We start from the raw sequence: 95574 nt of genomic DNA on the forward strand, positions 1-95574 counted from the left end.
TCAATCGGAATGCGTGATTGGGCCCATATCGGTCAATGATTAGGGCCGTTGGTATTACACTCGCCTTTGCTGGGGACAACGGATTAATCGACATGGAGTTACAGGGCGTCACGGATGGCGGAACCACTGAGACCAACTTTCTATCAGTAAGATCTCTCGACGAGCAGGTGTCACTGGGCATATCGAGCGGCTCTACGTGACTTTTCGTGCCTGTTTCACCGGGGTGGAATGTCTGGCATATCTGGAGGAAAGACGAACGCCGTAAAATAGGCCCTCCGATTTTGAATCGTGGTGTGTGACGTGGCCTTGCGTGATGATCGTTGAGAAGTGTTCGCTGAAGGCAACGGGGTCGCGCTCTTGTTCCAGATGATGAACCATTCGCAAGAACATCAACGGGCGGCGGAGGGGCCGTGAAGCACGCCATAAAGGGGCCTTGGAGCAATCGCCAGGCGCTAGGTAAGATCAATGGGCCTGAGGCACTCAAGCGATCCATACGTGTCCGTTCTGGCCGCGAGCTCCCGTGACGCTTGACGTGATGCGCTGCTTTATATTCAGCGGGGATTGAGCACGAAACCCACGGTGGGCAACCTATACCGAGGTCTAGGTTAGCCTCTCAAATTCTATATGGCCCCATGATCCTTTATCATCTTGCACAGTCGGTGCTCACCCCGTACCTTTCACGCAGCGGGTGGGAGGCTACTATAAGATCGGAGGGCTCCCCTCGCTTTCGGTGGTTCGACGCATTTTTTCGCGGCGGACGCGAGTGCAGTTTAGTCAACGTGCGACGAATATGCGTTGATGATTGCCGCACGAACACGGTCAATTCGTATCCGGCAGATCGCCATGAGGGGGGACCATGGGCGTGGCAAATTCGCAAACCTTAGATAGCCCTCTAACGGTTCTGGTCGACGACGACGCGGAAGTTCGCGATTCCCTGCAAGAGTTACTGAGTTCAGTTGGGATCGACTCGATATCGTTTTCCTCGGCCCAGGAAGTGCTTAACGCGAAGCTACCCGACCGTCCTGGCTGTTTCGTTCTCGACGTGCGAATGCCGGGTCTGAGCGGCATGGATCTTCAGCAGCTCCTTGCAACCAAAGACATACTGACGCCGATCATATTCTTGACGGGGCATGGTGACATTGCCATGAGCGTTGAAGCGATGAAGGCGGGCGCACTGGATTTCCTGACTAAGCCGGTGCGCGACCAGACGTTCCTAGATGCTGTGTCTACAGCCATCGAGGCTGACACCGCTCGAAGAGAGGCCTCTGCCGTAACCCGAAAGAACACCGCCCAGTATCAGACACTTACGCCCCGCGAGCGGGAGGTTCTGAAGTTTGTGGTCTCCGGTGCGATGAACAAGCAGATCGCGTACGAGCTTGGTATCAGCGAAATCACTGTGAAGCTTCATCGCAGCAATATGATGAAAAAGATGAACGCGCGGTCCCTGTCTGATCTGTTCAACGTCTGCCAGTCGCTTCCAGCCGATATCCGGTGCCAGTTGAAGATGGCCTCCGCTGGGGGGATGATGACCGCACGATCAGGGACCGGAGCGCAGTTGACTCACTAGACGGGACCGCGACGGCGGGCCGAACGCCGGTCTCGAGAGGTCTCGAATGGAACTGACGTCATCGCATCAGCGCCGCGTCGTGGCTGCGGCGATAGGAGCGGCGAGCGTCTTGCTTGCATGGTTCGCCCACGAGCCATCAGTCCTGCTTGTCGCTGTCACTGCCGTGTGCATCTGTGTCGGCTGGAAGGCGGGATTGGCGGCGGTTGCGGCGGCCAGCCTGCTTTCAGCGTTCATCCTGTGGTCGCCGGCATACGCGGCAGAAAACAGTCCTGTTAAGCTCGCGGCGTTTGTTGCTGGAGCGCTTGGATTGTGGCTGGTGGTCAAAATATTCAGAACGATCAGCTTCTACGACCGGCTATATCAAGGTGCTGGGCCCAGTATCACTGACATTCCGGGCCTCGGTTGGTCCGCCTATCCAGACGGGCGCCTTCGGTTCCTCAATTCCGCAGCTCTGCAGTACGTTGGTGTCACGACCGAAGAGATGCGCGAGATCACGGATGCCGACGATTTTTCCTGGTGGCGGAGATTTGTTCATCCCGACGATGTCGAGACGAGCATGGTGCAATTGCGGCACAGCCTAGAGACGGGCGAGCCGATGATCGCAGAGCGGCGTTTGCGCCGGTTCGATGGAACCTATCGGTGGTTTCGCGATATGGGTGTTGCCGTGCGCGATGAGCGGGGGCGAATTGTCGGCTGGTATGGCCATACCGAGGATATCGACGACCGGCGCAAGGCGGAAGCCGCGCTTCGCCAAAGCGAGAGGGAGCTCAGGCTGCTGGTCGATACGGTTCCCACTATGATCTGGCTGATGACGCCCGCGGGATTGCCGTACTATTTCAACAAGCGGTTCGTCGACTGGGCCGGCATCGACTCGGCCAGGGAGGAACCGCGAGGAACCCGGCAATTCGCCTCGCATGTGGAGTTGTTCCATCCCGATGACCGGACGGCCGTCAAGGCCGTGTTCCAGAAGTCCTTTGCCCGTGGAGAGTCACTCCAGCACAAAGGGCGGCTGTGCCGGAAGGATGGCGAATATCGCTGGATCGATTCGCGTTTCGAACCCCTACGCGACGAAGATGGCACTATTCTTCGCTGGTACGGCGTCAACTTTGACATCGATGACGAGGTCCGCGCCCGGGAATCCTTGCGTTTGACCGACGAGCGGCTCGCGCGCGCCTTGCGCCTTGCCAGCCTGTCCGAACTGTCGGTGTCCATTGCGCACGAACTCAACCAGCCGCTGCAGGCGGTGGTGGCCAACGCTGGCGCGTTCCAGAGATGGCTGAACGCCGATCCACCAAACTTCAATCACGCGATCCGGGTCGCCCAAAAAATCATCAGAAACGCCGATGCGGCCGCGCAGGTGATCAGCCGCATCAGGGCGCTGTTCAGCAAGACCGAAGGTGAATCGCGCGCAATCGATCTGAACGCGGTGATCCACGAAGTGTGCGATCTCCTGGGTGACAGGCTCGCCTCGAGCAGCGTCAAGCTGGACCTTCACCTCGATCCAAGCCTTCCCGCTACGGCTGCCGATCACGTCCAGATGGAGCAGGTCGTCCTCAACCTCATGCGCAATGGCATAGAAGCGATGCAGGACGTCAGCATTAACGTGCGATGCCTGAGGATCGTGTCGCGACATCAAAATGACGGTACAGTCGAGGTGGAAGTGCGAGATCACGGCCGCGGGCTTAGGAATCCGGAACGGATTTTCGAGGCGTTCTACACAACCAAGCCGGATGGAATGGGAATGGGCCTGGCAATCTGCCGCTCGATTATCGAAGCGCACAGCGGACGGCTTTGGGCGGAAAATCTCGATACAGGGGGGGCAGCGATAACCTTCAGTCTGCCTATCCGCGCTGCCGCCCAGACCAGCACGCACACTACCGGGACAGTAAGCGCCTGAGTGGCCCTTTCAGAGATTGATCCGTGGATCGGCCATCGACTGTCCGATCTCGATGAGCGTGTTGACAAGGATGTACAAGATTCCGAAGACGATAGCCACGCCCAACACCGCCGGGAGATCGGCGTTCGCAAATGCCTGGACCGTGTAGAGACCCAGACCAGGCCACCCGAAAATGCGCTCGACCACAAGTAAGTTGCCGAAGAGAAGCCGGACTTGCAGGCCGAGCATGGACAGCGGGGCTGTAGCGGCATTGCGTAGGCCATGGCGCAACAGCACCTTTGTCTCGCTGAGACCCTTGCCGCGCGCTGTCCGAATATATGCTTGGCTCATAACCTCGTGAAGCGCACCATTCAGGCTTCGCCCAACTGCGATGCCGATGGGCAAAGCCAGTGCAAGCGCCGGCAAGATCATATGAAGCAGCGCATCGCCGCTGACTTCGGGCCGGCCGACGAGTATTCCATCGATGACGTTGAGTCCCGTAGGACCTGTAAAGTCACGAAAGGTAAGCCGACCCGCGCCGGGAAACCACTCGAGTCGGAACCAAAAAAAGTAGGCTAGAAGCAAAGCCGACAGAAAGATCGGCACGGAACCAACCCCCACCATAGTGAGCCTTATGCCGCCCGATCCCGGAATCAGGAACTGAAGCGCCGCCATGACGCCGGCGAGCGCCACTCCCAAAGCGATCGACGCCAGTCCGAGTTCAAGCGTAGCGGGAAGAAACTGCCGGATGTCGTCAGTCACCGGCTGCCTGGTCCTCACCGACGTCCCCAAGTCCCCATGCGCGAGGCGCAACAGGAACCGCCCGTACTGCACGACAACCGGGTCGTTCAGTCCGAGCTGCACGCGCATCGCCCTGACGGTTTCGGGCGGAGCGTTCGGCCCGGCAATGGCCCGCGCTGGATCGGCGGGAATAATGCTCTGGAGACCGAAAACGATAAAGCTCATCACCAGGAGAACCGCGACCGCGCCGACGATGCTTTTGGTGACATATGCCAACATCTACGCCCCCCTCAGCGCGGCGCGAATGCCGTCGCCCGCAAGGTTGGCAAGGAGGCAGAGGAAAAAGATAATCGCGGCCGGCAAGATCGGCAGCCACCAATGGACGGTGAGACTATCGAGGGTGCGTGACGTCATCGCTCCGAGCTCAGGCGCCGGTGCAGGCAGTCCAAGGCCAAGGAAAGACATCAGCGACATCGTCATGATGACGTTGGCGACATCCAATGAGGCGCCGATGAGCAAGGCGGGAACCACTCCCGGCAACAAGTAGCGCCACAGCAGGCGCGGGCCGCGGACTCCGGCGATACGCGCCGCCTCGACATGAGGACGGGCCTTGAGGCGACGAATTTCATCACGAGAAATGCGTGCGTACCAAGGCCACCAGAAAATGGCGAGCGCGATCATCGTGTTAACCAGGCCAGGGCCGAGTGAAGCCACGACGGCGAGCGCGATGAGCGTTGCTGGAAGGACTATGAATAAGTCGACGATCCGCATCATAACCAGATCGACCTTGTCGCCCATCAGGCCCGAAATCAGTCCGACCAGTGAGCCCAAAGTGAGACTGAAACCGATAACGGCAAGCCCTGGCAGCCATGTATATTGAACGCCGAGGATGGCGCGCGAGAACAGGTCGCGGCCGATCTCGTCGGTACCGAACCAATGTCCGGCTGAAGGCGGCAGGTAGGCCCCGGCGACACGCAATTGTGGGTCGAACGGCGTGATCCAGGGCGCCAGTACGGCCACAACGGTGACGACAGGCACGCCGACGATGCCGATGCTTTCAAGCCGACCGGCACGCCGAAAGAAATCGCGCCAGTTGAATCGGGGCCGAGCAGGCAGCGTGTCCGGGCTTGGCCGGCCGGTCATCGTCCGCCTGCCGCCTGCAGGCTTGGCATCGCTGCGATAAGAGACCGCGTATAGGCGGACTGCGGTGCGGCAATGATGGCATCCGGATCGGCAATCTCGACCAACGCACCGTCCTTAAGCACCGCGATGCGGTCGGCGATGATCCGGGCGGCCGCCAAATCGTGGGTTACGAACAGCATCGCCATGTCGAGCCGCCGCCGCAGGTCGTTAAGAAGGTTCAAGGTGGTGGCCGCCAGCGAGACGTCCATGGCGCTGATCGGCTCATCGCAGAGCAGAAGCCTTGGGGGGACGATTACCGCGCGAGCCAAAACGGCGCGCTGGCATTGCCCGACCGACATCTCGCCCGGCAGCGCGTCCATCAGCACCGGATCAAGTCCGACCAGCTTCATTGCCTCTCCGACGCGACGGCGGCCGTAGTCTGAGTCCAGCGACACGGCACGCAGACGTTCGCCGATCTGCTCGCCGATTGTGAGCCACGGCGTCAGCGCCGCCACGGGGTCTTGAAACACGATTTGCGGAGGAAGCTTGTCGAAGCGTGAAACAGCGCCGCTGTCGGGTACCGCGAGCCCGGCAGCAATCCTCAGGAGGGTAGACTTGCCAGCACCACTCTCGCCCACCAGGCCCACGCACTCGCCAAGCTTGATTGAGAGGTTGACCGACCTGAGAACGGGCTGTGGTTGCCGCCGTCCCCAAAACGTTCGGTGACCAGTCGGATATGTTTTTCCGACGTTGGATAGCCTCAAGGCAGCGGTTTCCTGGATTGCCTGGACTGGCCATGGTTGCGCATCGACGCGGTGCGCTGAGACAAATGGGGTTTGTTCGTGGTGAAGACAGGCGACTGTGCCGCCGTGGACGGCAGCGGGTTTCAGTGGTGGACGGATCGTCGTGCAATCTGCCTGGGCGATCGGGCAACGTGTCGCGTATGCGCAGGCGCTCCCGAAATTTATGAATTGCGTGCGCTCAGAGGGGAGAGTGGGAAGCGGGCGCCGTCGATCAGAGTCCAGATCGAACCGAGCGGCGAGCAGGCCGGCGGAATAGGGGTGCGTGGGATTGCGGGCCACGTCCTGCATGCGGCCTATTTCAACAATACGTCCGGCGTAGAGAACCAGGACGCGCTCGGCCAGAGAGGCCGCCACACTCAGATCGTGCGTAACGAACAGAATTGCCATCTGTTGTTCGCGGGCGAAACCGCGCAAAAGATCGAGGATCTGCGCTTGCGTGGTGACGTCGAGCGCAGTGGTCGGTTCATCGGCGATGAGAAGCTTCGGTCTCGCCATCATCGCCATAGCAATAAGCACTCGTTGACGCTGGCCCCCCGATAAGCGATGCGGAAGCGCATCGGCGACGCGGCCCGGGTCCGGCAGACCAGTCCGGCTGAGCCAGTCTTCGATCGTTCCCTCGCGCTCCCCATTGGATTCTCGCATCTGACGGCGGATCCGCATCGTAGGGTTGAGCGCGCCCATCGGATCTTGCGAGATGGTGCGGACAAGGTGCCGGCGGGCCGACTGCCAGGTGCGCCTTCCCGTGCCGACAAGCTCAATGCCCGCTAGCCGTATGGAGCCTGCAACCTGTGGCAGGTATTCGCGCGGCAGGAGCCCTTGAAGCGCCAGCCCGATGCTTGTCTTACCGGAACCGCTTTCCCCGACCAGCGCGATGATTTCGCCCGGAAGCATGTCGAAACTGATGCCATCGAGGACGCGGAAAGGACGACCTTCGCGGCTGAGAATGACTGAGAGGTCCTTGACGGCGAGGACGGGCTCGGCCATGGGTTCCGACATTGGACGCGAAAGCTTGACCATCTGCGTTACGAGCCTTACCCGCTTCCGGTATGAACCGGATGCTGGAATTCAGGGTCCCCAGCGAACGGTGGCGAAGTCGATGTTACCGGGTGGGTTCACGGGACGGAGTCCAAGGTTCTTCAGACCCTTGACGTGGACAACCACATCGTCGACATCGACAAGCGGGATGACGATGCCGGCATCGAAATACATCTGCCCCGCTCTCTCGTAGAGAGCGTCGCGTTTTTTGACGTCGGTCAATTGTCCGGCCTCCTCGACGATGGCATCGGCTTCCGGCAGCGCCCGGCCAAAAAAGTTGAGGGAACCGTCTTTTGTGAAGAATACCTTGGCCTGGTTCTCTGGATGAGCGGCGTCCGGGCCTGCGATCGTGAGCAGTAAATCGGGCGGGTTTGGGTCGTGCTTCAAGTTGTAAGCAGCGCCGGACGGGAGCACGTAGGCCGTTGCCTTTACGCCGATCAACGCCAGTTGCGCAATCATCAGGTCGGCGATGCGGCCGTAGCTTGGGGCCGCGCTATGGAGGCCAATGACCAAATTGACCACGCCATGTTTGGCGATCGTGGCTTTCGCTGCCTCGAAGTCAGTCGGGAACCGGATCGGATTGATTGGGTCGAGCATCACGTTCGGATAAACCGATCTCGCCAGGCTTGCGAACTCGCCAAAGGCGTCCTTGACCCACAGCGCCGGGTTGATCGCCGCTAAGATCGCCTTGCGGACGTCCGCGTCGTCAAGCGGCGAGTTCGGCTTTACGAAGAGATCGTAGGGTATCATGCTCGGGACGGCGGTAATCTCTAGACCTGCCGGCAGGCTGGTGAGTTGTGCGAACGGATAGTTGATCGGCACGGCATCGATCGCACCTGCTTGCAATTGAAGTATCTGCTGGCTGATATCGGGCACGATCGAAATGAAGATTTGCCGGAAGAATGGTTTGTCGCCCCAATAGTCTTCGTTGCGTTCAAGGACATAGCGCTGACCGCGTTTGAATTCAGCCAATTTGAATGGACCTGTGCCGACCGCATGCTCATTGAGCCAAGTCGTCGCGAAGTCGCCGTTGTCATGCCGCGCGAGCGCTACCGGACTGATGATCTTAGGCCCCCACGGGCTGGAAAGGGCGTCGAGGAGGGAAGGTTGAGGATGGCCCAAAGTGAGCACGACCGTCGAATCGTCGGGCGCCCTCATGTCCTTCACGTTGGCCAGGAAGTAACTCAGGATCAGTCCACGATCGCGGCGGCGTCCGAACGACTCTATGACCGCCCCCGCATTGAATGCCGTGCCATCATGGAACTTGACACCGTTGATCAGGTGGAAGGTGTAAGTTAGCCCATTGTCAGAGATCTCCCAGCTCTGGGCGAGCAGTCCAACGATCCTGGTTGAACCCGGCTCGTATTGGACAAGACCCTCGTAGACGTTGTTGATTGCGCTCACCGCGCCGGTCTCAAACCCGTTGTCCGGATCGAACGTGCCAATATCGGCCACATAAGGTATGCGGAGAACATCTTGCGCGTGGACGGCCGCAGACGAACCGTGCAAACTGACCGCAAGCATCAGTGTGCTTAGGCAGAAGCTGCGCCTGGTGAATTGCTTGGTCGGGCAAGCATACGTCTGCACTAAACTTCCCCGTCCGCCTGATCTCAAATCAAAACCTGCACGATGGCTAACCGCCTTCAACCCTATTGGCCAATAAGGCACCTGAGGCGTTTGTCCACCCCCGCGTCGCCTGACCGCTATGAGCGATTTTGTATCTCTGATTGGCATTGGCGGCTTTCCAGGCGGAGTTCCGCGTAATGGTACCTCCGCTGGTGGATCTCGGTCTATTTAGCCGTAGGCAGGGGGTAACCTATGCCTGGGGCATAGACCGCGGGTGCATTGCCAACGGGCCGCCCGCTGGCAACGGATCGAGCAGCTTCCACGCTGACGCAAGGGTCGATCACGGCGAGACGTAACGCCGTCAAAGCATGCAGTTTATGGAAAGCATTTGCAGCACCATCGTCTCGTGTCGGAGGACATCGAGCCGGGAGTGTTCCTCAATTTGTGTGGTCGTTCTCCGGCTGTTAGCAACGATGCCGGTATGGGATGGCATGTAAACGAGATAAATGGTCTCCCAGGCGTCCGTCATATTAACTATACTTGGCGACTCCAATACTGCCCACGAGAAGCAGCGGCCCTATACCTTGGCGCAGGTCAAATGATACCGCACGATAGTCGACAGTGGCCGTAGCTGGCACTAGCATCTCGATCGCTGGAACGCTTCCGGCAGACGCCGCAACGTCACAGATTTCCTACTCGCGGCAGCATCGACCACTGCAGTGATTTCTGCTGGTGCCTCCCGGTCCAGCATGCGGTCACTGTGCCGACGTACTCGCGCCCATTCGGGAACGCATTCAATGAACGAGACCAATGCATATCAATCTATGATCGATCGGCGGACGCTTCTTGCTGGTGGAGCCACGCTAGCGGCCGCAATTGCGCTGCTTCCGCCCGATCTCGCACAAGCGGTCACCACTACTCCCTCATCTCCCTTACAAAATCGGACAGCAATCATGGACTATGTCACAACCAATGACGGCGTTGAGATCTTCTACAAGGATTGGGGACCAAAGAGCGCCCCGCCGATCATGTTTCATCATGGCTGGCCACTATCGGCGGACGACTGGGACACCCAAATGTTGTTCTTCCTCGCGCACGGCTACCGCGTCATCGCCCACGATCGGCGCGGACATGGCCGCTCGTCGCAAGTTAGTGACGGTCACGACATGAATCACTACGCCGCAGACGCGGCAGCGGTTGTCGAGCACCTCGACCTGAGGAATATAGTCCATATCGGCCACTCCACCGGCGGCGGCGAGGCGGCGCATTATGTCGCCCGGCACGGTCAACCGCAGGGCCGCACCGCCAAGCTCGTCATCGTCGGCGCAGTACCACCAGTCATGGTGAAATCGGAGAAGAATCCGGGCGGCCTGCCAATTGAGGTGTTTGACGAGCTACGTAAGATGCTTGCCGGCAACCGTTCGCAGTTCTACGTCGACTTCCCAACCGGTCCATTCTACAGCTTCAACCGCCCTGGCAAGATGCCAATCCTGTCGGTGATCCAAAACTGGTGGCGACAGGGCATGATGGGCAGTGCAAAGGCCCACTATGACGGCATCAAGGCTTTCTCCGAAACTGATTTTACAGAGGATCTGAAGATCATCAGCGTGCCAAGCTATGTGGTTCACGGCGACGACGATCAGATTGTGCCAATCGCTGACTCCGCACCGCTCTCGGCGAAGCTTCTCAAGAATAGCACGTTGAAAATCTATCCTGGCTTTCCACACGGCATGCTCACTACCCATGCCGACGTGGTGAACCCGGATCTCCTTGCTTTCATCAAGGGCTGACGTGCTCTGGCGGCCGACCCCGATCTCCAGGGAAGCGACAACGGTAAGATGTCCTTGATTATTATCAGAAATCCCAAAGATATCCGAGTTAGGAGAACATGAGAAATTGTGGCGCGGTATGGGGGCGTCGGTCGTCTGGTCTTGCGCATGATTGTCGTTCGCCATACCCCCATACCGTTGCCGGAAAGTTGAGCGCAGATCGCCTTCGAGCGGCCATGCGGTACGAAGGGCTCATCGGAAGATTAAATCGACGGGCACCAGAGGTTCGCGACCCGGAAGGGGTGAACTGCAGCTCGCGCTAACCGAGATCGTCAGCCGTCGGCGCCGACAAAACAGCACCGGCTCCCCGGTGAGAAAATGAAATCATTACCCTACGTAATGGAGTGTCACATGACCAAGCGCCTGAATTTCCTGTCCCGCAACAACGGCGGCATCGAGGGTCTCATCGCCATCGAGAGCTGGCTTGCCAGCAGCTTCGACCCGAAGCTGCTCGAACTCGTCAAGTTACGAGTGTCGCAAATTAACGGCTGCGCGCATTGCCTACACATGCACCGGCAAGACGCCATCAAGCTGGGCGAGACCGACGACCGGCTGTTGTTGCTCGACGCTTGGCGCGAGTCTGCCCTCTATACGGAACGGGAACGGGCCGCTCTTGCCTGGGCGGAAGCCCTCACCCGAATCTCAGAAACCCATGCGCCTGACGCTGTCTACGAGGAAGCCCAGAAGGCCTTCTCGGAAGACGAACTCGTCGCGCTATCGATCGGTGTCGCTACGATCAACGCCTGGAACAGGCTGGCGATCGGCTTTCGCCTGCAGCATCCCGCGGATCGCATGCGCGCCGCCGCTTAAAACCTGCGACGAAATGGACCGGCGAAATAGGTCCGAATGCGTTGAGCAGAAAGTTCGAGATGAACCGATCCACCAACGGATGCTGGCGGGTGTCTAGGTACATGACACCCCTCTCGTATAGCAGGTTCTCGAACGTGCGTGGAGAGAACACAAGGCCTATCTGTTCAATCACGTCGTATGCTTTTGGTTGTTTGCGGCACGGCTCGGCAGCTCCGCAACATGGACCATGACGGGGTGACGACACGAAAGTGATCATTGCTGTTGCCAGCAGCGCCGAGGACTACCTCATGGATTGCCTTCGAAGCAGCATGGCCGCAGGAAGCCAAGCGCCGATAGCCCCGGCTCCGTCGCAGGACACTTCGATCGATCCAAGACCCAGGCCGTGGTGGCGTTTCTGGGGCTGGTAGCCGCCCACAAATCTAGGTCGGACACACCCATCGCAATGCCGCTGGCGGCGGCTGCATCGAGGTCGCACCAAATTAAGGATCGAAGTGCCAGATTGCACCATCCATGGCAGGGAGGTGACCCATGAGCAAAGATTTGATCCTGCTGGATGGTCTCGGCATTGCGCACAACGAGCGCATTCCGTCTGGAACGATTGCCATCATCCTGAGGGATGGTGGCGTGAGCGTCGTCCCCGCTGAAAAATTGCGAGATACAATCAAAGAGATTGGCAGCGATAAGGTTGAAGGTTTGACGTTGTCGCCTTCCGATTTCGAGAAGCTGCAAGTGGTTATCGATCGTCGAGCTGCGGATGGACCTACCAAAGACAACGCGGATCGCTCAGACTCCTAGTGGTGAAAACCTGTCGCTTGGTACCCTGTGCGACCTACCCAAGCGGGAGGTGCTGCGTCGATCGGCCCGCCGTCGAAATGGGCAAGTAGGGGTCGGAACAAGATTTGTTCCCCCAGACACGCTAAGCGAATTGCTCAAGTGTTTCAGTCGGTTAAAGGGAGAAACCGTTTGGGGCCAATTGGTCGCGTCGAGAGGTTTAGACACTGCTCGGACGCGCCAGTAGAGTATCTTTTGCCCTTTTTGGTGTTCTGCCTGCGAGCTCCGATCGTCCGGTCTGCATTCGTTCCTGCCTATCGTGCCTTTGGGAGCAGTTCTTGTCGTTGCCCCAACTAGCGGCGGTCAGAGTGGGCGTTTGGGGAGGTACGATGCCCAAAGCGCAACACCGCTCGCGACGATCATCATTCCTCCGGCCACGAGGAAGGTCAGCCGCATCCCGGTCGCCACCGCCGCAGGCGCCGCATGGGCGAAGTCCTCCGTCCCGACGCCGAAGGCGAAGACGGCGCCCATCGCAGACGCGCCGGCGATCAAGCCGATATTGCGGGACAAGGTGAGCAGACCGGAAACCGTGCCGCGACGGTCCTTGGATACGTCCGCCAGCGTGGCGGTGTTGTTTGCGGCCTGAAAGAGCTGGTAGCCCGGCGTCAGAACGATGATGGAGAGTACATAACCGACAACGCCGATCATGTTCGGCAGGAGCGCCAGCAGAAAGGCGCCGGCGGCGAGAAGCGCGAGGCCGATGGCGAGCACGCGACCGCTGCCCCATGCATCGACGAGCCGCCCCGAAGGAACGCCGCTGAAGATCGAAATCACCGGGCCGATCGCCATGATGAAGCCCAGCAGCGCTTCCTTCAGGCCGAGACCAAGACCGAGATAGAAGGGGCCGACCACCAGCGTCGTCATCATAACGGCGGCGACAAGCAGATTGACGACGAGATTGGGCGCGACGCTCTTGCTCAGCACCGACCACAGGCTCAGTGCAGACGTCTTTCCGCTACGGGGATCGGCGGGAAGCATCGCGAATGCGAGAATGAAGGTGACGGCCGCCAGCGGAACCTGCACCCAGAAGATACCGCGCCATCCCATCGCCGGAATCAGCAGCCCGCCGAGCGATGGCCCGAGCGCCGTTCCCAGCGCCGACACCGTGCCAAGCAAACCCATGGCCCGTCCCACGCGTGGCGTGCTCGCCGTCTGGCGCATCAGCGCCATGGAGAGCGTCATCAGGAAGGCCGCACCGATGCCCTGGAGCGCTCGCGCGCCGATCAGTAGCCACAGGTTCGGTGCCGCGGCGCAGAGCAGCGAAGCCCCCAGGAACAACCCCAGCCCCACCATCAGCATGGGCTTCAGTCCATGGCTGTCACCGAGCCGGCCTGCGATCACGACCGATATCGTCAGCGCCGCGAGGTATGCGACGACGACGGCCTGTACCTGGGAAAATGGTGCTGCAAATGCCTCGGCCAGCGCCGGCAGCGCGATATTGGCGATGCTGGTCCCGAGCGATGCCAGCCCGGTCGACAGTGCCAGCGTCACCGCGACCCCCGATTGCCCTCTATCCGATACGATTGACTCTACGTGGTCCATCTCTGCGGCCTCTTGTCTGAATGTCCATTCGAGAGCAGGCTGCCACTTCAAGTCGGCTTGAGGTCAAGTATGAAGTTTCTGGATATCGGAGAGGTCTCGGCAAAGAGCGGGGTCAAACCTTCGGCACTGCGCTATTACGAGGAGGCCGGGCTGATTTCCTCTGTTTCGCGGCATGGGTTGCGCAGACAATTTCCGCCGGAGGTGCTTATGCAGCTCAAGCTGATTTCGATGGGCAAAACGGCGGGGTTCACCCTTGAGGAGATCGCCGGCATGTTCGGCACGAACGGCATGCCGGATCTGCCGCGCGCCGTGCTGCATCAGAAGGCCGACGAGATCGATCGGCAAGTCCATGAATTGGCGGCTCTACGCGACACGCTCCGTCACGTCGCCGACTGCCCAGCGCCGTCGCATATGGAATGTCCCACCTTCAGACGTCTCGTCGAAGTCGCTGGTAAGCGTGGCAGGGTGATCGCGAAGACAGAAAGATCGAAGAAGCCCCGACACCGGTGAGAGATAATTTCCGGTGGTAGAGGTCACGGTTCCATCCACTGCGGTGCGAAGCATCGATCCTCGCAGGCTGATCGCCATACGTTCTTAAAAGTCGGACAGATTCACTACTTTCGTGTCGTAACGCCAACTTCGCGCCCATGCCATCACGACCTGGCGGGAGATCGCCTCGTCGATCGACGACTGAAATTCAGATCAAAGCCCTCATCAGACCCTATACTCAATTAAGGCGACGCCACCGCCGTCTGTGCCGAACAGCACATGTCACCTGCTAAATATCCGACTATGGTAGCGGGAACCGAACATGGCGGGAGGTTGCGTCCTATGTGGTGGTCTTTGACATTTGGCCCTGCTGTGCTTTCCATGCGCCAAACCATTCCGTCTCTTGTCGCCGCCTGCCTGCTCGCGACGTTCGTCTCCCCGGCGGCCATGGCGCAACGCAACGCCAATGCGGACATCTGTGCGGCCACAGACGAAAGTCCGGTCACGCCGGAGCAGCGCATCGGCGCGTGCAACGCTCTGATCAAGGCCGCGAAGAACGCGCCAAAAGACCTCGCGGCCGCGTTGATCAATCGCGGTTCGGCCTACTGGACCATCGACCAGATGAAGCGGGCGTACGTCGACTTCGATCGCGCAATCGCGCTCGACCCGAACAACAGCCGCGCTTTTCGCGAACGCGCCAATGCATATCGTTCGGACGGAAAGCTCGACCGTGCGCTCGCGGACGCCATGGAAGCCGTGCAGCTCGATCCAAAGGACGCAACGGCCTACGACGTCAGAGGCAACGTGCTCAACGACAAGGGCGAATACGATCGCGCCATCGAGGACTACAACCAGGCACTGCAGCTCGATCCGCAATTCAGCATAGCGCTCCGCGATCGCGGCGCCGCCTTCTATTTCAAGAAGGACTACGAGCGCGCGGTCAAGGATTACGACGAAGCGATCAGGATCGATCCACGCAGCAGCCGCGCCTATTCCAACCGCGCAGCGGCTTATGAGAAACTCGGCAAGATCGACGAGGCGATCGCGGACGACAGCGAGGCGATCAAGCTCGATTCCACTGTGCCCGAATATTTCGACAATCGTGGCCTGTCCTATGCGAAGAACGGCGAGTACGACCGCGCGATCATCGATTTCACCCAAGCGATCCGCATTGCGCCCCAAGCGAAATTCCTAACCAATCGCGGCAATGCGTGGCAGTCCAAGGGCGATCTTGATCGCGCGATCGCCGACTACAACAGGGCGATCAGGATCGATCCGACCGCCGCGGACGCCTGGAACGACCGCGGCGCCGCCTGGCGCGGCAAGGGCGACGTCGACCGCGCCATGGCGGATTACCGGGAAGCGTTGCGCATCAATCCGAAATTCGACACGGCGGCGGAAAATCTGGAAGCGCTTCGCCTGCTCCGCACCAAAAACGCGAAATAAAAGGACAGCACCGGCATGATGGTTGGGAACGTCATAGTCGGCCTTGTGCCGGCCATTCACGCTGATTCACAGGTTGAGCTTGCAAGGGATCGCGGCGAGCGGAATGTGATTGTCTGTGCAGCGTTAGAGGCCTTCATGAAGCTTCCTAAACTCAGCCTTTTTTGCAGCCTTGCCCTGTTGGCTGGCTTGGCGCCGGCTCGCGCCGCTCAAGACAACCTGCCAGCTCTGTTCGGCTCGCGCATCACGGCGGCGCCGCACTTTGCCGCGCCGATCGCGACAGGCGATTTCGCCGGCGACAGCCTGCCCGACCGGGTCTATTTCGTCAAGATTGCTCCCGCCTCGCCCACGGCGACGCTGGCCCCCGACGTCATCGTGAATGACAAGACCTTCGGCACCGCGCCGCTCGGCAAATGGGGCGAAGATCTGGCGCTGGCCATCGTGCAGGGCAATGGCAAGGTGAAGACGCTGCTGACGGGCTATGAGGGTGAAGACACCAACGATTTCTTCAGCGATCCGATGTGGCACGAGGCCAAGCCGCCGGTCCACCTAGCCAAGCGGGGTTCCAAGATCTTCGTAACGTTCCGGCGCCAGAACAAGGCGATTCGCAATGACGTGCTGGTTATCGAAACCGAAGCCGGCATCGACACCGCGCTCTATTGGACTGGCAAGGGCTATGCATGGTTCCAGCCGGATGAGGAACCGTGATCGCCCGCGCCTCCATGGGCGGTTCTTCTGTGCGAGGTGTTGAGCGATGGCAGGCATTGTCACGGGAACTTTGACGGTGTGAGCCGTGATGCGGTAGGGGAGGGGCATGCAGCCGATTTCCTAGGCCCTTCACCAGTTCCCGCCCGAGATCATCCGGCATGCCGTGTGGCTCTATCTGCGGTTCACCTTGAGCTACCGCGATGTCGAGGAATTGCTGGCCGAACGCGGCCTCGACGTCTCTGTCGGGAGGCTCCTTATTATGAGACAGGGTGTTCAATAAAATCATTGGCTTGCACGATCATCGGTGTCGTCAGACTAACCCCGAGTTGTCTCCGCCGGGTGCACAAAGGCCAATCCAGACCTCGGTTTAGGCCGCGACGGTCCGCCACTCGGCCAGGGCGGCCGAGCGTCTCCGCTTGTATATTTCCCGGCTGACGAGGTGGCGCTCCGAATTAAAGTGGTTGTGGATCTGACTGTGGACGGCGACGAATTTCTGAAGCGTCTTCGTCCTGCGGAATTTGAGCATCGCCGCTTCTCGTCGTCGAAACGGCTGGTTGGAATTCTCGGCACGATTGTTCTTCCAACGGCCCACTTCCCGGCGTGTGAGCTTGCCTAAATCCCTCATGGCCGCGCCATAGGCGCGCAATCCGTCGGTGACAATGATCTCAGGACGGCCATAGCGCTTCATGACTCGCTTGAGGAATTTCAAGGCGGCGACCTTGTCCCGCGTCTTGCTCACGAAGAACTCCAACACCTCGCCTTCGTGATCGATGGCTCGCCAAAGATAGTGGAGCTCGCCGTTGACCGTCACGAGAACCTCATCGACGTGCCATCGCCAGCGGATGCAATTTCCGGCCCTCGCCCGCCTTTTGCCGATCTCGGCCGCGAATAGCGGGCCAAAGCGGTTCCACCAAAATCTCACTGTCTCATGGCAGATGTCGATGCCACGCTCATGCAGCAGATCCTCCACATTCCTCAATGACAAGAGGTAACGCGCGTACATCATCACAGCGAGGCGGATCACCTCCGGCGACGAATTGAAATAGCGAAACAGATTGGGTTTGGGGCGCGACATCCTCGCTCCCTACCTTACCCCTCCACCTTCGGCAAATTTGCTCTGACAGAGCCCGGCTCCAGGCTTTGTGCTCGAGCGAGGAACTCTCCGCCGGACGCGAACGTCTCTGGCTGCCAGCCGGCCTGACGAATTAGAGCCTCCAAGGCTTCGCGCATCGAAATATCGTCATCCACAACGAACACAATCGGCGTGACGTGCGACATCGGCGGTGGCCTCAAAACATAGTAAGCTGCGTTCTGAAGTATCATCAATATTCCCCTAAATCATTGGGGTGCACCGGCACGGTGCCACAATAATGCGCCACTGTAGCGACGGGCGTCCATGATACTTACGTATCGATGCAGCCATGATGAGCGCTCGTTTAGAGGCAGGGGTGCACCTCGTGATGCTGCAATCAAGGCGGCGACGTCTCACCGCGCTGTTCAGTCAAATCGGAGCAAGGAGCCCACAAATCTTCCAGCGATGGGGCACCGTTGAAAGTCCCTTTTTGAGTGACTTCCCGCCAGTACGTTGTGAAAGTCGAAAGGCTCCCCGTCCTGAGGCACAGATCGCAGCGGCGGCACTGGATAGGCAAGGCGGCCCTGGAGTACGCGATACAAAACATCATCCGGGCTGCATTCGCGATCTGCGAACATGAGGAGTATCGCGGTTGATCGTTAGGAAACGGTGACTTTTGATCCGCCCGTCCAAAAACCGGATATTGCGCCGCTACCGCAGCTTGCTTCAGGGGTATTCCGCCGGCGTGCATTTCGTTATCTGGGTCCCAACAGACATGCCGACTGCCTCCCTCATGAACATTGGCGAGTGAGAGGCGCCACGACAACGCAGTTCCGAAGAGCGAGATCACCTAGTTCGAGGCGGTCCAAAAGTGAGGGCATGCGCGAGGTTCTCGAGCAGTCAGAAACCTGGGCTGCCGTGAACAGTGGCGATTTGAGGAAAGACGTGGGACGGTCGCTTCGCACCGCCCCACCGCCCCTTTCAGGCCTGGCGCAGCGGGCGGAACGCTGCCCGCATCTCAGCGGCGAACAGCTCCGGCTGCTCCCACGCCGCGAAGTGGCCGCCCTTGTCGACCTCGTTGAAGTAGTGCAGCGTTGGATAGGCGCGCTGCGTCCACGTCTTTGGCGCGCGATAGATCTCGCCGGGGAACACGGTGACGGCGACCGGGATCGTGATCTCCGTCGTCTTCTGGGCCGCAGCGCTGAAATTGTTGTTATTATTCTCCCAGTAGAAGCGGCTGGCCGACGCACCGGTATCGGTAAGCCAGTAGAGCGAGATGTCGTCCAGGATCTCGTCCCTCGTGAGCACGCGCTCGGGCTCACCCCCACTGTCCGTCCACTCGGCGATCTTCTCGTACATGAACGCGGCGAGCGACACAGGCGAGTCGCACAGCCCATAGCCAATCGTCTGAGGGCGCGTCACCATCAGCGCGCCGTAGGCCGCGTTGCGGGTGAAGAACCTGCTGAGGGTCTCGAAAGCCACGCGTTCCGACTCAGGCAGATCCGCGGGCGGCGGGTCGCCGGCATTGATAGCCTTGACGTACTCGGCTGGGATGGTGGGCGGCATGTTGACATGGATACCCAGGAGGCCCGTGGGCTTCTGGCGCGCGAGCGCGTCGGAGATCACCGAGCCGTGGTCGCCACCCTGCGAAACATACCGGGTATATCCCAGACGCTTCATGAGCACATCCCAGGCGCGCGCGACGCGGTCCGGCCCCCATCCGAGCTCGCGCGGCTTGGCCGAGAACCCGTAGCCGGGAATCGATGGGATCACGACGTGAAAGGCGTCCTCCGCCTGCCCTCCATGCGCGACCGGGTCGGTCAGCGGGCCGATGGCCTTGACCATCTCGAGGATCGACCCCGGCCAACCATGCGTGATGATGATGGGCAGAGCGTTAGGGTTGCGCGAACGGACATGGATGAAATGGATATCCAAGCCGTCTATCTGCGTGACGAACTGTGGCAGATCGTTCAGCCGCTTCTCGATCTTGCGCCAGTCGTACGACGTGGCCCAGTAGCTGGATATTGCCTGCAGCCGTGCGAGCTGCACGCCCTGCGAGGTGTCGGGCACCGTCTCGCGGTCGGGCCAGCGTGTGGCGGCGAGGCGCTGACGCAGGTCGGCAAGGGCCGAGTCGGGAACGCGAATGCGGAACTCGCGGATGCGCGGGTCGCCAGGCGCGACGCCGCTGGCTGGGCTTGGAACACCGCCCAAGGCTTGAGCCGGCGCCGAGTTAAACAACAGCGGGAGGCCAAGGCCGAGGGTGCCGATCAGCGACGTGGTAATGAAGTCTCGCCGTTTCAGTGCTGAATTGATGATGGACATGATCGTTCTCCTATTTTCTCGTCTCTAAGTCGAGAGAACTGGAGATGGGCTTGCTCCTGTATGGCTCCAATGTCATATAAACGGCGATTTGAGACATCGCGGGGTGGGACCATGCAACGCATCGGTTTCGTCGTCTATCCGGGGTTTCATCTGCTTTCGCTAGCGGCATTGTCAGTCTTCGAGTATGCCAACCTGGCAACGGGGGATCCGGCCTACGAGGTCGAACTACTGTCCGTTGCTGGCGGCGCAGTGCGCAGTTCGATTGGTGTGACCGTTGCAACCACAAAGGTGCACTCGTCGCCCTACGACACGCTGATCATGGCGGGTGGCACCGCGGTTGTGTCGTCTCCGCCCGAACTGATCGAAGAACTGCGCACAGCGCCCGATCGTTGTCGTCGCGTGATGTCCATCTGCACGGGCGCCTTTGTCCTCGCTGAAGCGGGGCTTCTCGACGGCCGGCGCGCCACGACGCACTGGTTCTACACGCGTGAGCTGGCGGCGCGCTTCCCCGACGTGAAGGTTGATGAAGATCGAATCTTCATTGCTGATGGTGCGATATGGACATCGGCGGGTGCTTGTGCCGGGATCGATCTGGTGCTGGCGTTGATTGAGCAGGATCTGGGGGCAACGATCGCTCGGACTGTCGCCAGGAAGCTGGTTGTCTATCATCGGCGTGGGGGAGGGCAGTCGCAATTCTCTGAGCTTCTCGACCTCGCACCTAAAACAGATCGCATCCAGCGCGCGTTGACCCACATGAGGCGTAATCTTCAGATGGAGCTTTCCGTGGCCCAATTGGCGAAGGTTGCAAATCTCAGCCCGCGTCAGTTCAGCCGAGCCTTTCAGGCCGAGACGGGGCAATCGCCCGCGAAGGTCGTCGAACGCCTCCGTGCCGAGGCCGCACGGCTGATGATCGAGCAGAGCCGCCATCCGATCGATGTCATTGCCCGGCAAGCCGGCTTTGCCGATCGAGACCGCATGCGTCGCGCCTTTCTCCGCGCATTCGGACAACCGCCACAAGCCATTCGCCGCAGCCTCCGAGGCGAACCGATCGATATCGCTGTGAGTGCAATCGAACCGTAGCGCAATAGGACTGCGATGAGCTGCCGTTGTCCCCCGATTGCGATGCGCGCGGTGTACACTTTCAGGGAGTTGTGTGTTTGGCCCCGACTGGAACTTTGAAGTCGCCTGGCATAAGCGATCTGCGGTGGCCCGAATGGGCACGCGTAAGGCCGCTTCACTGCTACAAATTGCGTTGTCCTCGTGGCAATATCAGGTCAACGCCACCAATCCCGCAGACTCGACCTGGCCGGGAATAACCTCTTGAGGCCCGCACACAATAACGAGTTGCTGGTTATCCGCGCGCAATGGGGAGGATAAATATGGCAAAAACGACATATCGGGCGTTTCAAACCGTGGGTGATGGCAGGCTCGAGCTCGTGGAGCGGCCGATAGCGCCGCCCGCGCCTGGCATGGTGCGGGTGGCGGTGGAGGCCTGTGGCGTCTGCCACACAGACGTGCTTACGGTGGAGTGAGGCTTTCCCGGCGTGACCTATCCGAGAGTCCCTGGCCACGAGGCAGTCGGTCGTATCAATGCCATGGGTGACCAAGTCACACGGTGGTCCGTCGGCCAGCGCGTCGGCGTCGGCTTTCTCGGCGGCCGCTGTGGCTACTGCGTGTCCTGCCAGCGGGGGGACCACATCAACTGCGCCAACCAAGCCATCACCGGCATGCATCTCGACGGCGGCTATGCCGAGATGATAACCGCGAGCCAGCACGCCCTTGTCGCCATTCCCGACGCGCTGCAAGCAGCCGAGGCAGCGCCACTGCAATGTGCCGGCGTCACAACTTTCAATGCCTTGCGAAAATCGGCGGCCAAGGCGGGCGACCTCGTCGCCATCCAGGGTGTTGGAGGCCTCGGCCACCTGGCCGTGCAATTCGCGCGCCACATGGGACTGCGCACCGCCGCGATCGCCCGTGGCCCCGACAAGAGGGAACTCGCCCTTTCTCTCGGGGCACATTATTACATCGACAGTGCGGCGGAAGATCCAGCAGAGAAGCTACAGGCGCTCGGCGGGGCGAGCGTCATTGTAGCGACGGCCTCAAGCCCAGCGACCTTCGGGCCCTTGCTGCGAGGGCTCGGGCCGAAAGGTCAACTCATCATTGTCGGCGCCGGCGCCGAGCCGATGCAGTTCAATGTCGGCGATCTTCTCTTTGGCGAGCATGTGATCGCAGGCATCAACACCGGCACGCCGATCGAGATCGAAGACACGCTCAACTTCAGCCTGCTGGAGGATGTGCGCGCCACGATCGAAACGGTGCCTTTCGAGCGCGCTCCAGAGGCCTATGCCAGGATGCTCGCTAACAAGGCTCGCTTTCGCATGGTGATCGAGATGACGCGGCATTAGAATCAGCTTGGTGCCTTGTGAGATCAAGGACCGGTACTACACGGCGCAGATTCTCGATGAATGGGGCGAGGTGGTCGTCAACATCAACGAGCGGACGTTTCCATCGAAGCCATATGGCAAAGTTCGCTCTGGTGGCGCCGGACTTCCACGGTAGCATTCCAGTCGATGCGGCCCGTATCGCGCTGCACTCCAGCAAGGCCTAGATGCTGGGTCGCGTGGAGATCAAGGGCGATCCCCAAGGCGCCGTCCAGCTTCAGCATGCGTTCAAGGCGACGGCACTGGGCAGGCCGCTGATTTCGCCGCCTCCCGCGATCCCGATGTTCGACAACAACGACCTGATTGGCGCAGACATTTTTCGATGATGTCGATACCGCTTGTCGAGCGCGCTCGACGTCGCGCCCAAGGAACTCACTTTGGCCGCGTCGCTCCTTGGCGTAACGTCAGGCTGCAACCGGATGGGCTCAACATCATTGAAGGCATTCCGCTGACCTAATGCCTACTTCGAGAAATGGGCATTATCGGCAGAGCAACTGAAGCGAGGTGCGTCCGCTACCAGGTATAAGACCAAGGGCCGCTCTTGGCGCAGTCCTTCCTCCAGTGCCAATGACAAGCCAAGGCTTGTCAGATGGTGATCGGCGTGCAATCTCCAACATTCCGCGCATGTTCGACACGATGAAGCTCATGCATCTCGGCAATCTCGACCTCGGCTACGGTCTCTTTGGCGCACTGATCCTGGCTGGATTGGCTTTGCTCATCGCTTCTCTGAGCCTGACGCACAGGATTGAAGCTGCCGGCCTGGAAGGCAAGACCTTCCGCGAGAAACGCTATGAATATTATCGAGGAATCGCCACGCAGCTGGGCGTACTCCTGATCGGCATCGGCGTTTCGCTGTTCATCTATTTTTTTCAGCAAAACTATCAGGACGAACGGCGGCGCGAAGCTGAGAGCCAACAGGTGCTTGCGAGGCTCGCGTCGCGGATCGGTCGAACCTCAGCCGACCTGGAGTTCTTATCGGAATATGATGACATCCTCGACGAGGGAGGCGCTTATGTCCGTCCTGAAGATGGCGGCAAGAACGGTGCCGTGAGGTCGAGCGGCGACCAGCTGGTGAAGCAAATCGAAGATATGAGGCTCGTCGAGCGAGATGTCCCACAGGAGGATTTCAACGATCTCGACTTCTCGACAGATTTTCAAGGATCATCTCTCATAACCGAGCTGGATCCTGCCTTGTTGTTCGCGATGCACCGTGAGGAAAATGAGCTGAAATACGCCATCAAGCAGTTGAGCGCCGATTTTAGAGATCTGCAGGAGGCGCTCGGACCCACCGATCCAAAAGAAGCGATTTCGAATGCTGTCGCGGCAGCAAAGGCAAAGCGCGAAGCTCTCGACATCCTCTATGATCTCGATCTCCTTCGAGATCGGAGCCGTCGTGCTTTCGCACGCGCCTGTTGGCTGGTCAGTCAGGGCAGCATTTTTTCTTCCCCTCGTCCGATAGAGCCCCTCTCCAGGACATATGGCTCTCACCAGGAGTGGATCCGGCAGGCAAAGCAGACACTTTCGCTTTATCGCGTCGGAAATGAAAATTGCTTCGATATGCTTGGCTACAAGATATCGAATTGATCAGCCGGTGAGCGAATATAGCACACACAGCTTGCGGCGAACAAAGGTCTCGCTGATTTACAGACGAACTGGAAATCTGCGCGATTGCCAGCCGATGCTCGGTCACACAAAACTTGAAAGCCCTGTACGATCGCTCGGGTTCACGATCGATGCAAGGGGGAGCAGTTAATGCGAGACGGGCTCTGGTCGGCGAGACTGGTGCGGGATAGCCTCCAGCCTCGACACAATCCTCGCGCCCAAGGTTCTCGTCATTGGGCTAACCGGTTGCCTCCCTCAAAGCAGGAGCGCGAGAATTTGCGACGCCGCACGGATCGGTCATAGCGTAGTGCGCCGTCACCCCGGCTGCTGTCCAGTGCCCGCAAAGCGTCCATCAAGTCATCGAAGGGAACAATCCAGCCCCGGCGAATCTCACGCAGTGCCGGTGCCGCTTCGAGCGCGCACGCATCCGACGCCCACGAGGCCAGAATGGCGTGCTTTTCATGCAAGGTCAGATCGGGGTCGGCTAGCACATCCCTTGGATGATCGAAGGCTTGAGCGGGGTGCAAGAGCAGGGAAAGATCGAAGCTGCTGTTTTCGGTATCGTCAGCCATGACAACAATCTCCGATGCTTGGAGATGGCCACGACAGCTGTGGCCATCTCGCGATCGGAACGAGGTCGTTACGCCGCTTTTGGTGGAACAGCCGGAACTGGGCTGGAAGGGGCTCGAACGTCGATGCGACGCGGCTTCATCGCCTCTGGGATACGTTGCACGAGATTGATCTGCAGCAGCCCATTTTCGAAGGTTGCGCTCTCGACCTCGATGTGATCGGCAAGATTGAAGCGCCGCTCGAAAGCCTTGGCTGAAATACCCCTGTAGAGATAATCGGAACTTTCCTTTTCACCCACCTTGCGGCCCACAATGGTCAAGAGGTTCTGTTGGGCAGTGAGGGCGATATCATCGGGGGTAAAGCCTGCCACCGCCAGATCGATGCGGAAGCTTTCCTGGCCGGTCCGGACGATATCATAAGGTGGAAAATGCTCGGCCGCCTCGACGGTGCCTGCGTTGAGAAGATCGAACAAGCGATCGAAGCCGATCGCTGAGCGGGCAAAAGGTGCGAAGTCGTAGGTTCTCATAGCCACATCCTTGTGAAAGCAACATGGGTATAAGCAAGGCGCCAGACGCCGCTGTCGCCCGCATCAGGCCCGAAAGGCACCTGACGGCAATCGACATGGTGGAAGCACTCCCGAGTTCAAGGGGTATTTCGAATTTTTTTGCAGGGGAGGTCATCCAAGTCTCGTGGACTACGCCCGAATTCACAGTGGGCATGTACTGCACTCGCATTCTCACGATCGCCGCCCCCAAAGACGCATAACCACCAAGATGATAGCTCCAACCTTATTGGCTCCCCTCGTATCGCCCGATATCTTGATTTGCCGAATCCCGTCATTAGAGCGGAATTGGTCTGACTGGAATCGGAAGGGGATTCCCAAAAAGGGATTGATGTGATTCCTAGATTTCCGATCTGAATCGGGAAGCGAAGCATGTCGAAGCGTGGTGAGGCCTATTCGCAGGATTTGCGGGAGCGTGTTTTGGCGGCGCTGGATAGCGGCATGGCGGCGCGGACGATCGAGCCGCTGTTCAAAGTCAGCCTGTCCTACATTTACAAGGCGGCGGCTCGCCGTCGTGAGACAGGTGAGGTTTGTGCCCGACCCCAGCGCAATCACGTGGCTCTGAAGCTGGCGGAGCATGAGGAGGCGCTCCGCTCCAAACTCGAGGCCGATCCTGACGCGCGGATCGTGGACCTGCGGGCCTGGGCCAAGACAGGACTGGGGATTGCCATCAGCCATGCCCGGATGTGGCACATGCTCAAACGTCTGGGCCTGACATATAAAAAAAGACGATCCATGCCAGCGAACAAAAGCGCCCCGATGTCGCGGCGGCGCGCCGCCAGTGGCGCGGCAGCCAAATCTGGCTGAGGCCTTCGCGTCTGGTCTTCATCGACGAGACATGGGCTTCCACCGCCATGGCGCGCCACTATGGCCGATGCAAGCGTGGCCAGCGTCTGATGCCCCACGGCCACTGGAAGACCACCACCTTCATTGCGGCTCTGCTCGTCGACGGATTGACCGCTCCCTGCGTGCTCGACGGGCCTGTCAACGGTGATTGCTTCAAGGCCTATGTCGAGCAGATCCTCGCGCCTACCCTCGAACACGGCGATATCGTCATCATGGACAATCTGGGCAGCCACAAGGTCCCGGGCGTGCGACAAGCCATTGAGGCCGTCGGTGCGGAACTGCTCTATCTGCCGCCCTATTCCCCCGATCTCAATCCCATCGAGATGCTCTTTGCCAAATTCAAAGCTCTCCTGCGAGCGGCCGCAAAGCGATCCATCCATGACTTATGGGATGAAATCGCCGCGACCCTTCCCCGCTTTCTCGCCAACGAATGCAGAAATTATTTCTCCGCCGCTGGATATTCTACGGTCTGAACGATTCCGCTCTAGAGGTTATGTCATGGCCTTCAAATGCCCTCTGGCTCGCTTCGAGGCTCTCGGGGCATGTGGCTTGCTGCTCTGGGGCGGATTGACGATCGGCGTGGCTTTCATCGGCACGCCTGCGAAATTTCTCGCACCGACCCTGACTTTGCCCGTGGCTCTTGATGTTGGCCGTCACACCTTTGCAATCTACAACGAGGTTGAGCTTGTCCTGGTTGTCGCTCTCGCGGTGATCGCTCTGCGCACGTCTCAACCCGCTGTGCTGCGTGCCTTGATCTTGCCTGCAGCGATTGTTTTGTCAGAGACATTCTGGTTGATCCCAGCGCTGGATGTGCGCGTGGCCGCAATCCTTGCTGGCCAGCAGATGCCGCCATCGCATCTTCACTTCGTCTATGTTGCCGTCGAGGCCGCCAAAACAATGGCGCTCATTGTTCTGGGTGGGCGTCTGGTCCTCTTGAGAGACAGATGAGGCGATCAAGCAGGTCTAGCCGGAAGGATTTCCCGGCTGGGCAGTCGAGCGCGGCGGCGTTCTGGAGACCTCCCTGATGCTGGCGCTGCATCCGGAGCTTGGCGATCTGGCATTTCGAGCAGGAAGGTCGAAACTCGTTCCGACGTAGTCTTGCGGCCCAAAGCTCGATCTGCGCCCGGCACGTTTGCATCGCTCCTGAATGCGCCGCGTACTTAGTTTTGTCGACGCGCCGTCAACCACGTCCGCCGCGCGGGTTCGGTCAGGACTCCAATATTTGCAGCCATTGTCATATCCGGATCACTGCTGCTTGAAACGACCGGACGAAGAGGAAAGCGGACAAGTGCGACTTGCAACTTAAGGCGAATGCAAGATCAGGTCACGATCAGTTGATCGCAGCAATTGGGCTTGCTGTCGTTGCCGATGACAACGATCATGATCTCCAGCCTGGAGTGTCGAAGACTCGAAGCCAATCGTGCCAAGCCGGCGGCGGGCAGGAGATTGTCATGACGAAGTACACTTCCACCAAAGGCGCAACGGCCGTCCTGACGAACGTGCGCAATCTGCTACCCGATCTCGAGGCGCTCTATAAGGACATTCATGCCCACCCAGAACTGTCGATGCAGGAGACGCGAACGGCGGGCATTGCCGCCGAGAGGCTCAAGAAGGCCGGTTACGAAGTTACGACCGGGGTAGGCAAGACGGGCGTGGTGGGATTGCTCGGCAACGGCGAAGGGCCGACAGTGATGCTACGCGCCGACATGGACGCGTTACCGATCGCGGAGAACACCGGCCTTGCCTATGCCAGCAAGGTCTCGGCGGAAGATGCTGAAGGGAACGCCGTACCGGTAGGCCATATGTGCGGTCACGACATGCATGTCGCCTGGCTGGTCGGTGCGGCGACATTGCTGTCGCAGACACGCGGCGCCTGGAAGGGCACGTTGATGGCCGTTTTCCAACCGGGGGAGGAAACCGCGCAAGGCGCGCAGGCAATGATCGATGACGGCCTGCTTAAACGCTTCCCCACACCCGATGTCGTGCTTGGCCAGCATGTCATGGTGGGCCCTGCCGGCACAGTCGCCGGAAGCGCCGGGCCGATAACTTCCGCTGCGGACAGTCTGCAAATTCGTCTGTTCGGGCGCGGTGCGCATGGCTCGATGCCGCAGGCAAGCATCGATCCCGTCGTTATGGCGGCATCCGTCGTCCTCCGGCTCCAGACTATCGTGTCCCGCGAGGTTGCCGCAACCGACGCCGCGGTGGTAACGGTCGGCGTGTTGCAGGCCGGCACCAAGGAGAACGTCATTCCCGACGAAGCCATCATCAAGCTCAATGTGCGGACGTTCGACGCTGGCGTGCGCAAACATGTGCTCGACGCGATCGAGCGGATCGTCAATGCCGAGGCCGAAGCCTCGGGGGCACCGCGCAAACCGGAAATCACACCGCTCGACCGCTATCCACTCAACGTGAATGACGAAACCGCGAGCAACCGCATTGCCGCAGCTTTTCGGGGCTATTTTTCTCCCGACCGAGTCAAGCATACGGGCCCCGCGCCGGCTAGCGAGGATTTCGGCTGCTTCGGCACCGCATGGCAAGTTCCGTCGGTGTTTTGGTTTGTGGGTGGGAATGATCCCGGAATTTATTCTGAGGCCAAGGCAGCTGGCAAGCTGAACGAACTGCCGGTCAATCACAGCCCGCAATTCGCACCGGTTCTGCATCCTACCTTGGAGACTGGCGTCGAGACGTTGGTCGTCGGCGCACTGGCCTGGCTCGCCACAACTTGACGTCGTTTGCCTCGAGAGGCTGAAAACCAAATATGGTGCAGGGAAGCGGCTCGCCGCTCTGGCAGTTTAAGTATCGGTGTGATTCGAGTGCCACCTCGCGCCTTCGGTTCGACGCGTTAAGCTCTTGTGGGAGGCGGCGCCATGATCACCATTCAAACCTTCTTGCAAGTTCTCGACCTGGTCGGCACCTTCGTTTTCGCAATTAGCGGCGCGGTTGCGGCAGTCAATCGCCGCCTCGACATTTTCGGCATCCTCGTTCTGTCTTTCGTGGCAGGAAATTTTGGCGGAATCACACGCGACCTTCTGATCGGCGCCGTCCCTCCTGCTGCCCTCACAGATGGCCGATATTTGCTGGTCTCGGTCTTGGCCGGCATTATAACCTTCTTCTGGTACGCCGGCGTAGACAAGCTGCGCAGCCCCATGCTCTTGTTCGATGCGGCCGGACTATCGCTCTTTGCGGTCGCGGGCGCGCAGAAAGCGATCGAGTTCGGTTTGAACCCGATAATGGCCTCCCTCCTGGGTATGTTGACCGGCATCGGCGGCGGCATTACGCGCGACGTCCTTCTCGCAGAGATTCCGCAAGTGCTGCGTTCTGATCTCTATGCTGTTGCCGCGCTCGCCGGCGCGTCCGTCGTCGCCATCGGCAACGTGCTCGATCTTTCCTATGGCGTCTCGGCTCTAGTAGGAGGGGTTTTGTGCTTTGGCCTTCGCTTCATGGCAATCAGATACGGCTGGCGTTTGCCTGTAGCACATCTGTCGGCGAGAGGACGTGCGGAAGCAGACCCTTCGAACGAGGTTGACCAGCGCTGAATTTGTTGGCGATCGCGGCGCCAACGCTGCTTAAATATTGCCTGCTTCCGATTTTTCCGCGGCTACCCAAGCCAAAGATTCGCGATCCCTGGTCCTCGGGTCAGAACAAGAGTTGCTCGAAATCATGCCCTCAGCGGACAGACTTAGAACAAAAGTCACTTTGGCGCACTGAAACCCATAAAAGGTCGCCCGGAAGATCCCAAACAAGACATGAGGTCGTTAGTCCGGCCCTTTGAAAAGTCTCAGATAATCTCTTAGCGTATGATTTCGAGCAGCTCTTGTTCTGACCCCTTTATCCCTCGAGGCGTTTGCTCAGCCCCACGTGTCAGCGTTCCTCGACTATTTGAAGAAGGCCTTTCCGCAGGGGACGGCTGATGAATTGGCAGCCTATGTCGCGGACTGAACAACCCGGCCAGCCGCAAGTAGAAGCCCGTGATGCATTAGGTCGGCTCGGGAACGGCAGCTTATCGCTTAGTGCGAACCTAAACCGGGCGGTCGACCGACGGCCCCCGACCGGACATCCGCGGCGCGGAACAATTTCAATTCTCGTCCGCAAATCTTCCTTAAGCATGCCGTTGATTGTACGGACGCTTTGTGCCGAGTTCATCGATTAGCGATATCCATCCCGGAGCGCGTCGAACTCGCGCGGGGGCTGCCCGGTCACCCGACTGAACACGCGCGAGAAGGCGGCTGCGCTGTCGTAGCCGACCTGCGCCGCGACACTCTTGACCGGTTTGCCCTTGCCGAGAAGCTGGCGCGCGATCGTCATGCGCCAGACCGTCAGGTACTCAATGGGCGTCAGGCCGACCAGTGTCCGAAAATGATCGGCGAACCGCGTGCGTGACATGCCCGCAACGCCGGCCAGATCCTCAAGCTTCCAAAGTTTCTTCGGCGCCTCGTGCATCGCGGTCAGCGCCTTGGCCAGGCGTGGGTCGGCGAGCCCGGCGAGCACTCCGGTCGAAATGGCGCCGCTCTCAACGACGTGGCGCACGATTAGGATCAGGAGATAGTCGAACAGCCGGTCGAGCGCCACCTGGCGGCCACCAGCTTCAGAGAAGGCTTCGCCGACCAGCAGATCACAAACCGGACCCAGCGCCGGATGTGCAGCGAGCGGCAGGACCACACATTCAGGTAGGCCCTGGCCAATCGGGTTGCCCTCCGCACCCCCGAGTTCGACGGTCGCGCATACGAGGTCGGCTCCGCGCTCGGGATCAACTGCGAAACTGTGGGTCCGCCCGCGCGGCAAAAACAGCAGGGTCGGCTCAACGAGTTCGAGGTCGGCTTGTCCGTCCTGGGTCACCGTGAGCGAGCCTGCCTTGAACAGGTGCAAATGGCCCACACCAGTGAACTGCAACGTCTGGCACAGTTTCCCGGTGAAGAACGTCCGGGCCGTCGGCGTTACGTGGGCGAACAGAGCAGCGAAGGGGTCCATTGGGACGATCAGCAAAATTATTGGCACCAAGCGTCACCCATAGTCCTCCATAAGAACGGTGTGCAAGTCCCCAGTCCTTAATCAACCGGAGAGTCTCATGAATATTCGCTTCGTCACAAAGACCGTTCACGCCTCCCTCGACTATCCCGTCGCGCTGAGCCTGATGGCAACGCCGTTCCTGCTCGGACTCGGCCGTATCAATTCGCTGGCGCTTTGGGTGTCGGTCGCAACCGGCGTGGCCGCCCTCATTCTCACCCTGTTCACCAATCACAAGACCGGTGTAGTCAGGGTGTTGCCATTTGGGCTGCATGTCGCGGTTGACCGCCTCGTCGGCATTACTTTCGTCGCCGTGCCCTTCGTGCTCGGCCTGCAGGGACTGGACGCCTGGTACTACTGGGCGAACGGTGCTGCGGTTCTCCTCGTCACCTTCGTTCTCAACGCGCCCGAAAGCGGCGAGCCCGCGCTGAAGACTGCGCGCCCCTAAGAGCCTTTGCTAACATCATGCTGCAGCGGCCGAGTTAACCCTCAGCCGCTGCCGGTGCTTGGACCCCCAAGTTCGCTTGCCAATGGCGATCCGGTTCGCTGCGGCACACCAGCAAATTGACATCAAGGTCGTCGCGGAAAGTGTCGAGTCGATAACTGGTTGCGTGAGATCGAAAAGACCCTTCCGCGTCTGCAATTTACCCTGAACCAACAAATGTCTGAGGAGACGACACCCATGAAAGCGATCATTGTGACGAACCAGTCTGCGGGAACGGCCGGCATGACACTGGTGGAGGGGCCCAAGCCACATGCAGCGATAAACGACGTCGTCGTTCAGGTTCATGCGTCGGGCTTTGTCCCTACCGAGTTGGAGTGGCCGTCGACCTGGACCGACCGCCGCGACCAGGCGCATACGCCATCGATCCCTGGACACGAACTGGCCGGAGTGGTCATTGCCCTGGGATACGGCACCACGGGTCTTTCAGTGGGACAGCGGGTGTTCGGTCTCGCGGATTGGTATCGCGACGGCACACTGGCGGAGTATATTGCCATGGAAGCACGCAACCTCGCGCCGCTGCCAGGCGACGTCGATTTCACAGTGGGCGCGAGCCTGCCAATCTCGGGTCTGACCGCGTGGCAGGGACTCTTCCAGCACGGTCGTCTTCAGGCGGGGCAGAGCGTCCTTGCACATGGTGCAGCCGGCGCGGTCGGTTCGATGGTGACGCAACTCGCACGTGAGGCCGGTGCCTATGTCATCGGCACCGGACGGACCGCCGACCGACAGAAGGCACTCGAGTTCGGCGCAAATGAATTCGTCGATCTCGAGAACGACGCACTGTCAGACATCGGCAGCATCGATCTGGTGTTCGATGTCATCGGCGGGGACATCCAGAAGCGGTCCGCAGCTCTGATCCGGGCCGGAGGAACGCTGGTGACCGTCGTCGGCCCGGCCGAGGCGCGGCCTGCAGGCGGCCTGGCGGTTGACTTCGTTGTCGAGTCCGATCGTGCCCAACTGAGTGAGATCGTCCAGCGGGTGCGGGACGGGCGACTGCGAACGAACATCGGCAAAGTTTCGGCCCTCGACGAGGCAGTTGCGACCTTCATTGCCAGCGAGCGACACACGGGGAAGACGGTCATCCGGGTTCGTCCGTGAGAACTTGGGGAGAGAAGGCGGTTCCTCTCTCATCGATTATCGCCTACGCGTCTCGCCGGGCCACCCGCTGAGCGATATGACGACGCGCTTATAACTGGCCCTTCGAAGATCGGCGACGGCTAGACCACAAGAACACCGGGCGCATGGCGGGCCACGGCCGAACGGCAGCTTGCCGCTCCTTTGGATCCAAGCCGGACGGTCCGGTAACGGCCCCACACGAGCCATTGAAGGACGTGCCGCTGGATTCGCAGAACGGCGTTTATGAACCGGGCACCTAACCCGACGAGGTGCCGGCTCGAACATAGACGGACTTTGCGGTCAAAAGCGAAGAGCTGAAAAGCTTGCCCTTTGCTGCCCACTGATCAATGAATGCCCCCGTATTCGCATGCTCATGTCCCTCCTGCTCGGAAAATTTCCCATGCCAACTGGCACCGTCAAATGGTTTAATCCCCAAAAGGGTTCGGCTTCATCGCACCTGACAATGGCGGCCCGGACGCCTTTGTGCACATCAGTGCGGTTGAGCGCGCTGGACTGAATGATCTCCGCGAAGGCGAAAAGGTGTCGTATGAGCTCGTAGCTGACAGACGAAGCGGCAAGATGTCGGCTGACCAGCTAAAACTAGTGAAATAAAATGCGGCTATGAGCGCGTCAGGAAGTCCTTGTCCCCTTAAGCGGATTCAGGCGGCGCACGGAGCACTTCCCGGGCGGTTCAATCCTTCGTCCTGTTGGAGGGTGAAGACGCGGCGCTACGAGCCGGCTGGCTTTTCGTGAAAGCCGAGACGGTCCCGAACGACAGGACGTCGACGTCGCGCCGCCGGGTCATTTCCGCCGGCGTGCAGACGAGCGTCGCGAGCGCGTTCGCGACGCGGGCGCCGTCCATGTGGAAAATTAGCACAGCGCCGCGGGCGATCTCGGCCAGGACTTCATTCCGTTCCTTCCTTCCGCAGATACGAAAGGAATCCAGAGGTGCCCAGAATCGGTGGCCGATCAGACCAGCGCACCACGGCGCAGACCGTCCGCGCGCGCTACTCCCGTGGGGAGGTCGCTACGGAGCGGTCAAAGCCTCTCCCTTTTAATAGGCCCGGAAGGTGCTCGGCCGCTGCCCGATCGCCGCGTACCAACGGGCGAGGTTCGGAAAGCGCCCTAGTTCCTGACCTTGTTTGGCGTGTCGGTAGATCCAGGGATAGGACGCCATGTCTGCGATGCTGTATTCGTCGGCAATATACTCTCTGTCGGCGAGCCGGTGATCGAGTACGCCGTAAAGCCGAGAGACTTCTCTGGTATAGCGATCAATGGCATAGGGAATTGGCTCGGCGGCGTAGTGCCTAAAGTGGTGCGCTTGGCCCGCCATCGGCCCCAGACCACCGATCTGCCAAAAGGTCCATTGAAGCGCCTCCAATCGGCGAGCGGGTACGGAAGGCAAGAAACGGCCGGTTTTCTCCGCGAGATGGAGAAGTATGGCACCGCTCTCGAAGACGGGCACAGGCCCGTCGCCCCATGGTGGATCGTGATCGACGATAGCCGGAATGCGATTGTTCGGCGATATGGCGAGGAAACGAGCTTCGAATTGATCGCCCCGCTCGATGTCGATCGGCACGAAGGTATAGGAAAGATTTCCTTCCTCCAAGAACAGGGAAATCTTGTGGCCGTTCGGTGTCGGCCAGAAATACAAGTCTATCATTCGGCGGCCCGTGGGAAGTAGGTCAGATCCAAGGCAGGTGGTGGCACCTTTGTCTGCGACAGCAGCGCGTGGACTTGGCCGCGGTGATGGGCATGGTGCAGGAACAAGTGAGACAGCACCAAGCGTCGAGGCAAGATCTGGGGCTTTCCGTCCATGCTGGTGTAGTGCAAGTCTCCCTCTAGATCGCCGTTGGCCACGATTTCATCGACCAAGCTGACGATTCTTCGGTCTTCGGCGCTTCGGGCCGCCCTCAGCGATACGAAATCCGCGCAGAGTTCCGTATCCAGCGAGGGAATGGAATGTCCTTCGCCGGTCAGCCTGCCCAGCCAAATTCTATCTGTCGCAAGCAAATGATTCAGCGTCCGATGGATCGAGCCGAAGGCGCAGACGCGCGGAAGGAAATACTCGTCGTTCGTCAGTGCCCCACAGGCGTCGTATAGGCGCTCGTTGGCCCACACCGTCCAACGTGATAGCGTCCGAAAACTCGTATCCATTGTGGCTCCCTTGTATTGCGGGAGTAGTCTAATCCGAAGGCTGCAAATGGTCGAAAACAACCTCCTAATGACGGATAAGGCAGGCTGATGCCGGTCCGCCACGATCCTCCTCCGACCCATATGCTCCAGGCGTTCTCCTCCGTCGCGAAGCTCAAGAGCTTCAGTCGTGCGGCAGCAGAGATAGGGGTCAGCCAAAGCGCCATCAGCCAACGGATTGCGGCACTCGAAGCGAGGCTCGACACCCGCCTGCTGCACCGGGAAAATGGCCAGTTCGAACTGACGGCGGAGGGTGCGGCCTATCTGGAGACAGTTGACGCGGTGCTCGATGCGCTGAGGCGTGCGGCGTCGCGCGTCGCCGATCGCCGGGCCATCGTGCGGATTAGTGTGTTGCCGTCATTCGCGCGCTGCTGGCTCGCCCCGCGGTTCGTAATGTTTGCTTCGTTGTTTCCGGACGTAGACGTTGCCTTGCACGTTTCGGACGACAAGGTGTCGTTGGAGGATGGCGATTACGATCTCGCAATACGCTTGCGTCCCTCTGCCGATCGGTCCGGGGAGTCGATGACAAAGGATGATGATGTCATGATTGCGGTCGCCGCACCGGGCCGCTCGACTTCAACATCTACTGCGTCTGACCCATTTGCCGACCTCCCTCTGCTGGCGGATGACTGTGGTCGATTGGGGCTTCCCGCATGGGGGGCCTGGAGATCTTGGTATCGACTCAACCGCTGCGATCGGTCGCCAACGCGGGGATTCGCGTTTAGCGACGCGGGATTGATGGTCGACGCGGCGTTGTCCGGCGCCGGGGCGGCCCTGGTTCGAAGATCCCTCGTGGCCGATAGCATCAAGACAGGGAAACTGGTCTCGGTAGGATCGAGCCTGCCTTCTCCCGGACGGACGGTGCTGCTTGAGCGCCCTAATGGCCGCAGCTCAAAAGCTGTTCAGCGGGTGGCGCGTTGGTTTCTCGATGCGTCGCATAGTACCTAGTCGCAGCGGCTTGCGATTATCCACAGCCCGGCTGGAGATCCTGCACGCAACGGGCTCGAACTAGCCGAGACGATGACCGCGCGCCGCCGCAGCTTGCTGGATGGCCGTTGTGATGTAAGTGCTCGGTCATGACCCGGGCTCTTGCGGGCTGCCGGCTTGGCCGCTCCCGCGATTGCCTTTGTGCTCGCGGATGAAATCGGTCAGGCTTTCGAGGCCGAAGTCTGTGCAGGCGGGGATCTGCTGATCGTCGAGCCCATAGACCCAGAGGCAGCCGTCCTCGGGGTGATCGCGGCCACAGTCAGGCCGCCAGTCTCGAAAGCCAATGACAAATCTCAGCACTGGCCAGGGGCTTCTTGCTCGGCTGTTGAATGAATTAATTGTCTCGTTCAACTCATCGCTAGCGTCCTTGCTTTCTTCAACAAGGCAGGTTTGATAGTCATGCATCTTGCTTTGATATGCGAGCACTTCGTTCTTACAGGAGTCGAACTCATACTGATCGGCAAAACTCCTGAAGCTCTTTGCACAATAAGGAGGATCAGGGCGCTCCAACTTTTGATCGAAGCCACAAAATTCCCTGCACGCGAGCCCGAGACTAGCTGCCGAGACTGTATTGGGCGTGTAGGCTACAGCCATCACCAGTACCGTGCGCCCGATCCTCTTAAATCGACATTTCACATCCATTCCCGCACCCCATGATGGCGCGAACAGGTTCCGCGATGATGATAGGAATGGCTGATCGTGTCGTCTCTGCAGACTGCCACCTGATGCTTACGGTCGCGATGGTTTGGCGAGTGGACGCGAACGCCATCCGCATTCACATAAGATTGATACCTCGCCTCGCCGAATCCACAAAACCCGAGTCAAATCAGCACTGGCGGCTGCGGCGCTTTCCGATTCGATTGTTTTGCCGACTGTCCTAACGTCCGATTGACTTCCTCCTTGCTGCTGCTAATTGTGGCAGAATTGTGGGAGGAAGTCATGCAGCGGTTCCCGCTACTTGGCGCGGCTTCGTTGTTGGTCGGTTGTGCCGCCGCACCTGAAAGTATCGAGCCCGCTTACGTTAGCCCACTCAATTACTCGAACCTGTCCTGTAAGTCCCTAGCCGGATAAGACAAGCATTCGGCCGTCAAGGCTGGCCTTTGTTCTGGTTGTGTCAATTGATCGGCGCTTCGCCGGCAAATCATATGGTGCATCGTGCGGAAACCAATGAAATCAGCTGAGCGGGGTGCGGAGACGCGCTGGTGCGGTGTGGCGCGCCGGTGGTATGCCGCCGTCATCGTGGCCGTCGGCGTCGCCCTCTTCGCCGGCACGAGCGTCGCCGACCCGGCCAACTGCACGGCTGAACGGCCGGAGCCGCTGACGCCCACGGACCCGGAGCTGTGCAAGAGCCTGATCGCCGCCGTCCGCGACCCGTCGGCCTTGCCGCTCGACCAGTACGAGGCCAAGCTCAACCAGTTCTTCGGCAACTACTGCCACCGCGACACGGCCTCAGGCTGGCGGCGCGACAAGCATGTCCGCGACACCGGCCCCTTCACCGCGACCCTGGCCGCGGGCGCCTGGCAGGGCACCGGCCTCGGCACCCATGCCCCGGTGGTGATCTGGTACTCGCCCGACATGGCCGACTGGCTGGTCAGGAACCGCTCCGGCGAGAGCGCCGGGACGGACCCGACGCGGCCGATCCCCGACGGCGCGATCATGGTCAAGGAGATGTTCCCGTACCCGGCGGCCGCCTGCGCCGATGTCGATCCGGTGAAGCTGTACCCGACCTCCGGCGCCGCGATCATGATCCGCGACAGCAAGGCCTCGCATGATGGCTGGTTCTGGGGCTGGTATGGCTTCGGGCCGCAGGGCGGCTGGTCGCCGGACTTGCCGCCGAGCCCGAACAACGGCCCGTCCAACATGGGCTTCGCCCAGTACTGCATGAACTGCCACGCCTCGGCGAAGGACAACCTCACCTTCGCCTCGCCGCGCAACATCGAGGGCGAGCCGGGGCGGCCGCTGGTCTATCTCAGCCAGTCCTGGTCCTTGGCGCCGTCGCCGTCGGACCATCACCGCGCCGTCACGCTGCCGCCGGACGACGTGCGCCGGCTGGGCGAGCCGCTGTACCAGGCCGACCGGGGCGTCGACCAGGCCCTGCGCGCCTATCTGCTGAAGACGCCGACCTGGGATTCGGTCCCGGTGATGCCGTCGGCGAGCTACGACAACACCTGGGTCGCCGCCGGCGGCCCGCACGCGGCGGACCAGTTCGTCACCTCCAGCCAGTGCCTCGGCTGCCACGACGCCGGCAGCACTGGGCTGCAATTCGACATGACGGTGCCGAACCCGCATGGCGACAACCTGATCAACCTGTCGCCCTACGGCACCTGGCGCAGCTCGCCGATGGGGCTGGCCGGGCGCGACCCGTTCTTCTTCGCCCAGCTGGCCAGCGAGATCCAGACCTTCCACCCCGCGCCCGACACCCAGGGCGTCGTCCAGGACACCTGCCTGGGCTGCCATGGCATCCAGGGCCAGAGGCAGTTCCACATCGACACCTTCCCCGAGGCCGGCAAGTGCGTCGACTTCACCCGCGAGATGGTGGATGCGGTGCCCTGGCCGGACGGCAACCCGACCGCGGCGCATGCGAAATACGGCGCGCTCGCCCGCGACGGCATCTCCTGTACCTCCTGCCACCGCATGGCGCTTGGCCATGCCGCCGCCGGCGTCGCCGACGCGCCGGAGAACGCCTGCATCGCCGAGCGGCAGGAGTTCCTGAACCCGGACAACACCGGCTTCGCCCGCACCTTCACCGGCAGCTTCTTCGTCGGCGGGCCCGACAAGCTGATCGGCCCGTTCGAGAAGCCGCAGGTGAAGCCGATGAAGGCCGCGCTCGGCATCACGTCGGAGCACAATGCGGCGATCACCAGCTCCGAGGTCTGCGGCAGCTGCCACAGCGTGCATCTGCCGGTGCTGCAGGACGGCAACACCGTCACCCATATCTACGAGCAGACGACCTATCCGGAATGGGCCTTCAGCGCCTACCGGACCGGCACCACGCCCGACGGCACGCTGCCGCTGGGGCCGGGCAGCCTGGCGCAGTCCTGCCAGGAGTGCCACATGCCGTCGAAGGCGGCGGACGGCACGCCGATGCGCAGCAAGATCGCCAGCATCCAGGAGTACAGCAATTTCCCCGAAACCGAGAACAATCTGGCGCCGGAGGACATCGACCTGTCGTTGCGCGACGGCTTCGCCGCCCACACCCTGGTCGGGCTCAACGTGTTCCTGATCAAGATCGCGCAGCAATTCCCCGACGTGCTCGGCATCCCCACCCAGGACCCGATGATGGGCGCCCGCGGCGTCGACCCGCTGGTGCGGACCGAGCAGGCGATGCTCGACATGGCCAGCAACGAGACCGCAGAGGTGACCGTGAGCAAGGTGTCGACCACCGGCGGCCGGCTGCAGGCGACAGTGACCGTGCGCAGCAGGACCGGCCACAAGCTGCCCTCCGGGGTAGGCTTCCGCCGCGCCTTCCTGGAGTTCCAGGTGCTGGACGGCAACGGCGCAACGCTCTGGGCCTCCGGCCGCACCAACGCGGCCGGCGCCCTGGTCGACCAGGCCGGCACCCCGCTCGACGGCGAGTACTGGTGGACCGACGACTGCAAGTCCCGCATCCGGCCGGACGAGCGGCTGCACCAGCCGCACTACCAGCGCATCACCGGCCAGAACCAGGCCCAGATCTACCAGGAGCTGGTGTCGACCCCGCCGTCGAATGCCACGGCCCAGATGTGCGGCCCGGGCAAGGATCCGCAGGGCATGCTGACGACCAGCTTCCTGTCGATCTGCACCACGGTGAAGGACAACCGGATCCTGCCGCAGGGCTATCTGTCCTTGCCCGAGCGCACGCAGATCGCCAAGGCCCTGGGCGCGACCGAGGATCTGGCGAAGGAGGCCGGCTCCGTCGGCGTCGACGGCGATCCCGACTACGACACCGGCGGCGGCGACTCCCTGGTCTACGACCTGCCGCTCTCCGACCTGCCGGCCGGCAGCCGCCCGATCGCGGTCCAGGCCACGCTCTACTACCAGGCGGCGCCGCCCTTCTACCTGCAGGACCGCTTCTGCACGGCCAAGGGCGACGACCCGGAGCGGCTGAAGTTCCTGGTCGGGCATCTCAACATCGACAAGACCGCGGCCGATGACTGGAAGCTGAAGATCGTGTCGAGCGGGGCGGTGGCGCTGCCGTGAGGCTCAGAGTCCGGTCCCGAGGCGCCCGAAGGCGATAGTCCTGGCCTCGGCGCCGGTCGGGCTTCGGGCTTAGGACAGTCGGCAGAACAATCGAATCGGAATGCGCCGCAGCCGCCTGTGCTGATTTGACTCGGGTTTTGTGGATCCCCCGCAGCGAGCAGGGAGGGTATGCGGGTCGGGACGATCGACAAGCATGCGATACGGCAACGGGGCATTGTCACGGGAACTTTGACGGTGTGAGCCGTGATGCGGTAGGGGAGGGGCATGCAGCCGATATCCTCCGCCCGTCACCGTTCCCGCCCGAGATCATCCGGCATGCCGTGTGGCTCTATCTGCGGTTCACCTTGAGCTACCGCGATGTCGAAGAATTGCTGGCCGAACGCGGCCTCGACGTCTCCTATGAGACGATCCGCCGATGGGTCGACAAGTTCGGGTCGGCGTATGCCCGCAACCTGCGTCGGCTGCGACCTCGGGCGGCAGACACCTGGCACCTGGACGAGATGGTCGTCTCGATCCGGGGCCGGCACATGTATCTGTGGCGGGCCGTGGACAGCGAGGGCGAGATCCTCGACATGCTGGTGCAGCCGAGACGCGACAAGGCTGTCGCGCTGCGGCTGATGCCCAAATTGCTGAAGAAGCAGGGCATTGCTCCCAAGGTGCTGGTGACGGACAAGCTGCGCTCCTATGGCGCTGCCGGGCGAGAGCTCCGCCTCTCGGCGCATCATGAGCAGGGCCTGCGCCAGAACAACCGCGCCGAGAACTCCCATCAAGTGGTGCGAAGACGGGAACGGGAGATGCAGCGGTTCAAGTCATCCGGATCCGCCCAACGTTTTCTCGCCTCCCACGCCGCCGTCCACAATACCTTCAATCTTGAGCGCCATCTGATCTCCCGACCGACGCTGCGCCTCTTCCGAGCCGCGGCTGCGCAGCAGTGGCAAACCGCGACCGCCCCCGCCTGACTGAATTCCTTCGTCCGGCATTGTCAACTTAAGCCTTCCTGTTCGGAAATCGGCAATTTCACTTCAGGTGGAACGCACCGTGCGGGGCACTCTCGATCGCATCGAAGCTGGATTTAGAAAGAAAATTGCGCCGACCGATCTGTCTGGCAATTAAGTTGACAATGCCTGTGGTCGAGTTTTTGGGTCTTTTTTTGCCGATAGAGGTTTGGTCTTTCGAGGCAGAGCAAGGATTTTCCTCGGTCCCGCATTGAACCTTTCATCGCCTCGACAGGTTCAGGTCGTTAGTATTATGAACCTTGGATAGATGACATGGCATATCCCTATGAACGCATGCGTCCTGACGCACCAATCAATGAAAACATTTCGAGTGGTATGATTGCCGACATGAAGACTCGCGAAGTCTTGCTGTTTCTGAATGAAGAGCCGATACGTCAGCCGGAATTGCAAACTGGTGAGGATGAATTTCTTTCTCCTCATTCAATTGCTTTGGAAAATGATCGCTTATTTACGAATATGTTTTGGTTGATCAAACAGGCTTTGACTCGATAGGGTTTTCTGAATTTGTTTTATGGGCGCGGTTGTTTTGGCGCTGAAAGCTTCTTTGGAAAGTAGGGCGATCACGGTTTGTTGTTGAACCTTACCATTCGTTAAGTCACGACTCCATGGCGCTTGGCGTATCTCTCGATTAAACCAACGGAGATACATCCATGAGTTCCTATCGAGTTACATTTACGGTCGAACAGGGCAGGGGACGTCAGTCCAAACTGCTTGCCACGGCCAAACATCAGTACCGTCGCCTGTACTATGACTCCAAGATCGTCACGCCGGGTCTGACGCTTCGCCTTGAGCGTCAGTTGAAAGACGGCAGTTTCGAACTTCTCTGTGAGAATACCAACTTGCAACCGTATTCGGATATCTCGCGTGGTCTCGACGCAATCGCTGACGAACCTGCGATGCCCTTAGACGAGCGAATTCGTAAGCGCTACGGTTGATTATTCTCCAACACGCTGCGTAATTTCTGACTCTCATCAATGCGCGAGGTTCAGAATGCCAAGAGGTAGAAAAGCCGGTGTTCGTACAGAAGCGACGGGCGAAGATGTTCAGGCCAAACATCGTGTCGTCAAACAGGTAGGAGCATACGAAATCGAACGCGGCATTCCGTTGCCATCTCGGACGAACAGTCGCGCGGAGAAATATCCTTACTCGCACCTTGAGCCGGGAGATTCGTTCTTCGTCGCGGATAAGCAGCCAAAGACATTTCATAGTGGCATCAGCACGCGCAATAAGGCTGGAGATGCGAAGTACAAGGCCGCTGCATCTGAGAAAGATGGTGTGTCCGGTGTCAGAGTTTGGCGCGTCAAATAGTTTTTTAGGATGCGCGTGTTGAATGAGGCTCAACAACAGTATCCAGTTGGACAGAATCGACCAGGCCCAGTAACCGTATTGCTGCCACAGAAAATCATTGGATCAAATTGAGCCGGTCGAAAGATCGGCTCTTTCTTTGCGCGGCTGTTGTTCGTTGGGGCAATCTCAGCATCTTGGCCTGAGCCCCTTGAATTGGTCCACCTTTAAGTATGTCTTCGGACGCAAAGGAGGACTATGGAAAGCCACGCAAGAGGCACAAGGCAGAAGAGATCGTCGCCAAGCTTCGTCAGGTCGAAGTTCTGACGGCGCAGGGCAAATCGGCAGCTGAGGCGATCCGATCGATAGGGGTTACGGAAGTAACGTATTATCGGTGGCGCAGGGAATGTGGCGGTCTGAAGGGCGATCAGGTCAAACGGCTGAAAGGGCAATGTCAACTTAATGTAAATCGGCCCCCAAAATTGACCCCGGGCAATTTCGACACAACCAGCTGAAAGAACGGTGAAATTCGAATTCTATGTGGGATCAGTATCGGCGCCGATCCTGACCCCACGATGGCCAAGATATTTCGGAGAAATCAATAGGTTAGGCAGGGTATCGCAAGGGGACAATCTTCGAGGCCGATTCACAGACGAGGCTCATCGCGTGCCGGGCAAGCACGCCCTCGATAGAGCGGCCCGGAACGATCACGCCATTGTGACTGACGCCGAGCTCTGCGAAGCGAGCAAGGACGCTCTCGTCCTCACCTTCGGGCATCACGCAGGAACCGCGCGACGGGACGGCGACAAATCGATCCGCCACAATACGAGGTTCTGAGTGTTAGTCACGGTCTCTCAAAACTCCCCGATCGCGCCGGTCACTCCGGCGCGCGCGCCGTGGCGAATGCCGATAATCACCACTTCATCGGCGGTCACTTCGTAAAAGATCAGATAGGGATAGGGCGGCGTCACGATCCGACGCAAGCCGCTTTCACTGGTGAGTTGGCCGGAGTACGGATGCTCGACCAAAAGCGTGGTGATTGCCTGTATCCGCGCCTGAACATTGCGCGCGCCTTGCGGTGATCGCTCCGCAATGTAAGTGAGAATGTCGTCCAGCTCGGCCAGTGCCTTCGGCGTGTAACGTAGTTTCACAGGCCGTGCTTTGCCCAAACGCTGCGCACCTGCTCGTCGGTCGCAAATTCACGACGCGAAGCCTGCGCGCGGGATTCTGCGAAGGACGCTGCTTCTTCTGGCGTGAGCGGGATGACGGGCTGATCCTCGCCAAGGAATTGCAGCAACAGCCGCGCCACATCATCCTGCATCGCAGGAGGCAGGGCGCGGACGGAATCAACAGCATGTTCAAGTAGTTTCGTCATGGCGCTACTGTACCACACCCGACGCTGAACAAGCCAGCGCGGGCTAAGGCGATCGGGAAACGTGTGTTGTATCATGGGGCCAGAACAAGATTTGCTCCCCCAGACACGATAAGAAGGAACGAATGCAGACCGGACGATCGGAGCTCGCAGGCAAAGCACCAAAAGGCATTGTCACCTTAAGCCACCTTGCGCAGAAAGACGGCAATTTCTGTTCACCCGGAACGTCTCTTTCGAGCTTTCTCGACCATGTGGAAGCTAGGATCCGCAAGAAAATTGCTCAGATTGATGTGCTCGTCGGTTAAGTTGACAGTGCCGCCGGCGAACATCGGACCGAAGCGGTTCCACCAAAACCTCACCGTCTCATGGCAGATGTCGATGCCACGCTCATGCAGCAGATCCTCCACATTCCTCAATGACAAGGGGTAACGCACATACATCATCACAGCGAGGCGGATCACCTCCGGCGACGAATTGAAATAGCGAAACAGATTGGGTTTGGGGCGCGACATCTTCGCTCCCTACCCTACGCCGCAACCTTCGGCAATTTGCTCTGACAGAGCAGAATCTGGTGGTCTACGGCGTGATCCGCACGGATCTGTGAAGCAGATACACCGGGAAGAATTGGAGGACCGCAATAAACAGCGGCCCAGCGAATTTCCCCAGCGAGCCTGGGTCGGAACCTGTCTCGAATGAGCTCGATCGAAACTCAACGAATATTGTGAAAGCATCGGACCTTCAGACAGTGGCTGAGAGTACAATTCTCGAATTCATCCTTTCCGGTAATATTGCCTACGCGGGGTCGCGCCGTGGCAAATGGTATTGATTGCGAAGCATTATCGCCAAGCAAGGTATTTAGTAACCATTACGCCGCAGCGATTTCAAGGTCTGTTATAAAATGTAAGTTAAAGTGGTCTGAAAGGAACGTATGATGAGAAATCGCGGATGTAGTTTCTTTTTGCCTGTATGCCTCGCTGCTGGGCCTCTGCTCGTCAGTTCGGCGGCTTCCCATGCCAACACTCAACGAGTGCATGTAGGCACACTATCCTGCAAAGTATCTGGGGGTATCGGCCTGATCGTAACCTCTAAGAAAAGCCTCGACTGCCTGTTCAGGCCTGTGAAGCGTCCACCCGAGCGCTATGTCGGCCACATTCAGAAATTTGGGCTCGATGTCGGTGTAACCAAGGCAGGTAGCATCGCTTGGGGTGTGTTCGAGGCAGGATCACATCGAACCGATCTTGGCGGGACGTATGTCGGTGCAACTGCGGAGGCCACGTTTGCGGCCGGCCTGGGAGCCAATGTGCTAATCGGCGGATCGGACAAATCAGTTGCATTGCAGCCCCTATCGGTCTCTGGCCAGACAGGTCTCAACATCGCGGCTGGTGTCGGCCAGATCTCGCTGGAAAGGGTTCACTGACCACTGAACTCCTGCAACTGGCAAAACCATGTGAGCTCGACCGATGCCAGGCGAACAAATCCTGCTTCCCTTGGAGCGATACCCGTCATTGAGCGCATAGGCACTGGTCGGAATAGAACGAGCTTCAGCGGGAGAGGTCCAATGGTCAAGTCGCCAGGGCAAGCCAAGATACCGATGATGACCGACACCCTTGCCTACTATCGCGATGCATGGCAACGATCGGTCCTCTTTCTCGACGTCATGCGTAAGCGGGCGGAACAGTATCATCGACACGGCACGCAGCTAGTTCCTAACGTCTTGGATTACCAGGCGGAATTGATTTGTGATGGACGTACTCTGCCCCACCCCGTGAACTATGTGTTGGCGCAGATTGTTCCTCCTGACGGCATCGTTGTCGACCCTCGCAAGCGTCCCTTCGTCGTTGTGGATCCGCGGGCCGGTCATGGGCCAGGCATCGGTGGATTCAAGGCTGATAGCGAAATCGGTGTGGCGATGAAGGCAGGGCATACCTGTTATTTCATCGGTTTTCTGCCCAATCCCATGCCGGGTCAAACCATCGAATATATCGCGCAGGCCGAAGCCCGGTTCCTAGAGATCATTATCGACAGGCATCCCAATGCGGAGGGCAAACCGTGCGTCATCGGCAATTGCCAGGCCGGCTGGGCGATGATGATCCTTGCATCTCTGCGTCCTGAACTCTTTGGACCGATCATTATCGCCGGCACGCCCTTGTCCTATTGGGCGGGCGTCAAAGGACAATTTCCGATGCGCTACACGGGCGGTCTGCTCGGAGGCAGCTGGCTGACGGCCCTTGCCGGCGACCTGGGGGCCGGCATTTTCGACGGCGCCGCACTGGTGCAGAACTTCGAGAACCAAAATCCCGCCAACACGTTTTGGTCCAAGCAATACAATCTCTACTCAAAGATCGATACGGAGGCGGAGCGCTATCTAGGCTTTGAAAAGTGGTGGGGCGGACATGTCACCCTCAACGCCGAGGAAATGCAGTTCATCGTCGACGAACTCTTTGTCGGCAACAAGCTTGCCGCTGGCGAGATCCGGACGACGGATGGCACGGCGATCGACCTGCGCAACATCGCCTCTCCCATTGTCGTCTTCTGTTCCAGAGGCGACAACATCACGCCGCCTCAGCAGGCACTTGGCTGGATCCTGGACCTCTACGACAGCGTCGACGACATTCGCGCCTACGGTCAGACGATTGTCTATGCAATTCACGACAAGATTGGCCACCTCGGCATCTTCGTCTCAGCCGGTGTTGCCCGTAAGGAGCACGATGAGTTCGCCTCCAATATTGACCTGATAGACGTTCTGCCGCCCGGCCTTTATGAGGCTGTACTAGAACCGCGGGGCGAGGCGATCGCGCACCCCGACTTGGTGACCGGTGAGTGGGCGATGCGTTGCGAAGCACGCACGCTGGACGACATCCGCGCCCTCGGCGGCAACGACCTGGAGGATGAGCGTCGCTTCGCCACTGCAGCTCGATTGTCTAAGATCAATCTCGCACTGTATCGCGCAACGCTGCAGCCGATGGTTCAGGCAATGGTAACCGCGCCGATGGCTGAAGCGATGCGCAAGTTGCATCCGCTCCGGTTGTCATACGAAGCTTTCGGGCACGACAACCCGTTCCTCAATTGGGTTGGCGCGGCAGCCGACAGTGTCCGAGAACATCGGCAGGCCGCCGACCCCGACAATCCCCATCTGGCATTCCAGGAACGGGTCTCCCAGCAAATCGTGGAGGGGCTCGAAACGTGGCGGAGCATGACTGAAAAGCTTGCTGAGGCCACTTTTCTCTCTGTTTATGGAATGCCGGTCCTTCAGGCTGCGCTGGGCATCGACGTCAAGTCCCAGCGCCGGCCTCGCAAGGCGGCCGCGAGCCTGCTGCACGGCAAGCTTCTCGATGCGCGCATCGCCGAGTTGCGCGCCCGGATGACGACTGGTGGCGCGCGAGAGGGCTTGGTGCGCGCGCTCATCTATATCGGAATGGCGCGTGGCGGACCCGACGAACGCGGTTTCGAGGCCATACGCCGTATTCGCAATACTCGCCCGACCGAGCAGCAGCTGACCCTGCAAGACTTCAAGAAGCTGGTCCGTGAGCAATACTACATGCTGCTCGTCGACGAAGAGGCGGCACTGGCCGCAATACCCGGCCTGCTTCCAGAAGATGCCAACGAGCGCGCTGCCGCTTTTGCGGTGCTGGGCGAAGTGCTGGAGGCCCGAGGCGCTCTCATTGGGGCCGCCGCCGAGCGCCTGGCCAAAGTGGGGCGGCTTTTCGGTGTCGCTCCCAAGCCCGTTGCTTCTGCCCAGCCTCAACGGTCGAAGCGCAAGGCTTCCTGACTTTCGGACAGCGTATGTGCCGCTTCGCCTTCTTGCCTGTCACTTCGGTTGCGACAAAACGAAACGCTTTTGAGGGGGAGTTCCAATATGCCCGACCTACCCGCGAAGGAGGCTGCACTGTCGAAATATGACCGGCTTATTGCAGCTGCCCGTGCCAATGCACCCGCCGTGACCATTGTTGTGCATCCTTGCGATGAGACCTCTCTGCGCGGCGCCATCGACGCGGCAGCCGAAGGGCTGGTCACCCCGGTTCTAGTCGGCCCGAAAGAAAAAATCCGTGCCGTCGCTGCCGAATGCGACGTCGACCTTTCCGCTGTCGAGATCATGGACGCCCCACATAGCCATGCCGCCGCCGCGCAGGCAGTGGCTTTGATCCGCGAGGGCAAAGGCGAACTCCTGATGAAGGGCAGCCTGCACACCGACGAGTTCATGCGCGAGGTCGCGGCGTCTGCCACAGGCCTGCGCACCGCACGGCGGATAAGCCACGTCTTCATCATGGACGTACCCGGACATCCGGAGACCTTGTTCATTACAGATGCGGCGATCAATATCTTTCCCGATCTCGACGCCAAGCGCGACATCATCCAGAACGCCATCGACCTGTGGACGGGCATCGGACTCGGCACGCCGCGCGTGGCAATCTTGTCTGCTGTCGAGACGGTGACTCCCAAGATACCCTCCACGATCGAAGCGGCGGCATTGTGCAAGATGGCGGACCGAGGCCAGATAACCGGTGGACTGCTGGAAGGACCGCTCGCCTTCGACAACGCGATCAGTCCTGAAGCGGCCCGCATCAAGCAGATCTCATCGCCGGTTGCCGGGCACGCGCAGATTCTAGTGGTGCCTGATCTGGAGGCCGGCAACATGCTGGCGAAGAATTTGACCTTCCTGACTCACGCGGATGCCGCCGGGGTCGTGCTCGGCGCGCGGGTGCCCATTATACTGACGTCGCGGGCCGACTCTGTGCGCACGCGCCTCGCCTCCTGTGCAGTGGCGGCGCTTTACGCGGCGGCCCGGCGGCGCGATGCGACAGTTGCGGTGGCCTGAACGATGGACGCCATTCTCGTCGTAAACGCCGGCTCTTCCAGCCTCAAATTCCAGATCTTCCAGATCGACGGTGGCGAGCTTTCGCGTCAGCTGCGCGGCCAGATGGATGGCATCGGCACGCGGCCGCGTCTGCGGAGCAACAGGGCCGACGGCTCGGTACTGGCCGACCAGAAATACACCGTGGCGGAGGTCCCCGACCTACCGGCCGCAATTGCCGTCGTCCGTGGATGGCTCCGACAGCTGGGTGGCTTCAAATTAAGGGCGATAGGACATCGAGTGGTGCATGGCGGCCCCGACTACAGCCGGTCGGTGCGGATAGATGCGGACGTATTTGCTCGCCTCGCGACCTATGAAGGCCTGGCGCCTCTGCATCAGCCCAACAATCTGGCGCCGATTCGGTTGGCGATGGATATCGACCCGTCCGTTCCGCAGGTCGCCTGTTTCGACACCGCATTCCACCGAGGACATCCCGTCCACGCTGACTGCTATGCGCTGCCACGTGCGTACTACGAGGAAGGCGTGCGCCGGTATGGCTTCCACGGCCTTTCCTACGAATATATCGCCGAACGCCTTCGGGACGTGGCACCCGATCTCGCGGAGGGGCGGGTCATCGTCGCGCATCTTGGCAGTGGGGCGTCGATGTGTGCGTTGAAGGGTGGGCGCAGTATTGACTGCACCATGGGGTTCACGGCCCTTGACGGCCTGCCGATGGGTACCCGGCCAGGCCAGCTCGATCCAGGCGTCGTCCTCTATCTCTTTGCCCAAAAGGGCATGAGCGCGAACGAAGTCTCTGATCTGCTCTACCGCGACTGTGGCCTCAAGGGCCTTTCAGGCGTCTCCAACGACATGCGGGATCTCCTGGCGAGCGATGAGCCGGGCGCCGCTTTCGCCATCGACCATTTCATCCATCGCTGCACGCTGCATGCCGGCATGCTGGCGGCGGCGCTTGGCGGCCTCGACGCCTTCGTCTTCACGGCGGGAGTCGGCGAGAACGCACCGGCAATCCGCGCTCGCATCGCGGACAGGCTTGGCTGGCTCGGGGCAGAGCTGGACGCAGCCGCCAATGAGGCGGGTGCAGTTTGTATATCGAGCCCCAAGAGCCGTGTTGCGCTGCTCGTTGTGCCCACTGACGAGGAGCTGATGATCGCCCGGCAAACACTTGCGCTCCTCGATGCTTAACGAGCCATCAGGTCATGCCGGCACCCCTTGACCATCAACAATGCACCGGACCTCGACAGGAAATCCGCTATGCCGCTGCCCGCCGTGAAAGCCAAGCTCCTCGAAGGCCAGCGAGGCCTAGTCGTCGGCATCGCCAACGACCAGTCGATCGCCTGGGGTTGTGCCCGAGCCTTTCGTGCCCTCGGCGCCGAACTGGCGATCACCTATCTCAACGACAAGGCAAAGCCCCATGTCGAGCCGCTGGCCCGGGAGTTAGAAGCACCGATCCTGATGCCGCTGAACGTAAGCGTGGAGGGACAGCTGGAGGCTGTGTTTGACCGGATCAGCACCGAATGGGGGGAGCTTGACTTCGTCGTGCATTCCATCGCCTCCGCGCCCAAGGATACGCTACGGGGTCGGGTGACCGACGCACCGCGCGAGGGGTTCCTTGCCACCATGGATGTTTCGTGCTGGTCGTTTATCCGCATGGCACATCTTGCCGAACCATTGATGAAGCGAGGTGGCAGCTTGTTCACCATGACCTACTATGGCTCACAGATGGTGGTGGAGAACTACAACATCATGGGCGTCGCCAAGGCGGCCCTCGAAAGCGCCGTGCGCTATCTGGCCGCTGAGCTCGGTCCCAAGGGCATCCGCGTCCATGCCATCTCGCCCGGCCCGCTCGCCACACGCGCTGCATCCGGCATCGCTGAGTTCGATGAACTGCTCGCCAAGGCCAAAGTCCGAGCGCCTTCCCGTGAACTCGTCACCATCGACGATGTCGGCATGGCTACTGCCTTCCTTGCCCACGATGCTGCCCGGCGGATAACCGGCAGCGTCCTCTATGTCGACGGCGGCTACAACATCATCGATTGAATGCCACGATAACACGACGTCGGCCGCTGTCGCTCATCATCGACTGCTCGTCGGAGGCCGCCCAAGTTAATTCTGAATGCACGCTTTATCGAAATTAAGCGTCGGATTTTCAATCGAAATAACGAATGCAAGTCGATTCTGCATTGTACCTTGGGACAGTACCCGGGAGTACAATATGCGGCAGCCTCAGTGGAAGTATCATACTTCGATCTTTACGCTCGCGCGAGCAGTTGCCCTCGCGAAGGAACTTTGTGGGCCGCGAAAGTGAGACGAAACGCTGACACGTTTACTTGAATAAAAGCTCACGCGACTTCTTTGATTCGGTAGGCCACCCAAGCGGCGTCAAAAAGGCTCTGGAAGAAGACAACATACGTGCGGATATCTGTCGCAAGGATAAGGATTCCTGGAGATGGCCAATACAGGGCATGAAACAGAGATATCTTCGCTCTTGCCGGACCTTCCTTCAAATGTTGACCGCCGATCTTTCCTTATGCGTAGCGCGGCGATCGGTGCCGCGGCGGTGATGACGGGGCAGGTCTGGACACCTGAGGCGCGTGCCGCGCAGGCCGCACAGGAAGCCCAGTCGCCCCTTCTCGGGACAACATTGTCTCCCGACCTCGACGCGGTGAAGAGGGCCAAGGGCCCGGTCATGACAGTGCTGGAAGAGTTCTACAAGGTTGGCCCCGGTCCCTCGAGTTCCCACACAATCGGGCCGATGCGCATCACCTACGATTTCTACCAACGGTGCACGAATCTTCCCTCGGACCAGCTTGCCCAGGCGACCGGTTTGAAGGTCCATCTTTTCGGCAGCTTGAGCGCCACCGGGAAAGGGCATGGTACGGAGCGCGCCGCGCTTGCCGGGCTCGTCGGCAAGGAACCAGCAACGGTGGATCCGGCCTTCCTCAGCGAGATGATTACGAGCCCCGACAAGACCTATCCCGTATCTCTTGGGGGCCGTACCTTCCAGTTGTCACTCAGCGACATCGTCTACGATGCTCCCAAAGGCGATTTCCCTCATCCCAATACGATGACCTGCCGCCTGGTGGCCGGCGACAACGTTCTCTACGAGCTCGAATATTATTCAGTCGGCGGTGGCTTCATCGAGTGGAAGGGCTACGAGCCGCCACAGAAGGGGCAACCGAAATATCCCTACGCCACCATGAAAGAGCTTCGCGCTCATGCCGAGCAGAATAATCTCTCCATCGCCGGCGTAATCATGGCAAACGAGATCGCCGTGTCCGGCAAGAGCGAGAAGGACATCAATGCCTTTCTCGACAAGATCGCCGGCGCGATGCTCGCGACGGTCAAATCCGGCCTTTCGGCTAAGGATGACGTCCTGCCGGGCCCCATCAAATTACACAGCAAGGCGGCGACCGTTTGGAAACGCGCACACGAAGTCACCTATGAAAGCGACCGCGCCATCGCGCTCGTGGCGGCGTGTGCCCTCGCCGCTTCGGAAGAAAACGCTCGAGGCCACATCGTTATTACCGCCCCGACCGGCGGCTCGGCCGGTGTCATGCCAGCAATTGTTTACGCGCTTGTCGAGAGCAAGCGCAGGATGCCGATAGAGAAGGTACGACAAGGGCTGCTTGCCGGAGCCGCGATCGGCTATTTGTGCAAGCACAATGCAACCTTGGCGGGAGCAGAAGGAGGCTGCCAATCCGAGATCGGTGTGGCCTCTGCCATGTCAGCCGCCTTCATCGCAGAAGTGATGGGCGCGTCGCCACTGGTCACGGAGAATGCGGCGGAATCGGCTCTGGAACATCATCTCGGCATGACCTGCGATCCTGTCGCCGGGTATGTCCAGGTGCCATGCATCGAGCGCTGTGCATTTGGGGCAGTCAAGGCTTGGACGGCCTTCCTGATTGCAACCAATGAGATTGCCTCGCGCCACCGCGTCGACCTCGACACGACCATCAAGACGCTCGCCGACACCGGGCGGGATATGTCTGCAAAATACAAAGAGACGAGCGAAGGCGGTTTGGCCGCCAACCTGGTCCTTTGCTGAGCAACAACCGGCACACACGGGCGTTGCGGCGTCCGACAGGGAGGTCCCGATGCAAGGGGATGTCGCGTCAGCGGGCTTAACGAGCGAAAAGCCACACGATGTCGAAAGGCAACGAGCCGGCGAGGCTGCGACCGGAAGCACGACAGCTTCTGATGGTGCTGAGCGCGACCCCTGGGCGGGCTTTGCCGGGGGGCGATGGCGGAAAGTTATCGACCTGCGCGATTTCATTCAATGCAATGTCACGCCCTATCAGGGCGACGAGGCCTTTCTCACCGCACCGACTGAACGCACAAAGGCCGTGTGGGCCAAGTTGCAGACCTATTTCAAGGAGGAGATCCGCAAGGGCGTTCTTGACGTCGACGCCAAAACGCCAGCCTCGATCACCTCGCACGAACCAGGCTACATCGACCGCGAGAACGAGGTCATCGTCGGATTGCAGACGGACGCTCCGTTCCGGCGGGCCATTATGCCGCTCGGCGGACTGCGCATGGTGGAAGCTGGGTTGAAGGCGGCCGGGTTCGCACCGGACCCTGTCGTCCACGAGATCTTCAGCAAGCACCGCAAGACCCATAATGACGGCGTGTTTGACGCCTATACGCCGGAGATCATGGCCTGCCGGCGCAGTCATATCATCACAGGCTTGCCAGACTCCTATGGCCGTGGACGAATTATCGGAGATTACAGGCGAGTCGCCCTCTACGGCACGAACAAGCTCCTCGCAGCAAAGATGGCCGAGCGGGCGCTGTTCGACGCCCGTTGGCCGACCGACGAGGTTATACGGGCGCGCGAAGAACTCTCCGAGCAAATGCGGGCGCTCGCGGACCTGGCAGCCATGGCAAAGAGCTATGGATGCGACATAAGTCGACCTGCCGCGGATGCGCGGGAGGCCGTGCAATGGACCTATCTAGGGTATCTCGGGGCCATCAAGGAAGCAAACGGCGCGGCGATGTCGATCGGGCGCATTTCGTCCTTTCTCGACATATACATCGAGCGGGATCTTGCCGCCGGCGCCATCGACGAAAGCAGCGCTCAGGAACTGATCGATCAACTCGTCCAAAAGCTGCGTATCGTACGCTTTCTGCGCACGCCCGAATATGATGCTCTCTTCACGGGCGACCCCTACTGGGCGACGGAGTGCGTCGGCGGTGTCGATCTCAACGGGCGGCCGCTGGTGACACGGACGAGCTTTCGTGTTCTCCACACACTGCGTAATCTCGGCCCGGCTCCCGAGCCGAACATCACCGTGCTCTGGTCCCGGCTTTTGCCTGAGCCGTTCAAGCGTTATTGCCTGCGCATCTCTGCCGACACCTCATCCATCCAGTACGAAAACGATGACCTGATGCGTCCTCACTGGGGCGACGACTACGGCATTGCCTGCTGTGTCTCGGCCATGCGGATCGGCCGGCAGATGCAATTCTTCGGCGCCCGCGTGAATCTCGCCAAGTGCCTGCTTTACGCAATCAACGGCGGAAGGGACGAGATCAGCGGAACGCAGGTTGCGCCGACGGCGCAAGCTGTCAACGACGATGTGCTCGACTTTGACGACGTTATGGCCAAGTTCGACGCGATGATGGAATGGCTGGCACGAACCTATGTCCACGCCATGAACTGCATCCACTACATGCACGACAAGTATTACTACGAGCGACTGGAGATGGCGTTGCACGATGCCGAAATCCTGCGGACCATGGCCTTCGGTATCGCTGGATTGTCAGTCGTCGCGGACAGCCTGTCGGCAATGAAATACGCCAAGGTGAAACCGGTGCGACGTGAGGATGGACTTATCATCGGCTACGAGAGGATAGGCGACTTCCCCACCTACGGCAACAATGACGATCGCGTCGACACCATCGCGGCCGACCTCGTCGCAAGCTTCATGAACAAAATCCGCAAGCATCCGAGCTATCGCAATGCTGTGCACACGCAGTCTGTACTAACCATCACCAGCAACGTGGTCTATGGTAAAAATACAGGCGATACGCCGGACGGCCGCAAGGCGGGTGAGCCGTTCGCGCCCGGCGCCAATCCAATGCATGGGCGCGACAGCCATGGCTGGCTTGCGTCATGCCTGTCGGTCGCCAAACTGCCTTATGCCGATGCCCAGGACGGAATCAGCTACACGGTGTCCGTCGCGCCGACGGCCAGCCGGCTCGATCCGGAGCTACGCATCGCGCAGGCCGTCAAGGTGCTCGACACCTATTTCGGCCAAGGCGGCTTTCATATGAACCTGAACGTGCTCAACCGCGACATGCTCCTGGACGCCATGGAGCATCCGGACAAATATCCGCAATTGACCATCCGCGTATCTGGCTATGCGGTCAATTTCGTCCGTTTGACGCGCGAGCAGCAGATGGACGTGATCAGCCGTACCTTCCATCGCGAGACCTGATGCCATGGCAGATGAGGGGTGGGGCAGCAATCGACACGACTTGCGCCGGATGCAGTCGCCCGACGCGCCGGAAACGGCGGAATTCAGGGACACTCGCGGCGATTTCGGCTGGATTCACTCCTACGAGACCGGTTCGACGGTCGACGGTCCGGGAGTACGCGTCACCGTCTTCGTCAGCGGTTGCCTGCTTCGCTGCGTATATTGTCACAACCCCGATACCTGGCACCTCAAGGACGGGACCAAGGTGAGCATCCAGCGGGCGGAACATGTGCTGGCCTCCTATGCGGCACCGCTCCGCGCCATGGGTGGCGGCCTCACAATTTCGGGCGGCGAGCCTCTCGTCCAGGTTCACTTCACAAGGCGACTTTTCGCGGCGGCTAAACTGTTGGGGCTGCACACCGCGCTGGACACATCGGGCTTCTTGGGCGTCCGCGCCGACGACGACTATCTCAGCCAGGTGGATCTTGTCTTGCTAGACATCAAGTCATGGGATCCGGACACCTATCAAAGGGTGACGAAGCAGGACGTCCGCCCCACACTCGAATTCGCCGAACGTCTGGCGTCAATCGGCAAGCCAGTGTGGATCCGCTTTGTCCTGGTGCCGGGCTGGACCGATGCAAGCGCCAATGTCGCGGGCATCGCCCGCTTTGTGGCGCCAATGAAGAACGTCGAGACGATAGAGGTTCTGCCGTTCCATCAAATGGGCGCCTTCAAGTGGAAGTCGCTGGGCCTTGAATACGACCTCGACGAAACCCCCGTGCCTTCCCCTGAAATCGTCGCGCGTGTCTTGGGACAATTCCGCGATGCCGGCTGTCGAGCAAGGTGAGCAATGGCAATGTTTGATTTCGTCCGCACGGTTTTGGAATCTTCCCCGTTGCTGGCTCTCTTCATCGCCATCGCCACCGGCTATGCCTTGGGCCAAGTCACGCTTGCCGGCGTCTCGCTCGGTGCCGGCGCGGTTCTTTTCACCGGCCTGCTGATCGGCGCAATCGCGCCCAAATCAGCCCCTCCCGGGCTCGTCGGCACGATCGGACTAGTGATGTTCGTCTATGGCGTGGGCGTCCAATATGGCCCGCAATTCTTTGCCAGCCTACGTGGCCCAGGTCTTAAATATATCGGCCTTGCGACCATCGCCGTGGTCGCGTCGCTGTTCGTTGCGATCATCGTGTCGAAACCCCTTGGTGTCTCCCTGGCCACCGCCGCCGGACTATTCGCGGGGTCCGGCACGAGCACCCCAACCCTGCAGGCGGCGCTCGTCGCGGCGGGAAATCAGGATCCTGCGATCGGCTATTCCGTGACCTATCCTTTCGGCGTGATTGGCCCGATCATCCTGATGACGATGATGGCGGGTATCCTGAAGCCGAAACTTGCCGCCCCGGCCAAGAATATCCGTGTCGCGGAGTTGACCCTCGGAGAGAATGCCGAAGGCCGGACGCTTCGAGAGCTATCGGGTGATATGCCGAGCGACGTGAAAATCGTTGCGATGCGCCAGAACCATGCCAATGCGCCGCCCGATGAGCAGGCGACCATGCACGAAGGCGATGCTCTCCTGGTCGTTGGCCGTCCTTCGAGCATCAACCAGGCGAAGGCGTCGCTGGGCGAAGAGGAGGTGGGCCGCATCAGCCGCGATCGGACAAATTACGATGTCACCCGCGTCTATGTGTCGAGAGCCACCTTTGTGGGCAAAGCCATTCGCGAAATCGCGTTGCCGGACTTTACCGTTGTCATCTCCCATGTGCGGCGGGGGGATGCGGAATTGTTGGCTGTGCCAGACCTCACACTGGAATATGGCGACCGTCTCGTCTTGATGGTGCCAAGCGGCCGACAGGAGGACGTCCGGCGTCATTTCGGCGACAGCATGAAGGGCAACGCCGAGCTGTCCTTCGTCTCGATCGGCGTTGGCATTGCCCTTGGCCTTCTATTGGGAATGATCCCGATCCCGCTGCCGGGCGGTGCCAGTTTCAGCTTGGGCGTCGCGGGCGGTCCGCTTGTGATGGCCTTGATTCTGGGCCAGTTGGGACGCAGCGGTCCAATCGGCTGGCGCATTCCTGTGGTGGCGAATCTTGTGCTCAGGAATCTCGGTCTTTCGGTCTTCATTGGCTGCGTGGCGATCGGAGCCGGGGCGCCCTTCGTCGCAACCGTCGCCTCGAACGGCGTTCATATCCTTCTCGGCGGTGCGGCAGTCCTTCTAACCCTGGTGCTCATCGTGCTGGTTGGTGGCCACCTGTTGAAAATCCCCTTCGACGACCTTCTCGGCATTTGCGCTGGCTCGACGGGAAACCCGGCCATCCTTGCGTCGGCAGGGCGGCTCGCGCCAACCGAACGGCCTGACATTGGCTATGCCATATGCTTTCCGAGCGTCACAATTGTGAAGATCATAGCCGTACAAGTACTTCTGAGCTGATGCTCGTCTGCAGGGATGCAGAGCACCAGACGCCGGAAGGGCTTGCCTGGGTGTTGTCAGACTAACCCCGAGTTGTCTCCGCTGGGTGCACGAAGGCCAATCCAGACCTCGGTTTAGGCCGCGACTGCCCGCCACCCGGCCAGGGCGGCCGAGCGTCGCTGCTTGTAGATTTCTCGGCTGACCAGGTGGCGCTCCAAATTAAAGTGGTTGTGGATCTGACTGTGGACGGCGACGAATTTCTGAAGCGTCTTCGTCCGACGGAATTTGAGCATCGCCGCTTCTCGTCGTCTAAAAGGCTGATGGGAATTCTCGGCCCGATTGTTCCCCCAGCGACCGACTTTTCGGCGTTTGAGGTTGCCGATCTCCCGCATGGCCGCACCATAGCAGCGCAAGCCGTCGGTGACGATGATCTCGGGGCGGCCGTAGCGCTTCATGGCTTTCTTGAGGAATTTCAAAGCGGCGGCCTTGTCCCGCGTCTTGCTCACGAAGAACTCCAACACCTCGCCTTCGTGATCGATGGCTCGCCAAAGATAGTGGAGCTCGCCGTTGACCGTCACGAGAACCTCATCGACGTGCCATCGCCAGCGGATGCAATTTCCGGCCCTCGCCCGCCTTTTGCGGATCTCGGCCGCGAATAGCGGGCCAAAGCGGTTCCACCAAAATCTCACTGTCTCATGGCAGATGTCGATGCCACGCTCATGCAGCAGATCCTCCACATTCCTCAATGACAAGGGGTAACGCGCGTACATCATCACAGCGAGGCGGATCACCTCCGGCGACGAATTGAAATAGCGAAACAGATTGGGTTTGGGGCGCGACATCCTCGCTCCCTACCCGACGCCGCCACCTTGGGCAATTTGCCCTGACAGAGCCCCGCGCGTTTATTTGAGCTATTGCCTCTCCCCAACAGACCCCCTAACCCTCGGCTAGCATGTGTCCGTAGCGGGCGACATCTGCCACGAGACAAAAACCCCCAGCCTGCCGGGAAAGGCCGGGGGTACGCAACCGACTCTCCTGTGGTAGCGGCGGGCGCGAATGATCATCTGGCAGGTCAAGAGGGGAAGGTGGCATGACCCTGGCCACACACTACCTATGGTTGAAGAAAGAAATTGACGAATTTGCCCCGCAACTAAACAAAAATAGCCAGCCCTAGGCTTGGATGGGCGCCTGCCGGTTACCAAAACCCTGGCCGTGTGGCTGGCCACCCGCGGCCTAATTGTTGTTATTCCTTCAGCCGCCGCTGTCGATACCACCACCTCTTCCGCCCTTCCTATGCCTCCCCTCCGGCCTTTGGTTTTTTGTGTCGGAGGCCCCAATAAAGATCCCACAGCAGTGAGGTGCGGGCCGAGGGGCACGTCCTGGCCGTGTATGGATCGCATAGCCCTATCTGGCGGGCATATCGCTCATCCTCGACAATCGCGAGCTGATAGCAAACGAAGCAAAGGCAAACTAGTGGGACGGCGATCACCAGATTTTTCATGAGGGAACCCCAGTCGACTTCTTCCAACTGACGCCCGCGGCGACGAAGATCAAACCATTTTATGGCAGAGGCAGCACAGCATTGGTTAAGGCGTTACCGAGCACAGCATTTTCGGCTTCAAGACGGAAGAGGCGGCGCAGACCTTCCAGGATCTTCGGCGGCTTCAGGATCGAGCCGACCGACAAGGCACGGCGCCAGGCGGAGGAGCGCCTAAAAGCGGAACGTGCGGCCGCGGCAATCCCTAGATAAATCTCTTTGCACCGAGACAAATCTCTCTTTGAGAAACGAGCTGGCCGTGTTCTGAGAACCGACTGGGGAGATGGAGATGACGTCCCACATCCATAGGTTTAGGCAGCTAGTCTATGATCAGCTCCTGCCAGAATTTTGCAACGATACAAAGAGGCAATTCGGCATCGCCAATTTCAATGAGAAATCGATCCGAATTAGTGAATTGGACGCGGGGAACTTTCTTCGAGCGTGGGACGGGGGCCTCATCCAACACGTTGCCAGGGGCCTATACAAAGCTCCTATGAGCAAGGCGAGCGAGCAGTTCTTCTCGTCAGGGCGTAAGAACACCGCTACCGGCGAGGCCATAGCGAAAGAAGCACGATCCGTCACTCTATGGCTCGAACCGGTGATCACGGTTGCCACTCTTGCTCGCCTGCACTTCGAATTCGGCTGGCCGAAACAACTCCTGGGTATGCAGTCTGCAGATTGGGCGTTCGACGCCATGGCATTTCTTTCCAGCGATGCAAGCGCTGAGCACATTGCCGGTGAGATCAAAAAAACAGATGCCGAGGTCGAAAAGCTGATTCAGTTCATGCAAGCTCTCTCTCGCTCGATCGACCCTGCCACTGCCTCGCCTCGTGGCGCTGAAAAGAACGCCTTCAAGAAGGTCAAGGCATTGAACCTGCGGAAGCCGCCGCTGTTCTGGGCTGTTGGGCCGAATGGTTTGAGCTACGTTTTCGAGGTCGGCTACGGTGCTGACGAGGTATTGTGGTTTTCCGAGGCGTCCGAAGCTCGCTTACGCTGTCCGCTCGTCCAAGCATGAAAACACGCAGCATCCAATCACGGCTCGCACTGACCTCTCGATTGGGTATACCCCTAAGAGACATGCCAACGACCAAGCACGGGTTATTTACATGTGAGGCGACGAAGCGTGGGGGGTTGGTAGGCGCGGCAGAGGCGACCATAGAACAGGATCCGTGTTGGCAGAGCACAACCTGTTCAGCTTCCCCCCGCAAGACATATGCGGGGTGACTGATCGGCGAAGCACCGAGCAGACGAACTCACTTGCAGCGCCAAGGATCCTGACTGCCCGGTCGGCATACGTGTTTTCCTCCGGGTCCCGGAAGCGGAGTGGCCGGTGGCGGCGTGGCTAGGGTGTTCCGGTGGCATTTACCATTAGGTCCCCGATGGTAGAGGAAGCCACAACCACCCGCCGCCTCGACGACTGGGGAACTCGTCGCAGGCGGCGCTGCCGGAACGGCGGCAAGCGTTGGAGAGGCAAGACTAAATATCAGTCCAAGCGCTATCGAAATCTTGATTCTCATGAGGCTGTCCCCGACCATCCGTCCCACGCATATACCATGTGAGAGGGGGCGCCACCTCTTGGCCTCGGGGGCAATGCACGTTCAACGGGGTATTCACACCGCCTCTTTTCTTAAATCTCTTCTCTGAGGCGGTGCTCTACAGCGGCGCGTACGCCGAACGGCAATCCCGCGGGGTCAGCTTCTCGCGCGGCCTCATCGACACGCTGCGACGGCGCGGACTGGGCGCCGTCGCCGAGCGCCTGGCGGTCGAGACCGGCCGGCCGCGGACGACACCCCGAGCCGGAGACTATGTGGCCGGCGCCTATCAACGGCGCCGGCATGGGCAACTTAGGCCTTCTTGTTCGGAAATCGGCAATTTCACTTCAGGTGGAACGCACCGTGCGAGGCACTCTCGATCGCATCGAAGCTGGATTCAGAAAGTAAATTGCGCCGACCGATCTGTCTGGCAATTAAGTTGACAATGCCCGTCAGCCAACTCGCTGACCCATTTGCCCGGGGCGGTCTCATGCAAATTGAGATCACGCTCAGCTTGGGCAACGCCCATACACCGTTCCTTGACCAGTCTCGCCCCCGCAAGCTTTAATTCGCGGCTGAATTTTTCTCTGCATTTCCCTGCTCCAGTTCTATCAGACGCCTCGTCCAGGGTGTCCACGAAACCGGCAGTGGCACAGACCGTGGCGATGTAAATATTGGGGGTGGTTATGTCGCTCAGTCGCGCTGAAGTATATGATCTTTCAATATTCCTCCTGATCGTACAGTATCGCAGTTTTAGAAAGGCTGCGGACAATCTAGGTGTAACCGCGTCAGCACTCAGCCACCGCGTGAGGGCGCTTGAAGAACGACTTGGTGTGAGGTTGCTAAACCGCACAAGCCGAAGTGTTGCTCCAACAGTTGCAGGAAGCGCGCTTGCCGAAAAGGTTAGCGCGGGCCTCGATCTTATCAATTCCGGCTTGGAGGAACTGCACGGGCACCACGAAGGGACAGCTGGTAGCGTGCGGCTGAATGTACTGCGCGATGCGTCCACTTTACTCCTGCGCCCGGCATTGCCGGTCTTCCTGCAGCGCTTTCCCAACATCGAGTTGGAGATTGCCGTCGACGACCACTTCGTCGACGTAACGGCGGAAGGCTTCGATGCCGGTCTCAGATATGGTGGAACGATACCGGAGGACATGATCGCCGTTCCACTGACGCCCCCGCTCAAGTGGGTGGTCGTCGGTGCGCCGGCTTACTTCGAACGCCGCGGCCGGCCGGAATTGCCTGACGATCTATATTCGCATCACTGTATCCGCACCCGCACGGGGCGTGGGCAGATTTACAAATGGGAGTTCGAACAGGGCGACGATCGGCGGGAGATCGATGTTCCCGGCTCCTTCATCTCAAGCGAGTCTGCCTTGGCCATCAATGCCGCAATCGACGGTGTTGGTCTGTATTATTGCCTGGAAAAGCTCGCGGGCCCTCACCTTGCCGCAGGACGGCTGGAGGTGGCTATGCCGCAATGGTCTTCAATCGGCCCACCTTTGTCTATGTATTATTCCAGTCGGCGACAACTGCCCTTCGGTATCAGTGCCCTCATTCAGGTGATACGCGATCTCAACCCGCTGAAATGATCGTGTTGCGACCTGTCGGTCATGGCGGCTCAAATAATTATCAATGAGCGTAGCTCATCGATCTGATGACCGCATGTCTATTGATTCATTAATCGACGGTGGTACTCGTTCTGTCGAATGCTGCGCGTCCGATGGACCGAGATGACGCGTGCAATAAAAATACGAGGCTTGAATGTACGTTGCAGATGCCAGGAGATACGAAGCAATTGACTACCGGCGCTGTGGTCGGTCGGGGTTGAAGCTCCCGCCGATTTCGTTGGGCCTGTGGCAGAACTTCGGTGGGCAAGATGTCTTCGAAACCGGTCGCTCGGTGATCCGGCGTGCCTTCGACAAGGGAGTCACTCATTTCGACCTAGCAAACAACTATGGTCCGCCTTACGGGTCGGCGGAAGAGAATTTCGGCGTGGTCCTCAAGATGGACTTTTCGAGCCACCGCGACGAGATGATCATCTCCTCGAAAGCCGGTTGGGATATGTGGCCGGGTCCATATGGCGCGGGCGGATCCCGCAAGCACCTGCTCGCATCGCTCGAACAGAGCCTGAAGCGAATGGGTGTCGAACATGTCGATATCTTCTATTCCCACCGCCCGACTTTAGATGTTCCGCTCGAGGAAACCATCGGTGCGCTCGCGCAGATGGTGCGACAAGGCAAGGCGCTCTACATCGGCATCTCATCGTATGGGCCGGATCGGACTCGGGAAGCCGAGCGCCTCCTACGCGTGGAAGGAATTCCGCTGCTTATCCATCAACCCTCCTACTCCATGCTGAACCGTTGGATTGAGGACGGTTTGCTTTATACGCTGGACGAGCTTGGCGCCGGCTGCATCGCTTTTTCCCCTTTGGCTCAGGGGTTGCTGACATCAAAATATCTGAACGGCGTTCCAGACGGTGCCCGTGCAGCGCGTGGCGGCTCATTCGACACAAAGTTGCTGAGTGATGCAAACATCGAGCGTGTCCGCGGACTGAATGCGATCGCCAACGACCGCGGGCAGACACTTGCCCAGATGTCGATCGCCTGGACCTTGCGGGATCCGCGCGTAACGAGTGCGCTGGTGGGCGCACGCAATGTGGCCCAACTCGATGATTCCCTCGGCGCTTTAGAGAACCTCGAATTCAGTGCTGAAGAACTCCACAAAATCGACGGATACGCAACCGAGGGCGGGGTCGACCTCTGGCGGACTCAATCGAAGGCGGCCTGACGGCTGGGCTCGGGGGCCGCTCAGGCGACAGGCCCAATTGATATCCCTGGAGGAGTAAGAATATGGACTATCGCAAGCTCGGCAACAGCGGCGCCGTTGTCTCAGCCTATTGCCTGGGAACCATGACATTCGGCCACGAGTCCGACGAGGCCACCTCGTTCGCGCTTATGGACGATTATGTTGCTGCCGGCGGCAATTTCATCGACACCGCCGACGTCTACAGCACGGGTGTATCCGAGGAAATCATCGGCCGCTGGCTCAAGATCAAGCCGGGCATCACCAAGGACTTGGTGATCGCCACCAAGGGCCGTTTCCCCATGGGCTCGGGGCCCAACGATCTCGGCCTGTCGCGCAAGCATCTGGGTGCGGCGCTCGATGCCTCGCTCAAGCGCCTGGGCGTCGAGCAGATCGATCTTTACCAGATGCACGCCTGGGACGCGCTGACGCCGCTCGAAGAGACGCTGCGCTTTCTGGATGACTCTATCCGTAACGGCAAGATTGCCTATTACGGGTTCTCGAACTTCGTGGGCTGGCACCTGACCAAGGCGGTGTGGCTGGCCAAGACCAATGGCTATGCACCGCCGGTAACGCTGCAGCCGCAATACAACCTGCTGGTCCGCGACATTGAGCACGAGATCGTACCAGCCGCGCTCGACGCTGATATCGGACTGCTGCCCTGGTCGCCGTTAGGCGGTGGCTGGCTCTCGGGCAAATACAAGCGCGACCGGATGCCGACGGGCGCAACGCGCCTGGGCGAAAATCCCAAGCGCGGCATGGAGGCCTTCGATGCCCGCAATGCCAAGCCGATCACCTGGAACGTCATCGGCGCGGTCGAAGACACCGCAAAGGCAGTCGGGGCCAGCATGGCACAGGTTGCCCTGGCGTGGGTCTCCGCGCAGCCGGCGGTGACCTCGGTTATCCTGGGCGCCCGGACGCGGGAGCAACTGGCCGACAATCTCGGCGCCGCCAAGCTGGCGCTGACCAGCGACCAAATTGCTGCGCTCAGCGCAGCGAGCAAGCCGGAGATGTCGGACTATCCATATGGGACAGGCGGCATCGGCCAACGCCATCGAAAGATCGAGGGTGGCCGCTGACCTTGGCGGGCCGCGTATCGCATCGCTAAACGTCAAAGGAATTTCAGCATGTCCGCATCCGAGACCCCAGGCAAGCGCATCATTTTTACCGGTGGCACCGGCAAGGCCGGCCGGCACGCTATTCCCTACTTGCTGGAGCGAGGCCACGAGGTGCTCAACTTAGATCTGGTGCCGTTCGCGCATCCCGGTGTTAGGACGTTGATCACCGACCTAACCGACAGCGGGCAGACTTTCAATGCGCTGTCGATGCATTTCGACAGCAGCGGGCTTACCACCGGCGCGGGGCCTGCACCGGTGGACGCAGTCGTGCATTTTGCCGCCATCCCGGCCTTGTTGCTGCGCCCCGACAACGTCACCTTCCAGGCCAATGTCGTCTCGACGTACAATGTCATCGAGGCGGCGACAAAGCTCGGCATCCGCAAGATTATCATCGCCTCGAGCGAAACCACCTATGGCGTCTGCTTTGCGGAAGGGGATAAGGATTACAAGACCTTCCCGCTTGAGGAAGATTATGACGTCGATCCGATGGACAGTTACGGCCTGTCGAAGGTCGTCAACGAGAAGACTGCCCGTGCCTTTGCCATGCGCTCGGGCGCCGATATTTACGCCTTGCGCATCGGCAATGTGATCGAGCCGCACGAATATGAACGATTCCCGGGTTTCCTGGCTGATCCGCCCTCACGCAAGCGCAATGCCTGGAGCTATATCGACGCGCGCGACCTGGGTCAGATCGTCGATCTGTGCATTCGCAAGGATGGCTTGGGCTTTCAGGTCTTCAACGCTGTCAACGACGAAATCACCGCGAACGGACCCACGATGGAGTTCCTGCGCAAATGGGCGCCGAATACTCCCCTCTCCCGCGAATTGGAGACTTTGGAAGCCCCCCTCTCCAATCGCAAGATCCGTGAAGTGCTGGGATTCAAAGAAGAGCACAACTGGCGGCAGTATGTAACCGGCCCATCCTAGACCGGATCGACATTTGGCCGCGTGAGATCATTGCTACCTGTCTTTTGGCCGAAGGTTATTCGCTGTGCCGGCATTGTCAGCTTAATCGATAAGCAGATTAGTCCGAGCAATTTTCTTTCTGAATTCAGCTTCAATGCGATCGAGAATGCCACGAAGGAAGCGCTCCACATGAACTGAAAGTGCCGAGTTTCTGAGCAAGAAGGCTTAAGTTGACAGTGCCCGCGGCCAACGTGACGCGGGAAGAAATCCGATGACGAGCCCTCCCGCCGACGCGGCAAGGGGCCGGTCATTCATTGGTCGCGCTGACTTCGGAAAATTAAGGCGCCTTGGTAAGAAGTGCGACAGCCATGTAGGGCTCGTGCTTTCTTGGGTTGGCGGCGAGACGCTGCACAAAGCGCGCGAACAGTTCATCCACTAATCTCGTCCGATTGCGAGCTGGATCGATCAGCCTACCAATCGTCGGCCCTGCCCAGGCTTGCGTCATATCGGCATGACGCCGCGCGAACGATAATCGGTCACCTGTCCGCTGAAAGTCATCCCAGCAGGGGTCTGCCACCTTTAAAATCTCAATCCGCTCGACGACCAAATCGGCAAAGTGGCCGCTTTCCTTGAGTGGCGCTTGAACGTCTTCAATCGATCGAAAACCGATCGGTATGGTGATACGACACTGCTCCTCCATCGAAAAAAGCCCTTCGCGGCCCATGTCTCCGACGGTCGACCATAGTTCGCCCAACAGCCACTCCCAGCCCGAGTCCGTTGCCGTTCTCGCGGTGAAGCCGGTCAGCAATTTGGCGCCGGGCCGCATTTCGCTGGATCGAACCTCAAGAAAGCGACGCCAGTCGTCAGCTTGCTGCTGCCTCACTGCATCCACAACCTCGTGCAACTCGCTCATACCCGCCAGAGGCTGTGTCAGAGTAAATTGTCCGAGGCTGGTCCGGAAGGGTAGGCAGAGAGGATGGCGCATCCTAAACCCAATCTGTTTCGCTATTTCAATTCGTCGCCGGAGGTGATCCGCCTTGCCGTGATGATGTATGTGCGTTACCCCTTGTCTTTGAGGAATGTTGAGGACCTGCTGCATGAGCGCGGCATCGACATCTGCCATGAGACGGTGAGATTTTGGTGGAACCGCTTTGGCCCGCTGTTCGCCGGTGCCATCCGCAAGAGGCGGATGAGGGATGGCAAGTTAAGCTGTGAACGCTGGCATATCGATGAGGCTTTCGTGAAGGTCAACGGCGAGCTCCCCTATCTTTGGCGGGCCGTCGATCACAAGGGCGAGGTGTTGGAGTTCTTCGTCAGCAAGACCCGGGACAAGACCCAAGCGTTGAAATTCCCCAACAAAGCCATGAAGCGCTATGGTCGTCCTGAGGTCATCGTCACCGACGGGTTGCGCTCCTATGGCGCTGCCATGCGGGAAATCGGCAACCTCGAGCGCCGGCAAATCGGCCGCTGGAAGAACAACCGGGCCGAGAATTCTCACCAACCATTTCGACGGCGAGAGGCGGCGATGCTCCAATTCCGGAAGACAAAGAGTCTCCAGAAATTTGTCGCGGTCCATAGCCAGATCCACGACCACTTCAATTCGGAGCGCCACCTCGTCAGCCGAGAAACCTACAAGCAGAGACGCTCAGCCGCCTTGGCAGAGTGGCGAGCCATCGCCGCCTGAACCAAGGTTCGGTTTGGCCTTCTGGCTCTTGCTGGAACCAGCCTGCAATTGCGCTGACAGCGCCCTATTGCCGCCTCATGTCGCGAGCGGCCGATCCGTTCGGCGAGCTGAATAGCGCAGTGGTCCGGTCGCATAGGAAGGGTTGCCCCTTCGTATTAATCGGAAAGCCCGGCCTTACGCAGGCCCTCTACCCACCTAGCGATATCGTCCGATCGACGGAATGGGAACAGTTCTGTGAGGTCGGAGATGCGTAGCTCGGACTCGAGCTCACGCAAACGCTCGACAGCTTCTTGCGCCTCCTCGAGCTGGCCGGCGAGCGCGCCGCTTGCTGCAGCCGCGCATATGGATATCACGAATTTCGGCTGTTGCCGCATTGCGGTTCGCGACCAGGATAAGGCTTCGGCATAGTGGCCAGTCAGAAAATGAGAGTAGGCAGTCGCCGTCCGCATGAAAAACAGGACTTCGGGGTCGTTTGGGCTCAGCCGCATCGCGCGAGCGCCGCGCTCCGTCGCGGCGTCAGGCTGCCCGAGCCAGATCTTGACCCAGCTGCCGAACACCCACGCCCATGCCAGGTTCGGATTCAGCACCAAAGCCCGATCGATCAGGGCGTCGCCCTCGTCAAGGCGGCCGACGACATAGGCAAGGACGATCCCCGCGGTGCAGAGCGCGACGGCGTCATCCCTGCCGAACTCCGCCGCCAGCCTGGCCAGTCGCTCGGCTTCAGCGGTCTCTTGTCTGCGATCAATCATCCAGCCGCACGCTTTGCGCTGGGAGTAGCAGCGCGCGGCCAGGCCATAAGCCGATGCAAATTCGGGGTCGCGTTCAATCGCGCAGCGGAAATCTCGCAGCGCCTCATTGTTGGCCTGTCTGTTCCACCGGTGGACGTTTGCCATGCCGCGCAAGAAATAGTCGTAGGCGTCGAGACTCTCGGTTGGCTTGTGATTGGCGCGGTCAATCTCGACTTGTCCCAGCCGCGGGGCGATTGCGCCCACGACGCTCGCGGTCACCTGGTCCTGCAGATCGAAGATGTCTTCGAGCCCACCTTCGAAGCGATCGGCCCAGAGAAGGACGCCGCTCGAGGCTTCCAACAACTGGCCGGTGATGCGCACGCGGTTGGCTGACTTCCGCACACTGCCTTCGAGCACATAGCGCACGCCGAGCGCACGCCCGATTTGTTTTACGTCGACGGTTCGACCCTTATAGGCGAAGCTTGAATTGCGGGCGATGACGAACAGCCATCGCATGCGCGACAACGCGGTGATGATCTCCTCCACCATGCCATCCGCGAAGTATTCCTGATCAGGATCCCCGCTCATGTTGGCAAATGGCAGAACAGCGATCGAGGGGCGATCTGGAAGGGCAGGAGGACCGGGCGGCCAGGAGAGCAAGGATGCTGCGTTGACGGCGTCTCGTTCTTCGCGGACCGCGCCCGCAAACCGTATGCCCTTGCGCGGCAGCTTTTTGATAAGGCGTTGCGCGTTGCCGGTATCGCCGACTGCGCTGCGGACCGCGTTGATGCGGGTGGTCAATGCTGATTCCGAAACAAGCCGTCCGCCCCACACTGCGGCCAGGATGTCGTCCTTGCTGACCACGCGGTCGCGGTTGCGGATCAGGTAGGTCAGAAGATCGAAAACTTGAGGTTCGACAGAGATCGGACCCGCCGGCCCTCGAAGCTCGCGGCGGGCAATATCCAGCACAAACTGCTCAAAGAAAAACAGCACCGGACAGCCCCGATCACCGCAGGCGAGTGGAATGGCAAGGTAGCACAGCCGACCACAGGAAAAAATAAAGGCCGCCTTAAGAACAAATGAAGCCGCTCTGAAAGCCCGCTCGGGTGCCGCCTGCGATGCTGGCGCCATTCGGCCAAAGCCGAATAGGGGAGCCGACCCTGCGGCGGCAACTGCCGCCCAGTTTGAGCGGCCAATCTCGCGGTGTTCGATTTCCGGGAGGCGCGAATGCTGGATAGAACGGAAAACATCACAACGGTTGTGGAGAATTGGCTTTCCCAATTTGGACGGGCTCTTGCCGAGCCCGACGACGTTCTCCTTGAAGCGCTATTTCATCCTGACAGCCATTGGCGCGACGTGCTGGCCCTGACTTGGCGTATCATGACGGTCAGCGGTTCGGATGCCATTGTGAGAGAGTTGAAAACGCATGTCGGTCGAGCCAACCCAACCGGGTTCAGAACCGATCCCAATCGGACCGTGCCCCGCGTTGTGACGCGTGCGGGCGCTAACGCGATCGAAGCAGTCTTCAGATTTGAAACCGCAGACGGTCGCGGCAGCGGGGTCCTTCGGCTCAGCCGCGACACGAACAATGGCGCAATGCACAAGGCATGGACTCTGCTCACAACACTCGACGAGATTAAGGCGTTAGAGGAGCCGGGGCGGCCGCACGGCAAATCCCATTCGCGCGACTTTCGCGGCCCCAACTGGCTCGACCTCAGGAAGGCTGCCACCGCATATGCGGATCGAGATCCCGTCGTGCTTGTGGTGGGTGGGGGACAGGCCGGGCTTTCGATCGCGGCGCGCCTGGCCCAATTGCAAGTCGATACGCTGATCGTGGACCGCCAACCGCGCATCGGCGACAACTGGCGCAATCGTTATCACGCACTGACTTTGCACAACCAAGTGCACGTCAACCATCTACCGTACATGCCTTTTCCGCCAACCTGGCCGAGCTACATACCCAAAGACAAACTCGCCGCGTGGTTCGAGGCCTATGTGGAAAGCATGGAGCTCAACTACTGGACAGCCAGCGAATTCGAGAGCGGCGCATACGACGAGGCCGAGGAGCGATGGTCCGTAATGCTCCGTAGGGCCGACGGCACGAAACGGGAAATGCATCCGAAGCATGTCGTTATGGCCACCGGAGCAAGCGGCATTCCGAGCATTCCCGATATCCCGACATTGTGCAACTTCAGCGGCAAGATTCTGCACTCCAGCCAATACGAAGACGGCGAGGCGTGGAGGGGCAAGAGCGTCCTGGTCATAGGCGCCGGCAACAGCGGCCATGACATTGCGCAAGACTTGTATTCAAGCGGTGCAAGGGTCACGCTCGTTCAGCGCGGTTCGACTCTGATCGTCAATATCGAGCCAAGCGCGCAGCTACCCTACGCGCTCTACGGCGAAGGGCCTCCCCTGGAAGACTGCGACCTCATCGCGACATCCATCCCGCTTTCATTGGCGAAGAAAAGCCACATCCTCTTCACTGAACGAGCGAAGAATTTGGACAGGGGCCTCCTCGACGGGCTCGAGCGCGTGGGGTTCAAGCTTGATTTCGGCGAAGATGGAACAGGTTGGCAGTTCAAGTACCTCACTCGCGGCGGCGGTTACTACTTCAATGTCGGCTGTTCCGATCTCATCGTCGACGGCAAGATAGGCCTGGTACCATTTTCCGATATCGGCGGATTCCTCGCACATGGGGCGCAGATGCGCAGCGGCGATACGCTTGCTGCCGATCTGATCGTTTTGGCGACCGGCTATGAATGCCAAGAACATTTGGTTCGCAAACTGTTTGGTGAAGCTGTCGCGGCCCGCGTTGGCCCCATCTGGGGATTCGGCGATGGCCAGGAACTGCGCAACATGTTCACGCGCACCGCGCAGCCGGGCCTCTGGTTTATTGCCGGCAGCCTGGCCCAATGCCGAATCTACTCCAAGTACCTCGGACTGCAGATAAAGGCCTGCGAGGTAGGCCTGCTGCCCCAAGGTCGTCTTGCTCGGGACGCCTCCGGAGGGTGCAACTCGGCAAATACGAACCCTAAACGGCTGTCTGGGCGGACCTACTAGCCAAGAGGATTGTGACAGTTTCTCGCCTTTCAGCTGGCGTTGCCATCGAACGACCGGTTTGGGGTCGAACCTTGTCATTCAACCCTTACCCGCTGATCGACCACTTCCTCAGGGCGATCGGGCATTTAAAAGGGCCTGATACGGCATTGTCACGTGAACTCCGGCAAACCAGACTCGTCCCGATTCAACGCTGCGCTCAGGCCGCGGCGGTTGCGATCTGCCACTGTTGAGCGGCCGCAGCTCGGAAGAGGCGTAGCGTCGCTCGGGAGATAGGATGGCGCTGAAGGTTGAACGCATTGTGGATGGCGGCATGGACGGCAAGGAAACATTGGGCGGATCCCGCTGACTTGAACCGCCGCATCCTTCGCTCCCGCCGCCGTACAACCTGATGGGAGTTCTCGGCTCGGTTGTTCTGCCGCAGGCCGTGCTCATGATGTGCGGAGAGACGGAGTTCGCGTCCCGCGGCTGCGTAGGATCGCAATTTGTCCGTCACCAACACTGTCGGAGCAAAGCCCTGCTTCTTCAGCAGCTTGCGTAGAAGCCTAAGCGCTGCAGCCTTATCGCGTCTCGATTGGACCAGCATGTCGAGGATCTCGCCCTCGCTGTCGACGGCCCGCCACAGAAACATGCGCTGGCCCTGGATAGAGACAACCATCTCATCCAGATGCCATGTTTCTGCCGCCCGCGGTCGCAGCCGACGCAAGTTGCGAGCGTAAATCAGTCCGAACTTGCGCACCCACCGGCGGATCGTCTCGTAGGAGACGTCGAGCCCACGTTCCGCCAGCACTCCTCTACATCGCGGTAGCTGAGGGTGAACCGCAGATAAAGCCATACGGCGTGCCGGATGATCTCGGGGGGATATTGGTGGCGGGCATAGGAAATTGGCTGCATGCCATGTCCTACCGCGGCGCGGCTCACTTCGTCAAAGTTACCGTGACAATGCCCTGACCCCTTCACATCAATCGGAAAGTGCGTCGGAAGCGCCTGACATAGTCTCTCCGCCAACGATCGGACGCAGATCGTAACCAACCCGATAGAAAAACCGACCAATGCGTTTCCCGTCCTTGACGATGTCTTCCTCAACGATGTCCCCCAAACGCCCAAATCGGCCGTTCAGCATCGGATCTCCGACCTGATTGCGTTTCAGCGCGAATAAGATAGCGGTCTTGCCACGCGTATCTTCTGGCTTGTACCAGTAATTGTACATGAGGCTGTGTCCGCCCAGCGCACCGCGACCAACGGAGTTCGCTGTTTCTTTGTCGCCGCGGCTGTAAAAGGCCATCTCGCTTGCGAGGAAATAGGCGTCCATGCCGACGAGGATCGGATCGCTGGCCCCATCATGTCCGATCTCGCTCCGAAGCGCGGCGGCCCGTTGACCAAACTCCTTCCATCCCACGGGAAGGGGGCGCAGGCCGCCACCGTGCCCCACCACCGGAAACCCCAGAACGAGGTAGTGCAGGCCCAAGCCGTAGCCGACAAGAAGGATCATCACAGTCGGAACCCACCATCTTTGCAGACGGATGTCGAGACGGGTAGCCGCCTTGCCCCTGGCAGTAACCATGGCTGCCACGGCAGGCAGTGCGGCGAGCCACAGGGGACCGGTCCAATTGAGTTTAATCGCATGGAAGAGGCTGAAGGCGAGCAGGACCAAGAGCGGAACGAATGTATAGATGAGGATGAAAAGTGACCGCTGCTCGGCATCCGGGGCCGGTTCGCTACTGGTCAACCGTCTGACGGCGCGCAAGGCGAACCCGATGGAAAGCAGCCCGAGCGGCGTCAGAAGAACGAGCGTGGCGATGATCAGGGAAGGGAGCGCGAATTCAATCGCACCCCGCAAGCGGCGCGTACTCTGGAATGCAAAGGATGCCCAGCCGTGCTGCGCGTTCCAGGCGATTACCGGTGAGAATAGACATGCCGCAAGCGCGGCAGCCAAGTAGGGTTCGGGCCGAGCGAGCCAACGCCTGGATTTGGGATCGAGGAGGATGAATAGCAGCGTCGCAGGACCGAGCAAGGCAATCGTGTATTTCGACAGCAAGCCTAGCCCCATGCAGATGCCGCCGCCCCACCAGGCACGCCGCTGCCCCCCGATAAGCGCTCGTTCCAGAAAGTAGAGCGTACCGGCCCAGGCCGCCGTCAAAGGTGCGTCGGGTGTCATCGTCAGGCCAATCGTAAAGAAGAAGGGCAGCGTGGCGATGAAGAGCACGCCGACGAAAGCCGCCGACTTGCCGAACAGATTACGCGTAAGCCGGAAAGTGAAGAACGCCGTGGCGAGCCACATAAGTGAGGCGCTGATGCGCACGCCAAACTCGGTGTTGCCGAACAGATTTGTGCCGAGCCAGATCAGCCAGGCAACCATCGGTGGGTGATCGAGATAGCCGATGTCGAGATGCTGCGCATAGTTCCAATAGTAGGCTTCTTCCGGCAGGAGGTTGACGAGCCCCATATAGATCAACCGCAGTGTGAGAACGTAGGCAAACAGGCCCATTGCGGCAACGCGCCAGCGTATATCAGAGGGAACGCGAGAACTCAGAGACGGGAAGACGAAGAAGGCACAGCCGAAATAGTTGACGAAGGCGGCCACGCCGACACCAAGGACGATAGATGCCTGGGTTGGCCATCCGAGGAGTTCGACAGCGCCCACCAGCACGCCGCCGCGCAGGCAAAGCGCGAGGATGCATATCGTCAAAAAGCGAAGGTAGAGCACCCAGTTCTTTTCTAGGCGGCGGTGTCCGCGCTCCACGAAAGCCCATCTCGAATTGAGCACATAGTTGAAAAGTGTTGCGACAATGAAGCTCGCAACATGTGCGACAGCCAGTGAGAAGCCGATACCGAGTAGAAGTTCGAAAACCAGGAGATCGACAAAGATGCCGATCAGCCCAACACTGGCAAAGCGGGAGAGATTACCGACCGAGACCGCCCCACCGGCCAACACCGCGAGGCGCCGGGCGTAGGCTACCATCTGCCTCCAGCCAATTTTAGACTCTCCTTTCTCGCGGTCTCGAAAGACGATCGGCACCTCGTTCAGACGAAGTGCGCTGCCTCCTTCGGCGATGATTTCCAAACCTATCTTGAAGCCGGCCGCTTGTGGGTCAATTGCCAACAGCCGCTCCTTGCGCACGGCGAAGTAGCCGGACATCGGATCCTTCAATTCGGTCAGAGGCCATGCGAGCAAGCCGCCGAGGCGCGACAGGACCCGTCGCGAAACCGGCCAGCCAGGTGTTCCGCCGCCCTGCACGTAGCGACTCCCGACCACCAAATCGGCGGCGTCGTCGAGAATGGGACGTATAAGTTCATTGACGTGTTCTGGAGGGTGACTCAAGTCGGCATCCATGACGACGACCACCTGGCCAGCCGCTTGGCGCGCGGCCGCCAGTACATCGCCGGCGAGGCCGCGCTTGCCGTCTGCGAGCACGAGTCGAACAGGGGCGATCATCTCCCAGGCACGCACCTTTGCAATGGTGCCGTCCCGAGAACCGCCGTCCGCTACGAGAATTTCCAGAGCCGTGTCCTCCAACGCTTGAGACAGTATCGATGACACGGCTGCGTCGATATTGTCGACTTCGTCGAGTGTAGGCACAATGACTGACACGACGACTTGTTGTTGAGCTGATTGAAGCATAATTCTATGACATACCTTAGAGTATCTCGAACTTTAAGCCGAGTTATTTAAGATCGTATTCCGAGAATTTTAGCCGACACCGTCGCAGTAGAGGCGGTCGCCTAAATATGTTCTTCGGCAAAGCTTACAGATATTGCAGTAATTTGGGCATTGAGCTGCCGCCTCAGCAGGTATGTCCGCTGCACTTTCTTTGGCATCGACTGCGCCGAGCTCCCCGGCCGCCATCGGCTTAGACGGCAGTTGCGGCCCCTGTTGTTCTTCATGCGCATTTACGGTCGAGTCTGGTCCGGCCCAGATACAAGGGTATTCTGGTCCACGTTCTCCTTCGCACTCCCGCATGGCGCTAAGCCGAGCACCCTGCCTCCACCTTTCAAAGGCCAGCACGCCGGCCGCCAGAATGGCTGCGCCATAGGAACAGATCGCACCGTTGGCATCATGTGCATCAGACAGATCGCTACCCAGGACTGAGAAGAGGGCAAGTCCGGCCAAGGCAAAAAAGGAGAGCAGGTTGCCTCGTCTAGCGATCGTCAAAAAAGATTGCTTCTTTTGAACGTCTAGAGTCATGGCGGGTCCCTTCCTTCAATGCACCGCCCGATCGGGTTGAACGATCCGCGTACTACGACCTGGGGTGGTCAGCAGATCGGCCATAGCCGGCTTGTGGGTTGGGGGGATTGGCGGGTTCAGCCGAACTCTGCACGAGCTTTGTAGAGCGCATGCCGGAATCGGCAGCCCAAGGACTGAAGTGAGCCTCCCCTTCGTCCCATCTGGTCTTAACACCCTTGATGCAGGCCTTGGCGCTAGCGGGATGTTCCTCCCAGACCAATGTCGATCCATCGACGACGATGCTTTGCAACGACGTCGGGCCGCGCAATTCAGCACCTGCTGGCGCCATAGAATATGCGGCGGATCCTGCGTACCTGAATGAATATACAAGTACGAGCTGTTTGCGTTGCGGCCACTAGTTCCACCCTCTTCCGCGTGTTTGAAACCGCGCGCGCCATGCTCCTTTCCTAGAATTAGCGGAGGCTTAGGAGCCGAAGCTGTTTCCTAGCCAGCGATTCTTCCGATCTAGGATGACGAACTCGTGCCTCACGCGGTAAACCTTGGCCTCCGAGAGCCTCCGACCGACGGCGCCGATACGCCAGGTGGAGGCGGCCGACCTGATGATTGGGCAGAGTAACTTCTCGGCAATGTTCGCGAAGGCGTTGCTGGCCGCAACACCAGAAAACCAGTTGATGGCCGAACTTGCTGCCCGTGGTATCAACAACACTATCGCTTGGCATAACGGCCCTCGGGTGTCGGATAGGCGAAAGCTGTCGGTCTCGGGCGCAGATCGTCTCGTCCAATTCGTCGAGAAACAACACGCACCCAGCCGTGGGTTTGCCGAGAATCAGAGTCCCAGATGCGGATCTATGGCAGACGCAGGTCTCGCAGAGATTACAGTCGCGCATTGTGTCTGCAGAAAAGTATTCGAAATCGCTGATCGTCGCGCCGTCTGATGATGCTACGATAGGGATTGGTGATGCGCCAAACGCCGGCACCTACACTGACGAAGAGCCAATCCACAAAACCTGCAATAGTCATTATGCCAGTCCTTTCATGAGGCGAGATCTGGCAATGGCACTGTCAACTTAATCGACGAGCACCCCAGTCTAAGCAGTTTTATTTCCGATTCCAGCTTCCACTTGGTCGAGAACGCTCGAAAGAGGCGATCTAAGCAAGCCGAATTTGCTGAGCTTTTTAGCATTTGGGGTTAAGTTGACAGGGCCCGGTAAAGTCATTCTGCCGATGATTGACGGGTCCGACCGGCAACTCCTAAGTCCCGCCGGCATTGTCAACTTAAGCCTTCTTGTTCGGAAATCGGCAATTTCACTTCAGGTGGAACGCACCGTGCGGGGCACTCTCGATCGCATCGAAGCTGGATTCAGAAAGAAAATTGCGCCGACCGATCTGTCTGGCAATTGAGTTGCCAATGCCATAATGAACCCTCCAAGCAAGGGTGGGTCCCGATCGGCGCCGATCGTGACCCCACCCTCAGGCTCGATTCAATAGCAGGGTCAGCGTAGTAGGTTCGCATTGACCCGGGATCAAACTTTCGCGCTGAAACACACGTCGGGCATAACTCAGCACAAAAGGCTGCCTTGACCGGAGATAGCGGGTGATGGAACATCCGTGAACCCGCGCCGAGGTAGGGGGAAGTCGTGCTGACGGTTAAAGAAGTTGCGGCGATTCCGTTGTTCTCCACGCTGCCATCGGCCGAACTGGAGCGCCTGTCGCGGACCTCGGCCGATATCCAACTCGCCGCCGGAGAGTTCGCGGTACCCGAAGGTGGCGTTGGGGCGCTTTTCGTGGTTCTCGCCGGCAAGATCGAGGTGGTGAAGACCTTCGATGGCATCGAGCGCAGACTTGGCTGGCGTCTTCCCGGCACGATTTTGGGCGAGGTGCCGATCACCTTGGGGACGCCGTTCCCCGGGGGCTATCGCGCCGCCGAACCGTCGCGCGTGATGCGAATGGAAGTTCAGCATTATTATGCCATCGCAGCTGTTTCCAAGGAGGTGGCTCAGAAGGTCAACGCGCTAGCCCTTGAGCGGCTGGGCGGCCTGCAGGCCCTTACGGCGGAGCCGCAAAAGCCGCGCGTGACTTTGAAAGGGCCTCGCTGGGATGCGGCCTGCTCGGATTTGCGCCGTTTCTTGGCACGCAACCAGATTTCCTTCGACTGGATCACGCCCGATGCGCCGGAAGCGGCGGCTTTGTTGGATGCATCACAGCGGGCGGCCGCCGACGGCCCGCTGGCGCGATTGGCAGATGGTACCATCATCGAAAGTCCGGACCTGCGCGATCTCGCCAACCGGCTTGGGCTCCAAACCACCCCGCGCTCGGCCGAATACGACGTTGCAATAGTCGGCGGTGGGCCAGCCGGCCTCGCCGCGGCTGTCTATGGGACGTCGGAAGGGCTGAGCACGATCGTGGTCGAGTGGGAGGCGCCGGGCGGACAGGCCGGGACATCGTCGCGGATCGAGAATTATCTTAGCTTTCCCAGCGGCATCTCTGGCGACGAACTCTCAAGCCGCGCCCTTCAGCGGGCAAGGCGGCTCGGCGCCGAGATTCTGGTCACGCGTGCTGTCGCGGGCCTCGATCCGGGCAAGCACGAGGTGTTGCTCGATGGTGACGAGGTGATCCGGGCGCGCAGCCTCATCCTGGCGACGGGCGTATCATGGCGCCGTCTCGCCATTGAGGGCTTAGACCGGCTGATCGGCAAGGGCGTCTTCTATGGCGCCGCGCGGAGCGAGGCCAATACCATCCATGGGCAGGATATCCATCTCGTCGGTGCCGGAAATTCGGCCGGTCAGGCAGCGCTCCACCTTGCCAGTCATGCGCAAAAGGTAACCCTGGTCGTGCGAGGCAGGAACCTTGCCGACAGCATGTCCCATTATCTGATCGAGCAGTTGCGCCTGAAATCGAACATCGACGTGCTGCACGGTGCCGAGATCCAATCCGTGCATGGCGAAGCCAACCTGTCGGCGATCGATATTCTCGACAAGGCGAGCGGCGAGGTTCACCGGCATGATTGCGGCGGGCTGTTCATCTTCATCGGGGCCGACGCGGAGACCGAGTGGTTGCCGGCCGATATCGCCCGCAACGAGCGTGATTATGTCCTGACTGGGGACGATGTGACGAAAGCCGGGCGCTGGTCGTATCCACGCGACCCCTACCTCCTGGGAACCAGCGCGCCTGGCGTGTTTGCCTGCGGCGACGTGCGTCTGAGCCCCGTCAAGCGCGTTGCCTCCGCGGTCGGCGAGGGCAGCATGGAGATTGTTTTCGTCCACCAGTATCTGGCTCACGGCAGCGCCGACTAAACCGAAGCCGCGATGGCTGGGGAGCATGATGTGAATACTACTGTAACCGTTCTCGTTGTCGGCGCCGGTCCGACGGGCCTCCTCCTGGCCGCGGAGTTGCATCGGCGTGGCGTGGAATGCCTGCTCGTCGATGCGCATGACCGCCCGATGGAATGGGATCGAGCGACCGTCGTGCATCCGCGCTCGCTCGAAATCTTCGAATCGCTCGGCATCGTGGAGCCGCTGCTGGCAGCGGGCGTGAAGCAGCGGCGAGCCCGCGTTCATGCCGGCGGCCAGGTTCTGGGCGAAATCGATCTCGATCTATGCGGCAGCCGCTACACCTTCAATATCGGCATCTCGGAAGAAGTCACCGAGCGCATATTAACCGATTATCTCGCCCGACAGGGCGGCAGTGTCGTGCGCGCCACCACGCTGGTTGCCTTGGCCGAGCAGGAGGATGGCATCCTCGCCACAATCAAGCATGACGGCGTGGTGAGCGAGATCCTCGCCGATTGGGTTGTCGGCTGCGATGGGCACCGCAGCGCGGTGCGGCGGTTCACGGGCATCGAGCAGGACGGCCACGACATCGAGGAGCCCTGGGCCGTCTTCGATGCGAGCGTGTACGACTGGCGTGACAGCTACGAGGCGAACTACGCCTATCTCGACGAAATCCCGGTTATCCTAACCGCTCTGCCGGGTGGGCGGTGGCGGGTCTATCTGCGGCCAAGCTCCCCGGAATCGGACCTCGTCGCCGACGCCCTGCAGACCTTGCGGCGCTATTTGCCGAGGGCGAGCTTCGAGGGGGTCGCCACCCCCACGCGCTTCCAGTGCCACACCAAGGTCGCCCGGCACTTCCGCGCCGGGCGCATCCTGCTCGCCGGCGATGCGGCGCACACCTGCAGCCCGGCGCAGGGCCACGGCATGAACTCCGGTCTGCAGGATGCCTTCAACCTTGCCTGGAAGCTCGCTCTTGTCTGCCAGGAGCACTGCCCCGAAACGCTCCTCGACAGCTATCAAGCCGAACGCCGTCCAGTCGCCGATACGGTGATGGCCTCGGGCGACGCTGCCGAGGGGGCGCAGATGGTTCGGGGCAGCGAGGAGCGCCGGACGCGGGACGACGCCATCCGCACCGCCTTTGCCGACCCCACATCGCGACACCACGAGGCAGTAGCGGAGGCCGAGCTCGACATCGATTATTCCGGCTCTCCCATCGTTACCGGAGATCGGGGTGAGGCTACTTGGCCAGGGCAGCGGCTGCCTGATCGCATCGAAGTCCAACTTCCGGCCGGCGGCAGCGACGTGCTACGCAACTTTATTTATCGCCGGGGCCATACAGCGTTCCTCATCGGCGGCGCCTCGACGAGCCAGAAGGCGCTGCAAGAGGTCCTGCTCAGCCTGAACCCTCCCTCTGGGAGGGTGCTCCTTGAGGCGACTGTCGCCTTGGCGGCCAATGCCGACGTAGCGGATGTCGAGGGCTATCTCGAACCTGCGGTGGCCGAAAAGCTGGGTGTCGGCGATATCACGCTCCTCGTTGTCAGGCCGGACGGCCACGTAGGCCTCCGCGCCGACGGCAACCACGCGCAGATGCTGGCCGGTTATATCGACCTGTTGCGAGCAAGCCGCGCTTGAACCTGGTCCCCGCCAGGATGAAGCTGCGGTGCGCCCTCGGGCAATCACTCCATCGTGACGAATTCTGCGCTTGCGGGTGATGACTGCATCGAGTTTGGTATCACGCGACTTTGGATCGGAGCAGACGAGATGGGCGAACGGATCAAACTGACGACAGCAGATGGCTTTTCGCTTAACACCTACAAAGCCATCCCGAACGGCAAGCCCAAAGGCGGCGTAGTGCTGCTGCAGGAGGTTTGGGGCCTCAACAACTGGATCCGCAGCGAGGTCGACCGCTATGCGCGCGAGGGTTACCTTTGTATCGCGCCCGCGACGATGGATCGTCTCGAATATGGTTTCGAGAGCGAAAATTACGGCTCGGACCATTTCGCCAAAGTTGGTCAGCTCATGAAATCGTTCGATCCGGCCAAAGCCCTCCTCGACATCGAAGCAGCGGTCAAGGCCGCCGCTGATGGCGGCAAGGTCGGTGTCACTGGCTATTGCTTCGGCGGCGCACTTTCCTGGCGCGCGGCACATGCTGGCCTCGGCCTCACGGCCGCCTCCGGCTACTATGGCGGTGGCGTGCCGAACTATATCGATCTCGCACCTGGCATTCCCATCGAGGTGCACTACGGCGAGAACGACACCGGCATCCCGCTCGACCAAGTGGAAGCCCTACGCAAACGCTATCCCGAAGTGCCCGTCTACCTCTACCCCGCCGGCCACGGCTTTTGTAACAGCGACAGGCAGGTCTATGACGAAGCCAGCGCCAAGAAAGCCAACGCCCGGACGCTTGCCTTCTTCGCACAGCACCTCGCTTAAGCGGCGGTTCGCTTGATTGGCGCCGATGTTGCAGAAACTCGAAATTGAGTTCGCTCGCGTCGCGGAGGCTCTCGCCGTCGCCCGCGCGCATCGGCTGTCCTCGCGCAAGACCCTTCTAGCTGCCGTGCTCCTCGACAATTTTTGCGATCGGGCGTTCGAAGCACTGCGCAGGTCCTCGCCATCGCGGATTTTCGACGCCGAAGACGTGCTCGCCTTCCGCGAGCGGTTGAGGGCAGAAGAGCCGGCGCTCGGCCTGATCTTCGATCTTTGCGCGTCGGCGCCGGGGGGTCCACGCCTCGAAATCCGCGCCGTCGCTGTGCCGATCGAGGAGTACGGCAGGCTCTCGATCGAGGACTATATGGTCAGCCTCTACAACGACAACACCGTACAGCGGGTCGTCATCGCTGCTGGGGACGGCTCTATGCAACTGGCGCATGAGGTGTTGGGCAAGGCGATGGCTTATCTCAGCAAAAATGTACTCGCAGGAAATTTGATGGAGTAAGCTTCGCACGGGCAAGCCAAGATATGAAACGGCTCCATCATTTGAGGCCGGCATCCGCAACTCTATCAATGACATAGCGTGCCAATCGGCGTACGGACCCTGCACTGATTGGCAGTCCAAACCCGCCATCGCGCTTGGGCCAAGGACCCGCCCCACAATGAATTCGCATAACGGCGTGTATGGAACAGTCCACCGTGTGACCTGCCACCGATTTGTCATCCAGCGGCGATTAGAGTCTCGGGGTAATTTGCGCCATAGGGCGCGTCGGTAGCAACAGGGGATCGGCGTAGCTGGTCAGGGTTGCGCAGCCGATCCCCTGTTGCGGTGAGATTGGCCGCAAAAGCAGCCGGCGTGAGATATGCCAGCGACGAATGAGGGCGCGCTGTATTGTAGTCAGCTGCCCAGGTGCCGATGGCACGGCGGGCATGATCGAGATCGAAGAACAACGTCTCGTTGAGAAGTTCATCGCGCATACGCCCGTTGGAGCTTTCGATGAAGCCGTTCCGCATGGGCTTGCCCGGCGCGATGAAATGCCAGTTCACGCCGGTCTCCTTGCACCAGGTGAGCATGGCGTTTGAGGTGAACTCCGTCCCGTTATCGCTGGCAATCATGCCCGGCTTGCCTCTGGCTGCGATAATAGCCGTCAGCTCGCGCGCGACCCTGCGCCCCTAGATCGATGTATCCGGGATTGCAGCCAGGCACTCCTTGGTGACGTCGTCGACGACATTGAGGATGCGGAAACGGCGACCATTGGCGAACTGATCATGTACGAAGTCGAACGACCAGCGCGCATTGGCCTTGGCTTCCACCAGGATCGGCGCACGAGTTCCCACAGCCTTGCGCCGGGCACTGCGCTTGCGCACTGACAGACCTTCCTCCCGATAGAGCCGATGGATGCGGTTGACGCCCGATGGCTCCCCCTCGCGCCTGAGCAGGACGAACAACCGTCTGTACCCGAACCGCCGCCGCTCATGGGCCAGATCGCGCAGGCGCCTTCGCAGGTCCGTATCCGGCGGCCGACAGGATCGGTAGCGAACCGTCTTCCGATCCGCACCGACGATGGAGCAGGCCCGGCGCTCCGACAGACCCATCACGGCCTGAAGATGCGCGACGGCGTCGCGCTTCACGGCGAGCCCTACCATTTTTTTGACAGAAGCTCCCGCATCGCCGCCGCATCCAGCCTCTGCTCGGCAAGCAGCTTCTTCAGTTTGGCGTTCTCGTCCTCAAGCTGCTTCAGCCGCACTTAATGCGAGTCAACTCGGCTCGCCCGAGCCGAATTTCAGCCCCCACGAACGAGCGTTGATTTCGACGCGGACAGGCTTCTGCGCCAAGTGGCCGGAGGCACACCAAAATTGCGCTTAAACGCTCGATTAAACGCGGCTTCGGATTCGTAGCCGACCTCTTCGGCGACCTGTGCGAGAGAGGCTTCGCTATTGCGAAGCCGATTTGCGGCTACTCGAATTCGCCATCGTGCCAAATAGCGCATCGGAGGCTCGCCGATCAGGCGGGTGAAACGGTCCGCGAGCGCCGAGCGAGACAACCCGACTTCGCGCCCTAGTTCATCGACGGTCCACTCTCCGGCGACCCGCCCATGGAGCAGCGACAGCGCACGCGACACGAACGGATCCTTGAGGCCGGCAAGCCAACCGGTCTGGGCGTCAGGGGCGTCCTCAATGTAGTGTCGTATTGCTTCGACAAAGAGCAATTCAGACAGTTTTGCCAGCATAGTTTCAGATCCCGCTCGGCCCGATGTGATTTCCTGAGCGGCGAATTCGACCGAACTCCTCATCCATGCTCCCACGCTCCCTTGTCTCGTGTCGAAACGCAGCAAAGGGGGGAGGGCGTCGAGAAGCGGATTTCCCGACATACGATCGCAACCGAGAAAGCCGCAAACGAACCGCGTCTGCTCACCGCCGCCGCCGTGATGAATTGTATGAAGACCGCCATCCCGGGAGTTCTGCACGATGTTTTTCGTCGCTACCGGTGCCAATTCGAGGTGACTGCCGAGTAAGTGCTGATGATTGTGCGGAAGTATGACAACCTCTCCGGCCTCAATCTGCACCGGCGGCCCGTTCGGGGTTTGCGCCATCAGACGTCCTTCGACGACATAATGAAACAGCATAAGCTGCTCGGCGCCATCGAGCATCAAGCCGCAGTCCTCGGCCCTTAGCTGGGTAGATACACACCAGGGTGCCGTAAACACTGCTTTTAGGAAAATCCCACCCTTCAAATGTATAACCCGCAGCACGTCTGATAGCGCATCCATCCTCCAGATCCCCCTGTTTCGGCGTTTGGATCAATTCATCCGGTGTGCTGATCATTCTTCTTTTTCGGATCAAAGCTTACATCAGCCGTCAACGCAGATCGCCTCGCGATTACCAGAAGAGCGGGCGAGTAGGGAGATTATTGTCGTGAGCACAGGTCTTACTTCATTTTCTGTGCCCCAGAAGGGTGCCGGCCGCAATCCGGTCAGGTGGCTGATCAAAACCTTCAAATGGGGTGTCTCGGCCTATAGAGACTGGCGTAACGGACGGAGGATGGCCACCGTTTTGTCCTCAATGAATGAGGTAATGCTCAATGATATAGGCCTTAGCCGTTGCCAAATTACCTCCGCCGTGAGGGTCGGTCCATCGACGGGTCTCACCGACATGTCTGACGAGGCCGATCGTTTGCCGAGAGCGCTCTCGCAACGTCCGCCATCCCCTCTCCTCGAGTGCGCGCTATGGACGTGGTTTGATTAGCCAACGGCCGGCAAAGTAACCAATCCGCCAACACTCCAAGAGGATGCAGATCCGGATCGGGAGAACTTCGATCACGGTTGGCAAAATGACCGTTTCCAGCCGCAGATTCCGTAAAGAAACTCCCGAAAGTGCCGACAGATCGTTTGGCCACAATCGAATATCCGCTGGGACTGTTCCGGCGGACCCGATTGAGCGCGGCCGCGAGAGAGTGGCCGGAAAGCGACGGGGATCGCCGGCGAAACCGACACAGGCGCCCCGCGAGTTTGATTTCGCCATTCCAGATTCCTTGGGCGTTTCGTGCAAGCCGCCAGCACCTTCGAGCCAATCAATGCCACTTCAAACCAACCAAATGGAGAAAGAAGATGACAATGCAGAGCAGAAACCCCGAGACCATGGTGTTGCATGCTGGTCCGCGCACGGATGGCGGGTCAGGAGCAGTGGTGGTGCCGATCTTTCAGACTACGGCCTACGAGTTCAAAAATACCGAGCATGCAGCCAACCTGTTCGCCCTCAAGGACTTCGGCAACATTTATTCGCGGATCATGAACCCGACTTGCGATGCGCTTGAGCAGAAAATGACGACGCTGGAAGGTGGTGTTGCGGCGCTAGCGGTCAGTTCGGGACAAGCGGCGACGGCGCTGTCGATTCAGAACCTTTGCCGACCCGGCGACAACATCGTGAGCTCCACCGACCTTTACGGCGGTAGCTGGAACCTGTTCGCCAACACATTGCCTTCCTTGGGAATCACAGTGCGTTTCGCCGACCCGGCCGACCCGGAGTCGTTTCGCGCGGCCACCGACGAGCGAACTCGCGCCTACTATGCCGAGACTTTGCCCAATCCGAAGCTCACCGTATTTCCGATCGGCGAGGTAGCGAAGATCGGGCGCGACCTCGGCGTGCCATTGATCATGGATAACACGGCGGCGCCTATCATTTGCCGGCCATTCGATCACGGCGCCGCGGTCGTGGTCCACTCGACGACCAAATATATTGGCGGGCACGGCACGTCGATAGGCGGCATCATCATCGATGGCGGCAATTTCGACTGGTCCGCCCAGCATGGGCGCTTTCCCACGTTGAACGAGCCCGATCCCAGCTATCATGGCGCGGTATGGACCGAAGCGGTGAAACCACTTGGGCCCATCGCCTATATCATCCGTGCAAGAGTGGTCTTGTTGCGGGATTTGGGTTCGAGCCTCAGTCCATTCAACGCTTTTCAATTCATCCAAGGTTTGGAGACACTGCCGCTCAGGATGCGCGAGCATTGCCGAAACGCTGCACAGGTAGCTTCCTATCTACAGCAACATTCTGCGGTCGCTCGCGTCATCTACCCAGGTCTTCATGAGGACGCCGTACAGGCGAACCGCGCCAATACCTATCTCAGAGGTGGTCACGGCGGTCTTGTCGGCTTCGAGCTGAGCGATGGCAGCGCGGCAGGCGCGAGATTTATCGATGCGCTTAAGCTCTTCTATCACGTCGCTAACATTGGCGACGTGCGCTCGCTGGCCATCCATCCGGCAAGCACCACGCACTCACAACTCAGGCTCGCCGATCAACTCTCAAGCGGCGTGACACCCGGCTATGTGCGCCTCTCGGTGGGAATTGAGCACATCGACGATATCATTTCCGATCTCGACCAGGCGTTGGCGGCGGCGACGCGACCAATGGCGACAGCGGCCTGAGCTGCCCCCCATCTGCGCCCTCACTGCAGGCGGACGCAAGCGGCGTCCGCCACCCTCGACGCACAAGCAAGACGGATCGGCGGCATGCCCATCATCCTTCCAAACGGCGTTACATCCGCAACATTGCTACGCTCCGAAGGCATCGAAGTTCTACACAGGTCTCCTCGACCTAGCTCGACGCTTCGCGTCGGGCTCCTCAACTTGATGCCGGAGATGAGCCGCACTGAGATGCAGTTTGCGCGTCTTCTCGGGTCCACTGACCGCTACGTTGAGATTGTGCTCGCAATGCCACCATCCTATCGATCTGACCGCGTTGAGACGGCGCACTATGAGCGTTGGAGCGAGACGTCGCTCCCGCGCCGGCTCGACGGCCTGATCGTGACCGGTGCACCACTGGAACTTCTAGCCTTTGAGGATGTCAGGTATTGGCGCGAGCTCGTTTGCATTTTCGACTGGGCAGCTCGCAACGTCGGCAGCTCGTTGTACGTTTGCTGGGGTGCCTCCGCGGCCCTCTATGCATTCCACGGCGTCAGAACGAGGATCCTGCCGCAAAAGATCTCCGGCGTTTTTCAACAACACGTTGTGGAAGCAAAAGACCCATTAATGGCAGGACTGGCAGCGACCTTTCCTTGCCCTGTCTCACGACACGCCGAGGTCGAGACCCACAAGGTGCCATGGCAACGCGATCTTACCTGTCTGGCACAATCGGCGGAAAGCGGGCTCTGCCTCGTTGGCGACGCCGCCCGCAACGCGTATTACATGTTCAATCACCTCGAATACGACGCCGACACGCTGAAGCTTGAGTATTTGCGCGATCGCGCACGTCGGGCAGGCACCACTTTCTCCCCAGAAACTCTCGGAAACCACAATATTGTGAATAAAGCTGGTCGGGACTGGCGCGAGCCTGCTGAGACGGTTTTTGCAAATTGGCTAGCGATCATTGCTGCGCAAGCTCAATCGGTCAGGGACGTCAACTACGTGGCATGATCGCTGCAAGAACAGTGCCTTGCCACCGACTCGACGCTTATTCTCGACGATCACGGTCGGATTGGTCCGTCGTGAATTGTAAAAGATTGTCTCAGGTAGCGACGCGGCTAGGGTGTCCAAATTGCGCATAACGGGAAGGATGGGAATTTGTTCGGGGCGGATTTCCTTTTTATCCCTTGCCTGCCCTCCGATCGTTCCAGAGCGAGCGGTCGAATAATCGGACCTTCATCGCAACTTGCGGAAGAAGGCGCAGATGTCTTTGGCCAGCAGCGCAGGCTGTTCCATGGCGGCGAAATGACCGCCGCGCGGCATTTCGGTCCAGTGCCGGACATCGTAGATGCGCTCCGCCCAGGCTCTCGGCGGGCGGGTAATTTCCTTGGGGAAGCGCGCATGGCCGAACGGCGGCAGGACGCGCCGACCCGGAACTATCAACGGGGGTGCGAGCGCACGTTCCTTGTACAGCCGAAGGCCCGAGGTGATGTTGCCGGTGAACCAGTAGATTGAGATATTGGTCAGCAGTTCGTCTTTGGTAAAAACCGCCTCCACGTCGCCGCCGCAATCGCTCCAGGCCCGGAATTTCTCTGCAATCCACCCAGCCAGACCGATCGGCGTGTCAGTGAGCGCATAGCCGAGCGTCTGGGGACGCGTGCCCTGTATATGGGCATAGCCGCCCTCCACATCCACCCAGTGGGCGACCTCGGCAATGTAGGCCCGTTCTGCCTCGGTCAGCTCCGCGGCATCGACGGGCGGTTGCGGCATTCGGAAGATGAAGTTCTGATGGATGCCAGCAACATGCTCCGCATCGGCCAGCGCCACCGCCGTGGTGACCGCCGCGCCCCAGTCGCCGCCCTGCGCACCGTATCGCCCGTAGCCGAGGCCAGCCATTAGCTTAGCCCATAAAGTGCCGATTTGCGCTGGGCCCGTGCCCGCTCGAGATGGCCTTCCTGAAAAGCCGTAGCCAGGCAGCGAGGGGATCACTAGGTCGAAGGCGTCGGCTGCATCGCCGCCATGTGCAGCCGGGTCACTCAGCAACGGAATGACTTTCTCGAACTCGATGAACGAGCCGGGCCAGCCATGCGTGATTATCAAAGGCAGTGGATCAGGGCCCTTGCCCCGAACGTGGACGAAATGGATGTCCAGGCCATCGATCGTGGCCATGAACTGCGGCAGAGTGTTCAGACGCGCCTCTTGCGTCCTCCAGTCGAACTCATTGCGCCAGTATCGCGCCAAGCCCTGCAACCAGGGCAGGTTGGTGCCCCAGCCGCCATCGTCGTCGTTGATCTCGTCCGGCCAGCGAGTGCGGTCGAGCCGAGAGTGCAGGTCAGCGATCGCATCGTCGTTTATGCCAATGCGGTAGGGACGGACATGCATGGCTGGGCTCCACGATGGCTGGACGGCTGACGCCCGACGCTGCCACTTACTATAGGGCGCGGGTACGTGTTCGACCACCTCCCCTAAGCCGACCGCGCGGCCCACACGCAGCGCCGCCAAATTCGCAGAACGGGATGTATGGAAGCTGCTTTGTCTTTGGACGGATGACACGCTCGGACTTTCTTCAGCCATCTTTGGCCTATCCCTCGAACCAATGGAGCTGAAGCTATGTCGGTCTATTCGGTTCCAGTCATGCTATCGAGGTTTATAGGTCGCTGGTAAGTGTGGCCAGCAAGTTGCCGCAACTCGGGCGTTTATTCTATGAAAGGGGAACTAGGATTTTAATCGAGAGGTTGGCCGATTATATTTTAAACCAAAATACGGCAGGTGTTCTGAAGGTACCCGATCTGGAAATGGCGGCGCAGCAATTCCTAAGTCTCGTTCGCGGAAACTTGCATTTGCGTGAAGTTCTTTCGAATGAACCTTGCTCGGAAACCGAAAGGGAGAGACTGATTGACACCGGCGTTGCGCTCTTTCTCTCGGGGTATGGCGCCCTGCCCCTCGGCCGTGTGACGCCGTTGGGAACGGCGGCCAACTCGGAAAAACATTAGAGCGCACTCAACGCGCCAGACGGGCTGCCGCGGCAGTTGGACAGCGAAGCTTTCGACAATGCGTATATCTATGATGAAGTTGCCAATCTTGAGACTCATGACATTAATCAAAGGTAAGCAAGCTGCCTTGATGTCGCGCCGACACCATCCGGATCGAGATAAGAACTAATAAGCCTGTGATGATGGCATCGGCCAAACTAACAATGACTCTCAATTGTGAGCCGACTCCGATATGAGATCAGCTCTTATCGACGATGCGTGTTGTGTCCATGATCGCACGGGTGGGGGGCGCAGGCGCAACGCTCCCTGCAGGAGCGGTCCTTGATGCCGGCGCCTTGCGGAAAATCGAAGTCCTATGCCGGTCTTCCATCTGGAGCTTTGCCCTGACCCGCATCAGATCCTTCCAGCCGATATAGCCGATCAGGCGATTATCACTACGGGACACTACTGGAAGGTGGGCTACATTGACCAATGATAAACGGTCGGCAAGGCTTTCCAGATATTCATCCGGATAGGCGAGGGTAATCTTGGCCCCGGCGAGCAACTCACCAAGTGGTGTCTTGCGATGCTTTCCAGCACGGCGCCAGCGCAGGATCGCCGGAGGATCGATGACGCCCAGGACATGGTTGCTCGCATCGACTACCGGAAAGCTTGGATGCGTTGCCTGTGGGCTGGTGAGGAAAGCCGCCGCCGCATGCAGGGTCATGCTTGCGGGCACGGACTCCACCGGCGTAGTCATCACTTCGTTCACCCGCCGGAGGGCAAACGGATCGATGCGGTATTCGCGCACGATGTGATGGCCGCGACGGGCGATCTTTTCCGTCAGGATCGAGCGCTTCATCAAAAGAACAGTGGTGAGGTGCGCTGCGCCACAGGCGGCGATGAGGGGCAAGAGCACGTGGGTATTGCCCGTCAATTCCACGGCAAAGAATGTTGCTGTCAATGGCGAGCGCATCGTACCCCCCATTGTAGCGGCCATAGCAAGAAGCGGCCAGAAGCCGGAAGGCGCTTGCGGCAAGAATCCCGAAAGCGCGGCTCCCATTGCGCCTCCCATGATGAGAAGGGGGGCCAGCACACCGCCCGATGTCCCTGATCCGAGCGCAACAGACCAGATGATAGCCTTGACGACTAGGAGAAGCAGAGCCGCTTGGGCGAGCGTATTGCCTTCCAGCATGGAGGCAATATTGTCATAGCCGACGCCCAATGCGCGCGGATCGACCAGGCCGCCGAGGCCGACGACCAGGCCCCCCAGGAGCGGCCACCACATCCAGTGGATTGGCAGCTTGAGGAAGCCATCCTCGCAGGCATAGACCATTTGGGTCAGGATACCCGACAAGAGCCCGGCCATGACACCGATCAACACCCAACCGCCAAGTTGGAGGACGCTGACTGCGACGCTGCCATCAAAGGCAAACAGCGGCGAGGGCATATGCAGCAAGGAACGCTCCACCCCGGCAACAATGGCGGCCACTGCAACGGGAATGAAGCTGCGGGGCGACCATTCGAACAAAAGAAGTTCGACCGCCAGCATGATGGCCGCGATCGGGGTGCCGAACACGGCTGTCATGCCAGCGGCAGCACCGGCGACAAGCAAGGTTTTGCGCTCATTGTCGCTGACAGGAAGCATCTGGGCGATGAGGGAGCCAATCGCACCGCCGGTCATGATGATCGGGCCCTCCGCACCAAAGGGGCCACCAGTGCCAATGGCAATCGCCGAAGAAAGTGGCTTGAGGATTGCGACTTTCAAACTCAGTTTCGACTGTCCCAGCAAGATGGCCTCGATCGCCTCGGGAATGCCATGTCCACGGATCTTTTCGCTACCATAGCGCGCGATCAAGCCAATAAGCAGCGACCCGGCTACCGGAATCAGCACCACCCATAGACCGAAGGGTGATTGCGAAGGCCCCACGTCTGCCAGGCTGAAACGCCCGAAATAGGCGATGTTGGTTGCCAGTCGGATCAAATTGATCAGAGCGACAGCAGCAGCCACGCTGGCCGTACCGACGATGATTGCAATGCTGGCGACAATGAGAACACGAGTGTCCGTCGTGAAATCACCCAAGCGACTATGGCTGTCTTTCTTAGTTTTCATCTGAAAGTCTTCAATCAAGAGGTTGCCTGCGCAAATTACCGCATTGAACTTGCCGACAGCGGGGCTCTGGCGAAGCATCATTTATATCGTTCCACGATATAAATGATGCTCACATAACTTGCAAGCTGACCGCCCGAGGAGCGCAGTCCCGCCGGAATGGGTTGTGTAGCCGTGTCACCATTCCTACCGCGAAGCGGCACTGCTCGTGCCCACCGCATCACTACCGGAGCGTAACTGCACCCCCGAGACCCGACCCTGATGTCAGGATCCGTCAGAAAATGCGATGACGGCCCGGTTGCCCATGGCGCACGGTGACGGGTTGAAGGCACGTCGCGGGATATGGTCTGAAACAGATTCAATGCAGATCGTGCCCGGGATCGTGTCGCGTAGAGTGGTGTAGCTGGGGCACGATCCACCCCCCGCTGACGTGAAGCCGATACACGTCTACCCCAACGAGCTCGAAGCTGTCGGTTAGGCGCTTCCAGTAGACGTTGGAGCCAATGGGTTTCTTGCTAGGCTTGCCGGTGCCGCCTCTTCCTCCGCCTCGATGCGAGCGGCCACCCGGTTCGGCCCGCCCTTCAGTGATGCAAATGGCGGTGGAGGCAAGCGGAACTCAGCCTTGCCGCGGCGGGGCCGCGTACCCCTTAAGAAAGAGCCTGACGCCGCTGGCGATCACCTTGTCGATCTCTGCCGCGGACGGGGCCTGCGTGGACAGAACCTCGCGCAAATGCAGGCTGCCGCGCACCAGGCTCAGGAATTGTTCGGCGGCGAGATCGGGATCGGGCACGTCAAGCAAACCCTCCTCGCTGCGGGTCGCGATGAAGGTCGCAAGCCGCTCCGTCAGCACCTTGGTACCATGCTCATAGAACAGGCGCCCGAGCTTGGGAAAGCGCGCGGAGACACTGACGAGGGACTTGTAGACCTCGATGGCGTGGCGCGAGCCGAACAGCCCGACATAATTGCGCGCCACCCGGGTGAGCACGGCCTCCATGGCGACGTGTTCGCTGGTCTGGCACCACAGATCCACCGCCGTCGCGGAGAGTTCTTCCACGATGAGTGTGGCGAACAAGGTCTCCTTGTCGCGGAAATGGAGATAGAGGGTGCCCTTGGACACGCTGGCATGCGTGGCCACCGCCTCCATGCTCACCGCATCATAGGGCTTGGCGAAGAACAGTCGCCGGGCGGCCCGCAGGATCTGTCTGGTCTTGAGATTCGGCCCGTTGTTCCTGACCTCCGCCTGCGGCAGTTTCGGGATTGAGACGGCGAGGGCCTTAGCATCGGTGCTGAGCATGAAAATCCCTCTCACAAGCCTGGGAGCACTCATCGGTGTGCTGGCAATTTATATCGTAATACGATATAAATTGCCAGCATGATCGCCGCCTGTCGAGCGGTGAGGAATGGAAGGGAGTGTTCGATGGTACCTGTGATTTTCGAGGGCAAGCGCTTTCAGGACGTCATCCTGCTGTTGCTGGCCATTGCCTTATTCGCATCGCCCTGGGTGCTCGGCTTTGCCGATAACGAAATGGCCAAATGGGATGCCGGCGTGGTCGCCGTTATCCTGGCCTACATGGCCGCCGCCTCCCTCTCCGAAACCAGGCAGTGGGAGGAATGGGTGACGCTGGTGCTGGGCGCCTGGCTGATTGCCGCGCCCTGGGTTCTGCGTTTCATCACCGATATCCCAGCCACCCGCGTGCATTGGGGCATCGGCGCGCTGACGATCATCGTCTCGCTATGGGCCGAATGGACCTACCGCCATCCGCCCAGGCTTTCGGCGCATTAGGCTGCGGTGACCAGAGCGGTCAGTGTGCTTCAGAGCAAAGGGCACGATAAAGAAAACGAGGGCCGTGGAGGTCTGAGATCGTCAACCTTTCGGTCTTTCGGCCAAACGAAAGGGCGCTTTTGAACGAGGCGCACCTGGAGTGCGTCTACACGCGATCATCCGAGCGGGCGACCTATTTCAGAAGACGCCCATCACAGATTTCATCATTGACGAGCGAGACCGGGGATTTCAGTTGGTCCGCTTCGGATTGGCTTATCGGGAATAGCGGACCTGTCTGATAACTGACTTTAAGCGACCTCCGGCCTCGCGTGGCCATAGGACAACCGCTGCAAGAAATACAACCGCTGCGCCTCGTTCGTGAACTGCTCTTGTCCTGACCCCTAATCCACGTTGGAGGAAAATCTCAGTGGCAGGTCACGGCGAGTGTAAATCGGTTTCAAAGATTAGCCCCCGTCGGTCTAACGTTAACCTATTGATATTATGTGCAAAATGCTATGACGGATGGGGACAGGATCGGTACCGATCGTGACCCCCTCAAATTCCAAACTATCGTGCTTTTTCAGCCGACTATGGTCGCGCCGTTAGGGGGCAACCTTTGGCGCCGATTTACACGTAGCTGATTGGGTTGCCCGCTCAGCAGCCTTTTAGTCCTTTCCGGCTGCTGCATATCGCACGCAGGTTGTCGGCAGCAGCAGAATACCCCAGGTCGCTCGCTCGACGAAACCACGTAACTGCCTGCAAATAGTCCATCTGTACCCCGTGACCATCTTCGTAGAGCACTCCGATGTTATTGATCGCTTCGGGAACTCCTAGATCGCTGGCCTTTCGATACCAACTCATCGCCTCCGTATAGTCCTGCCCGACTGCGAGGCCGGTATCGTAAAAGAAACCGACTTTGACCATTGCATAGCCATTTCCAAGGTCGGCCGCTTTTCGATACCAACTCAACGCCTCCTGATAGTCCTGCCCAACAGCGAGACCCGCATCGTAAAAGTAACCGATTTCGGCCATAGCAGATACATTTCCGAGGTCGGCCGCCTTTCGATACCAACTCATCGCCTGATTATAGTCTCGCGAAACACCACGGCCTTTTTCGTAAAGACTTCCGAGGTTGGACATGGCTTCTGCATTTCCGAGATTAGCTGCCTTTCCGTACCACGTCATTGCCTCCTGATAATTTACTGGCACTCCTCTACCGTCTTCATAAAGATAACCGATTTCGACCATAGCCGCTACATCGTTTAGGGCTGCCGCTTTCATAAACCAGCTCATCGCTTGCTTATAGTCGGTCGCGACACCTTGTCCATTTTCGTAGAGAGAGCCGACGTGATAGATCGCGAACGGGTACTGTAAGTCCGCAGCCCTGCGGTACCAAGTCATCGCCTGTTGAAAATCTTGTTCGACGCCTCGACCCTTTTCATAGAGGACACCAAGGTTGTCGATTGACACAGGGTTTCCTAGGTCGGCCGCCTTGCGAAACCAAATTGCGGCCTCCTGACTATTTTGGGTCACTCCATCTCCGTAATCGTATAGGAAACCTATGTTTCCCATCGCGGCGGTGCTTCCTAGGTCCGCAGCCTTGCGATACCAACTTATTGCGGTCGAGTAATCCTTGCTCGCGTTATAGGCGCGGCCCAACTGAAATAAAAACCGTCGGGTTGAAGGAGAATTTTTTGCGGCTTCTTGACAGGCCGGTATTGCGTTTGCGGGAACGAGCTTGTCCTTATCAATTCCGGGCCCAACATGATCCGGATCAAGCAGTGCGCCCGCAAGACTGTCGCAGGCATTTAAAGGGGTCGATACTCGAGTAACAACAACACCCGGTACACCCGGCACTAAGGCGATCTGGATGCCCGGCGTTTCGCCGGAGCTTTGTGAAGCTGCCGGTTCTTTTACATCGTTTGAAGCGAGTTCCGCTAAACGGGCGCTTGCCATCTCTTCGAACACTGTACCTGCATAATGCAGCTTGAATGCCCTCAGGAGTGCAGCATCGTTCGACGAGGCGAGGGAAGGCCACACAAGCGCAGCCTCGGCTATTCGGGCGTCAGTAGCCGCTACCGGTGGAGGGGCCGGCTCCGTAGACTCTACGAGTTGAAATTTGTCGAAGAGGTCAACTACCAGCTCGGGCTTCTGCTTGCCGCCAGTGAGATCAATGACGGATCGCGCAACATCTTCGAGCATCGCGGTGATATTCTCGCCGGGCGTCGGTAGCTTATCCAGAAGGGCAGCAGCAAAGGGCGAATGGTCCCCGCCAGCGGTGCCATCATCCGCGGTCTGCAAGAACTGCGCGGCGTACATGACGATCAAGCCATCAGGTGGTGCCTGAACCCGAGCGAGACCCCGGGTCTGGGCCACAGCCTTGGTCCCCGCCATACGCTGCTTCAAAGCCTGCTCGGCCTCATCATCTCGGCACGCGTCGAATAGGGCGATACGGACCCCCTTTGCTTCTCTTAGGCGTTCAAGGACGTCCTCAACCCTGATGAGTTTGCGCTCCGTTTGGCGCAGTTCCTCGAAAGTGGCATCAGCTGGAACAAGGTAGGGAAGACCCTCAAAGGTGGAACCGTGGCCAGAAAAATACACGATTGCGATATCGGCGTCCTTGGCGCGATCCTCGAAGCGATCAAGGGCCGTCTCGAAGTCGTCCTTCCCGAGGTCCTCGCCATAGACCACGGCAAATCCCAGCTTGCCCAGGGTGTCGCGCATGGCCTGAGCATCTTTGACGGGATTGTTGAGATCCGGAGCGAAGATGGGTCCACTGCCACGAGCATAGTGATCAATGCCAATCACCAAGGCTACTCGGTTGCCCGGCATCGCAACTGCTGGCTCAACCACTGTTGCTTTGGTGTCAGCGTTGGCGCGTGTAACGCCGAGGATGACGAGGAAAAGGACTATCAATAACCGTGTCATGACAAGTCCCTTGGTGCTTATCAATAGCCCCGTACGCCAATTCTACCAGAGGATGCAATCCGGTAAAGTACCACCAGGAACACCAAGCGGGCGCCGGCTGGGATCGCCCTTTGATGATAAGACCCCGAACATCGAGAACCCCTTAAAGGCCCTTGCCTGGGCCTCTGGCGTCACCTCCCCATGGTCCCCCCCGCCACCGTCCCCGGGGCATGACCGCGGATGGCATCCAACACGCTATCTTCAATGCCGGCTCACCGTCTTCAAGGTGTGGCGTGCGGACGGCGGGATTGAGCATGAACCCGGATAAGTTCGATCGAAGGCGGTGTGCTTATCAGCGACTCTCGCCGATCGCATGGCCGGTCGCCTCTATGTGACTCTGATTCAAGGCCTCCAGGAGGCTCTGTCAGAGCAAATTGCCGAAGGTGGCGGCCTAGGGTAGGGAGCGAGGATGGTGAGCCCCGAACCCAATCCATTTCGCTATTTCAATTCGTCGCCAGACGTGATCCGCTTCGCTGTGATGATGTACGTTCGCTACCCGTTGTCATGGAGGAATGTGGAGGACCTGCTGCATGAACGGGGCATCGAC

General features: G+C 59.7%; 76 protein-coding genes and 11 pseudogenes. 55 read left to right on the forward strand and 32 right to left on the reverse strand.

Annotation, left to right across the window (positions count from 1 at the left end):
- Positions 1 to 856: 856 nt before the first annotated feature.
- On the forward strand, positions 857 to 1567 hold the full coding sequence (locus tag QQL24_RS10980) for a response regulator transcription factor (RefSeq protein ID WP_284312030.1): 711 nt from the start codon (positions 857 to 859) through the stop codon (positions 1565 to 1567).
- 46 nt (positions 1568 to 1613) lie between these two features.
- Positions 1614 to 3464 carry a PAS domain-containing sensor histidine kinase gene (locus QQL24_RS10985; protein WP_284312031.1) on the forward strand — a complete coding sequence of 617 codons (1851 nt, stop codon included), beginning with the start codon at positions 1614 to 1616 and terminating at the stop codon, positions 3462 to 3464.
- 9 nt (positions 3465 to 3473) lie between these two features.
- On the opposite strand, the gene QQL24_RS10990 is transcribed toward QQL24_RS10985, so the two are convergent.
- The 4 genes from QQL24_RS10990 to QQL24_RS11005 all read right to left on the reverse strand — a co-directional run bounded on the left by QQL24_RS10990 (position 3474) and on the right by QQL24_RS11005 (position 8731).
- Positions 3474 to 4463: an ABC transporter permease gene (locus QQL24_RS10990; RefSeq protein WP_284312032.1), complete on the reverse strand. Its 990-nt coding sequence runs from the start codon at positions 4461 to 4463 to the stop codon at positions 3474 to 3476.
- Positions 4464 to 5327 carry an ABC transporter permease gene (locus QQL24_RS10995; protein WP_284312033.1) on the reverse strand — a complete coding sequence of 288 codons (864 nt, stop codon included), beginning with the start codon at positions 5325 to 5327 and terminating at the stop codon, positions 4464 to 4466. It lies immediately after the preceding gene.
- Positions 5324 to 7093 (reverse strand): oligopeptide/dipeptide ABC transporter ATP-binding protein, encoded by a 1770-nt coding sequence (locus tag QQL24_RS11000; RefSeq protein WP_284312034.1) that lies wholly within the window; start codon positions 7091 to 7093, stop codon positions 5324 to 5326. The genes QQL24_RS10995 and QQL24_RS11000 overlap by 4 nt, the downstream gene beginning before the upstream one ends.
- 81 nt (positions 7094 to 7174) lie before the next feature.
- Positions 7175 to 8731: an ABC transporter substrate-binding protein gene (locus tag QQL24_RS11005; RefSeq protein ID WP_284312036.1), complete on the reverse strand. Its 1557-nt coding sequence runs from the start codon at positions 8729 to 8731 to the stop codon at positions 7175 to 7177.
- A gap of 932 nt (positions 8732 to 9663) precedes the next feature.
- Between QQL24_RS11005 and QQL24_RS11010 the strand changes: the two genes are divergently transcribed.
- The 3 genes from QQL24_RS11010 (at position 9664) to QQL24_RS11020 (ending at position 12144) form a co-directional block, all read left to right on the forward strand.
- Positions 9664 to 10500: an alpha/beta fold hydrolase gene (locus tag QQL24_RS11010; RefSeq protein WP_284312125.1), complete on the forward strand. Its 837-nt coding sequence runs from the start codon at positions 9664 to 9666 to the stop codon at positions 10498 to 10500.
- A gap of 390 nt (positions 10501 to 10890) precedes the next feature.
- Positions 10891 to 11349, forward strand: coding sequence for a carboxymuconolactone decarboxylase family protein (locus QQL24_RS11015; RefSeq protein ID WP_284312037.1), 459 nt, complete (start codon positions 10891 to 10893; stop codon positions 11347 to 11349).
- A 528-nt stretch (positions 11350 to 11877) separates the two neighbouring features.
- Positions 11878 to 12144 (forward strand): hypothetical protein, encoded by a 267-nt coding sequence (locus QQL24_RS11020; protein WP_284312039.1) that lies wholly within the window; start codon positions 11878 to 11880, stop codon positions 12142 to 12144.
- A 339-nt stretch (positions 12145 to 12483) separates the two neighbouring features.
- On the opposite strand, the gene QQL24_RS11025 is transcribed toward QQL24_RS11020, so the two are convergent.
- The gene (locus QQL24_RS11025; protein WP_284312041.1) at positions 12484 to 13722 is read right to left on the reverse strand and encodes an MFS transporter; all 1239 of its coding nucleotides are present in this window, start codon (positions 13720 to 13722) and stop codon (positions 12484 to 12486) included.
- Positions 13723 to 13791: 69 nt separating this feature from the next.
- Here QQL24_RS11025 and QQL24_RS11030 point away from each other — a divergent pair, with 69 nt between their 5' ends.
- The 4 genes and pseudogenes from QQL24_RS11030 to QQL24_RS11045 form a co-directional block, all read left to right on the forward strand.
- The gene (locus tag QQL24_RS11030; RefSeq protein ID WP_284312042.1) at positions 13792 to 14232 is read left to right on the forward strand and encodes a helix-turn-helix domain-containing protein; all 441 of its coding nucleotides are present in this window, start codon (positions 13792 to 13794) and stop codon (positions 14230 to 14232) included.
- Between the two features lie 360 nt (positions 14233 to 14592).
- On the forward strand, positions 14593 to 15657 hold the full coding sequence (locus QQL24_RS11035; RefSeq protein WP_284312043.1) for a tetratricopeptide repeat protein: 1065 nt from the start codon (positions 14593 to 14595) through the stop codon (positions 15655 to 15657).
- A gap of 135 nt (positions 15658 to 15792) precedes the next feature.
- A complete protein-coding gene (locus QQL24_RS11040) occupies positions 15793 to 16362 on the forward strand; it encodes a hypothetical protein (protein WP_284312044.1) in 570 nt (189 codons plus the stop codon).
- A 148-nt stretch (positions 16363 to 16510) separates the two neighbouring features.
- A pseudogene (locus tag QQL24_RS11045) lies at positions 16511 to 16603 on the forward strand (IS6 family transposase); the annotation flags it as partial.
- Between the two features lie 126 nt (positions 16604 to 16729).
- On the opposite strand, the gene QQL24_RS11050 reads toward QQL24_RS11045, so the two are convergent.
- From QQL24_RS11050 to QQL24_RS11060, 3 genes are all read right to left on the reverse strand, one after another.
- Positions 16730 to 17437, reverse strand: a complete 708-nt coding sequence (locus QQL24_RS11050; protein ID WP_284312045.1) for an IS6 family transposase — start codon at positions 17435 to 17437, stop codon at positions 16730 to 16732.
- A 14-nt stretch (positions 17438 to 17451) separates the two neighbouring features.
- Entirely contained in the window at positions 17452 to 17685 is a 234-nt protein-coding gene (locus QQL24_RS36590) for a response regulator transcription factor (RefSeq protein WP_431310673.1), read from the reverse strand.
- Positions 17686 to 18415: 730 nt separating this feature from the next.
- Positions 18416 to 19756: an epoxide hydrolase family protein gene (locus QQL24_RS11060; protein ID WP_284312046.1), complete on the reverse strand. Its 1341-nt coding sequence runs from the start codon at positions 19754 to 19756 to the stop codon at positions 18416 to 18418.
- Between the two features lie 111 nt (positions 19757 to 19867).
- Between QQL24_RS11060 and QQL24_RS11065 the strand changes: the two genes are divergently transcribed.
- The 6 genes and pseudogenes from QQL24_RS11065 to QQL24_RS11085 form a co-directional block, all read left to right on the forward strand.
- The gene (locus tag QQL24_RS11065; RefSeq protein WP_284312047.1) at positions 19868 to 20836 is read left to right on the forward strand and encodes a GlxA family transcriptional regulator; all 969 of its coding nucleotides are present in this window, start codon (positions 19868 to 19870) and stop codon (positions 20834 to 20836) included.
- A 299-nt stretch (positions 20837 to 21135) separates the two neighbouring features.
- Entirely contained in the window at positions 21136 to 21288 is a 153-nt protein-coding gene (locus tag QQL24_RS36430) for a hypothetical protein (RefSeq protein WP_348536444.1), read from the forward strand.
- A gap of 12 nt (positions 21289 to 21300) precedes the next feature.
- Positions 21301 to 22161, forward strand: a complete 861-nt coding sequence (locus QQL24_RS11070; RefSeq protein ID WP_348536445.1) for a zinc-binding dehydrogenase — start codon at positions 21301 to 21303, stop codon at positions 22159 to 22161.
- Between the two features lie 203 nt (positions 22162 to 22364).
- Positions 22365 to 22523, forward strand: coding sequence for a hypothetical protein (locus QQL24_RS11075; protein ID WP_284312048.1), 159 nt, complete (start codon positions 22365 to 22367; stop codon positions 22521 to 22523).
- A gap of 256 nt (positions 22524 to 22779) precedes the next feature.
- A complete protein-coding gene (locus tag QQL24_RS11080; protein WP_284312050.1) occupies positions 22780 to 23781 on the forward strand; it encodes a hypothetical protein in 1002 nt (333 codons plus the stop codon).
- A 16-nt stretch (positions 23782 to 23797) separates the two neighbouring features.
- Positions 23798 to 23950, forward strand: a pseudogene (locus tag QQL24_RS11085) (integrase); the annotation flags it as partial.
- A gap of 79 nt (positions 23951 to 24029) precedes the next feature.
- Here QQL24_RS11085 and QQL24_RS11090 read toward each other — a convergent pair.
- Positions 24030 to 24371, reverse strand: a complete 342-nt coding sequence (locus QQL24_RS11090) for a hypothetical protein (protein ID WP_284312051.1) — start codon at positions 24369 to 24371, stop codon at positions 24030 to 24032.
- A 68-nt stretch (positions 24372 to 24439) separates the two neighbouring features.
- A complete protein-coding gene (locus tag QQL24_RS11095; protein WP_284312052.1) occupies positions 24440 to 24895 on the reverse strand; it encodes an Hsp20 family protein in 456 nt (151 codons plus the stop codon).
- A gap of 408 nt (positions 24896 to 25303) precedes the next feature.
- Here QQL24_RS11095 and QQL24_RS11100 point away from each other — a divergent pair.
- The 5 genes and pseudogenes from QQL24_RS11100 to QQL24_RS11120 all read left to right on the forward strand — a co-directional run.
- A protein-coding gene (locus QQL24_RS11100) for an IS630 family transposase (RefSeq protein WP_431310674.1) occupies positions 25304 to 26250 on the forward strand; the annotation gives its coding sequence in 2 pieces (ribosomal slippage) (positions 25304 to 25652 and positions 25652 to 26250; 948 coding nt in all).
- Between the two features lie 25 nt (positions 26251 to 26275).
- Complete coding sequence (locus QQL24_RS11105) at positions 26276 to 26725, forward strand: hypothetical protein (protein ID WP_284312056.1); 450 nt, start codon at positions 26276 to 26278, stop codon at positions 26723 to 26725.
- A gap of 503 nt (positions 26726 to 27228) precedes the next feature.
- Complete coding sequence (locus QQL24_RS11110) at positions 27229 to 28503, forward strand: M20 family metallopeptidase (RefSeq protein ID WP_284312058.1); 1275 nt, start codon at positions 27229 to 27231, stop codon at positions 28501 to 28503.
- 141 nt (positions 28504 to 28644) lie between these two features.
- On the forward strand, positions 28645 to 29313 hold the full coding sequence (locus QQL24_RS11115; RefSeq protein WP_284312060.1) for a trimeric intracellular cation channel family protein: 669 nt from the start codon (positions 28645 to 28647) through the stop codon (positions 29311 to 29313).
- 290 nt (positions 29314 to 29603) lie between these two features.
- Positions 29604 to 29716, forward strand: a pseudogene (locus QQL24_RS11120) (LysR family transcriptional regulator); the annotation flags it as partial.
- A 207-nt stretch (positions 29717 to 29923) separates the two neighbouring features.
- Here the strand turns inward: QQL24_RS11120 and QQL24_RS11125 are convergent.
- The gene (locus tag QQL24_RS11125) at positions 29924 to 30745 is read right to left on the reverse strand and encodes an AraC family transcriptional regulator (protein ID WP_284312061.1); all 822 of its coding nucleotides are present in this window, start codon (positions 30743 to 30745) and stop codon (positions 29924 to 29926) included.
- Positions 30746 to 30842: 97 nt separating this feature from the next.
- Here QQL24_RS11125 and QQL24_RS11130 point away from each other — a divergent pair, with 97 nt between their 5' ends.
- From QQL24_RS11130 to QQL24_RS11140, 3 genes and pseudogenes are all read left to right on the forward strand, one after another.
- Positions 30843 to 31229, forward strand: a complete 387-nt coding sequence (locus QQL24_RS11130) for a hypothetical protein (RefSeq protein WP_284312063.1) — start codon at positions 30843 to 30845, stop codon at positions 31227 to 31229.
- Positions 31230 to 31463: 234 nt separating this feature from the next.
- Entirely contained in the window at positions 31464 to 32381 is a 918-nt protein-coding gene (locus tag QQL24_RS11135; RefSeq protein ID WP_284312065.1) for an NADP-dependent oxidoreductase, read from the forward strand.
- 418 nt (positions 32382 to 32799) lie between these two features.
- Positions 32800 to 33011: pseudogene (locus tag QQL24_RS11140) on the forward strand (cold-shock protein).
- Positions 33012 to 33165: 154 nt separating this feature from the next.
- On the opposite strand, the pseudogene QQL24_RS11145 reads toward QQL24_RS11140, so the two are convergent.
- The 3 genes and pseudogenes from QQL24_RS11145 to QQL24_RS11155 form a co-directional block, all read right to left on the reverse strand.
- Positions 33166 to 33306: pseudogene (locus QQL24_RS11145) on the reverse strand (beta-eliminating lyase-related protein); the annotation flags it as partial.
- A gap of 147 nt (positions 33307 to 33453) precedes the next feature.
- Positions 33454 to 34062: a glutathione binding-like protein gene (locus QQL24_RS11150; protein ID WP_284312067.1), complete on the reverse strand. Its 609-nt coding sequence runs from the start codon at positions 34060 to 34062 to the stop codon at positions 33454 to 33456.
- Positions 34059 to 34556 (reverse strand): DinB family protein, encoded by a 498-nt coding sequence (locus tag QQL24_RS11155; RefSeq protein WP_284312068.1) that lies wholly within the window; start codon positions 34554 to 34556, stop codon positions 34059 to 34061. Before QQL24_RS11155 ends, QQL24_RS11150 begins: the two co-directional genes overlap by 4 nt.
- Before the next feature lie 87 nt (positions 34557 to 34643).
- Between QQL24_RS11155 and QQL24_RS11160 the strand changes: the two genes are divergently transcribed.
- Complete coding sequence (locus tag QQL24_RS11160; RefSeq protein WP_284312070.1) at positions 34644 to 35540, forward strand: LysR family transcriptional regulator; 897 nt, start codon at positions 34644 to 34646, stop codon at positions 35538 to 35540.
- A gap of 126 nt (positions 35541 to 35666) precedes the next feature.
- Here the strand turns inward: QQL24_RS11160 and QQL24_RS11165 are convergent, their stop codons facing one another.
- Together QQL24_RS11165 and QQL24_RS36595 are read right to left on the reverse strand one after the other, a co-directional pair.
- On the reverse strand, positions 35667 to 36221 hold the full coding sequence (locus QQL24_RS11165; RefSeq protein WP_284312072.1) for a hypothetical protein: 555 nt from the start codon (positions 36219 to 36221) through the stop codon (positions 35667 to 35669).
- Positions 36212 to 36358, reverse strand: a complete 147-nt coding sequence (locus tag QQL24_RS36595) for a DUF3761 domain-containing protein (protein ID WP_431310675.1) — start codon at positions 36356 to 36358, stop codon at positions 36212 to 36214. The genes QQL24_RS11165 and QQL24_RS36595 overlap by 10 nt, the downstream gene beginning before the upstream one ends.
- Before the next feature lie 388 nt (positions 36359 to 36746).
- On the opposite strand from QQL24_RS36595, the gene QQL24_RS11170 reads away from it, so the two are divergent.
- The 6 genes and pseudogenes from QQL24_RS11170 to QQL24_RS11195 form a co-directional block, all read left to right on the forward strand.
- Positions 36747 to 39758: a cytochrome P460 family protein gene (locus tag QQL24_RS11170; protein WP_284312074.1), complete on the forward strand. Its 3012-nt coding sequence runs from the start codon at positions 36747 to 36749 to the stop codon at positions 39756 to 39758.
- Between the two features lie 264 nt (positions 39759 to 40022).
- A pseudogene (locus QQL24_RS11175) lies at positions 40023 to 40717 on the forward strand (IS6 family transposase).
- A gap of 309 nt (positions 40718 to 41026) precedes the next feature.
- Positions 41027 to 41266, forward strand: coding sequence for a hypothetical protein (locus QQL24_RS11180; protein ID WP_284312075.1), 240 nt, complete (start codon positions 41027 to 41029; stop codon positions 41264 to 41266).
- A gap of 158 nt (positions 41267 to 41424) precedes the next feature.
- On the forward strand, positions 41425 to 41709 hold the full coding sequence (locus QQL24_RS11185; protein WP_284312076.1) for a hypothetical protein: 285 nt from the start codon (positions 41425 to 41427) through the stop codon (positions 41707 to 41709).
- A 55-nt stretch (positions 41710 to 41764) separates the two neighbouring features.
- A complete protein-coding gene (locus QQL24_RS11190; protein ID WP_284312077.1) occupies positions 41765 to 42082 on the forward strand; it encodes a DUF7303 family protein in 318 nt (105 codons plus the stop codon).
- 209 nt (positions 42083 to 42291) lie between these two features.
- A pseudogene (locus tag QQL24_RS11195) lies at positions 42292 to 42504 on the forward strand (transposase); the annotation flags it as partial.
- A 408-nt stretch (positions 42505 to 42912) separates the two neighbouring features.
- On the opposite strand, the gene QQL24_RS11200 reads toward QQL24_RS11195, so the two are convergent.
- The 3 genes and pseudogenes from QQL24_RS11200 to QQL24_RS36600 all read right to left on the reverse strand — a co-directional run.
- Entirely contained in the window at positions 42913 to 43209 is a 297-nt protein-coding gene (locus QQL24_RS11200) for a type II toxin-antitoxin system RelE/ParE family toxin (protein WP_284312078.1), read from the reverse strand.
- Complete coding sequence (locus tag QQL24_RS11205; protein WP_284312079.1) at positions 43206 to 43433, reverse strand: hypothetical protein; 228 nt, start codon at positions 43431 to 43433, stop codon at positions 43206 to 43208. Before QQL24_RS11205 ends, QQL24_RS11200 begins: the two co-directional genes overlap by 4 nt.
- A 317-nt stretch (positions 43434 to 43750) precedes the next feature.
- Positions 43751 to 43873, reverse strand: a pseudogene (locus QQL24_RS36600) (IS6 family transposase); the annotation flags it as partial.
- Positions 43874 to 44361: 488 nt separating this feature from the next.
- Between QQL24_RS36600 and QQL24_RS11215 the strand changes: the two are divergent.
- The 9 genes from QQL24_RS11215 (at position 44362) to QQL24_RS11255 (ending at position 57081) form a co-directional block, all read left to right on the forward strand.
- Positions 44362 to 44847 (forward strand): DUF992 domain-containing protein, encoded by a 486-nt coding sequence (locus QQL24_RS11215; protein ID WP_284312082.1) that lies wholly within the window; start codon positions 44362 to 44364, stop codon positions 44845 to 44847.
- 141 nt (positions 44848 to 44988) lie between these two features.
- Positions 44989 to 47199 (forward strand): DUF3141 domain-containing protein, encoded by a 2211-nt coding sequence (locus QQL24_RS11220; protein WP_284312084.1) that lies wholly within the window; start codon positions 44989 to 44991, stop codon positions 47197 to 47199.
- Positions 47200 to 47286: 87 nt separating this feature from the next.
- Entirely contained in the window at positions 47287 to 48246 is a 960-nt protein-coding gene (locus tag QQL24_RS11225; protein WP_284312085.1) for a phosphate acetyltransferase, read from the forward strand.
- A gap of 3 nt (positions 48247 to 48249) precedes the next feature.
- Positions 48250 to 49425 (forward strand): acetate/propionate family kinase, encoded by a 1176-nt coding sequence (locus QQL24_RS11230; protein ID WP_284312086.1) that lies wholly within the window; start codon positions 48250 to 48252, stop codon positions 49423 to 49425.
- Between the two features lie 69 nt (positions 49426 to 49494).
- On the forward strand, positions 49495 to 50280 hold the full coding sequence (gene fabI, locus QQL24_RS11235) for an enoyl-ACP reductase FabI (RefSeq protein WP_284312087.1): 786 nt from the start codon (positions 49495 to 49497) through the stop codon (positions 50278 to 50280).
- Between the two features lie 409 nt (positions 50281 to 50689).
- Complete coding sequence (locus QQL24_RS11240; protein ID WP_284312089.1) at positions 50690 to 52288, forward strand: L-serine ammonia-lyase; 1599 nt, start codon at positions 50690 to 50692, stop codon at positions 52286 to 52288.
- A 49-nt stretch (positions 52289 to 52337) separates the two neighbouring features.
- On the forward strand, positions 52338 to 54677 hold the full coding sequence (pflB, locus tag QQL24_RS11245; protein WP_284312090.1) for a formate C-acetyltransferase: 2340 nt from the start codon (positions 52338 to 52340) through the stop codon (positions 54675 to 54677).
- 49 nt (positions 54678 to 54726) lie between these two features.
- Complete coding sequence (gene pflA, locus QQL24_RS11250) at positions 54727 to 55503, forward strand: pyruvate formate-lyase-activating protein (RefSeq protein ID WP_284312091.1); 777 nt, start codon at positions 54727 to 54729, stop codon at positions 55501 to 55503.
- A 9-nt stretch (positions 55504 to 55512) separates the two neighbouring features.
- On the forward strand, positions 55513 to 57081 hold the full coding sequence (locus QQL24_RS11255; RefSeq protein ID WP_284312093.1) for an aspartate:alanine exchanger family transporter: 1569 nt from the start codon (positions 55513 to 55515) through the stop codon (positions 57079 to 57081).
- A 113-nt stretch (positions 57082 to 57194) separates the two neighbouring features.
- On the opposite strand, the gene QQL24_RS11260 is transcribed toward QQL24_RS11255, so the two are convergent.
- Positions 57195 to 57902 carry an IS6 family transposase gene (locus QQL24_RS11260; RefSeq protein ID WP_284312094.1) on the reverse strand — a complete coding sequence of 236 codons (708 nt, stop codon included), beginning with the start codon at positions 57900 to 57902 and terminating at the stop codon, positions 57195 to 57197.
- Positions 57903 to 59090: 1188 nt separating this feature from the next.
- Between QQL24_RS11260 and QQL24_RS11265 the strand changes: the two genes are divergently transcribed.
- A complete protein-coding gene (locus tag QQL24_RS11265; RefSeq protein ID WP_284312095.1) occupies positions 59091 to 59612 on the forward strand; it encodes a hypothetical protein in 522 nt (173 codons plus the stop codon).
- Positions 59613 to 59850: 238 nt separating this feature from the next.
- On the opposite strand, the gene QQL24_RS36605 is transcribed toward QQL24_RS11265, so the two are convergent.
- Complete coding sequence (locus tag QQL24_RS36605; protein WP_431310676.1) at positions 59851 to 60132, reverse strand: GCG_CRPN prefix-to-repeats domain-containing protein; 282 nt, start codon at positions 60130 to 60132, stop codon at positions 59851 to 59853.
- Between the two features lie 683 nt (positions 60133 to 60815).
- Between QQL24_RS36605 and QQL24_RS11270 the strand changes: the two genes are divergently transcribed.
- The 4 genes from QQL24_RS11270 to QQL24_RS11285 all read left to right on the forward strand — a co-directional run bounded on the left by QQL24_RS11270 (position 60816) and on the right by QQL24_RS11285 (position 64979).
- On the forward strand, positions 60816 to 61721 hold the full coding sequence (locus tag QQL24_RS11270; RefSeq protein WP_284312096.1) for a LysR family transcriptional regulator: 906 nt from the start codon (positions 60816 to 60818) through the stop codon (positions 61719 to 61721).
- Positions 61722 to 61893: 172 nt separating this feature from the next.
- Complete coding sequence (gene mgrA, locus QQL24_RS11275) at positions 61894 to 62919, forward strand: L-glyceraldehyde 3-phosphate reductase (protein ID WP_284312097.1); 1026 nt, start codon at positions 61894 to 61896, stop codon at positions 62917 to 62919.
- A 62-nt stretch (positions 62920 to 62981) separates the two neighbouring features.
- Positions 62982 to 64013: an aldo/keto reductase gene (locus tag QQL24_RS11280; protein ID WP_284312098.1), complete on the forward strand. Its 1032-nt coding sequence runs from the start codon at positions 62982 to 62984 to the stop codon at positions 64011 to 64013.
- A gap of 48 nt (positions 64014 to 64061) precedes the next feature.
- On the forward strand, positions 64062 to 64979 hold the full coding sequence (locus QQL24_RS11285) for an NAD-dependent epimerase/dehydratase family protein (RefSeq protein ID WP_284312099.1): 918 nt from the start codon (positions 64062 to 64064) through the stop codon (positions 64977 to 64979).
- A gap of 316 nt (positions 64980 to 65295) precedes the next feature.
- Here QQL24_RS11285 and QQL24_RS11290 read toward each other — a convergent pair whose 3' ends face one another.
- Entirely contained in the window at positions 65296 to 65871 is a 576-nt protein-coding gene (locus QQL24_RS11290; protein ID WP_284312101.1) for a class I SAM-dependent methyltransferase, read from the reverse strand.
- A gap of 63 nt (positions 65872 to 65934) precedes the next feature.
- Here QQL24_RS11290 and QQL24_RS11295 point away from each other — a divergent pair, with 63 nt between their 5' ends.
- A complete protein-coding gene (locus tag QQL24_RS11295) occupies positions 65935 to 66642 on the forward strand; it encodes an IS6 family transposase (RefSeq protein WP_284312102.1) in 708 nt (235 codons plus the stop codon).
- Positions 66643 to 66797: 155 nt separating this feature from the next.
- Here QQL24_RS11295 and QQL24_RS11300 read toward each other — a convergent pair whose 3' ends face one another.
- Complete coding sequence (locus tag QQL24_RS11300; protein WP_431310677.1) at positions 66798 to 68363, reverse strand: winged helix-turn-helix domain-containing tetratricopeptide repeat protein; 1566 nt, start codon at positions 68361 to 68363, stop codon at positions 66798 to 66800.
- Between the two features lie 234 nt (positions 68364 to 68597).
- On the opposite strand from QQL24_RS11300, the gene QQL24_RS11305 reads away from it, so the two are divergent.
- Complete coding sequence (locus tag QQL24_RS11305; RefSeq protein ID WP_284312104.1) at positions 68598 to 70430, forward strand: flavin-containing monooxygenase; 1833 nt, start codon at positions 68598 to 68600, stop codon at positions 70428 to 70430.
- A gap of 196 nt (positions 70431 to 70626) precedes the next feature.
- On the opposite strand, the pseudogene QQL24_RS11310 reads toward QQL24_RS11305, so the two are convergent.
- The 3 genes and pseudogenes from QQL24_RS11310 to QQL24_RS11320 all read right to left on the reverse strand — a co-directional run bounded on the left by QQL24_RS11310 (position 70627) and on the right by QQL24_RS11320 (position 74613).
- A pseudogene (locus tag QQL24_RS11310) lies at positions 70627 to 71321 on the reverse strand (IS6 family transposase).
- Positions 71322 to 71388: 67 nt separating this feature from the next.
- Positions 71389 to 74019, reverse strand: a complete 2631-nt coding sequence (locus tag QQL24_RS11315) for a glycosyltransferase family 39 protein (protein ID WP_284312105.1) — start codon at positions 74017 to 74019, stop codon at positions 71389 to 71391.
- Positions 74020 to 74118: 99 nt separating this feature from the next.
- Positions 74119 to 74613 (reverse strand): hypothetical protein, encoded by a 495-nt coding sequence (locus tag QQL24_RS11320; RefSeq protein WP_284312106.1) that lies wholly within the window; start codon positions 74611 to 74613, stop codon positions 74119 to 74121.
- Between the two features lie 1637 nt (positions 74614 to 76250).
- Between QQL24_RS11320 and QQL24_RS11325 the strand changes: the two genes are divergently transcribed.
- The 4 genes from QQL24_RS11325 to QQL24_RS11340 all read left to right on the forward strand — a co-directional run bounded on the left by QQL24_RS11325 (position 76251) and on the right by QQL24_RS11340 (position 80817).
- A complete protein-coding gene (locus QQL24_RS11325) occupies positions 76251 to 77906 on the forward strand; it encodes an FAD-dependent oxidoreductase (RefSeq protein WP_284312107.1) in 1656 nt (551 codons plus the stop codon).
- A gap of 30 nt (positions 77907 to 77936) precedes the next feature.
- Positions 77937 to 79514 (forward strand): FAD-dependent monooxygenase, encoded by a 1578-nt coding sequence (locus tag QQL24_RS11330; RefSeq protein WP_284312108.1) that lies wholly within the window; start codon positions 77937 to 77939, stop codon positions 79512 to 79514.
- Between the two features lie 129 nt (positions 79515 to 79643).
- Entirely contained in the window at positions 79644 to 80315 is a 672-nt protein-coding gene (locus tag QQL24_RS11335; RefSeq protein WP_284312110.1) for a dienelactone hydrolase family protein, read from the forward strand.
- Positions 80316 to 80340: 25 nt separating this feature from the next.
- A complete protein-coding gene (locus QQL24_RS11340; protein WP_284312112.1) occupies positions 80341 to 80817 on the forward strand; it encodes a hypothetical protein in 477 nt (158 codons plus the stop codon).
- Positions 80818 to 81032: 215 nt separating this feature from the next.
- Here the strand turns inward: QQL24_RS11340 and QQL24_RS11345 are convergent.
- Positions 81033 to 82057 (reverse strand): annotated as a pseudogene (locus QQL24_RS11345) (IS3 family transposase); the annotation flags it as partial.
- A gap of 39 nt (positions 82058 to 82096) precedes the next feature.
- A complete protein-coding gene (locus tag QQL24_RS11350; protein WP_284312113.1) occupies positions 82097 to 83083 on the reverse strand; it encodes an AraC family transcriptional regulator in 987 nt (328 codons plus the stop codon).
- Between the two features lie 172 nt (positions 83084 to 83255).
- Here QQL24_RS11350 and QQL24_RS36610 point away from each other — a divergent pair, with 172 nt between their 5' ends.
- The 3 genes from QQL24_RS36610 (at position 83256) to QQL24_RS11360 (ending at position 86227) form a co-directional block, all read left to right on the forward strand.
- A complete protein-coding gene (locus QQL24_RS36610; protein WP_431310678.1) occupies positions 83256 to 83558 on the forward strand; it encodes a DUF1127 domain-containing protein in 303 nt (100 codons plus the stop codon).
- Positions 83559 to 83920: 362 nt separating this feature from the next.
- Positions 83921 to 85240 (forward strand): O-acetylhomoserine aminocarboxypropyltransferase/cysteine synthase family protein, encoded by a 1320-nt coding sequence (locus tag QQL24_RS11355; RefSeq protein ID WP_284312115.1) that lies wholly within the window; start codon positions 83921 to 83923, stop codon positions 85238 to 85240.
- A gap of 84 nt (positions 85241 to 85324) precedes the next feature.
- Entirely contained in the window at positions 85325 to 86227 is a 903-nt protein-coding gene (locus QQL24_RS11360; RefSeq protein ID WP_284312117.1) for a homoserine O-acetyltransferase/O-succinyltransferase family protein, read from the forward strand.
- Between the two features lie 225 nt (positions 86228 to 86452).
- Here the strand turns inward: QQL24_RS11360 and QQL24_RS11365 are convergent, their stop codons facing one another.
- Complete coding sequence (locus tag QQL24_RS11365) at positions 86453 to 87598, reverse strand: epoxide hydrolase family protein (RefSeq protein WP_284312119.1); 1146 nt, start codon at positions 87596 to 87598, stop codon at positions 86453 to 86455.
- A gap of 239 nt (positions 87599 to 87837) precedes the next feature.
- On the opposite strand from QQL24_RS11365, the pseudogene QQL24_RS11370 reads away from it, so the two are divergent.
- Positions 87838 to 88209: pseudogene (locus tag QQL24_RS11370) on the forward strand (TetR/AcrR family transcriptional regulator C-terminal domain-containing protein); the annotation flags it as partial.
- Positions 88210 to 88447: 238 nt separating this feature from the next.
- Here the strand turns inward: QQL24_RS11370 and QQL24_RS11375 are convergent.
- On the reverse strand, positions 88448 to 90301 hold the full coding sequence (locus tag QQL24_RS11375) for a chloride channel protein (RefSeq protein ID WP_284312126.1): 1854 nt from the start codon (positions 90299 to 90301) through the stop codon (positions 88448 to 88450).
- Between the two features lie 613 nt (positions 90302 to 90914).
- Entirely contained in the window at positions 90915 to 91592 is a 678-nt protein-coding gene (locus tag QQL24_RS11380) for a TetR/AcrR family transcriptional regulator (protein WP_284312121.1), read from the reverse strand.
- A gap of 123 nt (positions 91593 to 91715) precedes the next feature.
- On the opposite strand from QQL24_RS11380, the gene QQL24_RS11385 reads away from it, so the two are divergent.
- Entirely contained in the window at positions 91716 to 92081 is a 366-nt protein-coding gene (locus tag QQL24_RS11385) for an SPW repeat protein (RefSeq protein ID WP_284312123.1), read from the forward strand.
- A 633-nt stretch (positions 92082 to 92714) separates the two neighbouring features.
- Here the strand turns inward: QQL24_RS11385 and QQL24_RS11390 are convergent.
- On the reverse strand, positions 92715 to 94988 hold the full coding sequence (locus tag QQL24_RS11390; RefSeq protein ID WP_284312124.1) for a caspase family protein: 2274 nt from the start codon (positions 94986 to 94988) through the stop codon (positions 92715 to 92717).
- Positions 94989 to 95574: the final 586 nt, after the last annotated feature.

This window comes from Labrys miyagiensis (assembly GCF_030160835.1).
GTDB lineage: Bacteria > Pseudomonadota > Alphaproteobacteria > Rhizobiales > Labraceae > Labrys > Labrys miyagiensis.

Excerpts from the sequence above, each read along its gene's own strand:
- mgrA (WP_284312097.1), top strand. The coding sequence starts at position 61,894 with ATGTACGTTGCAGATGCCAGGAGATACGAAGCAATTGACTACCGGCGC.
- QQL24_RS36430 (WP_348536444.1), top strand. The coding sequence starts at position 21,136 with ATGGCAAAAACGACATATCGGGCGTTTCAAACCGTGGGTGATGGCAGG.
- QQL24_RS11335 (WP_284312110.1), top strand. The coding sequence starts at position 79,644 with ATGGGCGAACGGATCAAACTGACGACAGCAGATGGCTTTTCGCTTAAC.
- QQL24_RS11380 (WP_284312121.1), bottom strand. The coding sequence starts at position 91,592 with ATGCTCAGCACCGATGCTAAGGCCCTCGCCGTCTCAATCCCGAAACTG.
- pflA (WP_284312091.1), top strand. The coding sequence starts at position 54,727 with ATGCAGTCGCCCGACGCGCCGGAAACGGCGGAATTCAGGGACACTCGC.
- QQL24_RS11155 (WP_284312068.1), bottom strand. The coding sequence starts at position 34,556 with ATGGATACGAGTTTTCGGACGCTATCACGTTGGACGGTGTGGGCCAAC.
- QQL24_RS11350 (WP_284312113.1), bottom strand. The coding sequence starts at position 83,083 with ATGGATGCGCTATCAGACGTGCTGCGGGTTATACATTTGAAGGGTGGG.
- QQL24_RS11255 (WP_284312093.1), top strand. The coding sequence starts at position 55,513 with ATGTTTGATTTCGTCCGCACGGTTTTGGAATCTTCCCCGTTGCTGGCT.
- QQL24_RS11305 (WP_284312104.1), top strand. The coding sequence starts at position 68,598 with ATGCTGGATAGAACGGAAAACATCACAACGGTTGTGGAGAATTGGCTT.
- QQL24_RS11190 (WP_284312077.1), top strand. The coding sequence starts at position 41,765 with ATGCCAAGAGGTAGAAAAGCCGGTGTTCGTACAGAAGCGACGGGCGAA.
- QQL24_RS11035 (WP_284312043.1), top strand. The coding sequence starts at position 14,593 with ATGCGCCAAACCATTCCGTCTCTTGTCGCCGCCTGCCTGCTCGCGACG.
- QQL24_RS36605 (WP_431310676.1), bottom strand. The coding sequence starts at position 60,132 with ATGGTCGGGGACAGCCTCATGAGAATCAAGATTTCGATAGCGCTTGGA.
- QQL24_RS11295 (WP_284312102.1), top strand. The coding sequence starts at position 65,935 with ATGGCGCATCCTAAACCCAATCTGTTTCGCTATTTCAATTCGTCGCCG.
- QQL24_RS11160 (WP_284312070.1), top strand. The coding sequence starts at position 34,644 with ATGCCGGTCCGCCACGATCCTCCTCCGACCCATATGCTCCAGGCGTTC.
- QQL24_RS11205 (WP_284312079.1), bottom strand. The coding sequence starts at position 43,433 with ATGACGAAACTACTTGAACATGCTGTTGATTCCGTCCGCGCCCTGCCT.
- QQL24_RS10995 (WP_284312033.1), bottom strand. The coding sequence starts at position 5,327 with ATGACCGGCCGGCCAAGCCCGGACACGCTGCCTGCTCGGCCCCGATTC.
- QQL24_RS11170 (WP_284312074.1), top strand. The coding sequence starts at position 36,747 with ATGAAATCAGCTGAGCGGGGTGCGGAGACGCGCTGGTGCGGTGTGGCG.
- QQL24_RS11185 (WP_284312076.1), top strand. The coding sequence starts at position 41,425 with ATGAGTTCCTATCGAGTTACATTTACGGTCGAACAGGGCAGGGGACGT.
- QQL24_RS11340 (WP_284312112.1), top strand. The coding sequence starts at position 80,341 with ATGTTGCAGAAACTCGAAATTGAGTTCGCTCGCGTCGCGGAGGCTCTC.
- QQL24_RS11240 (WP_284312089.1), top strand. The coding sequence starts at position 50,690 with ATGGCCAATACAGGGCATGAAACAGAGATATCTTCGCTCTTGCCGGAC.
- QQL24_RS11385 (WP_284312123.1), top strand. The coding sequence starts at position 91,716 with ATGGTACCTGTGATTTTCGAGGGCAAGCGCTTTCAGGACGTCATCCTG.
- QQL24_RS11165 (WP_284312072.1), bottom strand. The coding sequence starts at position 36,221 with ATGGATGTGAAATGTCGATTTAAGAGGATCGGGCGCACGGTACTGGTG.
- QQL24_RS11095 (WP_284312052.1), bottom strand. The coding sequence starts at position 24,895 with ATGAGAACCTACGACTTCGCACCTTTTGCCCGCTCAGCGATCGGCTTC.
- QQL24_RS11010 (WP_284312125.1), top strand. The coding sequence starts at position 9,664 with ATGGACTATGTCACAACCAATGACGGCGTTGAGATCTTCTACAAGGAT.
- pflB (WP_284312090.1), top strand. The coding sequence starts at position 52,338 with ATGCAAGGGGATGTCGCGTCAGCGGGCTTAACGAGCGAAAAGCCACAC.
- QQL24_RS10990 (WP_284312032.1), bottom strand. The coding sequence starts at position 4,463 with ATGTTGGCATATGTCACCAAAAGCATCGTCGGCGCGGTCGCGGTTCTC.
- QQL24_RS11025 (WP_284312041.1), bottom strand. The coding sequence starts at position 13,722 with ATGGACCACGTAGAGTCAATCGTATCGGATAGAGGGCAATCGGGGGTC.
- QQL24_RS11215 (WP_284312082.1), top strand. The coding sequence starts at position 44,362 with ATGAGAAATCGCGGATGTAGTTTCTTTTTGCCTGTATGCCTCGCTGCT.
- QQL24_RS11130 (WP_284312063.1), top strand. The coding sequence starts at position 30,843 with ATGAATATTCGCTTCGTCACAAAGACCGTTCACGCCTCCCTCGACTAT.
- QQL24_RS11135 (WP_284312065.1), top strand. The coding sequence starts at position 31,464 with ATGAAAGCGATCATTGTGACGAACCAGTCTGCGGGAACGGCCGGCATG.
- QQL24_RS11360 (WP_284312117.1), top strand. The coding sequence starts at position 85,325 with ATGCCCATCATCCTTCCAAACGGCGTTACATCCGCAACATTGCTACGC.
- QQL24_RS11020 (WP_284312039.1), top strand. The coding sequence starts at position 11,878 with ATGAGCAAAGATTTGATCCTGCTGGATGGTCTCGGCATTGCGCACAAC.
- QQL24_RS11060 (WP_284312046.1), bottom strand. The coding sequence starts at position 19,756 with ATGTCCATCATCAATTCAGCACTGAAACGGCGAGACTTCATTACCACG.
- QQL24_RS11090 (WP_284312051.1), bottom strand. The coding sequence starts at position 24,371 with ATGGCTGACGATACCGAAAACAGCAGCTTCGATCTTTCCCTGCTCTTG.
- QQL24_RS10985 (WP_284312031.1), top strand. The coding sequence starts at position 1,614 with ATGGAACTGACGTCATCGCATCAGCGCCGCGTCGTGGCTGCGGCGATA.
- QQL24_RS11030 (WP_284312042.1), top strand. The coding sequence starts at position 13,792 with ATGAAGTTTCTGGATATCGGAGAGGTCTCGGCAAAGAGCGGGGTCAAA.
- QQL24_RS11180 (WP_284312075.1), top strand. The coding sequence starts at position 41,027 with ATGGCATATCCCTATGAACGCATGCGTCCTGACGCACCAATCAATGAA.
- QQL24_RS11220 (WP_284312084.1), top strand. The coding sequence starts at position 44,989 with ATGGTCAAGTCGCCAGGGCAAGCCAAGATACCGATGATGACCGACACC.
- QQL24_RS11110 (WP_284312058.1), top strand. The coding sequence starts at position 27,229 with ATGACGAAGTACACTTCCACCAAAGGCGCAACGGCCGTCCTGACGAAC.
- QQL24_RS11365 (WP_284312119.1), bottom strand. The coding sequence starts at position 87,598 with ATGCATGTCCGTCCCTACCGCATTGGCATAAACGACGATGCGATCGCT.
- QQL24_RS11290 (WP_284312101.1), bottom strand. The coding sequence starts at position 65,871 with ATGAGCGAGTTGCACGAGGTTGTGGATGCAGTGAGGCAGCAGCAAGCT.
- QQL24_RS11105 (WP_284312056.1), top strand. The coding sequence starts at position 26,276 with ATGGCCTTCAAATGCCCTCTGGCTCGCTTCGAGGCTCTCGGGGCATGT.
- QQL24_RS11280 (WP_284312098.1), top strand. The coding sequence starts at position 62,982 with ATGGACTATCGCAAGCTCGGCAACAGCGGCGCCGTTGTCTCAGCCTAT.
- QQL24_RS11115 (WP_284312060.1), top strand. The coding sequence starts at position 28,645 with ATGATCACCATTCAAACCTTCTTGCAAGTTCTCGACCTGGTCGGCACC.
- QQL24_RS11075 (WP_284312048.1), top strand. The coding sequence starts at position 22,365 with ATGCTGGGTCGCGTGGAGATCAAGGGCGATCCCCAAGGCGCCGTCCAG.
- QQL24_RS11230 (WP_284312086.1), top strand. The coding sequence starts at position 48,250 with ATGGACGCCATTCTCGTCGTAAACGCCGGCTCTTCCAGCCTCAAATTC.
- QQL24_RS36590 (WP_431310673.1), bottom strand. The coding sequence starts at position 17,685 with ATGATACTTCAGAACGCAGCTTACTATGTTTTGAGGCCACCGCCGATG.
- QQL24_RS11150 (WP_284312067.1), bottom strand. The coding sequence starts at position 34,062 with ATGATAGACTTGTATTTCTGGCCGACACCGAACGGCCACAAGATTTCC.
- QQL24_RS11320 (WP_284312106.1), bottom strand. The coding sequence starts at position 74,613 with ATGACTCTAGACGTTCAAAAGAAGCAATCTTTTTTGACGATCGCTAGA.
- QQL24_RS11355 (WP_284312115.1), top strand. The coding sequence starts at position 83,921 with ATGACAATGCAGAGCAGAAACCCCGAGACCATGGTGTTGCATGCTGGT.
- QQL24_RS11375 (WP_284312126.1), bottom strand. The coding sequence starts at position 90,301 with ATGAAAACTAAGAAAGACAGCCATAGTCGCTTGGGTGATTTCACGACG.
- QQL24_RS10980 (WP_284312030.1), top strand. The coding sequence starts at position 857 with ATGGGCGTGGCAAATTCGCAAACCTTAGATAGCCCTCTAACGGTTCTG.
- QQL24_RS11125 (WP_284312061.1), bottom strand. The coding sequence starts at position 30,745 with ATGGACCCCTTCGCTGCTCTGTTCGCCCACGTAACGCCGACGGCCCGG.
- QQL24_RS11390 (WP_284312124.1), bottom strand. The coding sequence starts at position 94,988 with ATGACACGGTTATTGATAGTCCTTTTCCTCGTCATCCTCGGCGTTACA.
- QQL24_RS11270 (WP_284312096.1), top strand. The coding sequence starts at position 60,816 with ATGTCGCTCAGTCGCGCTGAAGTATATGATCTTTCAATATTCCTCCTG.
- fabI (WP_284312087.1), top strand. The coding sequence starts at position 49,495 with ATGCCGCTGCCCGCCGTGAAAGCCAAGCTCCTCGAAGGCCAGCGAGGC.
- QQL24_RS11265 (WP_284312095.1), top strand. The coding sequence starts at position 59,091 with ATGAGCAAGGCGAGCGAGCAGTTCTTCTCGTCAGGGCGTAAGAACACC.
- QQL24_RS11065 (WP_284312047.1), top strand. The coding sequence starts at position 19,868 with ATGCAACGCATCGGTTTCGTCGTCTATCCGGGGTTTCATCTGCTTTCG.
- QQL24_RS11285 (WP_284312099.1), top strand. The coding sequence starts at position 64,062 with ATGTCCGCATCCGAGACCCCAGGCAAGCGCATCATTTTTACCGGTGGC.
- QQL24_RS11000 (WP_284312034.1), bottom strand. The coding sequence starts at position 7,093 with ATGGCCGAGCCCGTCCTCGCCGTCAAGGACCTCTCAGTCATTCTCAGC.
- QQL24_RS11015 (WP_284312037.1), top strand. The coding sequence starts at position 10,891 with ATGACCAAGCGCCTGAATTTCCTGTCCCGCAACAACGGCGGCATCGAG.
- QQL24_RS11260 (WP_284312094.1), bottom strand. The coding sequence starts at position 57,902 with ATGTCGCGCCCCAAACCCAATCTGTTTCGCTATTTCAATTCGTCGCCG.
- QQL24_RS11050 (WP_284312045.1), bottom strand. The coding sequence starts at position 17,437 with ATGTCGCGCCCCAAACCCAATCTGTTTCGCTATTTCAATTCGTCGCCG.
- QQL24_RS11225 (WP_284312085.1), top strand. The coding sequence starts at position 47,287 with ATGCCCGACCTACCCGCGAAGGAGGCTGCACTGTCGAAATATGACCGG.
- QQL24_RS11040 (WP_284312044.1), top strand. The coding sequence starts at position 15,793 with ATGAAGCTTCCTAAACTCAGCCTTTTTTGCAGCCTTGCCCTGTTGGCT.